General features: G+C 41.7%; 89 protein-coding genes and 7 tRNA genes (1 of these 96 cut by a window edge). 41 read left to right on the plus strand and 55 right to left on the minus strand.

The window, feature by feature from the left end; all coding sequences use genetic code 11:
* Window positions 1–67: 67 nt before the first annotated feature.
* A complete protein-coding gene (locus E2P86_RS10255) occupies window positions 68–3,100 on the minus strand; it encodes a peptidase MA family metallohydrolase (RefSeq protein ID WP_240775489.1) in 3,033 nt (1,010 codons plus the stop codon).
* Window positions 3,101–3,259: 159 nt separating this feature from the next.
* The gene (locus tag E2P86_RS10260; RefSeq protein ID WP_394346500.1) at window positions 3,260–5,440 is read right to left on the minus strand and encodes a penicillin-binding protein 1A; all 2,181 of its coding nucleotides are present in this window, start codon (window positions 5,438–5,440) and stop codon (window positions 3,260–3,262) included.
* 358 nt (window positions 5,441–5,798) lie between these two features.
* On the opposite strand from E2P86_RS10260, the gene rpoN reads away from it, so the two are divergent.
* Together rpoN and E2P86_RS10270 are read left to right on the plus strand one after the other, a co-directional pair.
* Complete coding sequence (gene rpoN, locus E2P86_RS10265; protein WP_085471676.1) at window positions 5,799–7,262, plus strand: RNA polymerase factor sigma-54; 1,464 nt, start codon at window positions 5,799–5,801, stop codon at window positions 7,260–7,262.
* 147 nt (window positions 7,263–7,409) lie between these two features.
* The gene (locus E2P86_RS10270) at window positions 7,410–7,856 is read left to right on the plus strand and encodes an SRPBCC domain-containing protein (protein WP_134432802.1); all 447 of its coding nucleotides are present in this window, start codon (window positions 7,410–7,412) and stop codon (window positions 7,854–7,856) included.
* Window positions 7,857–7,874: 18 nt separating this feature from the next.
* Here E2P86_RS10270 and dinB read toward each other — a convergent pair whose 3' ends face one another.
* The gene (gene dinB / locus E2P86_RS10275; protein ID WP_240775490.1) at window positions 7,875–8,924 is read right to left on the minus strand and encodes a DNA polymerase IV; all 1,050 of its coding nucleotides are present in this window, start codon (window positions 8,922–8,924) and stop codon (window positions 7,875–7,877) included.
* 152 nt (window positions 8,925–9,076) lie between these two features.
* On the opposite strand from dinB, the gene E2P86_RS10280 reads away from it, so the two are divergent.
* The gene (locus E2P86_RS10280) at window positions 9,077–10,300 is read left to right on the plus strand and encodes a porin (RefSeq protein ID WP_085471994.1); all 1,224 of its coding nucleotides are present in this window, start codon (window positions 9,077–9,079) and stop codon (window positions 10,298–10,300) included.
* Window positions 10,301–10,316: 16 nt separating this feature from the next.
* On the opposite strand, the gene E2P86_RS10285 is transcribed toward E2P86_RS10280, so the two are convergent.
* Genes E2P86_RS10285 through E2P86_RS10295 form a run of 3 tightly spaced genes read right to left on the minus strand, consistent with a single transcriptional unit; the run spans window position 10,317 to window position 13,973 of the window.
* The gene (locus tag E2P86_RS10285; RefSeq protein ID WP_134432806.1) at window positions 10,317–10,925 is read right to left on the minus strand and encodes a LytS family sensor histidine kinase; all 609 of its coding nucleotides are present in this window, start codon (window positions 10,923–10,925) and stop codon (window positions 10,317–10,319) included.
* Window positions 10,925–11,521 carry a DUF502 domain-containing protein gene (locus tag E2P86_RS10290; RefSeq protein WP_085471672.1) on the minus strand — a complete coding sequence of 199 codons (597 nt, stop codon included), beginning with the start codon at window positions 11,519–11,521 and terminating at the stop codon, window positions 10,925–10,927. The genes E2P86_RS10285 and E2P86_RS10290 overlap by 1 nt, the downstream gene beginning before the upstream one ends.
* Window positions 11,522–11,537: 16 nt before the next feature.
* The gene (locus E2P86_RS10295; RefSeq protein ID WP_134432808.1) at window positions 11,538–13,973 is read right to left on the minus strand and encodes a bifunctional UDP-N-acetylmuramoyl-tripeptide:D-alanyl-D-alanine ligase/alanine racemase; all 2,436 of its coding nucleotides are present in this window, start codon (window positions 13,971–13,973) and stop codon (window positions 11,538–11,540) included.
* A gap of 73 nt (window positions 13,974–14,046) precedes the next feature.
* Between E2P86_RS10295 and E2P86_RS10300 the strand changes: the two genes are divergently transcribed.
* The 4 genes from E2P86_RS10300 (at window position 14,047) to E2P86_RS10315 (ending at window position 15,644) form a co-directional block, all read left to right on the plus strand.
* Window positions 14,047–14,541, plus strand: a complete 495-nt coding sequence (locus E2P86_RS10300) for a regulatory protein RecX (RefSeq protein ID WP_134432810.1) — start codon at window positions 14,047–14,049, stop codon at window positions 14,539–14,541.
* Window positions 14,542–14,617: 76 nt separating this feature from the next.
* Window positions 14,618–15,355: a DUF6733 family protein gene (locus tag E2P86_RS10305; protein ID WP_206367956.1), complete on the plus strand. Its 738-nt coding sequence runs from the start codon at window positions 14,618–14,620 to the stop codon at window positions 15,353–15,355.
* Between the two features lie 126 nt (window positions 15,356–15,481).
* Window positions 15,482–15,554: transfer RNA gene (locus E2P86_RS10310), tRNA-Gly, on the plus strand.
* Between the two features lie 5 nt (window positions 15,555–15,559).
* Window positions 15,560–15,644: transfer RNA gene (locus E2P86_RS10315), tRNA-Leu, on the plus strand.
* Between the two features lie 79 nt (window positions 15,645–15,723).
* On the opposite strand, the gene E2P86_RS10320 is transcribed toward E2P86_RS10315, so the two are convergent.
* Both E2P86_RS10320 and E2P86_RS10325 read right to left on the minus strand, forming a co-directional pair.
* The gene (locus tag E2P86_RS10320; protein WP_134432812.1) at window positions 15,724–16,266 is read right to left on the minus strand and encodes an AAA family ATPase; all 543 of its coding nucleotides are present in this window, start codon (window positions 16,264–16,266) and stop codon (window positions 15,724–15,726) included.
* Between the two features lie 132 nt (window positions 16,267–16,398).
* Window positions 16,399–17,001, minus strand: a complete 603-nt coding sequence (locus E2P86_RS10325; RefSeq protein WP_134432814.1) for an NAD(P)H-dependent oxidoreductase — start codon at window positions 16,999–17,001, stop codon at window positions 16,399–16,401.
* A 141-nt stretch (window positions 17,002–17,142) separates the two neighbouring features.
* Between E2P86_RS10325 and E2P86_RS10330 the strand changes: the two genes are divergently transcribed.
* Entirely contained in the window at window positions 17,143–17,466 is a 324-nt protein-coding gene (locus tag E2P86_RS10330) for a winged helix-turn-helix transcriptional regulator (protein ID WP_206367957.1), read from the plus strand.
* 630 nt (window positions 17,467–18,096) lie between these two features.
* On the opposite strand, the gene E2P86_RS10335 is transcribed toward E2P86_RS10330, so the two are convergent.
* Window positions 18,097–18,486, minus strand: coding sequence for a VOC family protein (locus E2P86_RS10335; protein ID WP_085471991.1), 390 nt, complete (start codon window positions 18,484–18,486; stop codon window positions 18,097–18,099).
* Window positions 18,487–18,885: 399 nt separating this feature from the next.
* On the opposite strand from E2P86_RS10335, the gene E2P86_RS10340 reads away from it, so the two are divergent.
* On the plus strand, window positions 18,886–20,271 hold the full coding sequence (locus E2P86_RS10340) for an NAD(P)-binding domain-containing protein (RefSeq protein ID WP_134432818.1): 1,386 nt from the start codon (window positions 18,886–18,888) through the stop codon (window positions 20,269–20,271).
* Window positions 20,272–20,326: 55 nt separating this feature from the next.
* Here E2P86_RS10340 and E2P86_RS10345 read toward each other — a convergent pair whose 3' ends face one another.
* Window positions 20,327–20,692: a YkvA family protein gene (locus E2P86_RS10345; protein ID WP_085471666.1), complete on the minus strand. Its 366-nt coding sequence runs from the start codon at window positions 20,690–20,692 to the stop codon at window positions 20,327–20,329.
* A gap of 259 nt (window positions 20,693–20,951) precedes the next feature.
* On the opposite strand from E2P86_RS10345, the gene E2P86_RS10350 reads away from it, so the two are divergent.
* Window positions 20,952–21,836 (plus strand): cation diffusion facilitator family transporter, encoded by an 885-nt coding sequence (locus tag E2P86_RS10350; protein ID WP_134432820.1) that lies wholly within the window; start codon window positions 20,952–20,954, stop codon window positions 21,834–21,836.
* 79 nt (window positions 21,837–21,915) lie between these two features.
* On the opposite strand, the gene E2P86_RS10355 is transcribed toward E2P86_RS10350, so the two are convergent.
* Window positions 21,916–22,431 carry an OmpA family protein gene (locus E2P86_RS10355; protein ID WP_085471664.1) on the minus strand — a complete coding sequence of 172 codons (516 nt, stop codon included), beginning with the start codon at window positions 22,429–22,431 and terminating at the stop codon, window positions 21,916–21,918.
* Between the two features lie 57 nt (window positions 22,432–22,488).
* Window positions 22,489–24,690, minus strand: coding sequence for a glucoamylase family protein (locus tag E2P86_RS10360; RefSeq protein WP_240775491.1), 2,202 nt, complete (start codon window positions 24,688–24,690; stop codon window positions 22,489–22,491).
* A 204-nt stretch (window positions 24,691–24,894) separates the two neighbouring features.
* Between E2P86_RS10360 and E2P86_RS10365 the strand changes: the two genes are divergently transcribed.
* Window positions 24,895–24,967: transfer RNA gene (locus E2P86_RS10365), tRNA-Gly, on the plus strand.
* Window positions 24,968–24,972: 5 nt separating this feature from the next.
* Window positions 24,973–25,057, plus strand: a tRNA-Leu gene (locus E2P86_RS10370).
* Here the strand turns inward: E2P86_RS10370 and E2P86_RS10375 are convergent.
* From E2P86_RS10375 to E2P86_RS10385, 3 genes are all read right to left on the minus strand, one after another.
* Window positions 25,051–26,571, minus strand: a complete 1,521-nt coding sequence (locus E2P86_RS10375) for a recombinase family protein (protein ID WP_166785184.1) — start codon at window positions 26,569–26,571, stop codon at window positions 25,051–25,053. The two genes, E2P86_RS10370 and E2P86_RS10375, sit on opposite strands and share 7 nt — an antisense overlap.
* A gap of 47 nt (window positions 26,572–26,618) precedes the next feature.
* A complete protein-coding gene (locus tag E2P86_RS10380; RefSeq protein WP_134432824.1) occupies window positions 26,619–27,545 on the minus strand; it encodes a hypothetical protein in 927 nt (308 codons plus the stop codon).
* Between the two features lie 399 nt (window positions 27,546–27,944).
* Window positions 27,945–33,296: an NACHT domain-containing protein gene (locus E2P86_RS10385; protein ID WP_134432826.1), complete on the minus strand. Its 5,352-nt coding sequence runs from the start codon at window positions 33,294–33,296 to the stop codon at window positions 27,945–27,947.
* Between the two features lie 243 nt (window positions 33,297–33,539).
* Between E2P86_RS10385 and E2P86_RS10390 the strand changes: the two genes are divergently transcribed.
* From E2P86_RS10390 to E2P86_RS18200, 6 genes are all read left to right on the plus strand, one after another.
* Window positions 33,540–34,679 carry an HNH endonuclease gene (locus tag E2P86_RS10390; RefSeq protein WP_134432828.1) on the plus strand — a complete coding sequence of 380 codons (1,140 nt, stop codon included), beginning with the start codon at window positions 33,540–33,542 and terminating at the stop codon, window positions 34,677–34,679.
* Window positions 34,680–35,072: 393 nt separating this feature from the next.
* Complete coding sequence (locus tag E2P86_RS10395) at window positions 35,073–35,357, plus strand: ATP-dependent DNA ligase (protein ID WP_262708597.1); 285 nt, start codon at window positions 35,073–35,075, stop codon at window positions 35,355–35,357.
* A gap of 181 nt (window positions 35,358–35,538) precedes the next feature.
* Window positions 35,539–38,934 carry a hypothetical protein gene (locus tag E2P86_RS10400; protein ID WP_134432832.1) on the plus strand — a complete coding sequence of 1,132 codons (3,396 nt, stop codon included), beginning with the start codon at window positions 35,539–35,541 and terminating at the stop codon, window positions 38,932–38,934.
* A 3-nt stretch (window positions 38,935–38,937) separates the two neighbouring features.
* Window positions 38,938–39,828, plus strand: coding sequence for a hypothetical protein (locus E2P86_RS10405; RefSeq protein ID WP_134432834.1), 891 nt, complete (start codon window positions 38,938–38,940; stop codon window positions 39,826–39,828).
* A 32-nt stretch (window positions 39,829–39,860) separates the two neighbouring features.
* Window positions 39,861–40,586 carry a hypothetical protein gene (locus tag E2P86_RS10410; RefSeq protein ID WP_134432836.1) on the plus strand — a complete coding sequence of 242 codons (726 nt, stop codon included), beginning with the start codon at window positions 39,861–39,863 and terminating at the stop codon, window positions 40,584–40,586.
* A 553-nt stretch (window positions 40,587–41,139) separates the two neighbouring features.
* Window positions 41,140–41,313 (plus strand): hypothetical protein, encoded by a 174-nt coding sequence (locus tag E2P86_RS18200; RefSeq protein ID WP_159451807.1) that lies wholly within the window; start codon window positions 41,140–41,142, stop codon window positions 41,311–41,313.
* On the opposite strand, the gene E2P86_RS10415 is transcribed toward E2P86_RS18200, so the two are convergent.
* From E2P86_RS10415 to E2P86_RS10430, 4 genes are all read right to left on the minus strand, one after another.
* The gene (locus tag E2P86_RS10415; protein WP_134432838.1) at window positions 41,310–41,696 is read right to left on the minus strand and encodes a hypothetical protein; all 387 of its coding nucleotides are present in this window, start codon (window positions 41,694–41,696) and stop codon (window positions 41,310–41,312) included. The two genes, E2P86_RS18200 and E2P86_RS10415, sit on opposite strands and share 4 nt — an antisense overlap.
* A gap of 143 nt (window positions 41,697–41,839) precedes the next feature.
* A complete protein-coding gene (locus E2P86_RS10420; protein WP_134432840.1) occupies window positions 41,840–43,570 on the minus strand; it encodes a class I mannose-6-phosphate isomerase in 1,731 nt (576 codons plus the stop codon).
* 21 nt (window positions 43,571–43,591) lie between these two features.
* Window positions 43,592–44,926 (minus strand): GH36-type glycosyl hydrolase domain-containing protein, encoded by a 1,335-nt coding sequence (locus tag E2P86_RS10425; RefSeq protein WP_134432842.1) that lies wholly within the window; start codon window positions 44,924–44,926, stop codon window positions 43,592–43,594.
* 12 nt (window positions 44,927–44,938) lie between these two features.
* A complete protein-coding gene (locus E2P86_RS10430; protein WP_134432844.1) occupies window positions 44,939–46,276 on the minus strand; it encodes a sugar porter family MFS transporter in 1,338 nt (445 codons plus the stop codon).
* 109 nt (window positions 46,277–46,385) lie between these two features.
* Here E2P86_RS10430 and E2P86_RS10435 point away from each other — a divergent pair, with 109 nt between their 5' ends.
* Window positions 46,386–47,120 carry a GntR family transcriptional regulator gene (locus E2P86_RS10435; protein ID WP_085471659.1) on the plus strand — a complete coding sequence of 245 codons (735 nt, stop codon included), beginning with the start codon at window positions 46,386–46,388 and terminating at the stop codon, window positions 47,118–47,120.
* A 33-nt stretch (window positions 47,121–47,153) separates the two neighbouring features.
* Here E2P86_RS10435 and E2P86_RS10440 read toward each other — a convergent pair whose 3' ends face one another.
* Entirely contained in the window at window positions 47,154–48,479 is a 1,326-nt protein-coding gene (locus tag E2P86_RS10440; RefSeq protein ID WP_206367958.1) for a GH36-type glycosyl hydrolase domain-containing protein, read from the minus strand.
* A 225-nt stretch (window positions 48,480–48,704) separates the two neighbouring features.
* Between E2P86_RS10440 and E2P86_RS10445 the strand changes: the two genes are divergently transcribed.
* Entirely contained in the window at window positions 48,705–51,032 is a 2,328-nt protein-coding gene (locus E2P86_RS10445) for a GH92 family glycosyl hydrolase (RefSeq protein WP_134432846.1), read from the plus strand.
* An 11-nt stretch (window positions 51,033–51,043) separates the two neighbouring features.
* Here the strand turns inward: E2P86_RS10445 and E2P86_RS10450 are convergent.
* Together E2P86_RS10450 and htpG are read right to left on the minus strand one after the other, a co-directional pair.
* A tRNA-His gene (locus E2P86_RS10450) sits at window positions 51,044–51,117 on the minus strand.
* A gap of 121 nt (window positions 51,118–51,238) precedes the next feature.
* Window positions 51,239–53,125, minus strand: coding sequence for a molecular chaperone HtpG (htpG, locus tag E2P86_RS10455; RefSeq protein ID WP_134432848.1), 1,887 nt, complete (start codon window positions 53,123–53,125; stop codon window positions 51,239–51,241).
* 249 nt (window positions 53,126–53,374) lie between these two features.
* Here htpG and E2P86_RS10460 point away from each other — a divergent pair, with 249 nt between their 5' ends.
* Window positions 53,375–53,707 (plus strand): hypothetical protein, encoded by a 333-nt coding sequence (locus E2P86_RS10460; protein ID WP_085471655.1) that lies wholly within the window; start codon window positions 53,375–53,377, stop codon window positions 53,705–53,707.
* A gap of 9 nt (window positions 53,708–53,716) precedes the next feature.
* Here E2P86_RS10460 and E2P86_RS10465 read toward each other — a convergent pair whose 3' ends face one another.
* The 3 genes from E2P86_RS10465 to E2P86_RS10475 form a co-directional block, all read right to left on the minus strand.
* Window positions 53,717–55,501 carry an ABC transporter ATP-binding protein gene (locus E2P86_RS10465; RefSeq protein ID WP_134432850.1) on the minus strand — a complete coding sequence of 595 codons (1,785 nt, stop codon included), beginning with the start codon at window positions 55,499–55,501 and terminating at the stop codon, window positions 53,717–53,719.
* Window positions 55,502–55,504: 3 nt separating this feature from the next.
* The gene (locus tag E2P86_RS10470; RefSeq protein WP_166785185.1) at window positions 55,505–56,578 is read right to left on the minus strand and encodes a lipase family protein; all 1,074 of its coding nucleotides are present in this window, start codon (window positions 56,576–56,578) and stop codon (window positions 55,505–55,507) included.
* Window positions 56,579–56,725: 147 nt separating this feature from the next.
* Window positions 56,726–57,115, minus strand: a complete 390-nt coding sequence (locus E2P86_RS10475; RefSeq protein WP_134432854.1) for a hypothetical protein — start codon at window positions 57,113–57,115, stop codon at window positions 56,726–56,728.
* 249 nt (window positions 57,116–57,364) lie between these two features.
* On the opposite strand from E2P86_RS10475, the gene E2P86_RS10480 reads away from it, so the two are divergent.
* Window positions 57,365–58,978 (plus strand): DUF4139 domain-containing protein, encoded by a 1,614-nt coding sequence (locus tag E2P86_RS10480; RefSeq protein WP_134432856.1) that lies wholly within the window; start codon window positions 57,365–57,367, stop codon window positions 58,976–58,978.
* 2 nt (window positions 58,979–58,980) lie between these two features.
* On the plus strand, window positions 58,981–59,862 hold the full coding sequence (gene ygiD, locus E2P86_RS10485) for a 4,5-DOPA-extradiol-dioxygenase (RefSeq protein WP_134432858.1): 882 nt from the start codon (window positions 58,981–58,983) through the stop codon (window positions 59,860–59,862).
* Window position 59,863: 1 nt separating this feature from the next.
* Here the strand turns inward: ygiD and E2P86_RS10490 are convergent, their stop codons facing one another.
* Complete coding sequence (locus E2P86_RS10490) at window positions 59,864–60,661, minus strand: patatin-like phospholipase family protein (protein ID WP_134432860.1); 798 nt, start codon at window positions 60,659–60,661, stop codon at window positions 59,864–59,866.
* A gap of 180 nt (window positions 60,662–60,841) precedes the next feature.
* Between E2P86_RS10490 and E2P86_RS10495 the strand changes: the two genes are divergently transcribed.
* Together E2P86_RS10495 and E2P86_RS10500 are read left to right on the plus strand one after the other, a co-directional pair.
* Complete coding sequence (locus tag E2P86_RS10495; RefSeq protein WP_134432862.1) at window positions 60,842–61,447, plus strand: TetR/AcrR family transcriptional regulator; 606 nt, start codon at window positions 60,842–60,844, stop codon at window positions 61,445–61,447.
* Window positions 61,448–61,449: 2 nt separating this feature from the next.
* Window positions 61,450–62,082 carry a nitroreductase family protein gene (locus E2P86_RS10500; protein WP_085471648.1) on the plus strand — a complete coding sequence of 211 codons (633 nt, stop codon included), beginning with the start codon at window positions 61,450–61,452 and terminating at the stop codon, window positions 62,080–62,082.
* Between the two features lie 63 nt (window positions 62,083–62,145).
* Here E2P86_RS10500 and E2P86_RS10505 read toward each other — a convergent pair whose 3' ends face one another.
* Window positions 62,146–63,603 (minus strand): aminoacyl-histidine dipeptidase, encoded by a 1,458-nt coding sequence (locus E2P86_RS10505; protein ID WP_134432864.1) that lies wholly within the window; start codon window positions 63,601–63,603, stop codon window positions 62,146–62,148.
* A gap of 178 nt (window positions 63,604–63,781) precedes the next feature.
* On the opposite strand from E2P86_RS10505, the gene E2P86_RS10510 reads away from it, so the two are divergent.
* Entirely contained in the window at window positions 63,782–64,369 is a 588-nt protein-coding gene (locus E2P86_RS10510; RefSeq protein ID WP_134432866.1) for a sugar O-acetyltransferase, read from the plus strand.
* Window positions 64,370–64,456: 87 nt separating this feature from the next.
* Here E2P86_RS10510 and E2P86_RS10515 read toward each other — a convergent pair whose 3' ends face one another.
* The 3 genes from E2P86_RS10515 to E2P86_RS10525 are packed head-to-tail and all read right to left on the minus strand — an operon-like array spanning window position 64,457 to window position 69,008.
* Entirely contained in the window at window positions 64,457–66,139 is a 1,683-nt protein-coding gene (locus tag E2P86_RS10515; protein ID WP_085471645.1) for a sodium/sugar symporter, read from the minus strand.
* Window positions 66,140–66,188: 49 nt separating this feature from the next.
* A complete protein-coding gene (xylA, locus tag E2P86_RS10520; protein WP_134432868.1) occupies window positions 66,189–67,517 on the minus strand; it encodes a xylose isomerase in 1,329 nt (442 codons plus the stop codon).
* A 6-nt stretch (window positions 67,518–67,523) separates the two neighbouring features.
* On the minus strand, window positions 67,524–69,008 hold the full coding sequence (locus tag E2P86_RS10525) for a xylulokinase (RefSeq protein ID WP_134432870.1): 1,485 nt from the start codon (window positions 69,006–69,008) through the stop codon (window positions 67,524–67,526).
* Window positions 69,009–69,088: 80 nt separating this feature from the next.
* On the opposite strand from E2P86_RS10525, the gene E2P86_RS10530 reads away from it, so the two are divergent.
* Window positions 69,089–70,120 (plus strand): LacI family DNA-binding transcriptional regulator, encoded by a 1,032-nt coding sequence (locus tag E2P86_RS10530; RefSeq protein ID WP_240775492.1) that lies wholly within the window; start codon window positions 69,089–69,091, stop codon window positions 70,118–70,120.
* A gap of 1 nt (window position 70,121) precedes the next feature.
* Here the strand turns inward: E2P86_RS10530 and E2P86_RS10535 are convergent, their stop codons facing one another.
* From E2P86_RS10535 to E2P86_RS10545, 3 genes are all read right to left on the minus strand, one after another.
* A complete protein-coding gene (locus tag E2P86_RS10535; RefSeq protein WP_134432872.1) occupies window positions 70,122–70,379 on the minus strand; it encodes a hypothetical protein in 258 nt (85 codons plus the stop codon).
* Window positions 70,380–70,390: 11 nt separating this feature from the next.
* A complete protein-coding gene (locus tag E2P86_RS10540; RefSeq protein ID WP_134432874.1) occupies window positions 70,391–72,547 on the minus strand; it encodes a cation:proton antiporter in 2,157 nt (718 codons plus the stop codon).
* A 123-nt stretch (window positions 72,548–72,670) separates the two neighbouring features.
* Window positions 72,671–73,912 (minus strand): ABC transporter permease, encoded by a 1,242-nt coding sequence (locus tag E2P86_RS10545; protein WP_240775493.1) that lies wholly within the window; start codon window positions 73,910–73,912, stop codon window positions 72,671–72,673.
* 60 nt (window positions 73,913–73,972) lie between these two features.
* Here E2P86_RS10545 and fmt point away from each other — a divergent pair, with 60 nt between their 5' ends.
* Window positions 73,973–74,890, plus strand: coding sequence for a methionyl-tRNA formyltransferase (gene fmt, locus E2P86_RS10550; protein ID WP_134432878.1), 918 nt, complete (start codon window positions 73,973–73,975; stop codon window positions 74,888–74,890).
* On the opposite strand, the gene E2P86_RS10555 is transcribed toward fmt, so the two are convergent.
* Entirely contained in the window at window positions 74,891–75,106 is a 216-nt protein-coding gene (locus E2P86_RS10555; protein ID WP_085471637.1) for a helix-turn-helix domain-containing protein, read from the minus strand. It lies immediately after the preceding gene.
* A 341-nt stretch (window positions 75,107–75,447) separates the two neighbouring features.
* Here E2P86_RS10555 and E2P86_RS10560 point away from each other — a divergent pair, with 341 nt between their 5' ends.
* On the plus strand, window positions 75,448–76,308 hold the full coding sequence (locus E2P86_RS10560; RefSeq protein ID WP_085471636.1) for a sigma-70 family RNA polymerase sigma factor: 861 nt from the start codon (window positions 75,448–75,450) through the stop codon (window positions 76,306–76,308).
* A gap of 130 nt (window positions 76,309–76,438) precedes the next feature.
* Here E2P86_RS10560 and E2P86_RS10565 read toward each other — a convergent pair whose 3' ends face one another.
* Window positions 76,439–79,294: a M16 family metallopeptidase gene (locus E2P86_RS10565; RefSeq protein ID WP_134432880.1), complete on the minus strand. Its 2,856-nt coding sequence runs from the start codon at window positions 79,292–79,294 to the stop codon at window positions 76,439–76,441.
* A gap of 191 nt (window positions 79,295–79,485) precedes the next feature.
* Here E2P86_RS10565 and xerD point away from each other — a divergent pair, with 191 nt between their 5' ends.
* The 3 genes from xerD to E2P86_RS10580 all read left to right on the plus strand — a co-directional run bounded on the left by xerD (window position 79,486) and on the right by E2P86_RS10580 (window position 83,541).
* On the plus strand, window positions 79,486–80,379 hold the full coding sequence (xerD, locus tag E2P86_RS10570) for a site-specific tyrosine recombinase XerD (RefSeq protein ID WP_134434037.1): 894 nt from the start codon (window positions 79,486–79,488) through the stop codon (window positions 80,377–80,379).
* A gap of 474 nt (window positions 80,380–80,853) precedes the next feature.
* On the plus strand, window positions 80,854–82,908 hold the full coding sequence (locus E2P86_RS10575) for a TonB-dependent receptor (RefSeq protein ID WP_166785186.1): 2,055 nt from the start codon (window positions 80,854–80,856) through the stop codon (window positions 82,906–82,908).
* 15 nt (window positions 82,909–82,923) lie between these two features.
* Window positions 82,924–83,541 (plus strand): hypothetical protein, encoded by a 618-nt coding sequence (locus tag E2P86_RS10580; protein ID WP_134432884.1) that lies wholly within the window; start codon window positions 82,924–82,926, stop codon window positions 83,539–83,541.
* A 189-nt stretch (window positions 83,542–83,730) separates the two neighbouring features.
* Here the strand turns inward: E2P86_RS10580 and obgE are convergent, their stop codons facing one another.
* The 3 genes from obgE to E2P86_RS10600 all read right to left on the minus strand — a co-directional run bounded on the left by obgE (window position 83,731) and on the right by E2P86_RS10600 (window position 85,473).
* Window positions 83,731–84,732 (minus strand): GTPase ObgE, encoded by a 1,002-nt coding sequence (gene obgE, locus E2P86_RS10590; protein ID WP_134432888.1) that lies wholly within the window; start codon window positions 84,730–84,732, stop codon window positions 83,731–83,733.
* A gap of 24 nt (window positions 84,733–84,756) precedes the next feature.
* Window positions 84,757–85,326: an adenylate kinase gene (locus E2P86_RS10595; protein ID WP_134432890.1), complete on the minus strand. Its 570-nt coding sequence runs from the start codon at window positions 85,324–85,326 to the stop codon at window positions 84,757–84,759.
* Window positions 85,327–85,399: 73 nt separating this feature from the next.
* Window positions 85,400–85,473 (minus strand) — tRNA-Arg (locus E2P86_RS10600).
* Window positions 85,474–85,717: 244 nt separating this feature from the next.
* Here E2P86_RS10600 and E2P86_RS10605 point away from each other — a divergent pair.
* Window positions 85,718–87,787 carry a M48 family metalloprotease gene (locus tag E2P86_RS10605; protein ID WP_134432892.1) on the plus strand — a complete coding sequence of 690 codons (2,070 nt, stop codon included), beginning with the start codon at window positions 85,718–85,720 and terminating at the stop codon, window positions 87,785–87,787.
* 130 nt (window positions 87,788–87,917) lie between these two features.
* On the opposite strand, the gene E2P86_RS10610 is transcribed toward E2P86_RS10605, so the two are convergent.
* The 10 genes from E2P86_RS10610 to E2P86_RS10655 form a co-directional block, all read right to left on the minus strand.
* Complete coding sequence (locus tag E2P86_RS10610) at window positions 87,918–89,504, minus strand: S8 family peptidase (protein ID WP_134432894.1); 1,587 nt, start codon at window positions 89,502–89,504, stop codon at window positions 87,918–87,920.
* Window positions 89,505–89,530: 26 nt separating this feature from the next.
* Entirely contained in the window at window positions 89,531–91,432 is a 1,902-nt protein-coding gene (locus tag E2P86_RS10615; RefSeq protein ID WP_134432896.1) for a TlpA family protein disulfide reductase, read from the minus strand.
* 36 nt (window positions 91,433–91,468) lie between these two features.
* On the minus strand, window positions 91,469–93,352 hold the full coding sequence (locus E2P86_RS10620) for a redoxin family protein (protein ID WP_134432898.1): 1,884 nt from the start codon (window positions 93,350–93,352) through the stop codon (window positions 91,469–91,471).
* Window positions 93,353–93,379: 27 nt separating this feature from the next.
* Entirely contained in the window at window positions 93,380–94,285 is a 906-nt protein-coding gene (locus E2P86_RS10625; protein ID WP_134432900.1) for a hypothetical protein, read from the minus strand.
* 20 nt (window positions 94,286–94,305) lie between these two features.
* Window positions 94,306–95,823, minus strand: a complete 1,518-nt coding sequence (locus tag E2P86_RS10630; protein WP_134432902.1) for a RagB/SusD family nutrient uptake outer membrane protein — start codon at window positions 95,821–95,823, stop codon at window positions 94,306–94,308.
* Between the two features lie 8 nt (window positions 95,824–95,831).
* The gene (locus tag E2P86_RS10635) at window positions 95,832–99,395 is read right to left on the minus strand and encodes a SusC/RagA family TonB-linked outer membrane protein (protein ID WP_166785187.1); all 3,564 of its coding nucleotides are present in this window, start codon (window positions 99,393–99,395) and stop codon (window positions 95,832–95,834) included.
* A gap of 211 nt (window positions 99,396–99,606) precedes the next feature.
* Window positions 99,607–100,782, minus strand: coding sequence for a FecR family protein (locus E2P86_RS10640; protein WP_134432906.1), 1,176 nt, complete (start codon window positions 100,780–100,782; stop codon window positions 99,607–99,609).
* 100 nt (window positions 100,783–100,882) lie between these two features.
* Complete coding sequence (locus E2P86_RS10645; RefSeq protein ID WP_134432908.1) at window positions 100,883–101,473, minus strand: RNA polymerase sigma factor; 591 nt, start codon at window positions 101,471–101,473, stop codon at window positions 100,883–100,885.
* 111 nt (window positions 101,474–101,584) lie between these two features.
* Window positions 101,585–102,313, minus strand: coding sequence for a DUF3667 domain-containing protein (locus tag E2P86_RS10650; RefSeq protein WP_134432910.1), 729 nt, complete (start codon window positions 102,311–102,313; stop codon window positions 101,585–101,587).
* A 279-nt stretch (window positions 102,314–102,592) separates the two neighbouring features.
* Window positions 102,593–102,666 (minus strand) — tRNA-Arg (locus E2P86_RS10655).
* Between the two features lie 162 nt (window positions 102,667–102,828).
* Between E2P86_RS10655 and E2P86_RS10660 the strand changes: the two genes are divergently transcribed.
* Window positions 102,829–103,659, plus strand: coding sequence for an alpha/beta fold hydrolase (locus E2P86_RS10660; RefSeq protein ID WP_134432912.1), 831 nt, complete (start codon window positions 102,829–102,831; stop codon window positions 103,657–103,659).
* 33 nt (window positions 103,660–103,692) lie between these two features.
* Here the strand turns inward: E2P86_RS10660 and E2P86_RS10665 are convergent, their stop codons facing one another.
* Complete coding sequence (locus E2P86_RS10665; protein WP_085471626.1) at window positions 103,693–104,301, minus strand: WbqC family protein; 609 nt, start codon at window positions 104,299–104,301, stop codon at window positions 103,693–103,695.
* A 76-nt stretch (window positions 104,302–104,377) separates the two neighbouring features.
* Between E2P86_RS10665 and E2P86_RS10670 the strand changes: the two genes are divergently transcribed.
* The 4 genes from E2P86_RS10670 to dapA all read left to right on the plus strand — a co-directional run bounded on the left by E2P86_RS10670 (window position 104,378) and on the right by dapA (window position 109,327).
* Window positions 104,378–105,244, plus strand: a complete 867-nt coding sequence (locus tag E2P86_RS10670) for a lysophospholipid acyltransferase family protein (protein ID WP_134432914.1) — start codon at window positions 104,378–104,380, stop codon at window positions 105,242–105,244.
* Window positions 105,241–106,272 carry a glycosyltransferase family 2 protein gene (locus E2P86_RS10675; protein WP_085471624.1) on the plus strand — a complete coding sequence of 344 codons (1,032 nt, stop codon included), beginning with the start codon at window positions 105,241–105,243 and terminating at the stop codon, window positions 106,270–106,272. The genes E2P86_RS10670 and E2P86_RS10675 overlap by 4 nt, the downstream gene beginning before the upstream one ends.
* A gap of 123 nt (window positions 106,273–106,395) precedes the next feature.
* On the plus strand, window positions 106,396–108,420 hold the full coding sequence (gene ligA, locus E2P86_RS10680) for an NAD-dependent DNA ligase LigA (protein ID WP_085471623.1): 2,025 nt from the start codon (window positions 106,396–106,398) through the stop codon (window positions 108,418–108,420).
* A 25-nt stretch (window positions 108,421–108,445) separates the two neighbouring features.
* The gene (gene dapA / locus E2P86_RS10685; RefSeq protein ID WP_134432916.1) at window positions 108,446–109,327 is read left to right on the plus strand and encodes a 4-hydroxy-tetrahydrodipicolinate synthase; all 882 of its coding nucleotides are present in this window, start codon (window positions 108,446–108,448) and stop codon (window positions 109,325–109,327) included.
* A 97-nt stretch (window positions 109,328–109,424) separates the two neighbouring features.
* Here the strand turns inward: dapA and E2P86_RS10690 are convergent, their stop codons facing one another.
* The 6 genes from E2P86_RS10690 to E2P86_RS10715 form a co-directional block, all read right to left on the minus strand.
* Window positions 109,425–110,171, minus strand: coding sequence for a YoaK family protein (locus E2P86_RS10690; RefSeq protein WP_134432918.1), 747 nt, complete (start codon window positions 110,169–110,171; stop codon window positions 109,425–109,427).
* Window positions 110,155–110,658 carry a hypothetical protein gene (locus E2P86_RS10695; protein WP_085471620.1) on the minus strand — a complete coding sequence of 168 codons (504 nt, stop codon included), beginning with the start codon at window positions 110,656–110,658 and terminating at the stop codon, window positions 110,155–110,157. Before E2P86_RS10695 ends, E2P86_RS10690 begins: the two co-directional genes overlap by 17 nt.
* The gene (locus E2P86_RS10700; protein WP_134432920.1) at window positions 110,645–111,160 is read right to left on the minus strand and encodes a hypothetical protein; all 516 of its coding nucleotides are present in this window, start codon (window positions 111,158–111,160) and stop codon (window positions 110,645–110,647) included. The genes E2P86_RS10695 and E2P86_RS10700 overlap by 14 nt, the downstream gene beginning before the upstream one ends.
* A 130-nt stretch (window positions 111,161–111,290) precedes the next feature.
* Window positions 111,291–112,610 carry a HAMP domain-containing sensor histidine kinase gene (locus E2P86_RS10705; protein ID WP_159451804.1) on the minus strand — a complete coding sequence of 440 codons (1,320 nt, stop codon included), beginning with the start codon at window positions 112,608–112,610 and terminating at the stop codon, window positions 111,291–111,293.
* 40 nt (window positions 112,611–112,650) lie between these two features.
* Window positions 112,651–113,358 carry a response regulator transcription factor gene (locus E2P86_RS10710; RefSeq protein WP_085471617.1) on the minus strand — a complete coding sequence of 236 codons (708 nt, stop codon included), beginning with the start codon at window positions 113,356–113,358 and terminating at the stop codon, window positions 112,651–112,653.
* Between the two features lie 2 nt (window positions 113,359–113,360).
* Window positions 113,361–114,041 carry a carboxylesterase family protein gene (locus E2P86_RS10715; RefSeq protein WP_134432922.1) on the minus strand — a complete coding sequence of 227 codons (681 nt, stop codon included), beginning with the start codon at window positions 114,039–114,041 and terminating at the stop codon, window positions 113,361–113,363.
* A 202-nt stretch (window positions 114,042–114,243) separates the two neighbouring features.
* On the opposite strand from E2P86_RS10715, the gene E2P86_RS10720 reads away from it, so the two are divergent.
* From E2P86_RS10720 to E2P86_RS10730, 3 genes are all read left to right on the plus strand, one after another.
* Window positions 114,244–114,648 carry a c-type cytochrome gene (locus E2P86_RS10720; protein WP_085471615.1) on the plus strand — a complete coding sequence of 135 codons (405 nt, stop codon included), beginning with the start codon at window positions 114,244–114,246 and terminating at the stop codon, window positions 114,646–114,648.
* 248 nt (window positions 114,649–114,896) lie between these two features.
* Entirely contained in the window at window positions 114,897–115,175 is a 279-nt protein-coding gene (locus E2P86_RS10725) for a SelT/SelW/SelH family protein (protein ID WP_085471614.1), read from the plus strand.
* 12 nt (window positions 115,176–115,187) lie between these two features.
* Window positions 115,188–115,343, plus strand: the start of a protein-coding gene (locus E2P86_RS10730) for a metallophosphoesterase family protein (protein WP_134432924.1). 1,071 nt of this gene lie beyond the right edge of the window; the window shows 156 of its 1,227 coding nt (coding positions 1–156); it begins with the start codon at window positions 115,188–115,190; its stop codon lies beyond the right edge, outside the window.

Raw genomic sequence — 115,343 nt, forward strand, 5'->3', positions numbered from 1 at the left:
CGAAACAACGACCTCAACAACCTTATCCTTTTAACTCACTAATCTAACTCACTATCCGAATGTTGGACTACCAACCCGGCGTAAAGTTTAATCCAAAGGTTCCAAATTTTGTACGCGACTTCACAAAAGGTATCGCATAATACGGCTCCAGGATCATCGCTCCAAATAAATTCACCCGCAAAGAAATACCGGCACTAAATACGGGCACTTTGTAATTCTTGTCTGGCCCCATAATAAGATTGCCATTCGGATCATGCATCTCCTGACCATCTTTATCCAGCTGCGGCACTTGCGGTCTTTTATCTGTACTACCGACGATTTTATTTCCTTTATTCCATGCCAAGCCCGCGTCAAAGAAAAGGTTCAAATCGGTAAACAAGAAATCAGACTTCACGGCAGCAAGCTTTTCAGGCCCGGTAAATGGCAACCTTAACTCTATATTTCCAACAGCCATACGTGACCCCATCAAATCGTTTATCGTCACATCTCCAATATTTTCGCCTGATATATTATCATATCCACGTATCAAATAAGGATAACCGATATACAAGCGATAAAGCTGCTGATCATCTTTTCCGGTACGCATATACGAATAGGCTCTAAAGGCCAAAGTCACAGGTTTAAATCTAAAATATTTACGCAAGTCTATATTGTATGCCGTCAGCGTATAATCACCAAAATATTGTTCCACACCCAATCTATAGCGGAATCCTTCAATCGGTGCTGCCATACCAAAAACAGAACGGTCACCAACAAAACCGGCATTCACTTGCTGCACAAAGAAAGAATTAAGGTTAGCACCCAACATCTCTCCGGCTAGTTCATTTGATATCTTTTCTCGCGTTGCATAGTAAGAAGAACGCCCCTGGCTCCACCGATCAACGCGATAGCTATATCGGGCTAAAGCCGCCCCCATTTCCACACGATGATTTCTATTAAACGGATACGCTACAAATGCCTCCGCCTGTTGCTGGAAACTACGAATCAAGTAGGTATCCAGCACATACTCCTGCCCTTGCCCCGTTATGTCCCGTATATCATACATGCTAAACGAAGAGAGGTACGGAATATGTGAAATCGCACCACCCCAGTTCCATCTGTTCTTTTGGTTTATATACGCTACCTGACCTCCAAAATCGTAGATCTCTCCGTTAATATTCAAGGTCGAATAGATCTGGTTGTAGCCTAAAATATCCGAGAATATACCAAAGATACCGCCAGACATTCCCGCGCCATAGCGGGAACCGACCGTCATACCGACACCTGAATTCGCTAGATAATCAAGTTTAAATTTAGAACGATATGGAACAGGATTAATCTGTCCATCCTCAATCCTTGCATACGAATTGAAATTCTGCAAATTTGTATTTACCACGTTCACACCACGGTTAACATTGGGTGGCAACATTGCAGCGGTAAAGTCGCTCACGCTAGCATCAATACCTTTCGGTGTAAAATCTTCCGCTTTTGCTTTATAAATATTGTATTGATTTCCTTTGAAATATGAATAGACGATATCATCATGCTGCGAAATGCTCATCGCTGGAGAATACTCCGTAATACCACTAATCCCGGTAAAATAATCGGTAAGCTGCTCCACACCTTTTGTTGCCACATTATAGCGAAACATATTACGATAACCATCCCCATTGGATAGGAAATAGATAAATTTATCACTGCCAGAGAAGTGTGGATTTAAATTATTTGCCCCTGGAAACACATCGATATTGGTTATAATCTTAGTCTCCAAATCAATAACGGCCAACCCCATCGGAATATCTACCGATCGAGAAGCGCTTTCATAGGATACCCGATCGGTACTAAACACGATCTTCTTTCCATCGCCCGAAAAACTAGGCTGAAAATCAGAATACTTATCATGGGTCAGCTGCTGTAGTTCCTTCGTCTTAAGATTATAAATATAGATATCACTATGCCCATCCCGCAAGCCCGAAAAAGCCACCCGATCACCATCTGGCGCAAAGGTAATATTAGTAAACTCCACAATATCCCCCATAGCTTCGACAGAAAGCGTTTTCCCTGTCTCCACATCAATTGTCATGAGCTTATTCTTACCGGCACTAAAGACACTAAATGCAAAGCGCTTACTATCGGCCGAGAAATCTCCCGCCGACTCCAAGTAGCTAAATTCATCGATATCCTTGTTTGTCGTTCGGCTTCCTAGCTTTCGAATAATTTGTCCGGTTTTGGCATCCGCCAAAAAGAGGTCGATACTAAAGAGATCCTTCTCCGACATAAATGCAAGGAAACGCCCATCTCTGGATATCGCCGGGGCAACATTCATACGCCCACCATTTTTAGCCGTGATCAACGCTTGTCCGATCGGATTCGAAACCGTGTCTTTCCCTAAGCCTTTAAAAGTCGACTCCATACTGTTACGCCATAGCGTAGACATGGTCTGTGCATCGTAACCAAAAACACGACGCATAGCCATTTCGTACCCATACTTTGCCGTCTCCATAAACAACGGCATAATCACCGTATCCCCATAGGTAGCACCCACATATGCCCAAAAAGCCTGTCCGTAGCGATACGGAAAATAGCTGTACGATTGTTCTGTTAGTTGTTTCAGCGAGGGAATATCCTGTCGCGCATAGGCATCACGCATCCACATCGCTGTAAAAGCATCTTTCTTACCAATGGATAAATATTCCGCCATACCTTCCACCATCCAAAGCGGAATATTAGCTACACTTTCCAAGCGCGTGGTATCGCGCCCTTCCATCAGTATACGATACTGAAAAGCGTGGACCAGCTCATGGCCAAGTACATGTCGCGTTTGCTGATTGATTTGCATCACCGGCATCACAACACGTTGCTTGAACGCCTCAGTCACCCCACCTGTCCCAACACCAATCTCACCTGAGATTGCCGTTGTCTGTTGGAATTCAGGGTGATTATTATAAATAATTAATGGATTTTTACGTAAAAAGGTATCTTGGAATACCTGCTGATGCATTTCATACCACACCTCTGCTTCTTTTGCCAAGCGGCTGGTCATGCTATCATTCTTAAGGTAGGAATACATTTCGAAGTGAGGCGTTTCCAAAACCTTAAAATTGAGCTTTTTATACCTCATCTTGTTTTGCCCAAAATACTGCCCCTGCACTAAATTTGGCAAGAGCGCTAGTAGAAAAACACCAAGAAGAGAATAGCAGTACTTCTTAAAAAAAACAGCGAGATTTACATCCATAATTGAAGATTAAATTTCACTAAAAATAGAAATTTTCAGCAAAATTTAAAACTCATTTTCAGATATTTCCGGTAAATTAGGTAAAGTTTCACTATCTAGTTCACCCATGGGCTCTTCCACCGTATCGGTACTATCCACTGTAGTTGATTCTTCGTAATAAACACTATGACAGGTATAGTTTTTAGTGATCTTAACTTTAGGATCAGGGAACGGCCCCATAGTCACCCCTAAATTCGGATGCTTATACAATTCTTCCATAAACTTCCCGTAGATAGGCAATGCTGTCTTAGACCCTTCACCGCTAGCTGAATTCTTAAAGTGTATACTTTGTTCATCACAACCAACCCAGACGCCAGCAATCAGATCTTTAGTTACACCCATATACCATCCGTCCACATAGTCAGAGGAAGTTCCTGTCTTCCCACCGATTTGGTTATTGTTCTTAAACAAATCCCATTCCCACAGCGCTTGTGAAGTACCGCGAGGCTCTTCAATGGTACCGCGCAGCATATAACTCATCAACCACGCATTCTCCGGTGTTACGACCTGTTTTTGTTTCGGCTCAAATGAAGCAATCAATTTTCCCTCGCTATCGTAGATTTTTGATACCAAGATTGGGTCAATTGTTTTGCCTTCATTCATAAACACGGCATAGGCCTTTACCATCTCATATACCGTTACATCGTTAGAGCCCAACCCTACAGAAGGAACAGATTCCAGGTGACTATCAATCCCTAAGCGGTGCGCCATCTCAACGACTTTATCCCAGCCCACATCACGCGTCACTTGCGTGGTTATGGTATTTAAGGAGCGTGCCATCGCCCAACGCAACGACATGGAACGATGCGAAAAATTCCAATCTGCATTTTTCGGCTCCCAAACTTCTTTTTCTCCCTTTTTATTAACGAAATCTATCCGTACCGGAATATCATCGTACGTATCACACGGCGACATCCCTTGCTCTAGCGCTGTTATATAAACAAAAGGCTTAAATGTAGAGCCTGCCTGCCGCTTCGCTTGATTTACGTGGTCAAATTTATAATGTTTGTGATTGATACCACCAACCCACACTTTAATTGCCCCCGTGTTTGGATTCATTGCCATCATCCCCGTGTTTAACATGGTTAGATAGTGCTTCAACGAATCCATGGTTGACAATTCTTTCTCTTTTTCACCATCCCAAGTAAAGACAGTCATCTTCTTTGGACGGTTCAGCTCCCGGAACACAGAATCTTCGTTTTGATACTTCTTCATCAACTCGGCATAGATAGGCAATTTACGCGCACGGTCCTCTAGGAAGTTAGGTATTACCGCACCACTCTTGTCCCGCCAAGGGAGCTCACTGCCCCATGTATTATCCAACCGACGTTGTAGATCCTTCATGTGCTCATCCGCCGCAGCCACTGCAATCTCTTGCATACGAGAATCGATCGTGGTATAAATTTTAAGTCCGGCTGTATAGATATTGATATTATTCTCTTCCGCCCATTTTTCGAGCCACCGCTCTACCGCGGTACGTAAATAGGAGTCATTGTTCCCTCCCGTTTCTTGTGTATTCGCATGTAAGTTCAACGGTTGCTTCGCAAAAGAAGCCATCTCCGCAGCGGTAATAAAACCTTCTTTTTGCATTTGGGATAATACAACATTCCGACGCTCCAATGATTTCTCGGGATTCCGAATCGGATTGTACAACGTTGTTCCTTTCAGCATGCCGACTAAAACAGCTGCTTCAGGCACCGTAAGGGCATTCGGAAGTTTATCAAAATAACGAACAGCGGCAGATTTTATACCATACGCGTTATTTCCAAAAGAAACCGTATTGAGGTACATGGTCAGGATTTCATCCTTACTATACTTAGATTCCAGCTTTGCAGCGGTCATCCATTCCTTAAATTTTGTGATTATAATCTTAACCCCCGGAATACGCCCCAGCAGCCCCTGCGCTTGTGTATAGCGCGTACGGTACAGGTTTTTTGCGAGCTGTTGTGTGATGGTGCTGGCCCCTCGTCGGTCTCCTTTTAAGGTAGAAACGGCACTTGAAAACAAACCAATAAAATCGACACCTTGATGTTTGTAAAAACGAACGTCTTCGGTGGCAATTAAAGCATCTATAATATTTTTCGAAATACTATCATAAGGCACAGGATCTCTATCTTCTTCAAAATAACGACCTATTAAGACGGAATCTGCGGTGTATACTTCAGAGGCAACATTCAATGAGGGCATGATAATGTCTTGTTTGGTAGGTGAATACCCAAACAATCCCAAAAAGTTCAATTGAACAGCACAAATAAAAATAATTAGGCTATAAATAGCGATAACAAAAAATCGCAGGTATTTGTTTTTAACCCGTTTAAACATGGCGTAAAGATGGAAATTGTTTTCCAAAAAACCGTCATCCCACCGCAAAAAACAAGTATCAATAGTAAATATTAACTATATTTAACATTTGCTATAAAGCTCTTAAAACCTGTATGTAAAATCGGATTAAATTAGTGGAATGGGTATATATATGCGCACAAAAAACGTACCAGTTTAATAATTTAATTTATTTAAGTATTTTTACCTAGATAAGTAACTGAAGATGTTAAAACAGACTTTACAACAAAAGCTATTACAAAAGCTTTCGCCACAGCAAATACAGTTTATCAAACTCTTACAGGTACCCACGGTGTCTTTGGACGCCCGTATTAAAGAAGAGCTTGAAGAAAACCCTGCGCTCGAAGATGGAAGCCTTGCCAACATGAACGATCCCGTGGAGGAGTACCCCGACCGAGATCCGGATGAGCAATTCAATGAGGAGTCTGGTGAATTTGATGATGAGTTTACAGTCGACGAATATATCCAAGAGGATGATTACAACGATTACTCCAGCAATTACGGAAATGATGACGACGAAGATAAAAAGGAAATGCCCATCGCTGTGCAGGATTCTTTCTTCGAATCGCTACAGAATCAACTGGACCTCTTAGCCTTATCGGATCGCGACTACCAGATCGGACAACAGATTATCGGTAGCTTGGACGACGATGGTTACTTGCGCCGGTCTACCCTCTCTTTGATTGATGACTTAGCCTTTTCGCAAAATGTCGACGTCAATGAAAATGAAGTGGAAGCCGTCCTGAAAGTTATACAAGACTTTGAACCATCAGGAATTGGAGCTCGCGACCTACAGGAATGCCTACTGATCCAATTACATCGAAAAGATACCGCAAATCCGATCATTAAACAGGCTATACGCATTGTAGAAAACTACCTCGAAGAGTTTACTAAAAAGCATTACGATAAAATTGAGAAGCAGCTGGGTATAGATTCCGCAGAGCTAAAGGATATTATCAATGAAATCTTAAAATTAAACCCTAAGCCGGGAGACTCTGGTGCTTCTGCAGGTAAGCAGCTGCATATCATTCCAGATTTTCATATCACGAATAATGACGGTGTCTTACACTTAACCCTAAATAGCCGCAATGCGCCCGAGCTGCGTGTATCACGTTCTTACCAGGAGATGTTTGAACATTATGAGAAAGCAGAGAAGAACGATAAAAAGATGAAAGAAGCGGTTCAGTTTGTCAAACAAAAACTGGATTCAGCAAAATGGTTTATCGATGCGATTAAGCAACGCCAGCAAACGCTTTTAAAGACGATGAATGCCATTATGGAATACCAATATGAGTATTTCTTGACCGGCGACGAAAGACTTCTTAAACCGATGATCCTAAAGGATATAGCCGACCGTATCGAAATGGATATTTCAACGGTATCCCGGGTAGCGAACTCTAAATATGTACAGACCGAGTTTGGAACCTTCTTACTGAAGTCATTCTTCTCTGAAGCTATCCAAACCGACTCCGGCGAAGAAGTTTCAAACAAAGAGGTGAAAAAAATCCTAGAGGAATGTATCGCTAATGAAGATAAGCGTAAACCGCTGGCGGATGAAAAATTGACCGAAATCTTAAAAGAAAAAGGATACAGTATTGCGCGCCGAACGGTAGCGAAATATCGGGAAGCGATGAACATCCCTGTAGCTCGCCTACGTAAAGAACTGTAGACAAGCGGCTTTACAACTTATTTCTTGTCATTTGGCAAGTCTTGGTTCCTTACTTCGCCGTATCTTAGCGGTGTAGAACCAGACGTACTGCCGTGCTCCGGCCTGCCATAGACTTGAGCATGGCAGTACATCATAAACCCAGACGCAATGAAAAGAAAAAATTACCGTATCGAAATCAACGCCAGCGCAGCGCACGTCTTTGAGACCATGCTCGGCAAAACCACCTATAAGCAATGGACCGCAGAGTTCAACCCTACTTCCGATTTTGAAGGCCATTGGGAACTTGGAGAAAAAATTTCATTTATAGGCTACAACAAAGAAGGAGAAAAAGAAGGTATGCTCGGAAAGATTGCCGCATACATCCCAAATAAACATATCTCCATCCAATATATTGGTCTTATACATCAGAATACGGAAATCACCGAAGGCCCCATGGTCGAGGAATGGGTCGGACTATTTGAGAACTATACATTCACCGAAAACGATGGGGTAACGACCGTGGCTATTGAAGTGGACGTGAATGCCGAATTTGAAAATTATTTTGACAGCACCTGGCCGAAGGCATTACAACGCCTTAAGGAGTTGTGTGAATAAACATCTACACCGATTAGTTTACTCGAACAAACGCAGCTGGGGGCTGCTGTATTTTTCAAGGTCTGTATCGTAGAAATTGGAGAGGGCAACCCCTAGCAAGCGCACCTTACTATCGTGTAGATCCACTTTAGCAAACAGCTCGCCTATAATACGAGAAAGATCCTCTGCCGTATTGATATAGTAGGTCAATGTCTTACTGCGTGTCACCAACGTAAAGTCGGCATATTTAATCTTTAAAGTAACGGTTCTCCCCTCCTTGGACTTACCTGACAAACGTTTTTCCAACCTCATGCACAAGCTATTAAGCTCCTTCATCATATCTTCTGGTTCACGTAAATCTACGGCAAAAGTATCTTCAATACCGATAGACTTCGAAAGGCGATTCGGTTTAACATCACGCTTGTCCTCCCCCCGCACCATCTGATAAAAAAAAGCACCTGACTTCCCAAATTTCCGTCGCAACTGCTCCTCACTAATTTGCTTGAGATCAAAACCGTTATGAATACCCATGCCCTTCATTTTTTGCGCAGTAACCTTACCGACGCCAAAAAACTTTTCTATGGGTAGTTGCTCCAAAAAAGGAAGCACTTTAGATGGCCCTATAAATGTTAGACCATTGGGTTTTTGGTAATCTGATGCAATTTTGGCAACAAACTTATTTACAGAAACTCCGGCTGAAGCGGTGAGGTCGAGTTCATTATAAATAGCATCCTTAATGGCTTTTGCGATATCGATGGCCGAACCTATCCCAAGCTTGTCCTCCGTGACATCGAGATAGGCCTCATCCAGGGATAGCGGTTCTATCAAATCCGTATAACGTTTAAAGATGCTCCGGATATGTAGGGATACTTCCTTATATGCATCAAAGCGCGGCACAGTAAAGATTAAATCAGGGCACAGTTGCAGTGCCTGCCTGGAAGGCATAGCCGACCGCACACCAAATCGCCGTGCTTCATAGCTGGCCGTAGCAACGACACCGCGCCCATCCGGCGATCCGCCAACGGCAATAGGTTTACCGCGTAACTCAGGGAAGTCACGTTGATCTACCGATGCATAAAAGGCATCCATATCTATGTGTATTATTTTCCGCTTGACTTCCATCGACAAACAAAGATAAGATTTTTAGCAAAATTTTGAAAGGGCTCACTTCTTTGTACTCTCTACTAATTTATTTATGTTTGCATTCGGTAAAAAACCGACTAAGCGCGTATAAACACGACATGAAAATAAAGTTACAGATATTTCTTGCCGCCTTGAGCTGCTCCACCCTAACCACAGCAAGTTTTGCCCAAGAGCGAGACGACCGAGCAACCATCCTAAATTTCAAAGGCATACAGTTCACCAGTAAAGATTCTTTGTTCTATACGAACTTTAGATTCCGTATGCAGAATAGATTAGGATTTAACAACGTGCTCGATGGCGAGGATAACGGTAAATTTGATGCGCGTATCCGCCGTTTACGCATGCGGATGGATGGGTACATTTACACCCCTCGGATCTCGTATTCCGTACAGCTTGCTTTTACACGGTCGGATCAAGATTTCGATGATACCGGAGTCGCAAATATCGTTCGCGATGCGGTGCTTTTCTATAACTTCAGTGATGATTTTTACATATCATTTGGACAAAACAAACTTCCTGGAAACCGTCAGCGTGTTAACTCATCCGGGCAATTACAGTTTGCAGACCGTTCATTAGTCAACACCAACTTTACCCTTGATCGGGACTTCGGTTTTAGTTTGAACCTAAGTAAGAAAATAGGCAACATGCCATTCAACGCCAAGGCGGCTATCTCTACGGGCGAAGGGCGTCCGGTACAGTCTACCGATAAAGGATTAGCTTATACTGGACGTATAGAGTTTCTGCCTCTGGGACAGTTTACAAATGGTGGTGACTATTCGGAAGGTGATATTGAGCGCGAAGAGCGCCCAAAAATTTCAATCGGCGGTGGATATAGCTACAACGATAATACCACACGTGAAGGCGGACAAACGGGACGTTTCGTTGAAAACCCATTTACACTCAAGACGTCTTTTGCGGATATGATATTTAAATACATGGGTTTTGCTTACCAAGCTGAGTATATGCGCAGAGATGTTGCGAATCCTTTAAATACAGTGGATGACCAGCTCAATCAACACGATGGCTCAGATCCCGAAGAGGCCTATGCTTTCAAGGGTTGGGGGATAAACCAGCAAACATCCTATTTGCTGAATAAAGGTTATGAAGTAGCGGCTCGATATACCTACCTAAAGCCACACCAACAGATCAGGTCTTATGAGGATCAGATTGACCTGATGGAAGTCGGATTGACAAAATACTTAAAAGCACACCGCTTGAAGTTTCAGCTAAATGCGAATTACACCGTTAAGAACGGTGATTTTGGCAATAATTTCCAACGAAATTCTTGGGGAGGAACTTTCCAAGTAGAATTGGGGATCTAATATCTTCAATAACAGTTTACAACTTAATCAACAGCGTCGCCTTAAAGGTGGCGCTGTTGCTGTTACAAATAAGGCTATACCCTTCCGGGTAAAAGTAGGTCAGGCGTGCCTTTAAAAGATCAATTGTTTCCGTATGCTCTTGCGAGGTCAACCGGTGGTTGGCACGATTGCTTACTTCCAACTGAAGCGACTCACCCAGCGTCTTTACCTTAATCTTTACCGGGCGTTCCGCCATACGGTTATAGCCGTATTGAATTGCGTTTATAACCAGCGGAAACAAAAGCAGCGCGGGAACTTCCAACCCCTTGTTATCAATCAACTCTTCAAATTCTATATACACTTCTTCATCAGTAACATTCTGAATTAAACGAAGGTATACCTTCAGCAGAGAAACTTCATCCTGAACCGCATGTTTTTCATCCCTATGGAGCAGTGAAACCTGCTGCATATACTGGAACAACTCGGCATCATTAGCCGTCGACCTGCTATCACAAGCAAAAAAAAGTCGCATCAAATTGTCTTCCACCTGGCAGCACTTAAAAGACAAAGCAGCACCATACTCCAGCGCTTGATCTACCCCTTCCTCCTTATCCTTTCGCCACAAACGATCCAAGAAATTAGCCATTAGTCAATTCCGCTTACCCCACCAGAAACGACCAACTTCATCGCATCCGTAGCCGACATTTTCAATTTCTCCACATGGATTGCCTTCACCACAACAACCTGACCTGCTACCGAGTAAGAATACGGGAAATAAACAACTACTTCATCAGTCAAACCGATCTTGCTGAGGTCCCGTTGCGTTAAGAAACCAACTTTCTTGAGTCCCGTTTCGTTGACCAAGACCAATACCGGTTCATTAAATTTCTTGGCATCCCCCACAAAAGCTTCCGTAAAATCTTTAATAGAAGAGTATAAAGTATTAAACAATGGAATTTTATTGATCGTCCGCTGAAACCAGGCACGAATAGGCGCCGTGACCAAGTTCGTAAAAATAGCCCCCACGATAATCAGCGTCACCAGGATGGTTAAAATTCCAATCCCAGGGATATAAAGCGGATGACCTTCTTCATCTTGCAGAAAGTGCGTCGTTAAATTCAGCGCATTATCGAGCGAGGCAAAAATCCAGCCGATGAGAAATATGGCACCGGCAACAGGAACAACAACCAAGGTTCCCTTGATAAAGTAATAAAACAGCTTTTGTGCTACCTTTTTAATCATTTTCTTCTCAAAAAAATTATTCGTAAAAATACACTCTTTTTACTCGTGATGAAATACCAACCAACAATTCGTAGGGAATCGTTCCAATGGCCGAAGCGGCTTTTCCTAAATCGGGAAACACCAAGACCTCTTCTTCTTCAAAAACAGACACATCCGTCACATCGAGCATGCACATATCCATACATATATTCCCGATTGTAGGGACTAGCTGACCGTTAATCATCATCTCACCGACCCCATTTCCAAACCTGCGGTTATAGCCGTCAGCGTAACCAATCTTTACCGTTGCGATACGGCTCTTACGATGCAATACCCCTTTTCGATCATAACCAATCGTCTCCCCAGCCTCCAGTTCTTTGATCTGCGTTATCGTTGTCTTAAGTTGCCCCACTGTCTCCAGATCCAATGTAGCTTGATCCAAATCCATGCCATAGAGCCCAATGCCTAAACGAACCATATCCAAATACGCAGCAGGCCATCTAATTATTGCTGAGGTATTAGCAATGTGCCGCATAAAGGGATACTTTAATTCTGCTTGCAACAAATCAGCCCCCGCATTCAACAGCTCTATCTGTTGCCGCGTGAAGGCGTCCTGATTGGAGTCGCCGGAAGCAACCAAGTGCGAGAAAACGCTAGCCACACGAACTTCACTAACGACGCTTAGTACAGCGATTACTTCGGGGAGCTCCGTCGGCAAGAAACCCAACCGGTGCATACCCGTATCAATTTTAATATGGATCGGATAACTACTTACCTTTTTTGTTTTCAGAAAATCCACGAAAGCCCGCAAAATCCGGAAGCTATAAATCTCGGGTTCCAACCGATTAGCAACGACAGCCTCAAAAGCCTGTTCATCGGGACTTAACACCATTATAGGCAGCTCGATACCGTTTTGCCGTAACTCCACCCCTTCATCAGCAAAAGCGACAGTAAGATAATCGACCTTATTAAACTGGAGCAAATTGGCCACCTCAAAACTGCCGCTACCGTACGAAAAAGCCTTCACCATGGCCATCAGCTTAACTTCCGGAGGCAATAGTGATCGATATTGTTTCAAGTTATGCTCAATGGCATGTAAATTTATTTCAAGTACGGTTTCATGCGTCTTTGCAGCGAGAAGCTGACTCACATCTTCCAGATGGAACACTCGACTCCCTTTCACTAAAATAGATTCATCTGCAAACCCCAACGCATCCAATCCTGCGATTAAGTCCGCCGTAGATGCATACAAAAGAACATCCGTTTGTACGGCACCCTCCAAGAATCCCAGATCTTCCCCGACCAAAATTAGACGGTACAGCGATTGCCCCCGCAATACCTTCGTAAGTTTTTCTTTAACCTTCGCTCCCATTCCTTCCATTTCAGAAAGTATCAGCGTACGTTTCTCGTGCTGCTGTTGCTGGTTGAGGAAATCTAAAGCGATTTGTAAAGATGCCAGGTCGTTGGAATAGGAATCATCTATGATCGAGCAATTATTTTTCCCTTTGCGAAGCTGCAACCGCATTTCAAGAGGTTTGAGCTTTGCTATGCGTGCAGTAATATCCGCAATCGGATACCCCAGATACAACAATGTCGTCACGCAAATCAATGCATTCTCAATCGAAGCACGATCCGTAAACGGAATATAAACAATGCCCTGCTGTTGCTGGAATGAAATAGTGACCCAAGTTTGGCCGAGCTCTTTATGCTCTTGCACGGACGATAACTGAACAACATCATCCATCTCATAGCCAAAAGTAAAATTAGCCACGTCAGGGTTCAAAAAATCGCGTATGTTATATTTCCCCGGAGAGATAACAACCTTACTGGCACTAAAGAGCTTCACCTTCTCTCTGGCCTTCTCTTCTTTGGAAGAAAAACCACTGGCATGCGCCTGTCCAATATTGGTCAAGACACCAATATCTGGGCGAATCATGACCTGTTGACTGTCCATTTCATTAGGCAGGCTAATTCCCGCCTCAATGATTGCATAATCGTAGTCATCATTCAAATCCCACAAAGCAAGCGCCACACCCAATTGTGAGTTATAGCTTTTCGGACTTTGATATATTTTTTTGTCGACCCCCAGCAACTCCGTCAACCACTCCTTTACGACGGTTTTACCATTACTTCCTGTAATACCTATTACTGGCTTCGTAAATTTCGAACGCACGTGCGCGGCCAGCTTTTGCATCGCTCCTAGCGCATTATCGACAACAAAGAAATTAGCCTCGCTGTATTTATTGCCTACCCAAGAGGTTTCGGAAATAACAAAATTGCGAACCCCTTTTGCATATGCATCGCCTATAAAGCGATGTCCGTCACGTACAGCTTGCAAAGCAAAGAAAATGCTTCCCACCGGATCAATAACTTTACGGCTATCGTAAACCAAGTGTGTAATAATACTATCTTTGTTAGCAAGAATTAGCTGCTTCGGTTCGAGGATCTGCTCCACGACATCTATAGTGTACATAAGGATTTGTTCTTGTAAACGAAGTTCATCATTTTTTCAATAAATAGCTTAATAAGTTTTAAACAATTACGGGATGGAATACGGAGAGAGACATAAAAAAACATTTAGCCGATCACAGGCAAAGCTGAAAGCGGAAGCCTTTTGTGCATACCAAGAGCGTGCACAGCAGGAATTGCGCGACAAGCTTTATGAATGGGGATTACATGCGGATGAGGTGGAGGAGATTATTTCAGAACTAATCGTCGATAATTTTTTAAATGAAGAGCGATTTGCTATCGCCTATGTTTCCGGTAAGTTTAGAATGAAAGGCTGGGGTAAGATTAAGATCAAACAAGGCTTAAAATATAAAAATGTGTCAGAAAAAATCATAAAAACAGCATTAAGCCACATAACACAAGAGGAATATCAAGAAAAACTAACAGAAACAATAAAAAAGAAGATAAAAACAGACGGAGAACCGAAAAACATCGCACAAAAATCAAAACTTATACGATTTTTACAATCAAAAGGCTTCGAAAGTGACTTAATTTTCAACGAAACAACAGATATATTGAAAAAATACCAATAAAAAAGAAAAATAAATTATTTATTTCATACCATTTAACTACATTTGATCATTAATCAACCAATAAAAGTTAAATTTTATGAAAAAAAATCTACAAACACTGAAAATCGTCGTGATTTTCGCATTAACAATTAGTTTTAATTTCTCTTTTTCCCAAGAAGACAAAACATCCTATAGTATAGGACTAACCAGCGACCAATTTTTCGGTTTTGCCCCCAATGTAACGGTAGAATATAAATTAAACGACAAAATTGGCGTCTCTGCTTATGGTGTGTTCTGGGGCGGAGGCACTGGTGCCGCTTGGGGCAACTGGACCGAGTTTGGTGGTGGCGTTAATTTGTACCTAGCGGAAGGAATTACCTTAAACCCTAACCTTGGATTTACCTTTGGAAACCTACTCTCCAAAGGTGCTGCCGATGGTCAGCTGGGCGGTATTGCGGGAGACGGCATCGTGCCGAATCTATTTTTTAATGTCGATGTACCTAAATTAGAAAGTGAAGTATATGTCGGCTATTATGCTCCATTGCGCAATGAAGCCCCCGCAAATGGATCAACATTAGCATATTTACATTATTGGGCTAATGCCGGCTATAAAGTAAGTACGTCTTTTTCTTTCGGTGCTCATTTTGAACATCTCAAAAGAACGAAGGATGATATCGGCGGAAAATTAGACTACTACCAGTGGCTGGGCCCATATATCCAGCTAAATGTTCCGAAGATTGTAGGTTTCTTGCGCCTTTCCGCGGGTCCGGAGGTAAAAAATGGCCTACAAGCCAAGGACTCCTTCTATAAGCTGTCCACTGGCTTCACTTTTTAAAAAAATAAACAAAAAATAATTCGCTGTAAAACAGCACCTAAAAGCGCTAGAATGGTAATCTAGCGCTTTAAACGCATATTTTATTTTGAGGTAAACTAGATTTCTTCTATATTTGCAGCACGTCAAGCGAAAGTAGCTCAGTTGGTAGAGCACAACCTTGCCAAGGTTGGGGTCGCGAGTTCGAATCTCGTCTTTCGCTCAGTTGCCTAGGTGGTGGAACTGGTAGACACGCAGGACTTAAAATCCTGTTCCCGTTAAGGGAGTGCGGGTTCGATTCCCGCCCTAGGTACGTAAAAAAACCGTTTCTATACTAATAGAAACGGTTTTTCTTTTTTGGAGAAAAAACAGATCGTCAAAAAGAAAAGTTATCAAATATTACGCAGCACAAAATCACATCGCTCCTCCACATTGCCTTTAGGAACTTCAATTATTTCGTATCCATATTCCAAATAGGTTTCTTTCATTTTTTCAAAGGTGTAAATCGCTTCTTCCCACGTTTGTTTCCTTTCCGTGTCTGTCTCATAAATATCTTCCCAAGGTGGAAGCATAAATACTTTGCTGTGGTAAGGACATGACTTAACTAACGTAATCAACTCTTCTGCAATAGGGATATTTTCCATACTCATGTAACAGACAGTGTCCAAAATCCCCCTATCGAAAAAAACAATTTCGGAATGTTCATCACGTACAATACGATGATAGGTTTCTAAAGAAGCCTTTAACATTAACGCCGAATAATAGGCCTTGTTTTTCCACGGCAACCCTTCTCCGTCCCCCAGCATTTGCTCTTTAATAATTTGCCTTGCATCTTCCGGAACAGCAATGAAACCTTTATTTTCAAGAGCTTTCAGTAATGTAGTTTTCCCTACCCCAGGCCCACCAGTAATCACAAATAGTTTGTTTTCTTTCATATTATTTTACGTTTACCAGTCTTCAGTTACCTCCATTTCTTAGAACACAGTTACAAGCTCCATGAAGCGTTGCAATAATTATACAATGTTTAGGAACAGTATCCAAGGTTCCTAAACATTTTTATGTTCTGGTTATATCGATGCTATTACATCATCTAAAGCGAAACGGGATTTGGGCAAATTACCAGGGTGAGCCCAATCATCTGCATCAGCATAACCTACAGTGACAGCAAAAAGCGGTGCATATCCATCTTGTGACAATATCTCTTTATACATTTTTAGGTTTATTCCCTCCATTGGTGTAGCATCGAGTCCCATGTGGGCACAAGCACTTAAAAAATAACCTAGCGAAAGGTAAACTTGACTTTGCATCCATGCTTTTACGTTTGCCCTTCCATTTGCTTTGACCAGAGGCTCATAGAAACCGCTTACCCAAGCTTCGGGAAGAATAGAGAGATTCCGTTTCTCGAAATGCTCCAAATCTTCCATCACATGAAACACAACCAAAAGGTCTACCTTGTTGATTGAATTTTCATTCATATAAGATTGTGCGGCCAATTTGCTTTTTGTTTCAGTATCCGTGACGAATGTAAATTTCCAAGGCTGACTGTTGATAGAGGATGGACTTAACCTAAGGATTTGTTTTAATTCTTCAATTTGTTCGACCGAGATCTTTTTCGTCGGGTCGTAATTTTTGGTCGCATATCTGCGTTTAGCAAGGTCTAAAAAACTCATATTTTCCACATTTAATTAACTATACTTTTTATAGTTGCAAAACTATGTATAGTTCAATATATTTGCAATAACGGTCAAAAATGATAGTAACAGATGTACAGTATAGATGATAAACAATATCCTTGTTCTACCAGCTTAACAATGAAATACATAGGTGGAAAATGGAAGTCAGTAATCTTGATCCATTTAGTTGAAAAAAAGCGCTATAGCGAACTGAGAAAACTGTGTAAAGTAATCACGGAACGCACATTGAGCCTACAACTAAAAGAGATGGAGGAAGATGGCCTGGTAACAAGAACGGTGCATACCAGCAAACCGCCTTTGAAAGTAGATTACGAACTGACAGAATTTGGTAGAACACTTATTCCCTTGCTCCAATCCATCGCCGCGTGGGGCAAAGAAACTGCAGAAAAGAATAATCGGATAAAAATACTATCTCCAGAGACTCCTTGTCAGGAAGGTTGAGATAAGGTACACATTGACGCAAACTGTGCCTACTTTTATCGAGCGCTGCCCGTCGATACCTTTTGCATATTTCTATAATTCTTATTGCGTGAAAACCAGAAATAAATGTGCACCTAACAGCGCTTGTTTACAAAAAAAAGCAACGTATCGGCAGAACTCTCTGTAGCATCGCCGTATGCAATGGCAGCATCCCGAGCAGAAATAGGCTTACCGTCGGTAGACAATACAGCAAAGTGTCACGGCATTAACTTAAAGACGACAGTGCTACGACATCTTGCTACGGCAAGAACGTGTCGACAACAGTCTTGTAAGCAAAGACGGTCGGAATAGAGGAAATAACGATAGACTATAACACGTAGTATACCCTCTTTGAGGCATTGTCGATCTGTAAAACACTAAATCGTTCTGACTTTGTCGCATCGCGTGACTTCGATGCTACAAAAGTTGCGGAACCATGACTATGTGCTGCGGAAATAGTCCAATAACTGGAGGCTATGCTGTAAAGTACACTCGCGGTGCCACTCAGGACAACGTCGATGCTATAAAGAGGTGCGGCGATATGGCACAAAAGACCACCTTTGCCCAAGATTTATGGCACTAGGGCACTTTAATCTAAATTTGGAGCTCACGTTATTCTTCCTCCTTCAAATCTTCCTGCAGAGCAATCCGGTTGCCTTCTGAATCTTTGAACTCCGCGACAAACCCAAGATCACCATTCGAGGTTTTCGGATAAAGCACCTCGCCACCATGCGCGAGCGCTAAGGTCATTGTTTCATCAATAGATTCCGTGTAGAAGTAAATTATCATACCATCCACGGTAGGCTTATACACCTCCCCTTTTGCCAATGCGCCGGAAATACCTTCCCGCTCGGGCAACAATGGAAATAAAGCCATCTCATTGTGATCGATAACAATGCGCTCAAAATCAAACCCAAAGACAGCTTGGTAAAACACGATCGCCCGATCCATATCAACAACAGGGATTTCAAAATAAACAACAGGATTAGTCTTTCTATTCATATAGGATATCATTATTCAAACGTCACTCGAATCAGTCTCTGCGCTTTAAGGCGTTAATCACCACCAATAGACAGGTAAATATCCGACAAAAAAAGCATTTTAAACGCCATACAAGCTATAAAATTAGCTTTTACGGTCTATTTTTACTATCTTGCTACATTGGCGGAGAACAAAAGTCTTTTACTTTAAGATTTTATCAATTCGTACAAATAGCATTCAGCCTATTTACTACCGCAAAATCGGACATTACAATGTCCCTCTTTTGGAGATTGCACAACAGGGAGACCTGTACGCCTTCTCGTCGTTTTACTCCCTTTTGGAGAGTACCTTGAATCAAGTTAAGATTCGAATTTACAGCAGTTAAACGCGTATGGCTTTGCCATGCGGTAAATTATAATTATGTCAGCATTAAAAGTTGGAATTATTGGCGCGGGCCCTAGTGGACTCGCCATGTTAAGAGCATTTGAGTCGGAACAAAAAAAGGGAAATCCCGTTCCGGAAATCAAATGTTATGAAAAACAAGACAATTGGGGCGGAATGTGGAACTACACCTGGCGTACCGGTGTCGGACAATATGGGGAGCCTTTGCATGGCAGTATGTACAAATACCTTTGGTCCAACGGACCCAAGGAATGTCTAGAGTTCGCGGACTATACCTTTAGTGAGCACTTTGACCAAGCGATCTCTTCGTACCCACCGCGCGAGGTGCTCTTCGATTACATCGAGGGACGCATAAAACAAAGTAACGCACGCGAGTATATACAATTTAATACGGTTGCTCGCTGGGTAGACTACTTACCGGAAAGTAAACAGTTCAGGGTGGTGTTTGATAATTTAAAGAAAAATGAAACATTCGAAGAGCTATTTGATTACCTGGTGGTAGCAACGGGCCACTTCTCGACACCCAACATGCCTTATTTTGAAGGAATAGATAGCTTCCCGGGTGCCGTAATGCACGCGCATGATTTCCGTGGAGCCGATCAATTTAAAGACCAGAAACTACTCTTAATTGGAAGCAGCTATTCTGCCGAAGATATCGGTGTGCAGTGCTACAAACACGGCAGTGCGGGTGTCACCATCTCCTATCGTTCCAATCCCATCGGCATGAAATGGCCTGAAGGCATGGAAGAAAAACCTTTAGTCACGCATTTTGAAGGCAATGAAGCATTCTTTAGAGATGGAACGAGTGAAAGTTATGATGCAGTAATCCTGTGTACGGGCTACCAGCATAAATTCCCCTTTCTGCCCGATAACCTGCGGTTGAAAACAAAAAACTGCCTGTATCCGGATGGCCTTTACAAAGGTGTAGTCTCGCAAGCCAATGAGCGGCTCTTATTCTTGGGTATGCAAGATCAGTATTATACGTTTAATATGTTTGACACACAAGCTTGGTTTGTTCGCGACTATATCTTAGATCGTATCCAGTTGCCCGATCACACGGAAAGAGCGCAGGATATTGCGCACTGGATGGCTACAGAAGCGGCTACAACAACGGGAGATGAACATATCGACTTCCAAACTTCGTACATCAGGGATCTTATGCGCTATACCGACTATCCACCATTTAACTTGGATCAGGTTGCGGCTATGTTTAAAAGCTGGCTGCAGGATAAGGAAGATAACATTCTCTCCTACCGCGATAAAGTGTATACCTCGGTCATGGATAATACAAAAGCCGAAAAACACCATACCTCTTGGATGAAAGAACTCGACGATAGTCTGGAGCGTTACCTTGGGGAAGAAACGCTAGCCGATGCGGAAGCGCCACATCCCGCAAACGCCTAGTCCTATTCTACGTGCAACAAAGCCCTCAAGTGATCACTTGAGGGCTTTCTATTGCTTAGGTAGTTTTACCTTTATTTAATAACGTGTAACGTTTCATCTCGTCCGACAGTTTTGAAATGGCATATCCAACAATCGTTACATCATCCAGCCAGCCCAACAAAGGCACAACATCCGGGATGGCGTCTAGTGGTGAAACCACATAGAGAATAGTCCCCACGATAACCGACATGTTCCATTTATTCATTTTATAACGCCCTGCCAGCGTATCTTTACACATCACAACCAGTAATTTAAAATCATCCATCTTATCATCTAGACGAGCGGCCTTACTATCTGCTTGGTTTAAATCGTTTTGCGTTATTTTTTTTGTCCTAAACAATTCGAACAACAACAAAGCTCGATCTAAAGAAACTTTTTTCATGCTATACAATTATGTTAATCCATGTTAAGACTTTCGTTTACTAGGTAAAGTTTAATAGCCCCACCTAGGCGATAACGAAAACCTCCAAAGGAACAAATATACAGGAAATGAACCAAACCCGATGATGGGAGAAGAAAGGTACGCGATAATGCTACTTTTTGAAGACAAAACTCTAATTTTGTGATGAATTTAAGGCGCCACACGAATGGCGCTATCTGAAGTTGAAATTATTTTGCGTAACAACATAAAGTTTTGAGGGATGTCCAACGAAGAATCAGCAATTAAAACGACATACTACAGTATCTTTACCAGCTTTACATTAGCTATTGTAAAATGGTTAGGTGGTATTTTCGGTAATTCCTACGCCTTGATTGCCGACGCTATTGAGTCTACGGCAGACATCTTTTCGTCCTTTTTGGTGTTGCTCGGCCTCAAATATGCCAAGCGACCAGCAGACTCTTCACATCCTTACGGGCATGGAAGAATCGAACCGCTTGTCACCTTTATTGTCGTAATTTTCTTAGTATTATCCGCCTTCGTAATCGCGAGCGAGAGTATAAAAAATATCCGTACCCCACATGAGCTACCGAAGGCATGGACACTTATTATCCTGGGGGGTATCATTATCTGGAAGGAAATCTCTTTCCGCATTATTATGCGGAAAAGTAAGCTGTTGAACAGCACCTCACTCAAAGCGGAAGCATGGCACCAGCGGAGCGATGCGATCACTTCTGTTGCGGCATTCATTGGTATTGCTATTGCGATCTTTTGTGGCGAGGGCTATGAAAGCGCAGACGATTGGGCCGCACTCTTCGCGTCAGGATTTATCTTATACAATTGTTACGGTATATTTCGTCCAGCTTTAGCCGAGATTATGGACGAACATCGCTACGAAGAACTGGAAGAGGAAGTGCGCCAGAAATCGCGTAACGTAGCGGGTGTGCTGTTGATTGAAAAATGTTATATACGAAAGATAGGTATGCATTTTCAAATCGACCTACATGCTGTAGTCGATCCCAACTTAACTGTACGAGAAGGACATGAGATTGCCCACGCCTTAAAAGATTACCTGATCGATAATCTGGCCAATATCGGAAATGTCTTTGTGCATATTGAACCCTTCGAAGAGAAAGCAATCTCATAATAAGATCCAACAAAAAAGGAGCTTTTAGTAAAAGCTCCTTTTTTGTTGGATATCACTGCCTGAACGACAGATATACTATTTAGTTCAAAATAATAACCTCTACACGGCGATTTTTCTGACGACCTTCTGGTGTTTTATTATCCGCTACAGGTTTTGTTTGCCCCAATCCCTTTGTTGATATGCGCGTTCCCGAAACACCCGAATCTTCTAAGAATTTCTTGACAGATGCGGCTCTTTTATCGGAAAGCCATTGATTATACTCTGGCGTACCCGTAGCATCGGTATGACCATCTACACGCACTTTCTTACTTCCTTCATTTTTCATAATCTTAGCCAATTTACTAAGTTCTACTTTGGCTTTATCTGTCAAATAAGACGAATTTGTTGGAAATAAAAGATCCGAAGATAATGTGAATTTAATCCCCTCATCGGTGCGCGATGCATCCTCAAATTCTGTTTTTACATTTTTAAGTCCATCGTCCGTTCCGTCTTTTGTAACAACAGCACCTGGATTCACCATAATGGCCTGTTGTTTACAGGATGTAAAACCAATAGCTGCAGCAAAAAAAAGTATAAAAAAACCGTTATGTTTCATGAATTGTGAATTAGTTGATTACGTAAAGATAAGAATTTCCAAGATTTAATCCCCCTTCTAGTTGCCTTTTCCTTCCTCTGGGAACAATTCAGCACGCAACTTCTTCATTTCAGGAATCTCCGCATACAAGCGCCAAATTAATCCACTCCGTGCATTTTCTATCATTACAGCGAGTGAAGCTTGGTTTGTTGCGAAATATTCGTCAGAAACATCGTTGTTACGCAGATCCAACCACGCGCGAAAACCGTACTCTGTAAAAAAATTGTCACCAAAATTTTCATAGAGGGCCAGCAGCGAACGCTTACCTTCCTCCGGCATCAGAAATATAGATGAAGGGCCAATTGCCGGATTGATACGATATGTACCGATACTATCATTAAACTGATAAAATCCCCAAATATCTGAATTTGTAGACCCGACTCCCGTTTCATTATCCCGTCGCTTACGTACTTTGATATAACTTCGAATGGCCTCTTCGTATTGAATCGCCGGATCCCGCAATATTTGTGGGTTAATCGTAAAGAAAGGTTTATAGACATTCAGCAGACTGCCTTTTTGGTAACCAAAAATAAGTCTTTCCCCATATAGCAGGGTATCCTTAAAAATGGAGACCCTTTGGCTCAGCTTAGCGCTCAGACTATCTTGTTGTAAGATAAAAGCGGGCACAGGTAGAATTCCAGGTAGGGCAATTGTCGAATCTTGAAAAATACCATGCATTGCACCTCTATCAATCGGTGCCATCTTCACCCCATTTTCGTATGCGGAGACCGGTAGTTTATATTTCGGCGCCCCCATACCAAGCATATAGGCATTGATGGATTCATTTATGCCGCCAAGGGACGGATACTTATTTAGCGTATCTACGGCAGAAAGGCGCTCAACGAGTACATCTGTCGTGCCAATCGCGACCGCCTTATCCCATTGCACACTTTCCCAAAGCTTCGTAATCCGGTTCCGTAGATCCAGTTCCAATTCATTATCTTTTGAAAAATACTGACGCGCAACCAAAAGCGCCTCTATCATAGAGGAGGTTGCTAGGACGTCATAAGAGGCCTGCTGTCCACTGCGGTATTCGGGCAGTCCTGAACGCCCATCAAAGTAAGCCGGAAAAAAGCCATATCTATTCTGTCCTTTCATAAGAAAGTACACCATCCGTGATATCCGATTCAACGCCACTTGCCGATTGATCACATTCTTTTCTATACCGACCAGTAGACTGAGGACTGAATTACCACTTTCTTTCACGGATACAACCGCTTTATCTTTCGAACGAAACGGTACATACATCCCACTATTAATGTCATAGTTCTCTACAAAATAATTGATATGGGCGGTCTGCACTAAATCGAGCAGTTCTTCTTGGTTCATTTTTGTCGTTTTCACTTCACGAACTTCCGAAAATGGAGATTCCAAATAGTTGAAATCGACCCATGCGATCTTATAATAATATGTCTTATTCAGATCGTCTACGTAATCTAAGCAGCTCTGCATAAAGATGGGACGTATTGCCACTGGTTTAAAATCCTTATTATCCTCTGAACGATAGATTTTTATGTAACGAATGGAGGGCGTAAGTGGCAGTTGCCATTGTAGACGTACTTGTCGATCAAATGCTTTAATAGATGATAAGATCGCTGGTGAAGTGAGCTTCACATTGGAACTATTCTTCGGCAAAAATTCTACCTGATCGATAAAAATATGGTGGTTCGCATCACTCACCTGGTTCTGGAAAAGACTTATCGCGGTGATCGCTTCGTCAAAATATAGGTTTTTAAAGCTCGAGATAGGAATTTTTACATTCAGCCACATGTTGTAGTCAAAATCCTCGATATAAGAACTGAGATCTAACAACGTGGTTTGTGAAGCCTTTTGCGTAATAGCGATCTTAGGAAGATCTTTTTTCTTGGTATTCTCGGAATCAATATAAATCTTAAGGATCAAAAAATCTGAATTATCGACTTGATAGTTGAATTTTTGTCTACTGTATCTTAAATCAACGCGCCACTGCCCTTCCGCAGCAGATCTATAACGTAGCGAAAGGGAATTCCCTGGTGTAAAGAAAAGCGTGTCAGACACGAGCAAATGTTTGTTTAGGTTCTCTACCCATGAACTGCCCTCGTATTGCACCTGACTCTTCGCATATACCCCACTGACCAAGCTATTATCAAAGATAACTTCGGGATAGGTGTCCGCTTTAATGATGCCTGGAGACATCACAAATAGATATATAAAGACCAAATAGGATAAAAATCGCATCATACTCATATTGACTTACGACAAAATTAAGCAATTATTGAACCAATAGTACAAAAAAGTCAGTTTTTACAAAAAACTTACGCAATGTGTTGATGAGGCTCAATAAAAATATCAGCCACATTCTTAACGATTTAGCGTGATAAGCATAAAAAAAGCATGAAATAATTTCCAAGATTAGATTTTCTATCTATCTTTGCAGCACGTCAAGCGAAAGTAGCTCAGTTGGTAGAGCACAACCTTGCCAAGGTTGGGGTCGCGAGTTCGAATCTCGTCTTTCGCTCAGTTGCCTAGGTGGTGGAACTGGTAGACACGCAGGACTTAAAATCCTGTTCCCGTTAAGGGAGTGCGGGTTCGATTCCCGCCCTAGGTACGATCCGGGACTGATGTCCTAAAATTATTGGGCTGTTCAATTTTGAGCAGCCCTTTCTTTTTGATACCCAGTGCGTTATCTAAGAAAATCGGATCAATCGCAGGTGTTCTAAATTCTCCCTCGCAATACGTGATTTTTTCTTTGAACACCAGTTTTATTAAAGATTGACGCTTTTCCGAACAAGCATTTTCATACACATTCCGCATATTAGAAAGCAGATCGAAAGAGGCTGTAAGGGTCTCCATCGGATCACTTTGAGATAGCATATTGGCCTGTTGTACTTCAGCTTTCAGCATAGCAAGGTCTTTCCTGAAACGTTGGCTAAACTTAGTATAGGTTTCATCATCAATTTTATCATTGACGTATTTTTCGGTAAGACCATCCAGCTTCTGTTGCACTTCCGATATAGCCCTGTTTCGTGCAGAAATAACCTGCACAGACTCGCTTTGGGATTCTTTTAAAAGAGACTTCGCCTTTTGGGTAATGTAAGCGATCTGTTCCGGTGAGAAGCTGATCGCTTCCAATAATTCAGCAAACTGCTCATGCATGACCTCACCCCTATAATTCTTTTCCGTATGATGGATGCAACGGTAATAGAGATAATACTTTTTCTTTCCTTTGGAAAAGCCGGCCGTCATATGCTGACCACACCAGCATTTGATCAATCCCCTTAACGGGAACTCTTCTTTAGGCTGGACTTTAGTCGGCCTGATATTACCTAATAAATGCTGAGCATTCCAAAAATCTATCTCCGAAACAAGAGGCCGATGTATTCCTTTGATAAACTTCTCCGGCCCATATTTATCCTTTGGAATTCTTACAAGGCCGGCATAGAGGCAATTGCTTAAGATCCGCGTAATAGCACTATGCCCGTTATTTTTAAAACCTTCGCTTTGTACAATAGTCTTTATAACAAATAAAGGTGTGCCGGAAAGATAAAGGCTATATATCCTTTGAACCAATGCCGCTTCCTCGTCATAAGGTACTAACATAACTTTATTGCCTATCTCCTTTATCTCTTCCTTCTTATAACCATAAGGGGAAGCCTGGACATAACGCCCGCTGAGGTGTGCCTGACGAACCCCATCCATTGTACGTTTTCTGATGCGCAGCAATTCCTGGTTTGCCATCATATAATCCATAGCCCGCATGATAAATACATTAGGGTCCTTCGTATCGAGATCAATGGCCTCCTTGCAGGCCAATACCTTAAGATCAAATTTATCCTCCAACTCATCAATCTTGGTCAGCGCCTCAACCAGGTTCCTGCTAAACCTGTCGTGATCCATAACAATAAGATATTTGACACGGCCCTTCAGCTTTTTTATCTCACATTCCAATGCTCTGTAATTTGGGCGATCAAAAGACATGCTACTTTTACCATTGTCGATATATATTCCGACAAGATTTAAATGATACCGTTCACAATAAAACCTGATGTTACGCTCCTGATAATCCAGGGACTCTTTTGACTGATCTTTGCCCGATAATCTAATATATCCGAATGTATCCATGTTGCTTAGTTTATATAGAGGCATTGTTCCCCAATGCCTCTTTTGTTTTAATATCTGTAGCTAATCAATTGCACATTATAGGTGCCTGTCTTTATATTGATATCCGGCCCGTTGAACCGTGAGGTAGTAAGTGTACATGAATTGCAATCACCTTCACACCAATAGGCGCCAGCAATCCCAATATCTCCGCGCTTTAAAGAACATCCGCCCTTATCGGAACAACTGCAAGATGCCTTTGAGGATGCCAGATTGCCAATAGCCGATCTCACGAAATTATCGGGTAGAATTACCCCCATTCCCCTGCCCATTATACTTACGGCTACGAGCGAATAACCTCTTGGGGCAGCAATTGATCCATCGGGTAGGCTAATGGGCTTTTGAATCTCTTTCCCTTTATAAGCCATATCCATAAATCTTGAAAACTCCTTTTGAAACACTTCCAGCTCCAGTAACGCGGGAAATACTGCCGGTGCGCTTTCACCATTTTTTAGTAATCTCGTTTTCGCCAGTGGCGAGAAGTATCCGCCACTTTCAAGGTCAAAAATTCTTCCATTCTGAATTACACTTTGCTCCATCGTACAATTAGTACAAGTTCCTACACACCCTTGCGTACTCCCGAATGGGCTATGTGATTTAAAAGGTTTACAGGTTCCTGAAGTATTGCAGGTACAAGTGATCGTCTTTTTAGTCAGCGGTTCGAACTTTACAAGGTTATTCTCTTTGTCGAAGCCTACGTAACTCCAGTCGCCTGACGCAACAACAGCTAATCCTGCTCCTTCTTCACTGATTGTTGAATTTAATGGAGACCAGCCTAACTTCCCTCCTTTCCCTGGCGCCTGATCCCATGCAGATGATTTCTTAAGGAGCTTTGAATTTTCAATTTCCACTTTGCCTTCTTTATCCTTTTGACAGGAATAAATGATCAGGCACGTTAATAGTGCAAGCGATAAGATCGCCGTAATTACTTTTTTCATGATGACATGTTTAAATGAACGATTTGTTTGCGCGGTTTATACCGCCTCAACAAAAATGCGTTCATTTAAAACCGGGAATTGACAACCTTTAACAACCTTGTACTTTTTTGCTCATTGTAGCGCTGGAGGCACCCATAGCATTTTGTACAGGCCGGATGTAGTGATTTTCAGGAAAATTGAAAGGACCAATCTTCCTACAATTAAAAAGTATATCAAAGTCAGCAACGTAGAGCTTGTTGAATTGATCGGCTATCTGGTAGATTTCGTTACAGCTGTATACGCAGCCATAAATATCTTCGGTATTGACGTGCAAAAGCACATAACCAGTGATCAAGAACTTTCCACGAGATTCTTGCACCAGACTGCCAATAAAAAATCAGTCAGAGATATTTTACTCAATCAATCCTTATTTGATGCTGCGAAAACTCGTAGGACTTTACAAATAGATTTGATCTCAGGAGTTCCATTGGCGGCACCAAATTCCATAACTTCATACAGCACTTTAGGGTCAATCTTTTCATAAATTGTCACACTGTGGTTTAACAGTTCTCTTCCTTTGAATTTAAAGCTTCGGTTGTTCTGGTTCATATATTGGGAACCGTCTTCGAAAATAAAAATTGCTTCTAGGCCTTGAAGATAAGCGGTACGAGAATAAGGCTCGGATTTCTGATCGACATAAAAACAGATTAGAGCAAGCATCCACAGCATAAGGGTCCGATCTTCAAAATGAATATCTTTTTCAAAGCGGCCTAATAGTCCCTTTATGTGATCTGCAGTTAGCTTACTTAAGTATGTGAAGTCTTTTTCCTCCACCTTTTCAGCCACATAATCCAGAATCCGATAAAGTAGCTCTCCTTTCAATAAATAGTAGCTATTTTCAATTACATCGAATAAGATAGCCAATAATTCAACTGGAAATGTAATATTCAGGTTGAAAAGTTCTTTAAAATATTCATCTATTTCGTTATGACGTTGATGCTGATTGTCCTTGATCCGGTCGATCAGCGTTTTTACATAAATCTCTTTAGAGCCTTTTCTCTCCAGCATCATCTCTTTAATTAGATAAACAGTGGATCTTAGATTGGCGTTTGCTGGCTGACGATAGAAAGGCCAACCAATTCTATCTCCAGCAGTAACCAATGTTTCAAAGTCTATAGTTTCACTTCGACAGAAGGCTATAATTGACTTGAATAGTAATGCTGTTTTGGACTGTGCTTCCGCAAAAGAATCTTTAATTTCGGTTTGATAGAGTAGGCTGGAAAGAATTCCATCAAGGAAGGCAGAAGGAATATCACTGCTGTCTACCAATAGCTTGTCAACACCAGTATGATCTATCAACTGTATAAGCTTTGTTTTGTTTTCTGCGAAAAAATTCAAATAGTACGGATTTGATCTATCGCCTATAAAATTGAGCGTTGAGTCGCCATTGCGATAGAGTAATGAACAGATTAAATCGTCTTGGCAACCATAGGTCTGTAATAAATTTACCAGTTCTGATTTCGGCACTGTACTAAACTCACTAGCTATTATGGCCAACTGATAAAGAACAGGATTGTAGTCTTTTCTTTCATTGATAGCTGGAAATCCTGTCAGTTGCCATGCTGCGATACCTATTGGTGCTGAAATTGAAGGATACCTTTTGCAAATTGTTTTGAACCAACGGTAGGCAAGATCCAATTCATGGATACCTATGTTGTTGTCATCAAAAACTAATTTTTTTAAAATGTTTAGGGCAATATCTTCACTTGGCGATTGAATGAGTTTATAACATTCGTATAAAATTGGATAATTGCCGGTATCTGTTTTTATGGATTCGGCTCCTACTGATAATGCCAAAATAAAGTCTGGGTTGGTGAATGGAGCTTGATCAAAACGTAGAAAGTGAAACAAAGCCCAAGAACTATCCTGGCACTCCTGCAAGTAAACTTCGGCCTGTTCCTGTAGCGTGAGATTGCTAAGTTGAAAATAATAGAGTTGATGGCTAGCTTTTTTGCTTTGATGGGGACCTCCACTTTTAAACGCCTGGATTATTAATGGAAGCAGTGTTGAATCCTGAGCCAATGAATTTAAGCCATCACTCCCAATATAGCTGGAATCATGGTCAAAATGATCCCCCCGACCTAATAACCCTCGAACCAATTCTTCTCGTTGGGATGTTTGTAAGTTATATTTTTGATGATAAAGAATAAATAGCGCATAATATCTAGCACCTTCCGGTAATTCTGGAAGTAAGCTCGCCAAGCGAACGAGAGTTTTTTGATCATAGTTTAATTTCATGCAAAATCGAATCCATTCTTGAGACTCTGAAATCCTTTTATCAGCGGCTCGTACTGAATTTTCAAGTTCTTTGAAACTATGCTCGGGGAAACAGGCCAGTAAAATAGTGCTGGCATTGAATCGGAGGCTGAAATCCAAATTTTCTGTTGCAATCTGTAGACTTTCGCGATAAGGTGGGTAGCTTTCTAACAAATTACGAAAGGCTTCCCGTATCTCAGGATATCGAACGATAGGTATATATTCCTGCATATAGCGAACTACATGTAGAAAATGATGAATGTGGATTTTTTGAGAGCCTAATAAAAGCTTTAACGAGTAAAAAAGATAAAGTTCAGGTATATGCTCTTCGTCTTTTTTAAATGGAGTAAACTTAAAAAGATACTCGAGAGACCGCTCTTGATCAATATTCAAGACTTGATCTAGTATCTTTCTAATCACTGGGGTTTCATAATCCGTCCAGTCAGTTTGTGTGAGAAGGGGGCGTAAAATAATGTAAAGGTTTCTAACTTGATACTTTTCATATAAAAGTATGGCAGCATCTTTTGCGCCTTTGTGCATGTTTAAGGCAATAAATGTTAGGTATGGTTTTAGTCCTTCATCACCAATACTTTTTACTAGGCTATTAAAGACTTGATTATCTCCTCTAGCTGCCAGGCTTAGTGCTGATTGGAGTATTGTTTGGTTCATCGGGCCCTCGCTCAGTTCTAACCATAATCGCACAGCTGTTGCCTTTGAGAAATGGTCCCTGGCTGATTCAATTTCGAGTGCATCCAAGATCAATTTCAATTCCCCTGCCTGAATGCAGTTGTCGATGACGCTTCTGCTGACAGTGTATAGAAGACGGTCATTGACGCTGTCAGCGACAAGACGATATCGTTGATCTGGGGTGAACGCCTCTGGTATAACCAAGGCTAATTGGGAAAAAATTTCTCCACACCAGCCGGTTTTCGCAGCTATATGGTAAGGAACAATACCAGAGAGTGCATTTCTTTCCCAATTTGTTAATTGGAATGAACGGATGGTAAAATAGTTCTTCAGAATATGTGCGATAAGATCTTCATCACTATGATGGGTTGGGTGTGCTGGATTCAAGTACTCTTCAAAAAACCAATTGAACCCTATTTCCCCAGCTAGGCTTATGGTATCAGCTAGGACATAAGATGAATAGGAATCGGCGGTATTGAAAGTTCCTTCAGCACGCCACACTGTTAACGGTCTAAACTTTAGTAGACTCACTAGCTCAAAATAGTATTGTGCTATCTTTTCGTCTTTAGATTCTGAAACAATAGATGCTGCATAAGAAGTGTTGGCTTCAAAGTTCAAAAGTTCAGCCAAAGCTGCCCTTAGAAATGAAACAATCGTTTCAGAATAACCTTTCTGACGGCAGATCGATGTAGCAAAAGATACTGCGCGCCAATTATTAGTGACAATCTCAAGTTGGAAGTCTGGTTGCCGCATTAGATTGGATAATGCAATGCCGTACGAAACCTCAAAAAGTGGCTGAGAGGTAAACGAAAAGGCTTTATCGGATTCCTGAAGGAAAATATTTTTATAAAATTGTATCGCTTCATCAACTACGGCATTTCGGCCAGGAATTTGTCCAATATTTTCATTTATCAGTTCGAATAATTGCGCTTCATGGATAAATTGTTTATCCGTACTAGCAATTGCTGCAGCAATAACCCCAATCAGTTTCTCTCGTTGGTAGGTACTTGGAAAGGCGTCAAAGAATTTTTGGTAACTTGATTTTGCATCGGTACTGTCCCAATCTAGTCGTTTTGTGAGAATCTTGTACATTAGGGTGCCAAGGCTTTCCTCCTCTAACGATTCTGTCAAATAGTCGCGAATCAAACAGATGATCAATGGCGTTTTAGCTATGCTAAAAAGCTGTTTTCGAGCGTTTAGGAAATGTAATCTACGCTGAGTGTCAGCTTCAGCCTCTTCGTCATTGGATAAGCCATTGTTTAAAGCTTCATTTTTGAGGAGTTGGTAAATCTCGTTTTCAGTCAAATCAACTGTGGTAAGGCAGTTCCAATCATTGAAATTGACTATGTGCTGAAGCTCCAAAGGACGTCCAGTGGCAACAACTGTGATATTCTCGTTATTACTGACTATTGTTTTTAAATGCGCAATGAGGCACTTTGTATCATTAAGTCCCAATTCATCCAATCCATCAATGACAAGAGTTGCCTGTTGCTGGCTTCGTAAAAGCATTTGAAGATCAAATTTTTTTTGTCCAAGCATAACATTATGATTGACAAAATTTTCAACAACAGCTAAGAATGGTTCAAAATCTAATGTGATTCTGCCTTTTAAGTAACTAACTGGTATAAAGATAACAGTGCGCTCAAGCAGAAGGGTCTGATCAATTACAAATTGGCTGATTAACGAACTTTTCCCACTACCTATTTCCCCGAAAAGAAAATTCGGTTTTGATGAATTTATTAGCGATCCGATCTCGCCTGTAATCACATCTTGGGGAACCATTTCGTGTAGGTTCGATTCAGATAGATTTTTTGGGTTGATGCGGATCTCATTTGAGTGTTTTTTAATAACTCGCTTCAAGTAAAATGGGGACGAGTTGCCAGGTGTTAGGGCATTGTATTTTGAGATAAGGAAAGCTTCAGTAAATTCGATGGTTTTACTTTTGAGTTCTGAATAATCTTCGTCAATAAATGAGTATAAATTCGTGGGAATTTGATCATTTTTAATTTTATAGAATATATTTTGAATCTCAGTATTATTTAGAAAGCGCTGAGTTGTATCACATTCGTATTGATCATCTTCCAACCGCTCACGTAGCCATGCACGGACGAATTCCTCTTTGCCGTCAATAGGAATCTGATGCCGCTGGCTGTAATTTCGTATGGCTTGGGTAAGTTCCGATTTGACCAAAATGTGGTCTGGCATGCCAAACTTCCAAACAATCTGTTTAAAAAAATTATACCATTGCGTAGGACTCCAAGCAGCTAATTCATTATAATGATTGTTCTTACCTTTATATTGTTTTTCGTACTCCTCCAACACCAGAGTTCGACAGATACCCATTAATTGCTCATTAACCTCACCTTGGGTATCCAAAAGAGTTAAAATTGGACCTTCAGGCAAAACAATTTCTAAATTATCGAGCTTGGAAGTTTGTTTTTCTTTAGCAATAGAATTGGTACTATAAAAACTGAAAAGGACATTCTTGCTTTGCCCAATCGTATCTTTCATCCAATAGTCAAGAAAGTAAACTATAGTATTAAGTATCTGTGGGCTGACAAAAGAAAAGTTTCGAGAATCATAATTCTTATTTTCTTCAATATGTTTACGATTGTCACTGTAAATGTAAACGTCACCTGCATATTCAATTGCAATATGAAGTTGAGCGTTAGGGTTGTTCTCTATAGTATCGAATGCCAGTTTAAGAGCCCTGAGTTTTTGAAGAGTAATTCCTTTAATCTTATCTGATGCTTCTCTTATAATGTCCATAATAATGTGCTATTCGGTAAAATTACGGAGAATTACCCTGTTAATGAACCTATTATGTAAGGAAGAAGAACTAAGGGTAATTATCTCATTGTTAAGTCGGCGGGAGCATTAACCGTATACCGATAAATCAATCGTATTTAATTATATCCAAATAACTATATTTTTTCCACTAATGCAAATTGTTATATTTAATTAAATGAAACAACAATAGAAATATTTGAAATCCTTAATGTTAAATTAGCCATGCCGAACTGCTATAATTGTAAAACCGAATTAACAGAATCAAATAAAAGTAAAGAACACATTATCTTAAATGCGTTAGGTGGTAGGTTAAAGTCCAGTGATTTGCTCTGCATAAAATGCAATAGTGATATGGGAAGTAGCTGTGATGGCGTTTTGGCCAAACAATTTGCCTTAATTAGTGCAATACTCGATATTTCAAGAGAAAGGAAAGAAATTCCAATAATCAAGGGAGGCAAATTAAAAGATGGAACTGAAGTGAATCTATTAAATGGCAATACTCCACGTTTAGCAAATCCCAAATTAGAATCAAGAAAAATTGAAGGAGGAGTTGAGTATAAAATAGTTGCAAGAGATGAGAAAGAAATGCAACAACTTTTGTCAAGTATAAAAAAGAACCATCCTTTATTTGATATTGACAAAGCTATGGATTCAGCGAAAAATAAAAAATCCAGCTTAAAACAACCAATCACTTATCAACAAGTATTTGGTGGAGTAGAAGCGTTTCGTTCAATTGCGAAAACAGCTATCAATTACTACATTTATAGGAAGGGTAATCCCGAGAATATTGTGGAACTAATTCCATTTCTTTTAGGTAAAAATGAAATGGATATTGTAAAACATTTTCACCCTAATAAGTCTATATACAAAAAAGAGTCTAACGAAGTAATACATCTTATTCACTTGGTTGGTAATAAGCATAGTAAAACTTTGTATTGTTACATAGAATTTTTCAGTTCACACTCTTATCTTGTAACGCTTTCACTCGACTATAATGGGCCAAATATCTCACATACTTATGCATACGACCTCCTAAATAATAAGGAAGTAACAAGAGTTGTACAACTGAAGCTAAAACGAGATTTTCTAATAAACTTGAATACTTCTTTTGATGATTTTCCCATCGTGCAGGAAAAAATGAATAGGCTATTGAAAATTGCTCATCAAAGACAATTGCAGAAAGAGCAAAACAGGATAATTGAAAATGCTTCAAACGAGATTTTTGCTACGAAATACAAAAATGAAAAGGTCATTTCTGAAATTATGATGCATGAATTTATAGACAAAGTAGCCACAGAAATTGCTTATTTATGGCATGGAGAAAGAGTACAGACTTTTGGGGATATGATAGATAATAATTAATTACTTGCTATTCCAGTATCATGACAGATAAAAGAACACATTTTTTTGCGCGGTCTGGCGCTTTACTAATCTGCAATGAATACTCCCTCCTATTATTATTTTTTACAGGTTAGCGGAAACCTTTGGGATAGAGCTCTTTATGGCATCGGAGCTCCAGCAGACTTCCGTTACTTAGGTTGTGATCATTGTGATTGCTATAGTCCTATCCGCTTGAGGCGTCTCGATCGGGGTAATAATAGCATGCTGCCTAGAATGAAATCTTAATTTTTGAATGCTTCGGGATGGAATCGTAAATGACGATTATGAAGAAGAAAACTAAAATGCCGCAACATGTAAGCCGGTGCTGTGCACGTTGACGAAAGAATCTTTGGATAATAAGGAATATTTGTAGAAATAAAATGGGATGGCTACCGTATCATATCATTTGTCGGAAATGGAAAGGTTCGCATGAATTCCAGGAGCGGTCTGAATTATACAGCGAAATATCCACCCATTGAAAAAGCGTTGCAAAGCTTGGGACATGATGCCATCATTGATGGAGAAGTTGTCGTATTCAATGAAGACGACAAGCCAAACTTTGATGCAGTGCAGCTTTACAATGGGTTTGATTCCCCAATAAAGTATTGTGTTTTCGATCTTTTATGGCTGGACGGTCAAGACTTGAAGTCACTTATATAGTCTTCAGATTTATGATGATTAATCCTGTTTTCGTCCCGGTATTATAACTGTAAACTGGTTGAAAGAATGAATTCTCTTAAGGATGTTTAAGGATAACGCAATATAATTGTATGTTTGTAAAGTATCATTTTTTGCATTTGCTAATTGCATGATGATAGTATGAGTTTATTAAATTTTCATTATGAGTTTCGAATCCGTTATAAAAAGGTTACAAGAAGGCCCTGCCATATTGATGCTAGGACAAAATTATCTTGCCTTAGAATCTGGGAAGGACCATATTTTACAAAAGATAATTGCAAAGTATTCTTCCAATGAGCAAATAGATAATATTTCCTATAAATTACTCGCAAATCTTAATCTTTCGATTTATAGTCCAGAAATTTTTCAATGGCTTGAGGGCCTTTGTAAGAGTATTTCGACACCAACTTGGCTTGAAGAAATTTCAATTTTTCCATGGGCAGCTGTTTATACTTCAGCTATTGACACGATCTTAGAGCGGCCATTTGAATCTGGAAATCGGTCTGTTCAGCCGATTGTTAATGACCGATATTTAGTAAATGATCCAAGAAATAGGAATCACTTACATATTACTTATCTAATGGGCTATATCAGGGCTTCTGAAAATAGCGACTTGCCACCTCTGAAACAGCTAGATTTTGCAAAAAGGAGAAATGTTACGAACGCATTGTTGAGCAGGCTTACAACTTTAATAACTCCAAGAGGTCTTTTAGTAATTGAAGGATATGGATTGAACGACCAACTAACAATTGACGATCTCTATACCTATACCTCCACCTTGGAAGCACAACAAATTTTAATCTGCAGTGCTTCTAAAGAATTATTAGCTGATGAAAGAGTTTCGGATTTGGTTACATCTGGAAAGGCCGTGGTAACTGAAGATTCCTTTGCTTCTTTATTTATTGAATGGACTGCAAGTGGGAAATTGAAATTTGAAACAAAAGGCACTGATGATTATTATGGAAAATGGTTAACACTTCCCCAGGACCGTGTAAAATTGCCAGATGAACTTATTAGTAAAGTTTCAAGAGGGGCCTTTATCCCTGATGACAGTATTTTTTGGTCAAATGAAGAAAAGACTGACGAAGAACGTTACACTGCTTTTAGAAGATTTTTATCATCATCAAATGTTCTTCCAGACTGGGAAGGTTATAAACAAGGATTTGCTTTTGAACGGGACTATTATCAAACCTTAAAATCTACAGTAGTTAATGCATATTTAAATCGTGAAGAGTCTGAGAAGCCAATCATATTATTTGGCCAAACAAGTAGTGGGAAAACGACTTCCCTTGGACTTCTAACCTATGAATTACGAACTGAGTATAAGTATCCAGTCCTTTTTATCCCTAAACGTTATCAACGGGGAGATGAAATGAGTATTGATTTATTTTGCCGGTGGGCTGAAGATAATAAAGCTAAGGGCACTATAATAATATGGGACGGTATGTTAGATGCAGAGCCATATTACAAACTCCTTCGTTTTTTAAATTCCCGAGGTAGAAATATTATTTTAGTATGTAGCTGTTATATTACTGAAATAGATCAGGATAAAGTAAGACCGACTAATTACATCGAGGCTCCGATAGACCTTGTTCCGGCAGAAAGGAATCGTTTCATAAACTTCGTAAAATCGGTCAATCCATTGCTAGCTAGTGTTATAAAGGATGCTGATGAGCCAAATCTATTAGCTCTTTTATATAGGTATCTTCCGACAAATCTTGCAAGTATTAGGTCTGGCCTTCATGATGAATACAACTTTTTTGTTAATTTATTAAGCAACCAAAAATCAGATACAGTAAAAACAAAGACAGACCTGTATGACTTATTTACAAAGGCAGGAATAGTTCCCTCTGAAAGTGGTGATGATGACATCTTAAGTAAGCCTCTATTTTTAGCTTCAGAGACAATTACTGTTGCTGATTTCTTGACTTTCTCAATAATGGTTCCTGGGCAATATGGTTTGAATGTCCCCTTCGAACTTTTATTAGACGCAATTGGGTTTGATAGCTTCGCCACACACATCTTTAAAGCCATGAATACCGTAAATCTAATAAAATGGTATGATGATGAAGATGGAAATATCGAATTGGGGCCGAGAACCACTTTAGAAGCCAAAATTTTAGCCAGATATGCCGGTGGAAAACGCTCTGAAATTGATTATATTTCTGGATTGCTTGAAAGAGTTAGAACAGAAGCAGGTAAAGAATTTGGTGCAGCTGATAGACAAATCGAATTTGCCGTACAACTCCTAAACGAAATTGGTCCTAATTCTACGAATGCATACTTCCAATCGTATTATCAAATTACGGAAATTTTGCGAATGCTAAGAGAGGATCGATATGCTTATCATCCACGACTCGTCCTGAAAGAAGCAATGTTTTTGCGTGCTATAGTGAAGAGAATTAAAGATTATCCTAACATAGAGGAGACAAGCATTGAATTGCTTGAACGAGCGGAATCTATGGTGCGTCAGGCATTAAATGATTTAGGGAATAATTCTGGAAGAATGATTGCATCCTACTTACGAGTTGAGTTATCAACAATCTCCGGTTTTCTCGCTCAATATTATATAAATGAACCTGATATAGCGAAGGAGTATTATTGGCAAGTTAGACATCTTAACAATTATTCTTTTAGTACAAATCCTGGAAATTATTTGGCTGTGGACATTGCAGCTTGGACGACAGAAAGACTATTGTCCGGGGGCGTATTTACTCCTGAAGAAAAAGTGGAGGCCGAAACAGATTTGTTAAGTCTTTTTGAAATGGTTGAAGCAGAGGGAATAAGTGAAGAACATCAAGAAGATTTTCAGGCAAGAAAAATAAAGTTCTATGAAATTTTAGGCAATACTCCCTTAGCTGATGAGATTTTTGAATCTATGAGAGCTAAGGGATTTACACATGGCATTTATTTACGCGCTAGAAATAAACTTGGATTCGAGAAAGAAAGTGAAATGTCCAAAGATAAATTTCTAATGAAAAACAAAGAGGCGTTTAAATATCTTTTTAGATATTTTGATGAGATTAAACATGATGGAAGATGCCTTTTCCTTCTCTTGAAAACTTGGTGGATAAGTACGTCAAGAACGACCTTCTTCGAGGGCCAAAACCAGGCAATAGCATTTGAGAACAAAGAATGGGACTTTTGTATGCAAATTACAAGTTTGCTTCTTAGTTGCGAGGAACGGTATCAAACTGCAACCGTCTATTATTTACTGGCACTCTCTCAGTTCCATCTCGATTTTATAAAGCCTGCGATGCAAACATTTGAAGCTCTACAAGCTGAATCATTCGCTTATGGACGAAAGAGAGTTGCAAAATTCTATATGTTATCTACTCCTTCCGGAGGGGTAAGAGTTTTTAGCGGTGAGGTAAAAGAAAACGTTTCAAGATCGAAATATGATAAACGTGGCAACATTTATGTTTCCGAATTAGGAATTTCCATTCCATTTTCCCTTTATGATTTTGGTCAAAATAGTTTTCAAAAAGGCGACAGAATATCGGCTTTTAATATTGCTTTTAATTTTCTTGGACCAATTGCCGTACCGGTTAAAAAATAGAATATGGATCGGATACGTGAACAGCATAAAAAATTGGTATTCTTAATCGAAGAGATAAACAACGAAGCACTCAAATTCAATAACATTTGCTTTTTCACTTCTCCATCTCTAGGTGTTAGTTTTAATTCATTCGAGGTTTGCTTTAAAGATTATGTTCTTTATTTATATAGCTTATTTATTGAATTGCCAGGGCCTAACTTAAAATTTGTTGATAAAAAAATCAAAGATTTTGGTTTTCCAATAACCGACAAAGCGAAACAAATATGTAGGTTGGTTCAAGATCTCAGAACCGTTCGTGGACATTACACATCAATGGACAAGCCAAAAGATAGGGAAAAGATAAATGCTTGTGAGGACTGGTATGAGCAAACTGCAGATGTAAAAATTCTTGAAAAAGAAGAAGATTATCGAAAATGCGCAACAGCTATTTTAGAGGGAACAATTGAATATCTTGAAATGGTATCATTGTGCCTCAAAGAATTTTCTAACGTTGAATTTCCTGATATTATTCAAGAAGATTGGACAAGAGATTTAACAAGGTCCTTTAGTAAATTTCAGTGGGAAATGGAATTACAATATGTTTTAGAAATGTATGGAATGAATCATTTTGATCCTCATATAATAGTTGGTAAAGAATTGGGAAATTGGAATGCTCAATTAAAAATATTAAAGGATGGTTTTGTATTCGCAACAGAAGCGAGAAGGATTATTGCAAGATTTATTGAACAGGAAGAAATTTGGCCGGCCACTGGAGATGACTTGCATGAATTGGGAGTTGAATTTGGGCCAAAAATGAGAGAAATGGTAAAGAAGGCCAAAAAGCTATATTATGATGATCCTTGCGACAAAACTGAATTATTAAGGAGATTTAAAGAGAAGTATCTTACTAACTAGTAGAGTGAAAAAGTTATAAATATTTAGGAATAATGACACAAGAAATAATTACAAAACATAGAAACGAATTCAACACTGAATATTGGGATAAGGTTTTAGAAAAATATCCTCGCTTGATCATTGAAGAAACCACTTCGGATGTTTCAGGAGCTTGGTCAAATATTACCGATGCCAAGATCACTATTAATATCAAAAGCAATTTTGATTCTACTCTTACACATGAAATGCTTCACTTGTATCTTGACTACTTGCAAATTAGACCTTCGCAAGTTCTATCACAAAAATCCTTCGATTATTATTGGATCAGGGAACTTTTCGACAGGAGCGAATTCGATGACACTGGGAATCTCATGAGCCATATAAAGATGTTCCCAATTTTTACAGATTTAGGTTTTGAGGATTCGTCATTTATCGAGAATTTTAATGCAATTGAAGTAAGTAAGAAGATAATTCGAGAATTAAAGGAGGCTTATCAGTATTTAAAAGGCAATGAAATCCTGACACGAAAGTACGTTCGAAATTATTTCAAAGCTATGTTCTTAATGAACGGATGTATCAATAAAAAGATTCACTATTTTGAGAATAAAGAAGTTTTGAGAAAGAATGATACAAAGCTTTTTTCCATTTTAAATAGTTTTTGGAGCAAATGGAAATCCTTAGATATTTATGGTGGAACAGATTCAGAAAAGCAACTGGAGAATATAGTAGATGAACTTTACACAGGAATAGAACAATACGTGGATTCTAAACTTAAGTGATCACAGATTGAACATTCAAATGTTTGTTTACATATTCAATTTTTTAATTCTGAACATTACAAAATGAGCATAAATAGAAATTTCTCTTCCATCTTTTTAAAACTTTGAAAACTCGACAAAAATGCAGAATGGTTGCAGCCGGAGCCAAAAATAGCCACTCAAATTTGAATGGCTATTTTTTTATTTCAGTGTTCGATTCCCGGACTTTATACTGAATCACATTTTTCGATTTTCGAAATTCAAGCGTAAAAATTGTATCACGGTTTTTTCAAAAAAATGCGATTTATAGCCTGTGCGAAATCAAAAAAGTGTTCAAAGAATTTCCCGGCCTCTGTACGTAAAAAAACCGTTTCTGCTATTATAGAAACGGTTTTTCTTTTTTAGCGTCTTCCGATACCTCAAAAAGCACCTACTCCATCCAAAAGGAATAACTCCAGATCAGTACCATTACCCTTGTAAACCCATTTATTGATGGCTACGACATGAATTTGGGTTTCTTGATCTATCAAGAGTGTACAGGAAGTTCTATTTCATTTTATTTGTACCTTTAATTATGAATGAAAATCAACTAGCCGTATTAATATTTGCAATCGCTTCAATTATTGCAGGCATTTTGCTAAAACGATGGGGAGAAAAATCAATGTGGTATTCTCCTTTAATTGGCATCGGTGTTTTCGTTATCATTTTACTGCTTATTGATATCTACCGGCAAACCGCGCTGGATTAGGTAGCTGGGGATAAATGAAGTACGGACTTAACGATATACTCACTCTTGTTAACCGAAGTCTCCATCAGTAGTTTTGAATCCTTTATATCGAATTTGAACGATGACTTTCTACTATCATTACTTAGGTATATAGAATCTTTTGCTATGTTATAACTCCCATCTCCCTCGCTTGATTTATAAGAGCCGTCAGGTAAGAACTGAATCGTAATACCTTTTACCGAATCTATCCTACCACTAAGATTGTCGTATTTGGTATTGTCGAAATTTACATAAACCGTTTCTTCCGCAATAAGATTCCACTTTTTGTGTAAAGGATTTTCTTGACGATCAAACGAAAGAAGAAAGAAGCTCAATGCAGCAAGTAAACAGAAATATAACCTCATAGACGGAAAGTTTAATTTATTATCACCTGTTGCAAATATAGGGATTCGGTCCTATGATTTTGCACCGTAAAATGGGTCCAAATGTAAAAAATATTCCGGTCTAGCAACCAAATTGTCCTAAACCGGAATATAAATAGAACACACTATACGCGTACAAAAGCTTTCAATGTCGTGCACATTTTACCTGCTGACAAACCGTAGGGTCTAATGGTATATGCACCGAGCTGTGCAGGAACAATGAAAGTCTCTGCATAATGCACGATAAAGGGCGAAAAGCGTCCTTCCTCACTTTCTACAATAACCTCTTCCCCTTCTACTAAGTTGATGACCTGAACGCCACCTAACGTATCGTGCTTAACAGTGGTGGTAAAGCGATGACGGCGGGTCTCAATAAATTCATTTACATGCAAACCCGTCTTCTCCTCCACCCAACCATCACCTTGCGCGATCGGCACGACCGCATTCACCAACTGTGCCATCGTATAATCCGTATCACGCGACCAATCGATAACCTGAAGACCACGCTCGACGTTAATAGGTCGCGGCTTACCATTTAATCCCAAGCGTTCCCAGTCCCACATTTTAAAAGTAAAATGATTCGGTGTCGCGCTAATCTCCAAAACCACCCCCTCAGGTCCCGAACAATGCACGGTGCCTGCCGGAATCAAGAAATGATCATGCTTTGCGGCAGGCAAACGATTCGAATATTTCGCGGCATCAAAAACCAGCTCCCCACGGGCAGCGGCCCGTAGGTCGGCCGACATTTGATCGCGGTCAATGTCGTTCCGTAAGCCCAAATATACCGTAGCATCTGGTTTAGCCTCCATCATATAGTAACTCTCGTCCTGCGTATAATTCATCCCAAACTGTTTACGGATAAAGTCAGTTGTAGGATGAACCTGAAAGCTGAGGTATCCCCCACCCATCGTATCTAGAAAGTCAAAACGAATCGGAAAATCTTTACCGAATCGGGACTCCACAGCTTCCCCCAGTAGCGCACGACTCTCCAACAATACCACATTGATAGATGGCAGCTCAAAACGCACCCCATTAACAGTAAAGAACAAACTGTTTTCTTCCGGAACACAGTCGAAACACCAACCATAGTTCACCTCCTCCTTATCTAGATCAAACACCTCCTTCATCCATTGCCCCCCCCAGGGCGCCGGCGCAAAATACGGCACCACGCGAAAAGGCTGACTAACGGTTTTTTGAATGCCCGACATAAACGTATCGGCATCGATAAGTTTCGGTTGATGGGGAATGTGCGTATCCAGCCAATAAGAAACCTTGGCAAATAGCTGTTCTTTGTGTGCGTCACAGATCAGCCAATCGTTGAAGTAAGCTCGTTTATGTTGACTGGAGAAAGCCTCTTTATGGTTATCAATCCCCAACGCTGTAACACGTTCACGGCGCATACGTTCCTGATGTTCCCAACGTGCCAAATCGGCAAAAACTAAGCATGCCGTATCCGGGACAATCAACGAGGCTCCTGCTCCTACGACAACCGTAACCCCGGCGGACTGCGCGACAAGGCGCTTGGCCGCAGCGAGCTTATCGCTATCAAAAAAATCCACTAAAGTCAGTGCTGTACGGTAACCAAAAATAGGATCGTCCGTAACAAACCGCTGCGTTAATGCGCGGACGTCATCTTCACTTTTATACAAATCGCGCATCCGTATGAACAAACTCGGACGCAGTGTGTCTAGGGCTGTTTCAATTTCAGCTTCGTGTATGCCGACATAAGTTTCGATTGCCAAAACAGGATGCACAGACAGCTCTTCGGAAAAGGAGGAAACGATATCGTCCCAGCCGCAACGCATAAAGCCTGAAAGCGCTGTCGCAGGATATTTATCGTAATTGGATATACGCATGATAAAGGTACTTGATTAAAATTATTGTTTACTTTTATTACTATCTGCTTGTTCATGAAGCATCTCTATACTTTTCCAAAGGACACCGGCGGCCCCTCTAAAACTGGCTGATCCAGCGGGCTTGCCATCACGGGTCCACCACTCATAGAATCCCTTATGATCCAATACCAGATCGACCATAGGCGCCAAGGCTTCATAGGCCTCCTCGTACATCCCAACCCGGATTAGTTGCTGCACCATACGCCCCCCAAACCAAGTCCAATCGCCTCCATTTTGGTAGCTATATTCACCCAACCCCTTATTCTCAAAAGTTCCATTCGGATAGGGCGGATAAACGGTTAGCCCAATGGATGGTGCACCCGATTTTTTAACATTGTCCTGCATCCGAAGATAGGCTTCACGGATTTCCTTTTTCGTCAGAAAACCAGCCTCGATGGCCGTAAATGTTCCGCCATGGTAGTATATCTCTTCTTCATCGAATGTATTTGGAAATGGTGACCCTTTATCCAGATAGATATGTGGATGGTATTTCTTTCGTTCTTTATCCCACAAATATTTACGCGTATTCTTCGTAATATCATGGCCCACTTTCGTCCAATATACCTGTCGTGGACGATCATCGACCAAGTCCAAATAATTGTTAATGGCAATGACGAACATCGCATTATCATAGATATCGATAGCCGGGTGCGAGGAGCTATCCAATGCAACGCCCCATTCGTGCTCCGGTTGTACATCTCCCCAATCCACCGTCGTTGCCCCCCAAAGGAGGCCATATTTGGCGTTAAAGCGATCATCGAGCAAGTATTGGAGCGCATCATGCATACGATCGACAACCGTCCTATCTCCCACCTTAATGTGCAAGAAAGCACGATCACCGGTCGCCTGAATGTATTTATGTACCGCTTGTATCAACGAAGTTTCCTGGTCGGTTTCGACGGTATTTTTGTGCGACCTATAATCGGGCTCATAGGGTGATGTTTGATATACATAGCCCGCGCCAGCGCGCGCCGCTGGAATATAGCCATCTGGAATATTTCCATCCGGTTGCTGAAACTTAAAAAACATCAACAAAGCTTCCCGTGTGCGCTCCTGACCATTCACCTTGGTAGAAAGTTCAACAAAGGAGTTCAAGTCCCTAATCCATACTTCACCGTAGCCATCACCTGCCGTAAAACCAGACTGAACAAGCTTCTCTGCCATCTCGGTAACCTGTGTTAATTTGCTGGAAGATCTGATACTCTGCTGTAGGGTATCCGACATCCGCGTCTGCCCTTGCACAGCCGAGCTTATCGTGGCCACAGCTAGGGCTGTCCATAGAAAATTTTTGTACTTCATAATGTCTATTTGTTTCATAAGGTGATTGTCTTATTCTTGGTTTATCTTTCGTCGATGCTTCACTTGCCAGTGTTGTTCAATCTCCTCTAAGGTTTTTCCCTTGGTTTCCGGAAGTAACATGTACACAGTCACAAATGCTATTGCACAAAACAGGGCAAACAACCAAAAGGTATACATGCTTCCTAAGCGATTTAACAGCAAGGGCGTCAATTGACCAACCAGCGTATCTGCGCCCCACATCACGAGGATACTAAGTGTCATGGCGCGTGTTCGGATCGCTGTAGGAAAGATCTCTGACGCAACGACAAACTTCAATGGCCCGATGGACATCGCAAAAAAGAACATAAAGCACAAAATGGACGCAATGAGAAAATTACTATACAACGTCATATCTTGCCCCAAGAACCAACCACTTAGCAAAAGGCTTGCTGTGGCGCCCGCCGTCCCCAAAAGATATAACGGGCGCCTTCCCCAGGAGTCTACCTTCCAAATCGCGAAACATGTAAAAACCACATTCGCTAAACCAAAAAATACTTGGGCATGGAAGGAGTTACTTATCGATAGTCCCGATTCGATCAGAATACTGGGACCAAAATATACGATGGCGTTGATGCCGCTTAATTGTGAAAACAAAGGCAACAAAAGCCCGAGCAACAAAGCCGTACGGTACATCGGAGCAAACAGCGATGCCTGTGGCGTAGCTTGGACTTCCAGCTCCCTTTGTTCGGCTTCAATCTGCAAACGCTTATAACAAGCTAATGCTTGATCGTATCGTCCTTTATTCATTAACCAACGTGGGCTTTCCGGCACAAAGAACAATCCCATCCCTAATAGGAAAGAAGGTACGGCTCCCGCCAAAAACATCGTGCGCCAAGTCTCCCCTAATATGAGCAGGTTGTTGTTTACGATAAGGGCATTACTCAAGTATGCGCACAAAATACCGATCGTGATCGCCAGTTGGTAAAGTGTTACCATGCGACCGCGATACTTGTATGGCGAGATCTCCGCAATGTAAAGAGGAACGACTATCGAAGCGATCCCGACACCGACGCCCCCGATCCAACGATTTAACAGGACTACTTCGAAATTATTACCATAGCTACAACCGAAAGCAGAAATCAAAAAAAGCACAGCAGCGATCAACAAGGTGGGCTTACGACCAAAGCGATTACTCCACGCACCGGCGAAAAGCACACCGATAATACAGCCAACCAGTGCAGAGGACACAAAAAAACCTTCTTGAACCGGAGTCAACTGAAAACTATCCCGAATTAAGGGAATCGTACCCGAAATAACGGCCATATCAAAACCGAAAAGAAAACCTCCCAAGGATACTGTAGCGATAATAAGTTTGAAAAGCGTATTCATACGTTATAATTGGATCATAATTTTATATGTACATACATATAGACAAACATAGGTTCTTTTTTTTAAATTATCCAAAAAAAATCCTATTTTAGTTACGAAATAAAATCAGATGAATCTTCAAATCGATCATAACAGTCCAATACCTCTACATATACAAGCTGAAATGTTGTTGCGCGACATCATTAAGCAAACGGATTATGTAAATGGCAAACTGCTTCCCAATGAAGTGGAGCTAGCACAGCACTTAAAGATATCGCGTACGACCCTTCGCTTGGCCATTAATAAATTGGTTTTTGAGGGACTTTTGACACGTAAAAAAGGTATCGGCACGAAGGTGGTAACGACTAAGTTCAGTTCGAAATCAAAAAATTGGCTCAGCTTTTCACAGGAAATGAAAAACAGAGGTATGGAGGTTCGGAATTTTGAACTTCATATAAGTTGGGTGGTGCCTGAAGCACATATTGCACAATTTTTTGCCATAAAGGAAGATCAAAAAGTATTGAAGCTAGAGCGCTTACGTGGCGAGGCTGACGACCCTTTTGTTTATTTTATATCGTATTTTAATCCTTCCATTGGACTGACGGGAGAAGAGGACTTTAAACGTCCCTTATATGAAATTTTAGAGCATGAATATCAGGTTTTTGCGGATCTTTCACAAGAAGAGATCGATGCAAAACCAGCGGACAAATTTATTGCAAGTAAACTTGAAATTGGGCAAGGGGCTCCTATCTTATCGCGGAAGCGTTTTGTATACGATCGTGACGGACACCCCATCGAATATAATTTAGGCTTCTATCGTGCCGAAAGCTTCACCTACACCGTGGAAAGTCGAAGAGATTACTAAAAATAAAAAAGGGACATCAGTCCCTTTTTTATTTTATTTCACCTCGCGGGCCCAATCGTTGAACATTGCGATCGACGTACTTAGCACCCCAGCAGCACCTTTAAATTTCCCGGATCCACTGGGTACATCGTCTTTACCGTACCATTCATGAAAACCTTGATTCTTGATGACCCGATCAATCATTGGACGCACTTCTGTATATGCCTCCTTAACAAAGCCATGCTTTATTAATTGCTGAATCATGCGCCCTCCAAACCAAGTCCAATCGCCTCCATTCTGATACGCATAGGGATCCGACATCCAGCCCCGGAAGAAACCTTTGGGATATGTTGGGTAAAGTGTTAAGCCAATACTGGGCATCCCCGAAAGCCTGACATTCTCTACCATTTGCTTATTCACTACAGCAATTTCAGCCTTCGATAAGAGGCCGGCCTCAATCGCCACGGCGGTACCACCATGGTAGTGAATCTCATTTTCATCAAAACCTGCAGGAAGTGGTGAACCATTGGGGTAAAGGTGTGGAATAAACTTTTGTTTCTGCTTATCCCAAAGATGCTTCCGTGTATTTCTCGCGATCTCGTCCTTCCACTTCGCCCATTCTTTACTTTTAGGGTGTTTTTTTGCAAAATCAGCCATGTATTGTAAAGCAATGATCAGCATAGCATTGTCATACACATCAATTGCTTCATGCGAAAGGCTGTTCCAATCACAGCCAAAATCATCCTGCGGCTGCACATCCCCCCAATCGGCGGTCATAGCGCCCCACAGCAGGCCATATTTCGTGTTGAAACGATCTTTCCGCAGGTAATCCAACATCCACTCGATACGTGCCATAACTGTTTTATCGCCAATCTTTTCCTCAAGAATGCTGTAGTCGCCCGTCTTCTGGATATATTTACCAAGCAGCTGAATAAGCGATGTTTCTTGATCGGTCTCCACTGTATTCTTAAAGCCAACATGCTCGGGTGCCGTTTCCGCATAATAAGGTGTGTCATCGTTCCATGTAAAGTCTTTCTTCACCACATACCCATCCACCATCTCTCCATTGGCTTGCTGCAACGCAAAGAATAACAAAATAGCACCACGCACTTCCGAAGAGGAGCGCTCCTCGAGTGCCGTTTCAATAAAGGTATTGAGATCCCTTGCCCAGATTTGAGAATATCCGCTTCCGGCATTAAAACCTTCCTTAATCACCGAACGTGCCAGGCGATCTACCTCAACAAAGCGCTGGTCATTCAAAATCTCCTGTGCCAAACGTTTGTTTTCTGGTATCTGCTGCGATTTGCAAGCAGTAAGCCCCATCAGAAGCATAAAACCACAGACAAGAACAGCTTTTTTTCTCTCTTGAAATAATGTCATTATATAAGTTGATTTATAATTTGTATGTACATACAAGTTTAAGACTAAATTTTATATATTGCACTATCTAACATAATTTTTACAAGAAAAGTTGCTGTTACAGCATATGACAAATGAAGTTTATGCGGCCAAAAACTGCAGCGTAATGGACCATTATAAATAAAATGTATATACATATAATACTTGAAAGATCTTAATTTGCAATAAAACAATATTTTTTTCACCATGAAGAACCTCTATTTATTACTTTTACTATGTATCGCGTCCTCCATTTCTGTAAACGCACAAGAGACAGACTACACCTCTTTTGTACGCCCGAATATCGGTTCTGCACATAGTCGTTACTTTTTTTATACACCGGCGGCGCTGCCATTTGGTATGGCCAAGCTGGCACCAAGTACGAATGGAAGCTACGGAAACAAGTCCGGATGGGAAGCAGTAGGATACGACGATGGGCACCAATCCATCGAAGGTTTCGCGAATTTCCATGAATTCCAGATTGGTGGTCTCCTATTTGCACCGACCGTAGGAAAACTACAAACCAAACCCGGAACACTCGAAGATCCCTATAGTGGATATAGATCGACGTTCGATAAGAAAGATGAATATGCCACCGCTGGATACTACCGCGTAAAGCTTCAGGAATATGATGTCGTGGCGGAGTTAACGGCAACAGAAAGGGTTGGATACCACCGGTACACCTTCCCGAAAACAGATTCCGCGCATGTTATCTTCGATATCGGCCATCAGTTGGGCGAAAGTGGGCCGGTGCGAGATGCCGAAGTCTTTTTTGCAAACAACAGCGTCTGGGGATACGTAGTAACGCAGCCTGTGTATGTACAAAAGTACCAAGAGGGTGCCGATATACGAATGTACTTTTATGCAGAACTAGACAAATCACCAACAGCGATAGGCGTTTTCAACGACCAAAAGGCAATCGCTGGTCAACAGCATATAAAAGGAGCCGGTTCCGGATTATACCTGACCTTTACTACAGCAGCGAACGAAGCTATCACTATAAAGACAGGGCTTTCGTATACATCGATTGAGAATGCGAAGGACAATCTGGCTCATGAAGGACGTTCGAAGAATTTCGACCAAGCGAGAACAGCGGCAACGCAAAAATGGAATAGTATGTTGGGGCGCATCCAAGTTGAAGGGGGTAAAACGTCGGATAAAACGAAGTTCTATACCGGCCTTTATCATGCTCTTTTAGGGCGTGGACTGGCAAGTGACGTAAATGGAAGTTACCCCAAAAATGATGGCACCATAGGTCAGATTACACGCAAAAATGGCACTCCAATCCATCACCACTATAACACCGATGCCATCTGGGGCGCTTTCTGGAACCTGACTCAACTCTGGGCTATTGCCTATCCCGAGTATTACAACGAATGGATACAAAGCCAACTCCTGGTCTACCGCGACGCAGGCTGGCTGGGAGATGGTATTGCGAACAGTAAATTTGTATCTGGCGTCGGCACAAATTTCACCGGACTAGCTATCGCCGCTGGGTATAATGTCGGTATCCGGAACTACGATATCGAGGAAGCCTATGCCGCAGTACGTAAGAATGAGCTGGAAGGACGAGACCGTATTCCGGGTGCCGGAAAACTCGATGTGGCAATGTTTGTGAGGAACGGATATGTACCTTTTGTGCCGGACGAAACAGGTGCGCCAGAGCTGATGACGCAAGGCTCTCCCTTTGGTGCTTCGCATACCTTAGAATATGCGTTCTCCGCTTCCGCTGCCGCGCAATTTGCCCGTGCGTTGAATAAGCAAGCTGATTATAAACAATTCGTCTCCTTGTCGACAGGATGGAGAACACTCTATGACCCAAAAACAGGCTTTCTCCGCCCGAAGGACACCAAGGGTGCGTTCTTAGATAACTTCAATCCTTTCCAATCGTGGCGGGGTTTCCAGGAGGGTAATGCATGGCAGTATACTTTTTATGTGCCACATGAGCCCGAAGAACTGGTAAAACGTGTCGGTCATCGCAACTTCGTGCATCGTTTGGACAGTATATTTACTGTGTCGCAGAAAAATGTATTTGGGGGCGGTACACATATTGATGCTTTTGCGGGGATTGAAGGGCTCTATAACCACGGGAACCAACCGAACCTACATATCTCCTGGCTATTTAATTTTGCAGATCGGCCCGACCTCAGTCAAAAGTGGGTTCGTGCAATCTGTGATGAATTCTATGGTACCGATGGAATCCATGGTTATGGCTATGGACAGGATGAGGACCAAGGGCAACTTGGAGCTTGGTATGTACTGGCGAGTATGGGTTTATTTGATGTAAAAGGATTAACCGCAGCGGATCCAAGTTTTCAAATCGGAACACCACTGTTCGATAAGATAACCATTAGTCTACCAAAGGACATTCGTCCACGACCGTTTGTCATTTCAATAACTAACCCACAAGAAAATGGAATCTATATCGATAAGGTTCAAATCAATGGGCGTCCGCAAAAAATGCTGAGCCTACCCTTCCGCGAACTGTCACATGGCGGCAAACTGGAGGTAACGAAAAAAGCTTCTCATTTCTGAGAAGCTTTTCGGGTAAGTAATGGGGCTCGAACCCACGACCCCTAGAACCACAATCTAGTGCTCTAACCAACTGAGCTATACCTACCGTGTTTGTTTGATGATACAAAAGTAGAACTTTTACCGATATACTCCAAATATTTCTAGCATAAAAAATCCTCATTACACGTATCGTAATGAGGATTAGCTATTTATTTTTCTTCGATATATTAGATCATCTCGACACTACGCTTCACGAAGGACGTTAAATCGGCTCCGGTAAGCAATCCGCGCGATAATAATGCTAGATCGAATGCTTGTTTTGCTAGTTTTTCACCTTCTTCTTCCGAACTTTCGATGATACGTTTCACCAACGGATGGTTACCATTAACGGTTACCTTGTAATTGTCCGGAAGCGTACCATAAAAGCCCATACCGCCACCTGTCTTCGCCATATCTTTCATCCGACGCATAAATTCATCTAATGTTACCGATACCGGAAGATCAGAAGCCGCTAAAGCATCGACCTCGACTTTCATATCCTGGCGCGAAATCGCTTTCTCGAAAATGCCTGAAGCCTTGGTAACTTCATCTTCGGAAAGCTGCAAGTCAATCTTTTCATCTTTCTGAATCAATTTGTCTACCACATCTGCATCTACCCGCTTCGCCTGAATCTTCTCTCCTCCTTTTTGCTCTACATATGCCGCGAAATGGGTATCCAAAGGACCGCCAAGCACTAAAACATCATATCCTTTTGCTTGAACTGAAGAAATAAAGCCATCTTGCTGTGCCACATCACTCGCATAGAGGTAAACAATATTACCGTCTTTGTCCACTTGAATATCCTTTACCTTCTCGTAATATTCCTTCAAGGTATAGCTCTCCCCCGCTGTATTCTTCAACAAACAGAAATCATTGGCTTTCTCTGCGAACTTTTCATCGCTTAGCATACCATATTTAATGAAAAGATTGATATCATTCCATTTATCTTCGAAACCTTTACGATCCGCTTTAAAGATCTCATTTAACTTATCTGCTACTTTCTTCGTGATATAGTTATTGATCTTCTTCACATTGCTATCTGCCTGCAAGAACGAACGCGAAACGTTCAATGGAATATCCGGTGAGTCGATCACCCCTTGCAACAGCATCAAGAATTCTGGAACGATATCTTTCACCTCATCGGTAATAAATACCTGACGGGAATACAACTGAATCTTGTTGCGTTGGATTTCCATCTCATTCTTCACTTTCGGGAAATACAAGATCCCCGTTAAGTTAAACGGATAGTCTACATTCAGGTGAATCCAGAACAAAGGCTCGTCCATCGAGAGTGGATACAATTCACGATAGAATGCCAGGTAATCTTCATCTTTCAGCTCGCTTGGCGCCTTGGTCCATGCGGGGTTGGTGTTGTTGATAATACGATCAACCTCTACCGATACATATTTCGGTTTACCTTCTTCATCCTCGCCATCAGGTTGCGATTCATTTTTAGTACCAAAACGAACTGGCACAGGCAAGAAGCGCGCATATTTATTCAATATATCACCCAAACGGCCTTCACTTAAGAACTCAAGCGACTCTTCATTAACATGTAAGATAACATCTGTACCACGTTCTGTACGTGTTCCTGCCGTAATTTCGTAAGAGGTACTACCATCGCATGTCCAGTGTGCAGGCTCTGCTCCTTCTTGAAACGATAAAGACTCAATCTCCACGCGATCCGCCACCATAAATGCAGAGTAGAAGCCTAAACCGAAACGTCCGATAATTTCGTTCGCATCGTTTGCCTCTTTGAACTTCTCCATAAACTCAGTAGCCCCTGAGAAAGCGATCTGGTTGATATACTTTTTGATCTCCTCAGCGGTCATCCCGATACCGCGATCTGTAATCGTAATAGTCTTTGCCTTTTCATCAAACTTCACATCCACGATCAAATCACCCAATTCCCCCTTAAACTGTCCTAAAGCGGAAAGACGCTTAATTTTCTGCGAAGCATCTACCGCATTGGAAACAAGCTCACGAAGGAAAATCTCGTTGTCTGAGTATAAGAATTTTTTAATAACCGGAAAGATATTCTCCGTGTGGATTGAAATACTACCTTTTTCTTGCATATATCTAATCTTTTATGTTTTTAATTTTAAATAACGGCATCACTGCCTCTCTTCTATTATCAAGGAATATTCCAAGAAAGATTTTAGGACAAGTTGACAGCGTTCTGATCTAAAGGCGTTACAATTTGACACCTTACGGACAAAAAAACGGCATTTATGTGCCTTTTTAAACAGGGTGACAAACCAAGAGTCAGGGTTATTTGTTATATTGTAGAATGTCCTGATAAAGGCAACAAAACAATATAAGCTATGATTAAAACAGAAAAAACGCTGGTTGAGGTATTAGAGGTTTTACGTGGACGCGGCTATGTCGAGGATTTTAATTTACTTGAAGTGCGCGACTCCTACATTAAGAATGGGGAAAAAGTAGACATGAGCGATATCGTGATTGACAAGATATACCGCTTTTCCGGTCAGAACGATGTCGATGATGAAGCGATCTTATACGCTATGCGTAACACAAAAGATGGCGCTAAAGGAGTTTTCGTCAATGGATATGGAATTTATTCAGACGATGATGCTGATGCCATTATTGATCAGATAACAATCCATGAGGACGACTCGGATGATTGGACGCTCTAACATGGCGTCCTAATTTTCTTTCATCGACTCGGTAATCTTATGGATATTTAGACTATTTGCCATCGCACTAAATATTTTGTGATAGGTGCCTTGCTTATCGTAAAGCTGTTCGTGTGTACCGTCCTCTACCACTCGACCTTTTTCCATGACAATAATATGTTCCGCGTCAATTATCTGAGAGATACTGTGGGACACAATGATTACCGTGCGACCACGTTTGATGGCATCTAAACTGTTTTTTATCTGCTCGGTCGCAATCGCATCCAGATTAGCGGTGGGCTCATCTAAGAATATAATAGGTGGATTTTTAAGGAACATCCGGGCAATGGCGATACGTTGTTGTTGTCCGCCAGACAATAGATGTGCTTCGGAGTCATAGCCATTCGGTAGATCCATCACCTGTTCGTGAATGTATGCTTTCTTCGCCGCGTCCATAATCTCCTCGCGTGTGGCTTCGACTTTTCCATAACGGATATTATCTGCTATACTTCCTTTAAAAATGTGATTGCGCTGCAACACCAAGCCAATATTCTTCCGTAAAAATTCGGTACAATAATCTTTAAGGTCTACGCCATCAAGGAATATCTGGCCTGCTGTAGGTTCATAAAACTTGTCTAACAGATTTATCACGGTGCTCTTCCCGGCGCCAGAAAGCCCGACCAATGCGGTATTCACATTGGGCTCGATTTTCATGCTTACATTGGAGAGCGCTTTTACCCCATTGGGATAGACAAAATCCACATTACGCATTTCTATTAACCCGACCAATTCATCCGGTTTGTAAGTGCCACTTTGCTCTTTTTGATCTTCTGCTTCTAAAATACCAAAGAAACTTTCCGAATAGATCAATGCATCGTTTACTTCATCATAAATGCGGTGCAATTGACGAATGGGCGCCGAAACGTTATTGAAGAGCATGATATGAAACATGATAGCACCTAGGGTCATCTGTTCCGTCAACACGAAGTAAGCGGTCAGCACGATCACGATGACGACACCGATCTGCTCAATAAAGCTCTTAATGCTATCAAAGAGAAAGCTGGTCTTACGGGTGGCCATCTGATTTTCGGTCATATCGTATTGAATCTGACGATGGCGCTCCGCTTCGATATCTTCGCGAACAAAAGACTTAATTACATTAATAGAATCGATAAGATTAATGATCTGGTTGCTTTTATTTTCTCTGTAGCTCCGCATATTGCGCCGGAAGCCCGATAATTTTTTAGCTTGTAATTGTGACACGTAGAAGTATATCGGAATAATGAGCAACCCGACTAAACCGACATAGAAGTTCGCAATAAACATACAGACCAAGGCTACAATGGCATTGGTAAACAACGGCAAGATATCGATAAAGAAATTTTGCACCAACCGTGTGAGGCTGCTGATGCCCGCATCAATCCGTGTCTGTAGCTTTCCTGACTCGTTGGTTGTCGAGGTATAAAAAGCCATCTTATAGGTAAGAATCTTTTCTACGATGGCTTGCGAAAAGTCGCGCGCAATCATAATCCGTAGCTTTTCACCATAAAATTTCTGACCAAATTGTACGGCCGTATATATAATTTCTTTTGCCAATAATATCCCTGCAATGACACTTAACAGATAAAACCCTTGCTCCAACGGCTTTTTTTCGACCAACAATACGCTGATCGTATCCACCGTATACTTTAAGATAAAAGCGTTGACCTGCGCGGCGAATGACCCCACCAAGGTTAACACCAAGGTGTAGGCTATGAGGCTTCTATGAGGCTTTGCAAAAGGTATAATCTTCTCAAATAGAGCGGATATTGTCATCGTTTATCGTTGTTTGTCTAAATATCTTTCGGTCAATTCAAAATAGGGTACTATGCCATGGTGCAGCATGAGGTCCACTTTGTCCTTATCCTTACGTTTAAATTTCTCATAATATGCCGCATCTGGGTACAGTACGATTGGGAGTCCTGTACGGACGTAGTTATTGCTTGGTGAATAACTGGGTTCCTTGAAATTTGGTAGGTATTTTTTGATCTGCTTGGCCACCTCTTTTCCAAGAAATCGCTGATAGGTACTCACTGTTTTCTCGGATGGATTCTTCATCTTCTTGTAATAGGAACGCATAAAAATTCGCTTGAAGAAGCTCTGTTTCTTTATAAAACCTTCGACCAGTGGAACGGGACTTTCTTCAGGAAGGTCTCCCAAAGTCTGCACCGAAAAAGGCATTTGGGGTACCCAATCTTCCGTATTCACCACACTAAAGGCCCACCCTCCTTGCGTCATCTTCTCATAAGCGTATGCGAAATAGAGATTCCCTGGCTTAGGCGGGGCACTGCAGTATGTCTTTATACGTATATCCTGCGGTAAAGTACCTTGACGCTGTAAAGCATAAAGATAGGCGGTCACTAGGTAACTTATTCCTCCTCCCTGACTGTGGCCGGTAATGATAAAATCGCGCACGCCGGCCTGGTAACAGGAGTCGATCTTTGGAACCATATCACGGGTAAGGTAGGCCGTGCTCACCAAGTAGCCGACATGAACCGCTGCTTTGGTATTCTCGCACAGCGTATAGTTAAACGTAAATCCGGTGTCTATTTCAAGCTTCCCGGTTGCTGGCACCATCGCCGCATAGATATTGGCCAACCAACTGTCTGTATCTAACGTTGAGCCTCGTGTACACAAAACCGCGGTCTTGCCATCCTTCATCCACAGCTCCCAGAGGTTTGACAGCCCCATCACTTTGCTCTTATATTGTAATACCGAATGCTGTGGATATGGGATTAATTTTGCTTTCGCTGGCGTTTCTGAGGACCCTACAATAATACGGAGTATCTCCTCGTATTCCTGTATATCGAAACCGGGCTGTAACTTCTGACCCTGAACATATAAACTGCTCATACAGCATACAAGGGCCCATACAAATAACTTTAATTTCATGTGATTAACTAATTCTCTTTTCGTGCTGCCTTCCAGATTGTGATGGTATGGAAATGCTTACGTATTATTAAACCTTAATTATTGTTTGTTGTTTTTCTGACGCATAATTTATGTTAAGCTTTCTTTGCTTTCGATATAACATTGGCCATATCGAGCTAATAAATCGGAGCTTGAAAAGTATTTCATTTGCGCCTCTCTAAAAAAATAGTTGGCTGCTTGTACCTCGACCTGACGCACAAAAACATCAAATTTCTTATAGATCTCGCTCTTTTCTTGCGGATCGATGAGGCTGTTCCGTACAATCCAGCTGAACTGTTCATCATCTATCGCAAAGTGCACTTGGTTTTTAGTCCCGATGGAATAGCAAATCAATGGTGTTTGCAGTTGATTCATAAATAGGGCGAAGGCAGTCTTTTGTCCTTTTAACTCAATAATATAGGCTTGAAAATCTATGGCTCCAATTTGTTGGTTATCCAAAAAGATGAGTTTTCTAAACATAATTAGCCGCGGATTGGATTTCTTAAAAATACGGCAATATTTCTTTAAAATCAAGAGGTGGATTAGGAAAATATGCGGTAGCAAACAGTAATGTAAGGTAAGATAAATATTGTTCCTAAATACATAATACCTCCTCTCCGATTAATCCTTTTTCAATAAAAACAGTCCATACACAAACAACTCGTAAAGAAAATGTATTTGTTTACATATGGAATTACGGCGATATATACATCAAGATCTTAAACAAAAATGATGAAGAACTCTTTCTTACTCTTCTGTAGCCTCATGGCCGCTCAGGTCTCGTTCGCACAGAAAACTAATAGTACAAAAGCAGAATTAAAAGACGTTACTGTTTTTACCAATGCCGCAGAGATGAACCACACCGCCTCGGTACAACTGCCTACTGGCACGAGTGAAATTGTGTTTACGCATGTCGCCAATAGTATAGATGAAAATAGCATCCAGGTAGGCACGAATGGTTCGGTGACCGTTCTTTCCGTACGCCCCGCACTGAATTACTTGGAGACAGATGTAAAAACGGCACAATATACCGAAGTCGAAGGCAATTATAAAAAAGCAACATCTGCCTTAAAAAGCCTTCAAAATCAAAAAATAACCGAAGAAAGCCTATTAAAGCTTCTGGAACAAAATCAAAAGATCGGTGGCGACAACAGCAGCACCTCTGTGGCGGAACTGATGAAGATGACCGAATATTACAAGCCTAAATATTTGGAAGTAAAAAACAATATCACCGCGCTGGAAGAAAAGATTGAGACACAGCAGGCGATTGTCAACAAAGCCCTCATTCAATTCAACGAGGTTAAAGGACAAACATCAGGTACGGGCGGACAACTTATCGTGCAGGTGATGGCCAATCAAGCGGGTACACAACCGTTTCAAATATCCTATATGGCTAACAATGCAGGTTGGAATGCTTCGTATGACTTACGTGCAAACGATACCAAGAGCCCTTTACAGATTGTTTATAAAGCGAATGTCTTACAACAAACTGGTGTAGACTGGAATCAAGTAAAACTTCGTCTGTCGACCAGCAATCCTACTCAAGGTGGCATTGCACCAACGCTAACACCATGGCTCTTATACTTTAATAATCCGAATAATATACGCATTAGAGGTGTTGCGTCGCCACAGGCAAATATGCTGATGGATGAGGTTGTGGTGACAGGTGCCGTTGCCAAAGAAGCAAAATTATCCAGTAAAGCCCTTGGAAACTACGTGCAACAAACAGAAAACCAACTCAGCACTACTTTTGATGTGGATATCCCATATACGATTGCATCCAACGGGAAGCAACATAGTGTGAGTCTAAAAGAGTATGCACAGCCAGCTAACTACGAATACTTTGTAGCACCACAGGTGCAGCAGGATGTTTTCTTGGTTGCGGAATTAACAGATTATGAAAAATTAAACTTAATTCCCGGACAAGCCAACGTGATGTTTGAGAATATGCTGGTGGGCAAAACGTATATCAATCCTTACACCAACAACGACACGCTCAAATTAAGCATGGGCCGCGATAAGATGATAGCTGTCAAACGTGAACGTATGAATGATCTGTCGCAAAGTAAAATTCTAGGCAGCAGCAAGCGTCAATCTATTGTTTACGAAATCTCAATTAAGAACAATAAAAAATCTGGTGTTGATCTTACTGTGCAAGACCAATTCCCGATATCGACCGATAAAACAATCGAAGTTACGGTGGACGAAACCAGCGGAGCATCTATCGATAAGGAAACGGGGATTGTTACCTGGAATGTCAATATTGCACCCGGATCTACAAAAAAGCTTAAATTTGGCTATACGGTGAAATATCCAAAAGACAAACAAGTTACGATCTATTAAAGATGAACAGAAAACAATTTATCATAGCAGCCTCCGCAATTCCATTTGCTGGGGCTGCTATGCCTTTACATAAACTAAACCGCTTTTTAAGCGAAGGTGCGTCTACCGCAAAAATGCCGGTCCTGTTCTTAGGACATGGGAATCCTATGAATGCAATCGAAGAAAACGAATTTGTGACTTCGTTTCGAAAGCTAGGTCAAGAAATTGTCAAACCTACTGCGATTCTGGTCATCTCCGCACATTGGGAGACACGAGGCACCTTGGTGACTGCTATGGACAACCCACCCACGATACATGATTTTGGGGGCTTTCCACAAGCATTATTTGATGTGCAATATCCTGCCCCGGGAAGTCCTGAGTTGGCCAAAGCGACCCAGCAATTGATAACCCAGACGGAAGTGCATCTCGATGATAAATGGGGGTTGGATCACGGCTCTTGGTCGGTCGTAAAACACCTTTACCCCAACGCTGATGTGCCGATTATTCAAATGAGTATCGATTATACACAACCTGCATCCTATCATTATGCCTTAGCGCAAGAGCTTTCCAGATTACGGCATAAAGGTGTCCTTATTATTGGTAGCGGCAACATGGTTCATAATCTCCGGATGGTATCGTGGCAACACCTGAACACCACTTACGGATTTGACTGGGCTCTGGAGGCCAATACTAAAATGAAAGAATTTATTGCCGATGGTAACCATCAGGCACTCATAAACTTTCGCCAACAAGGTAAAGAATTTGATCTGGCTATTCCGACGCCTGAACATTACCTGCCTCTTTTATATAGTCTCGCCTTGCAAGAGAAGAACGAAGCCATCGAAATTTTTAACGATAGCCCTGTTGGAGGCTCCCTCACGATGACATCAATAAAAATTGGTTAAATTATACTATTTGGGGCTGAGCGAACACACGCTTAGCCTCTTTATATCCAATTTCAATAAGCTCATGCGCCCGATGGAAATCCCAGATACCGGCCGCATCGTGCGAAATATCAATCAAATAATCGGGTTGGTTGCGGTCGATGGTCAAAGAAATCAAACGCCTCCGCATGGCAAAATAAGACTCTTGAAGAATCTCCATCGCATTCAATTTACTAGGGATTATCCTCGGCTCCGTATATGCGCCTTCTAAATTTACAGCAACAATAAGATTCTCTTTATTCGAAACGTGATTCACAGGCAACGGATTGAGGACGCCCCCATCGACTAAAAAGGTATTATCGCGCGCTACCCCAAGAAAAACACCGGGGATCGCGATCGAAGCCCGAATAGCATCATACAAGCTTCCTTTTTCAAACAAAACCTCACGCTCATGCGCCAGGTCTGTCGCCACTGCCACATAACGTTGCGGTAAATCCTCTATATCGATGTCGGAGAAGATATCTTGCAGCGTATTCAAAACGCGCGTCCCCCGAAGTAAGCCCTGCCTAGAGTTTGAAAAGTCCATCAAGCGAAATACTTGAGTCTTCGTGAGTTGTTGCATCCAATCGGCCAGTCGATAGACGCTCCCACAAGCAAATGCACCACCTATTAAGGAGCCAATCGAGCAGCCAATAATTTCATCCACCTCGTAGCCCTCCTCCTCCAAATACCGAATAACCCCGATCTGCGTTAGACCACGGGCGCCACCACTCCCTAGCACTAAGGATACTTTTTTCTTACTTTTCTTGTCTTTAACCATATTCAATCGCGTTCAAGCATAACAATTAAACTTCTTACCACCCTTGCATGCATATTGCTTTATAAATATACTAATAGGACCGCAAATGTCAAGAAAATGTATTTTTTAAAGTCTCCTCTTTTCCAGAAAAAATAATGTCCTTACTTTTGCTAACAGTGTTAACTAAATGTTCAAACAAACATGGGTTTAAGCGAAAGAAAAGCACGACAACAGGAGGAATTAAGAGATCAAATCATTGCGCAATCATGGGCTATCATTGAGCGTGAAGGTTGGCAGGCACTTTCTATCCGACGGATTGCCGAAGCGATTGAATACAGTGTTCCTGTTATTTACAAGTACTTTGAAAACAAAGAGGCGATCCTGGAATATTTCACCAAAGAAGGCTTCCGTGCATTGACGGCACAGCTACGCACCTCGGTTACGGATGTAGACGCCTCGGTTACGCAGTTAACCCAGTTAGCCCATGCCTACTGGCATTTTGCGGCGCAACAGACCGAGCACTATAAGATTATGTTTGGGCTAGGTATTCCAACATGTGAAACGATTAACAGCGTGGCAGAAATGCGCGATATGTCGATGCTCATGTTAGAGGTCATTGAGGCGGTCGTGGTTGCAAATGATAATCAAGAAGTAGATAAAATGCTCAAAATGAAAACCCTTTGGTCAACATTACATGGTTTTATCGCTATTGAATTATTATCACATAATAGCATATCAAAAGAACCTACAGCAACCTTTAAGGACGCTGTAGACAGTTTTATATTTACATTAATTAACAAAAAATAAAAATGAGTCTAGTAGAAGATTTACAGTGGCGATACGCAACAAAAAAGATGAATGGTCAAGCTGTTGCGCAAGAAAAAATTGATTACATCGTAGAAGCAGCGCGCTTAGCACCAACTTCTTCGGGTTTACACCCTTTTAGAATTATTGAAATTTCAAATCCGGAATTAAAAGCGAAGATTCAACCTGTTGCTTACAACCAAAGTCAGATTGTAGATGCTTCGCACCTGCTTGTTTTTGCGGCATACGACGAATACACAAAAGAGCGTGTTGATGCTGTTTTTGCGCAACAAGAAGTAGAGCGTGGATTGCCAGCAGGTTTCGCTAACGACTACAAAAATATGTTGTGGGGAAGTTTCGAAAAGCAGTCGAAAGACCAACATTTCCAACATGCAGCACGTCAAGCTTACATTGGCTTCGGTCTGGCGATTGCTGCGGCCGCTGAATTACATATTGATGCGACACCAATGGAAGGTTTCGTAAACGATGAGGTGGATGCCTTATTGGGTCTTGACAAATTAGGGCTTAAATCTGTTACGATTTTAGCATTAGGTTACCGCGACGTTGAAAACGACTGGTTAGTGAATATGAAAAAAGTACGTATCCCTAAAGAAGACTTTGTTATCAACTTAAGCTAGTTACTATTTACTATATATTGAAACAAAAGCGAAGCCCCATTCTTAGGAATGGGGCTTTCGTATTTATTTTTTAGGAATATCTTTCAAGATCTCCAGTAGAAATTTCCAAAACTTCTGTACCGACGAGATCGAAGCGCGTTCTTGCGGTGAGTGCGCTCCCAAAATTGTAGGGCCAAAAGAAATCATGTCCATTTCCGGATAGTTCGTACCTAAAATACCGCACTCTAATCCGGCATGACAAGCCACTACATCTGGGCTTTCATTAAACAAACGCTCATATGTCGATGTTAGCGTCGCCAGTATTGGAGAATTAGCATTAGGTGTCCAGCCTGGGTAATCCCCAGAAAAAGAGACCGTCGCTCCCATTAACTCAAATGTAGCTTTAAGAGCGGTCGCTAAATCCATTTTTGATGATTCTACCGAAGAGCGTGTCAGACATTTTATACTGACTTTACCATCGCCTACCTCAACGCGAGCCACATTATTGGATGTCTCTACTAGATCAGCGAAGTCCGCGCTCATCCGGTAAACACCATTCGGCGCCGCATAAAGGGCACGCAACAAAGCATACTGCACCGCCACAGGTATCACGATAGTCGGCGTTTCGATCGCTTCAACCACAATCTCTAATCCCGCATCTACTGTTTTGAACTCCGTCTTAATCACCTCAGTCAATTGCGTAACTGTCGCCATAAATTCGGTTTTGTTTTCCGCAGGAACCGTCACCACCGCGGTCGCCTCCCGAGGAATTGCATTGCGCAGACCACCGCCATGGATGGTAGCCACACGCACGTTGTGAAGCTGCGACTCAAACAAAATTCGGTTTAATATCTTATTCGCATTCCCCAAACCTTTGTGTATCTCAATCCCTGAATGTCCGCCATGTAGACCTTTGACCGTAATTTGATAACCAATAACATCCGCGTCTACATCCTCTGATACATATTTTAATTCCGCTGTCACGTCAATCCCTCCGGCACAACCAATATCAATTTCTGTATCTTCCTCCGTATCGAGATTCAAGAGGATATCTCCGGTCAACACACCGCCCTGTAATCCCTTTGCACCGGTCATTCCTGTTTCTTCATCGATTGTAAACAAAGCCTCAATAGCTGGGTGAGCGATATCAGTGGATGCAAGAATTGCCATAATAGCGGCAACACCAACTCCATTATCGGCTCCCAACGTTGTTCCTTCTGCTTTAACCCAATCTCCATCAACAAACATGGCGATACCTTGTGTGTCAAAATCAAACACGGTATCGTTATTTTTTTGATGCACCATATCTAAATGCGATTGTAGCACCACCCCTTTACGATCTTCCATACCTGGTGTCGCGGGTTTTCTTATTATAACATTTCCGACAGCGTCCTTTTCGGTCTTTAAGTTTAATGTCTTTCCAAAATCCAACATAAATTGAATCACCCGTTCCTCTTTTTTTGAGGCACGTGGCACGGCATTTAAGGCATTAAAGTGTGTCCAAACAGCTGTTGGCTCTAATTGATCTATCTTTAAATTCATAGCTTACTCCATTTCTACAAATTTAACAAATCTTATTCGCCTTTGCCCATCATGAGCAGGATATAAATCGTTTACATTCCATTTTACAAGATCTGGCCCACTTGACTTACCGAGCGAGGCTTCTATTTTCTTTATCGCGCATACAAGACGTAACCATGAATTTATGTATGTTTGAAGGATGAAATCGGACAAGGAAAAAATGACAATGGGTGAGCCTTATATCCCTATGGGGCGTGAATTATTTGATCAGCGACAACATGCCAAAGAACAACTATTTCTGTATAACAACCTCGCTCCTTCTAAAATAAAAGCTCGAAATCAGCTCCTTAAAGGCCTATTCAAAGAAACCGGAAGTCGATTTTTTATTGAACCTCCGTTCCGTTGTGATTACGGATATAATATTCGATTGGGGGAAAATTTTTACGCCAATTACAACCTCACGATTCTCGATTCTGCACCCGTTCATTTTGGAGATGATGTTCTGATAGGTCCAAACGTATCTTTATTTACGGCCTCACACCCGATCCACCCTGAACCACGTGTTGCAGGTTGGGAATTCGCTAAGCCCATCGCCATTGGCGATCGCGTTTGGATCGGTGGTCATACCGTTATTAATCCGGGTGTAACTATTGGTGAGAATACGGTGATTGGCGCAGGATCCGTGGTTACGAAGGATATACCAGCCAACGTTGTTGCTGTTGGAAACCCTTGCCGCGTATTACGAGAAATTACCGAAGCAGATCGCGCGCCTGTGGGTGGACAGTAATAAGACAAAAAAATCGACAGGCTCAACATGACTGCTTTTGTCATATGGAGCCTGTCGATTTACCAACAACAAACTACCCCCTATTTCCTACCAATAAATAATATATAATGCAGCTGTTATAAATACCACTAGCAAAGCACCAGCAACGAAGCCAGGGTGTGCCTTAAACATTTTGGTATCTACTTCCAGACCATTTGGCACGACACCACGTGCGTTCTCAACACGACTAATCAGATACATTCCGACAATACATATCAAGAACACAAAACCCATTCGATCTAAGAACGGAATCTCATATACGCCACTTGCTGGATTCAAGACAGAAAAGCCTGTTGAACTCAAGAAAGAAAGATCGACAAAACCTGGCATAAATTTAAAAAGAACAGAAAGTAGGAAACCACCTATCGTTGCAAAGAGCGCTGCATTGGATGTTGTTTTCTTCCAGAAGAAGCCCAAGATAAACATCGCAAAAATACCCGGAGAAACAAATCCGGTGTACTCCTGGATATATTGGAAGCCCCCCTTCTTATCGATACCCAAATGTGGTGCAATAAGTACTGCTAATATCATAGATACGATAATCACAATCTTACCGATATTAACAAGATTGCGCTCACTAGCATCTTTCCTAAATACCTTTTGGTAAATATCCAGGGTAAAGATCGTTGCGATACTATTCGCCTTTCCGGCAAGAGAAGCCACGACAGCAGCTGTCAACGCCGCAAAAGAAAGCCCTTTCAATCCTGCAGGAAGCAAGTTCAATAAGACAGGATAAGCACGATCGGGATTGACCTCACCGCCTTGCAACATCTCTGCTTGAAAGAGACCGTCTTTCCATAATACATACGCAGCAATACCCGGAAGTACAACAATAATTGGCATTAAAAGCTTTAAGAATGCAGCGAACAAAAGTCCATTACGTGCAGTCTTTAAATCAGCTCCTAAAGCGCGTTGCGTAATATATTGATTACAGCCCCAGTAATTTAAGTTGACGATCCACATACCACCGATCAGAACAGATAGGCCTGGAAGGTCTAAATAGTTTTCGTTATCCTGTTTAAGGATCATATGAAAGTGTTCTGAAGCTTTATCGACCATGATACCATAACCATTTAGAATCCCATTACCACCGTAATGCTCAGATACCAGGTTAAAAGCAAGATACGTTGTTGCCAAACCGCCTAAAATGAGAAAGAAAACTTGAATAACATCGGTATAGCCGATTACTTTCATTCCTCCCAACGTGATGATAACTGCAAAAATAGCAATCAGATACATACACATCTCCAGGCTAAATCCTGAAATACTACTGACGGCTAATGCACCTAAGTAGAGAATCGATGTAAGGTTGACTACCACATATAACATAAGCCAAAAAACAGCCATAATCATCGCTACGGTACTGTTGTAGCGCTTATGCAAAAACTGCGGCATGGTGAAAATCTTATTCTTAAGGTACACCGGAATAAAGAAAACAGCTACAATTATAAGTGTAATTGCTGCCATCCACTCATACGTAGCAATAGCAAGCCCCATTTTAAAGCCCGATCCACTCATCCCTATAAATTGCTCGGCAGAAATATTAGATGCAATAAGAGAAGCACCGATGGCCCACCATGTCAATGACCCTTCGGCAAGAAAATAATCTTTGGAGTCACCACCGACGACCTTCGATCGCTTTTTGTAATACACCCAAATACCATAAGAGGCCACGACAACAAAATAGAATAGAAAAACCAGATAATCTGGAGTGGATAAAACATTGTTCATAGTTGGTTTAAGTTGATCTTTGTGCTAAAGTAGTAAATGATTAGAAATATTAAATGAATCTATTAATTAAATTTTCCAAAAACTCTTGTTTTCCGCTTTTCAAAGTTGGTTCCCCTGCTTGAATAGCCCATGTACGAAGGTCCTCCAAGGATAAGATTCCAGCCTCAAAATCGGCTCCTTTTCCGGAATCAAAACTGCTATAACGTTGCTTACGGAACTCCCGATACTCCGATTGTTGTAATATATTATCCGCAATTACCAAGGCCCGCGCAAAATTGTCCATTCCGCCGATATGCGCATAGAACAGATCGGCAGGATCCGTAGAGTTACGGCGTATCTTTGCATCGAAGTTCACCCCTCCACCACGCAATCCACCTGCTTCCAAAATAATCAAAAGTGACTCTGTCAACTCGTTAAGATCTGTCGGAAATTGATCCGTATCCCAACCATTTTGGTAATCCCCGCGATTGGCATCGATCGATCCCAGTAGGTTTGCATCGGCTGCAACCTGCAATTCGTGTTGGAAAGTATGGCCCGCAAGGGTTGCATGATTTACTTCCAGGTTTAACTTAAAGTCATCCAACAGATCAAATTGACGTAAGAAACCGATCACCGTCGCTGCGTCGTAATCGTATTGGTGCTTCGTCGGTTCACATGGTTTTGGTTCAATAAAGAAGGTCCCTTTAAAGCCGCGCGCACGTGCATAATCTTTCGCCATATGTAAGAAACGCGCCAAATGTTCTTGCTCCCGCTTCATATTGGTGTTCAACAAAGACATATAGCCTTCCCGGCCACCCCAAAAAACATAATTCTCACCGCCTAAGGCTATAGTTGCATCCAAAGCCGCCTGAACCTGTGCGCCGGCATGTGATAACACGTGAAAGTCAGGGTTGGTCGCGGCACCATTCATATAGCGGTGATGACTAAACAGATTTGCCGTTCCCCATAGGAGTTTGATACCACTATCGGCTTGTTTCTGCTTTGCATAATCTACAATAGCCCCCAAGCGGCGCTCATTCTCCTGGATATCGTCACCATAATCGACCAAGTCCACATCATGAAAACAGTAATATGGAAACTGCATTTTGGTCATAAACTCAAAAGCGGCATCCATTTTATCTTTCGCGCGCGCAATCGGATCTGTTTTCTGATCCCATGCAAAAAAATGTGTCGGTCCTCCAAAAGGATCGCTACCATTGGCATTAAAGGAATGCCAATATGCGCAAGCAAATTTAAAATGATCTTCCATTCGCTTTCCCGCCACCACGCGATCAGCATCATACCATCTAAAAGCTAATGGATTAGTTGACGCTACGCCTTCGTATTTAATTTGATCAATTCCCTTAAAATAGATCTGTTCACCCAATAAAACCTGCATAAAATATTAGTTTGATAATTTATAATCTAAAATTAATTTCCATTCTTGGTATAAAGCTTCATACGCATCTGCATTGGAGCTGACCTCCACCGCTAATACTTTTTTCAAGCCGTTAAAAGCTTCTTCTTGATCGGAAAACACCTGTGCACCAATTCCTGCACCTAAAGCCGCCCCGACACTTCCATCATTATTATATAATTCCACAGGGATCCCTGTAACATCAACAAAAGCAGACCGAAACAACGGACTCAAAAAAAGGTTAGTATGTCCGGCACGAATTACAGTGGGCGACAAACCGTTCTCTCGAAGGATATCAAGCCCGTAGCGAAACGAAAAAGCAATCCCTTCTTGGGCTGCTCGCCACAAATGAGCTGGTGTATGGCGCACAAAGTCTAGGTGCTCCATGGATCCACCTAGTGTGCGGTTTCCCAACATTCGTTCGGCACCATTTCCAAAGGGCAGCATCCGTAAACCATCAGCACCGATAGCAACCTCTCCTGCCTGCGCATTCATGGTCGCATAGTCCACATCAATCCCTGTAATCTTACGGATCCAACTGTTCTGAATCCCTGTTCCATTAATACAGAGCAGCACCCCCACATTAACCGCTGATTTGCTATGATTTACATGTGCAAATGTATTGACGCGTGAAGCTTTATCGTAAATCAAGTGGTCATCCACGGCATATATAACGCCGGATGTGCCACCGGTTGCAGCAACCTCGCCAGGCTTACGTACATTTAGCGATAAAGCGTTGTTGGGTTGGTCTCCGGCTTTATAGGTCACGACGACATGCGCACCGAAGCCAAGCGCTTGAGCAACGTCTTTCGTTACGTATCCATAATTCGAAAAAACGGGATTAATAGTAGGAACCAATGCTTCGTCTACCCCGTAGTAGGACAATAGTTCGGTCGATAATCTATTCTGTTCAAAATTCCACAGCACACCTTCCGAGAGGGCGCTTGGATTTGTCGTGATATGTCCCGTAAAACACATGCTCAAGAAATCCCCCGGCAACATAAACTTATAGATCTGTGCGTATAGAGCCGGCTCATTTTCCTTTACCCACGCTAGTTTAGAGGCTGTAAAATTTCCTGGGGAATTGAGGTGACTATGCAAAAAGCCTGTTGGCTCCAGTTCCGTCATCGCTTTATTGCCTGTCTCAACGGCACGACTGTCGCACCAGATAATAGCGTCACGGAGCACTTTATGATCTTTGTCGACGACGACTAAGCCGTGCATTTGATAGGCAATACCAATGGCTTGTATATCCTTGGGATTGTAGGTTTGGGACGCGTTTACCTTGCGAATCGCTTCTTGGGTATACGACCACCACAGGTTTGGATTTTGCTCAGCCCAATCGGGCTTCAGACTAATAATTTCCGCCTCTTTCTCTGGATATGTTGCCGAAGCCAAGCATAACTGTGTTTCCGCATCTACAACAGACACTTTAACCGATGAGGTCCCTAAATCAATTCCCAATAATAGCATAGATAATGGTAAGGTTTTTTTGTGTTAGCGCAACCGCTTGCATAAAAGTATTTATATTTATTTATATTTACAAAAACTTTTTGGAATTACTTCTAACCGTGGCTAAAAAAACAACCATTTATGATATCGCTAAAGAGCTGAATATCACCGTATCAACAGTATCTCGTGCATTAAATAACATTTCTTCGATCAGTGACTCGACTAGAGAGGCTGTGGTGGCTATGGCAAAGAAGATGAACTACCGCCCCAATAAGGTGGCCTCTTCTTTAACCTCCGGGAAAACCTATATTATCGGTGTTATCGTGCCGAGCGCTCAAATTCATTTCTTTGCCACGGTGGTTCATGCGTTAGAAAAATATCTAAAGCGGTTTGGATATAGCATCATATTGTATCAATCAAATGAATCGTTGGAGTCTGAGCAAAGAGGTGTCGATACCCTTCTGGAAGCCCAGGCAGACGGTATTATAGCATCGTTATCCTTGGAGACCGATGAGGTGTCCCATTTTGAAAAAGTGAAGGAAGAAGGTAAACCGCTATTAATTTTTGACCGTACGCACGACTTATTACGATCGCCATCCGTTACGATCGATGATGAATATGCCGGTTATATGGCGACCAAGCATCTTATTGATCAAGGTTATCGAAAAATAGCCTATATAACGACCACACATCAAATAAAGATATTCCAAGAACGCTATGCAGGCTACCAGCGTGCAATTAAAGAGGCCAAGTTAAAATTACGTCCCGAGTTTATCATCCTCGGCGACCTGAGTGTAGACGGTGGCTTTATCGGCACGAATCAATTGTTACAAGAGAAAGATCGTCCTGATGCCATAATAGGTGGAGATGATTTTGTTGCCCTGGGCATAATAAAAGCCCTGCACAAACATGAAATAACACCGCCTACTATCGGCGTAATCGGATTTGCCAATCAAAGCTTCTCCGAACATATTATCCCCAGCTTAACGACCATTGACCAACAAGCGGTGCAGATGGGAAATGAATGTGCCAAACTGTTTCTCAAGCTTTTGGATAAAAGCAAAGCAATAGCACCGGATGAGCAGGTGGTATTGACGCCGCTCCTTTTGGAACGTGAGTCAACAAAAAAATAAATTAAAGCAACAGCACTTTCCACGCCATCGGTATGTCATTGGCCGCGATACGTTCTTTTGCTTTTATCTCTAAATGTGTTGTCCGTGTCGATACATCACCAATAAAGGCATTCAATAATTCCTGAATCTCAGGTATGCTCCGAATCGCATCGACCTCTTGATCGCTTGGTATATGGTCGATCGACGCTAATCGAGACAAATCACTGGCATCTAAGATAACCGATTCACGGATAAATGAAGGGATCTTATTATAGTCCATTACGACTTTTATTATTTTTCTTTATTAAACATGTTTCCAATCTCTCGACTAATCTTTCTAAAGATCGGTGCCATTTGCACATTCTCGTAATCGTCAATATGTTGGTTCTCTACACGGCTTGGGAAAATCAAGATTAAATTCTGATTTTGATAGTATCGACCGACACGACGTGCCAAGCCATCCAAAGAGTCGCGGTAGGAAACTTCGCCGTAACGCGCCGATACAAAGACGAGCAATGAATCGGTGTTACTAAAGGTTGCTAAACCATAAATGTTATCCCAGTCTTCGTAGTTACTAAAACCTGCAGGCACACTCGATTTCAGCTGATCCAGCAGCGTTTCAATCGCACGTTGTGTGCGGGTACCGCACACATACATAACAGGTAAAGAAAGCTCTTGTCCTAAACGCAGAATTTTTTCCATCCAATAGACAAACCCTGTCTCTGACTCTGCCAGTGGCGGAACAAAAACTGTAATTGATTTGTGGGAAAGGAAAGGTTTATCCAGGCGACACATGAACAAGTTTGTATTGGTGCGGTTCAGAATACTCTCCGCCTTCTCTCCTACAATCTTCTCAATAAACGAAGTGGCACTCGGCCAGCCCAGAATAATACAATCTGCAAATAGCTCTTTCGAGGTACGACCAATACCACTTCCGATGTTGTGGTCTAACGTCGTCAAGATCTCGACTTCCGTTTCTGAGCCAGACGCATATCGAACCATACTGTCCAGATTTTTACGCGCATTGAGCGTATTTCGTTCTGCTTCTTCATTATCGGGTACTACACTGAGAATATGCAGCGGATGGTGAGATTTCTTCGATTTAATAAGCGTAGCAAAGTCCAATATAGGCTCCATATTCGCTAGATTCGCAATAGGAATCAAGATCCGCTCTTCATGCTCTTCGACATGCTCTTTATGTGTATCGTGTTGATGTCCCTCCATCACAATTTTCTTCGATGCATTTTCGGTCACAATCGAAGCAATAATACAGGTAACGAGAATCAAAACAATGGTACCATTTAATACATTTTCATCGATAATCTCCTTTTCATACCCGACCATAATAATAGCGAGCGTTGCAGCGGCATGCGCATTACTCAGTCCAAAGATAAGGTTACGTTGATTCTTGGTATACTTAAAGACCAACTGAGTGGCTGTTGCAGCAAGGAATTTACCGGTTACGGCAACCAATGTCAGCGTACCGGCAATAATAAGGGCCATCGGCCCTTTAGTGAGTACGCTCACATCTACAATCATCCCCACAGAAATCAGGAAAAAGGGGATGAAAATCGCATTTCCGATAAACTCAATACGATTCATCAAAGCGGATGAATGCGGAATAAGCTTATTCAGCGCCAGTCCCGCCACAAAGGCTCCGATAATAGGCTCCAGGCCGGCAAGTTCCGAGAGGAAGGCCGCAAAGAAAACGACGGCAAGTACAAAGATATAATGTGCCGTTTTTTCGGCCTCAATCCGTTGGAAAAACCATTTGGCGATACGCGGGATAACACCAAACATAATAAACAAGAATATGGTAAAGGATACCCCCAGGGTAACCCAAAATTCCTGGTTGAGCGCTCCCTGCGAAGCGCCGGTTACCACGGCTAGAATAATCAATACCGCTGTATCGGTCAAAATTGTTCCACCTATTGTAATCGCTACTGCTTCATGCTTAGAAATACCATAACTGTTTACAATCGGATAGGTTACCAAGGTATGCGTTGCAAACATACTCGCAATCAAAATGCTGGGTAAAAAATCGTAGTTCAGCAAATAATAACACACCGGAAAACCAATCATAATTGGAATAATAAACGTAAAGAATCCAAAGAGCAAACTTTTATTCTTTGTCTTCTTAAATTCATTCATATCCAACTCTAATCCAGCAATAAACATAATATAGAGTAGACCAATGGTGGAGAACAAATCTATCGCATCTACACCGCTGCCTTCTAGTGTAACTTTATCTATTTTGCTCAACCAATTTAAGCCATGAGGCCCCAAGAGTACGCCAAACAAAATCAATCCGATAATACCCGGTACTTTGATGGGTCTAAGGATGATGGGAGAAATAAGAATAATAGTTAAGATCACCGTAAAAACCAATACAGGATTGGTTATTGGTGTTGAGAAAGCTTCGGAAATGTGATGCAGTAATTTATCCATACGCAAATATTACAGTTTAATGTTTGACTTGTATACGGCTAGTAAATTACTAAAATTTAGCCCCAAATCCTAATCTAGGGCTTCGTTTGCCCAATATTGTGACATTGCCACAGGGAGAAAACACTATTTAAACTGAATAGTTTTGACAGGAGAAATTCGACTAATCAACATGGATGGAATAAACAGTGTCAACAAACCAATAATCATGACAGCCAGGTTTAAGCCTAGCACTTCATACCACATGATGGACATCGGCACATAGTCAATATAGTATGTCGCTGGGTCGAGCGTAAAAAAATGGGTGTATGATTGGAAAACATAGAGTGACAAGGCTATAATATTCCCAATAAGCAATCCATATCCAATCAAATACATGGAATTAAAGAAGAAAACACGCCGTATGCCTGCATTATTATAACCTAACGCTTTTAGGATCCCTATCATCGAAGAGCGTTCTAAGATACTAATCAGCAAGGATGATATCATATTAATTGCCGCTACCACGACCATAAGCACGAATATGATGTTATCGTTCATATCCAACATGCTCAGCCAGTTGAAAATATCGGGCATCTGTTCAATAATATTGGTCGCATGGAGACGCAGCGGGAGTTCGTCGTTCAGCACCTGTGTTACCCGTTCTAACGAATCGAATGATGCTATCCGGATTTCATACGCACCAACCTCATCGGTAGCTAGGTCATTTAATCGTCGGATCAAATCCAACGAACCGATAACATATGTTTTATCGAGTTCCTCCGAGTTCGTCGCATAAATTCCTTTCACGGTAAAAGGACGTTTACGGATCGGCTCTTGAATAAAGAACATAACGAATTTATCCCCGACCTTTAAATGCAAACGTTTCGCAAGCATCTCCGAAATAAGAATCTGGGTATTGGGATCTTGGGCAAAATTCAAAGTGTCGCCCTCTTTGATGTTTCTTGCGAGGTATTTTTGATTATACGACGCACCAATTCCTTTCAATAACACCCCTTCAACCTCACCTTTCACATTCATAATCCCTGCTTTGGTGGCAAAAGGACTTATATTGACAATATTAGGGATTTTTTTTATCTCGTTAAGCTGCGCATCAGATAAGCTGATTGGGGTATTCTCAAAGGAGCTGTTCAGATCATTTTTTGAAACGATAATATCACCGAAAAACCCTCTCTGCTTTTCAATAATCTCGGTCTTAAAGCCAGTCAGGATCGCTACCGAAAGTATTATGGCGGTAATAGCCAAGGCTAAGGCACCAATAGTGACACGTACAATCAATTTGGAGAAAGTTCGTTGCCCTGTAATAGTAATCCGCTTCGCTAAAAAGTAAGGAAAATTCAAGCTGAAAATTAATTTGTACCTTCGCAAAGTTAATAATTTTTGTCACTTACCACTATTTCTAAGAAAATAGAATATTCTACTGAACGTATGCGTATAATCTTCATGGGTACTCCCGATTTTGCTGTTGCTTCACTACAAGCTTTATTAAACGATGGCGCTCATGTTGTCGCTGTAGTAACTACACCAGACAAACCAGCAGGCCGAGGACAAAAGATGCATGAATCTGCTGTTAAAGTCTTTGCAAAAGCACACGATATACCTGTCTTACAGCCTGTAAAACTACGTGATCCATTATTTGTGCAAGAACTTCGCGACCTAAAAGCAGACTTACAAGTTGTCGTTGCCTTCCGGATGCTACCTGAGCTCGTGTGGTCCATGCCACCTAAAGGAACCATCAATGTGCATGCCTCACTCCTTCCGCAATACCGCGGTGCAGCCCCAATAAACCATGCCATTATTAACGGCGAAGAGAAAACGGGGGTCACCACCTTCTTGTTGCAGCACGAAATTGATACTGGAAATATTCTCTTCAGCGAAGAGGTGGACATTTTGGCAGATGACAATGCGGGCACCGTGCATGACAAGTTAATGGCAGCTGGTGCGCGGACGTTGTTAAAAACGGTCAAAGGATTGGAAGCAGGTACAATAACTCCTATACCGCAAGCAGATATCCCTGTAGAAACCCTACACCATGCGCCCAAAATATTTAAGGAGGATTGTGAAATCAACTGGAATCAACCGACTGAAAAGGTGTATAATTTTATCCGAGGTTTAAGCCCGTATCCAACTGCATATACACATCTGAGTCAGAAGGTCCTTAAGATTTATGAAACGGAGAAATCGGAGAAAATAGAAGGATTAGCGCCTGGTGCATACCACACAGACCATAAGAATTATTTAGCATTTGCGACGGCAAATGGCTCCATACGCATCAAATCACTCCAAATCGAAGGAAAAAGACGTATGCAGATCGACGAGTTCCTTCGCGGATATCGATTCGACTAGTTATTCGCCTTCAGCTGGCACGTACTCCAGCAGATCCCCCGGTTGGCAGTCCAAGGCTTTACAGAGCGCATCCAATGTGCTCATACGGATAGCCTTGGATTTTTGATTCTTTATAATCGAAAGATTCGAGAGCGTAATACCCACTTTCTGGCTCAGTTCGTTCAACGAAATTTTCTTCTTTGACATGAGGCTATCGAGATGGATTTTAATTGGCATATCAGTTATTTATTTAAAAATTTAAACAATTAAAAAGATAACAATCATTTTACGTAATTGTTTTATTGACATTCAAAAAAAATCATTTGAAAGTCAAAACACTAACGATAAACCAGTTACCCTGTGTAACTTTTTGAATAATAAGCAAACAAAACAGGATTCATCGAGTTATCACTAATAAACTATGAGAAATTGGAATAATTTTTGCTGTATACAGATAGCTAAACTTCTTTTCTTAACTACCTCATACTGAGTAATTAATTTACATCCACATGAAGGTATTTTCGTAGAAATTTACTATTTTTGCAGACATTTCAAAAGAAAGGTATTTAATACATTAAATGAGACAGCTCAAAATTACACAATCCATTACCAATCGTGAGTCACAGTCGTTAGACAAGTACTTGCACGAGATTGGTAAAGTCGACTTAATTACCGCGGAAGAAGAAGTAATCTTGGCACAACGCATTCGCGAAGGAGACCAAGTTGCTTTAGAAAAATTGACAAAAACCAACTTGAGGTTCGTTGTTTCTGTTGCTAAGCAGTACCAAAATCAGGGCCTTACCTTAGGCGATTTGATTAATGAGGGCAATTTAGGCCTAATTAAAGCAGCAAAACGTTTCGATGAGACAAAAGGTTTTAAATTTATCTCTTACGCTGTATGGTGGATTCGTCAGTCAATTTTGCAGGCTATTGCTGAACAATCGCGTATCGTACGTTTACCCCTAAACCAAGTGGGGTCCTTGAGTAAAATCAGCAAGGCTTTTTCAAAATTAGAACAGGAATACGAGCGTGAGCCTTCTCCTGAAGAATTAGCTGACATCTTGGAGACTACGGTTGACAAAGTGTCAGACACACTAAGTAATTCAGGAAGACATGTATCTATGGATGCTCCATTTGTTCAAGGGGAAGAAAATACCCTGTTGGATGTTTTGGAAAATAGCGATCCAGATACAGATAGCTTACTTATCGACGAATCACTATCTGAAGAAATTAAGCGCTCTTTGGCGACTTTGACGGAACGTGAGCGTGAAATTATCGTATTGTTCTTCGGTCTAGGCACCAACCACCAATTATCATTAGAGGAAATCGGTGAAAAATTTAGCCTGACGAGAGAACGTGTACGCCAAATTAAAGACAAAGCTCTTCAACGTTTACGCCACACTTCGCGTAGCAAAATATTAAAATCTTATTTAGGCTAGTAAGCTAGCCGGAAAATGTAAAAGCGCAGTTGAATAAACTGCGCTTTTTTTTGTCTTGATATTCTTATAAAGAAGTAGAGACACGAAACCAAAAGGTATAAAATGTGCCTCTACGTTTTTTATTTTATTACTATTTAACCTCGTCCGGTAGAAGGATAAACTTAAACAAATGTTCTTCATTCAAATAACGGTTGGCAATATCTTTCACCGACTCTACCGTCACTTTATCCAAATCCTTTAGGTAACGTGTAATATACGTTGGATCCTCATTCCGCTGGTAGGCGCTGGAGATCTGACTCAACCAGAATTTGTTTTCCTTCACCGAAAGCTCCAACTGACGGCGTTGTTCGATCTTGAATTTCTCCAAATCAGTGGCAGAAGGACCGTTCTTCTTCACCTTATTGATTTCATCCATGGTAGAATTCATTAAACCCTTGTATTTCTCTACCCCTGTACCAAAAGAAACAGTCATACTAAATCTGTTTTTCGGATACTTAGATGTTGTCGCTCTGGCAGATGTACCATAGACACCACTTTCCTCTTCACGCAAGCGTTCGATAAGTTTAATGGACAAGACGCTTTCTAAAGCATTTAAATTCAAGTTCTCGACTTCGCCGAATTTATAATCGCCATAGTAAGTCAAAACAGCCATTGCTTTTTGATCCTGCCCTTTATGTACTACTTTTTCAAAGCCTTTATTTGGCTCATAAATACCCAGATCTTTTGCTTGCTCATTACGTTTTAAGCTAGGCAAAGAAGCGATGTATTGCTCCAAGTATGGCTTAATTTCCTCTTCTGTAAATGACCCTACAATGGTAAAGACAAAATCTGAAGCATCAGCGAAACGCTCTTTGAAGATGGCTAAAGCACGTTGCTGATCAATTTTCTCCACGCCTTCGTTAGAGATTGGAACACGACGAATGTTACCGCTATACAGGCTTTCCATAACATTCTTACTGAAAACGAAGTTTGGATTACTTTCTCTATTCACGATCATCGACTTCGCCTTAGTAATGGTACTTTTAAAGACATCATCTTCAATACGTGGCGCTGTAAAATAACCATTGATCAGTTCAAAAGCAGTCTTCAATCCCTCTTTATCTGAATAACCAGAAAGACCTTCTGTTCTTTCGCTCAAATATGGGTTGATGTTCACGTTCTTGCCTGTCATATACTTCTGCAATTCGATCGTATTCAACTGACCTACCCCACTGCTGTTCACTAAATCACCTGCTTGTGCGGCCGAGTAATAATCTTGGTCACTGTACAACGAAGTACCACCAGGACTGAATGCACTGATTAAGATCTCATCGTTCTTGAATGTCGTTGGCTTTAAAATTACCTTAACGCCATTACTCAAAACCAATTCTTTGGCTTCAATCGCAGGAATCGCCTTGGTTGAAGTAATAGTACCTTTAGCCGGCACCTTCGCCAGTAAAGGCAGATCAGATACTTTATCAACGTAAGCGGTAATATTCTCACGCTCTACTTCGTTAAACCACGTATTTACCTGTTGTTCCGTTGGCAGACTCGCTTTTTCATTATCTGGAGCCATAATGATGATATCACGATTTACATCCAGATAGAATTCTTTCCCTACTGCCTCTACTTCTTGGCGTGTTAAAGTCGGCAACAATTGTTTATTTAATTGATAACTATCCTCGTTACTTAATGCGGGACTACCTTCCAAGAAGTTATTTAGGTAACTATTTACATAATTATCCGATTTTTTCTTACTACGCTCGATATAGGATGTTTCATTCCCTTTATTAAACGCAGCTACCGTACGTTTAAATTCGGTCTCTGTAAAGCCATATTTTTGAACTCGCTCTAATTCGCGAACCAATGCCTTAAAGCCCAATTCAAATTCCTTCGGTTTTGCAACAAAAAAAGCATTATACGCATCTAGACCGCCAAGGAACCCACCGATACCAACACTAGCTTGTAAGAATGGTGGCGTTGCCGATTGACCTAACTCCCCTAAACGTGCACTCAACATGCTGTTATATACCGCTTTCAGCAACCCTCTACGTAAATCACTCACCGTCTTTACCTTCTCTTCAGGATGCTTGATCGTAATCTGCCCCATCGTGTAGGTCATCTCTGGATCGGTAACGGCTAAAAACTGATTTTTATTCAGCAAAGGAACAGTCAGTTCTGTACGTTTTTGTGGATTAGCAGGCATTTTCAAATCAGAAAATAAACGCACCACCTCTTTTTCCATCTGTGCCACATCAATATCACCTACGATAATCAAGGCTTGAAGGTCTGGACGGTACCATTGTTGATGGAAATTGCGCAACTCTGAATAAGGGAAGTTTTTAATACTTTCTTCTGTACCGATCGGCAGGCGATTAGCATACAATGAGTTGTTCAACATCACCGGCAAAAACTTATCCCGCATACGTTGCTGTGCACCACGGCCGCCACGCATCTCTTCTAAGATAATACCACGCTCTTTATCAATCTCCTCGTCTGTTAATAATGCGTCCTGTGCCCAGTCGCGCATAACCTGAAGTCCGTTTTTCAATAAATCGGCATCATCCGAAGGGATCGGCAACTGATAAACCGTTTGGTCAAAACCTGTATAAGCATTCAGGTCACTTCCGAAACGGACACCTGCTTTCTGTAAATAATCTACCAATGCATTTTTAGGAAAATGTTTCAACCCATTGAAGTTCATATGCTCTAAAAAGTGCGCTAAACCCAATTGTTGCTCCGTTTCCAATACTGACCCAACTTTATTTGCCAAGTACATCGTTACACGGTCCTTAGGCTCCACATTCTTACGGATGTAATACTGAAAGCCATTCTTTAATTTGCCTGTCTTAACTTCCTGATCGAAAGGCAAAACTTTGTTCCAGGATGCAGTATCCTGAACAAGAATTGTTCGTGCTTCATACGTCATACTCGTCGGCGACGCCTTCACGGCACCAAGCGCCGTAGGCAATAAAAATGCTAATGCAATAGGTTTTATAATTTTCATCTAGAATTATATCTATAATTATCGGCGTAAACCTACGAAAATTCCATAATATAACTTATCAACAAACAATAATTTTACATAACAAGACTTGACAAGAAATAAAGTGCTACAAAAAAGAATTCAACGCCTAAAGTATAAGGGAGTCCCGATTAATAATTGCAGATAAGAACATATTTATTTAAGTTTATATGATGAATTGGGATATTGCGAAAAAGGACTTTAAACGCTACTTACAGTTGGAGCGCGGGCTATCCAATAACTCCATCGAGGCGTATCTAAATGACGTAAATAAATTAGAAAGCTATTGTACCTATACGCAATTGCCACTTGATGCTATTCAAACTCGGAACCTACAGCAGTTCCTCCTATTTATAAATGACTTTCATATATCACCGTATACACAGGCAAGGTTACTTTCGGGACTAAAGACATTTTTTGCTTTCCTCCAGATTGAATACCTCATAGCCACAAACCCTGCTGAACATATAGAAGCACCTCGCTTAAACCGTAAAGTACCAAGTGTCCTCAATATTCAGGAAATCGATGCCCTTATTGGCGCCATAGATCTTTCTACTGCAGAAGGGATGCGCAACAAAACGATATTGGAATTACTTTACGGTTGTGGCCTCCGTGTATCGGAACTTGTTAATCTAAAAATATCAAACTTATTTTTAGATGTCGAATTTATTAAGGTCGAAGGCAAGGGCAACAAAGAGCGATTGATTCCAATCGGACAACAAGCCATTAAATACCTTAAAATATACCTTAATGAGGTGCGCGCAAAAGGTCCTATCAAAGCCGGTTTTGAAGATATCGTGTTCCTCAATCGTCGTGGCGCACAATTATCCCGCGTTATGGTGTTTCTTATTATTAAAGACTTAGCCAAGAAGATTGGCCTCACAAAAACCATAAGCCCACACACCTTTCGACATTCTTTTGCCTCACACCTGGTTGAAGGTGGAGCCGACCTTCGTGCGGTTCAAGATATGCTGGGACATGAAAGCATTACCACAACAGAAATATACACACACATTGACCGCGATTACCTGCAATCTATTATCACCCAATATCACCCGCGATCTTAAATGCAACTTTGTTTAATTTAATTTGCAATAGTGTTGCATTTAGAATATCTTTGTGCCATTGATGTTCCGCAAGGCTTGTATTTATATCGTCCTATTCTTTTCGCTAAGTAGTATTTTCTTAGCAGCGGGCTTGCAGTACACGCATAATACCAATCACAACCACTGTGATTCGAGTTGCGACAACGAAAAGCAGACCACAGACGACGGATGTTCACTATGTTGGTTCGTCGCGCATCAATTAGCCCTAGACACCCATTATGCTGTCGTTTCTATTACGGCGCAATCACATTTAATATTTACCGAGGACAAGCTGGAGCCGCACTTTCCACTGACCTCACCCCTAGTTGTTCAAAACGGAAACAAGGACCCGCCTTGCCTTTTTATATAAACGATCCATTATTTATATAAAAACTCAATATCCATTTGATGCAAAAAAAATGCTTCGGGCTATTGCTTTCGCTAGGAATTTCAGTAATGGCAAGTAACGCTCAATCTACAACAACCAAAGCGGAGGAAATCAAGCTTAAGGGGGTTGTCGTTACCGGCAAACAACGCGCTTCCTTAACAGCCAGTTCGCTTGTGTTGCGAAACCAAAATATACAAGAAAACAAAGGTAAAGTCTTAGCAGATGTTTTAAGTGACATGGCTGGAGTCTCTACAATTTCCATGGGCAATACCATTGTGAAACCGGTTATCAATGGCCTTCATAGCAATCGGATTCTATTGCTCAATAACGGTATTCGACACGAAGGACAGCAATGGGGTGCTGAACATGCTCCAGAGCTAGATCCATTTTCGGCGGATCGTATGGAGGTGGTCAAGGGTGCACAAGGTGTTCGTTATGGCGCTGATGCACTTGCTGGCGTAGTTTTACTTAGCCCACGTCCTATTGAAACGGAAAACCCGATAACCGGGAACATCGATCTTATTGGTCAAAGTAATGGTCGAGGGTTGACAATGAACGGTCGTCTAGAAGGAGGAATAAAAAAGATACCTCATCTAGGTTGGCGCATTCAGGCATCAGGCAAAAAAGTGGGTAATTATAAATCTGCCGACTACTATCTTGGCAATACGGGAGCCCGCGAGCTTAACTTTTCAGGAAGCTTGAACTATCGTTTTAAAACCAATGAAGTGGAGGTTTACTACAGTCACTTCGGGACGGAGCTGGGGATCTTTGCTGGCGCACATATCGGAACAGTGGAAGACATCCTTCCTCGGATAGCACATGGCCGTCCGTTTGAAACATATGATTTCACCTATGCTATCGCAGCACCAAGACAACGGGTGGATCACGACTTAGCCAAGTTCCGTTGGAGACGGCAGCTTTCCGACAGCAACTCGTTGGAGCTCTTATATGGTTTTCAACGCAATCATCGTCGAGAATATGACAAACGTCGCATTGAAAGTGATGATACCCCCATGGCAGATATGATCTTGACCACGCAAAATGTGGAAGCCGTGCTTAAAATATCGGATATGGCACTCGGCGTACAGGCGAATATTCAAGTGAACAATAACCAGTCGGGCACGGGAACAACACCTATCATTCCTAATTTCGACAATTTCAATATAGGCGCCTTTGCGACGAGACAGTTTTCGCTGGGCAACGTACTAGCAGAATTTGGCGGGCGCTATGATTTTAAACATCTGGATGCTGCAGGATACCGTTACGATTACAAAAATCAGCTTGAAAATGGGGTCGTCAATCAATACCTCATGACAGACCAACGTCGTTTCCATAATGTATCCGGTACGGCAGGAATTTTGTATCCTGTTTCCGAGAAACTTACTTGGAAGAGCAACCTGGGTTTAGCTTGGCGCGCTCCATCGGCCAATGAGTTATATAGCGATGGGGTTCATCATGGCAGTGGCACCTATGAAGTGGGAGACAAATCGCTAAAGAGCGAAAAGGGATTGAAGTGGGCCAATAGTTTACTCTGGAATACCCAAGCCCTTCAGGTCACACTCGATATCTATGGTCAATTGGTCTACGATTATATTTATGCCCAGCCAAATCCGGACTCTGTTCGGCAAACCATACGTGGGACTTTTCCGCTCTTTGCGTATGCGCAGCATGATGCCTTCTTCTACGGTGCAGATCTTTCGTTAGATTACCAGTTTTCACCGGCTCTTTCTTATCAGGTTAACGGCTCTTTGGTTCGCGCTAAAAATATCGACGCCAACACGTACTTGCCTTACATACCTGCAGATAGAATACGCCATGGTCTGCAATGGAATTTTCCTTTGGGAGCTTTACCGGTCAATTATTTGAAGGTTATGCATCGCTTCGTTGCCAAACAAGATCGCTATGAAGTTGGTTCCGATTATGCCACCCCTCCACCTGCGTATCATTTGGTGGATGCCATGGTGAGCACAAATGTTCCCTTAACGAACAGAAAAAATATAAACATACTCCTTCGGGTGGACAATCTACTCAACACCGAATATAAGGATTACATGGATCGTTTCCGCTATTATGCACATCAAATGGGTAGAAACATTAATTTAAGAATATCTTATCAGTTTTAACACACGTACATTATCATGAAAAAATTTAATACAATCCTACTTTTACTTGCCGTTCTATTTGTTGCACAATCTTGTTCTAAAGATGATCCTACAGCGGAGATTGACCAAGAGGAAGTTGGGGGAGCTAAACTCATCTTCACCGAGGTGGAGCGTGAAGCACACGGTGACCACTACCACTATAATGATATCCCGAATCCTGAAGTAGAAACGGTAGCATTTACGGGAAGCAACCTTGCTCCTGCCGTAGGCGCTCACCTTCATTTGGAACCGGGTAAAACGTACCGTTTGTCTTTAGTGGCGACAGACTTTATGGGCAGAGAGACGCAACAAACCTTTGTACAACGTGCAGCAGAGCACCAAGCCTTTATTCTAGGTGCGCCAACTGGAAGCTTAACGTATGTATATGCGGATCGCGATGCGGATAACAAGAAAATAAATGTAGGCGTAACGGGATACCTGACCATTGAAAAGGAAACTTCTACTTTTGTGTTCCGCTATGTTATGCGCCACTTGAATACCGGAGTTAAAGATCGTATCACGGCTGCAGATTGGAATAACACCAACTTCACGCAGTTTACAGGTGCAAATGACTTAGACCTTAAAGTGGAAGCTCACTTGACAGCAGGTCACTAGGTTTAGTTGGTAGTTGGTGGTTAGTGGTTGGTAGTTGGTGGTTAGTGGTTAGTAATTGGTGGTCAGTGGTTGATGAGTCATTAGGGACTTGTAGCTCTACAAACTATGAACGACGAACTACCAAACTACAAACAAAAAAAGAGAGACGCTATATAAGCGTCTCTCTTTTTTATCTAACAAGTCTAATAACTAATCCGCATTAATAGCTTGCCAGATCATATCTTTCATCTGCGTGATATTCTTTCCAGCTACCGATGAAATAAATATCGAAGGTATGCCTTTAGGTAAAGTCAAAGCCATCTCAGCCTCCAACTCATCATCCAACATATCAGACTTCGTAATTGCTAAGAGTCGCGGTTTGTCGATCAACTCCGGATTATAGGCCGTCAGCTCACTCAACAAAATATTATATTCCTCTTCAATACTTCGGTCCGTATCGGCAGGTACCATAAAGAGTAAAACAGAGTTACGCTCAATATGTCTTAGGAAACGATATCCTAAACCTTTGCCCTCCGAAGCACCTTCAATGATTCCCGGGATATCAGCCATCACGAATGACTTATTATCGCGGTAACGCACAATACCTAAGTTAGGTACTAACGTTGTGAACGGATAATCGGCAATCTCCGGTTTCGCTGCCGAAACAACAGAAAGCAAGGTCGATTTACCCGCATTCGGGAAACCTACTAAACCAACATCGGCAAGAACCTTCAATTCCAGGATGATCCATTGCTCTTTACCAGGTATCCCAGGTTGTGAGTAACGCGGTGTTTGCTGTGTCGGCGACTTAAAGTGCCAGTTTCCCAAACCACCCATACCACCTGGTGTCAGAATCTTTGTTTCACCATCTTCGGTAATATCAAATAAAACCTCTCCTGTTTCCGCATCGCGCGCAATTGTGCCTAGCGGAACTTCCAAGATTTCATCCTTACCATTTGCACCACTCCGCAATGCACTACCTCCTGGATCACCATTGGCCGCAATAATATGCTTCCGGTATTTCAAGTGTAGCAAAGTCCAGTGTTGCGTGGATCCTTTCAAAATGATATGTCCACCCCGGCCACCATCACCACCATCCGGACCACCTTTCGCCGTGTGTTTATCACGGTGCAAATGGGCCGAACCCGAGCCACCGTGCCCCGAGCGGCAGCAGACCTTTACATAATCAACAAAATTCGAGCCTTGGGCCATATCTATTCTTTACCTTTTTTAATATTAATATTGGTCGATAATCGCCGTCAAAGAACCAAAGATCTCTTCGATATCACCGATACCATTAACCTTTGCTAATTTTCCTTGCGCATCGTAGTACGGCAATACGTGAATCGTTTTGCTGAAGTACTCTTCAATACGTTTTTTCAATTTATCAGCTGCATCATCCGCACGACCCGAGATCTCTTGTCTCTTGGCAATACGTTGTGTCAGCTCTTCTTCCGTTACATCTAGCGCGACTACCCCTGTGATCTTTTCATCGATCGACGCCAAGAAAGCATCCAATGCCTCCGCTTGCGCCACCGTTCTTGGAAAACCGTCAAAAATAAAACCTTTTGCTTGTGGATTCTTTTTAATTTCTTCCTCAAGCATCGCAATGGTGATAGAATCCGGCACTAAATTACCGTCTGCAATAATTTGACTTACTTGTTGTCCAAGGTTAGTTTGATCTTTTATATGGACACGAAACAGGTCTCCAGTAGAAATATGTACCAATTGGTATTTTTCGATTAATTTCTCTGATTGAGTACCTTTTCCAGCTCCTGGAGGCCCAAATAAAACTAGGTTAAGCATAAGTTTACGCGTTTTATGTTCGAAAAAAAAAGCCTAATCCATCTTGTGAGAATTAGGCTTCGCTGTAACTAAGTGCGCTCAAAGGGAGTCGAACCCCTAACCTCCTGATCCGTAGTCAGGTGCTCTATCCAATTAAGCTATGAGCGCGGCAACCATCACATTTTGACTTATAGCCCCATCTGTTTTGGTGATGCAAATATAGGGAAATCTTAGTGCCCTGCAAACTTTTTTTCACTTTTTTGTCGCAAAAAAACGAATCTGTTGCACGATGTCCCGCAGAGCGATAGCCTAATCGTGTGGTTTGTATCAATTTATCGATTATTATTAAATCTCAATAAACATTTCAGTTTCTCTATAAAAAACTATACTTTCACCATTATTAACTCATTTTATGAAAGCAACCGTATCTGCGAACTTTAAAAAGTACGCAAAAAAGACTATTGTATCCATAGCAGTTTTTGCTGTTACCTATCTTTTTCTCTTATTCTTTGCTGTTGGGGTTACCTTCTTATTTGGCTGGTTAGGCATACAATTGTTCCTACTTTACCCGTCTTTTTATACCGGGATAGCTTGCTTAGGACTTATGGCAACAGGACTCACCGTTTTATTTTTTCTGATCAAATTTGTATTTGCCTCCAACAAAATTGACACCAGCCATCTCACTGAAATAACGCAGGAAGAAGAACCCGCTCTATTTGCAACGATTTACTATGTAGCCCGCACCGTGGAGACGAACCTTCCCAAACGGGTCTTTCTATCTTCGGATGTCAATGCCGCTGTTTTCTATAATTCTAATTTTTGGAGCATGTTTCTTCCGGTTCCAAAAAACCTACAAATTGGCGTTGGTTTAATCAATTCTACGACGCAGCAGGAGTTAATAGCCATCCTAGCGCACGAGTTTGGTCACTTCTCTCAACGCAGTATGAAGGTTGGTACCTACGTGTACCAAGCGAATCAAGTTATTTACAACATGCTTTATCGAAACGAGTCGCTGGACAATACGTTTCAATCGTGGGCCAACGCAACGGGGTATGCCGCGCCATTTATAGCGATTTCTATCTTTATCATCAAACAGATACAGCGTATTCTCAAAAAACTCTATACTTACCTAAATCTAAACTACATGGCTCTTTCTCGAGAGATGGAATTCCATGCAGATGAGATTGCCGCACATGTGGCCGGCTCACAAGCTCTTGCCGACTCCCTGTTACGTATAAACTTTGCAAGTAGCGCATTAGAATCAGTCTTAGCATTTTATGATCAAAAAACAAAAGAGAATATTAAAAGCGAAAATATATATCCCGAGCATCAATTTGTGATGAATACTTTCGCAGAACGCCACCAATACCTTATTGAAAATGGATTACCAAAAATAGATTTGACAACGATTCGAAAGTACAATAAGTCTAAATTGAATCTTGAAAATCAATGGGCATCCCACCCTTCGGATGAAGAACGGATCCATGCGTTGTCGAAATTAAATATTAGCAAAGATAAGGTTGCCTCAGATCATGCTATCCTACTGCTATCACAAGATGCACAAATCACAAAAGCAATATCAGACAAGCTGTTTTCAACGATAACCTATGAAAGTACACCTAGCGCTTTATCTTTGAGCCTGTTTAAAGAGAGTTTTACGGCCGAGTTCCGCAAACATCAATTCGATCCGATGTTCAATGATTTCTATGACAACAACGAACCAATTCTAACGGATTTAGCAGACAATAATGAAAAAGAAATAGACCTTACCTTCGAGGATCTGTTTTCCAACCAAAAAATGGACATGCTCTATACGTACGCCTCGGCACAAAGCGATAAATTCATGGTAGAAGCTATTGTAGAAGGCAATATCGATTTAAAAACATTTGATTACGATGGAATAAAGTATAACAAAAAGGATGCTCCTCAAGTACTCGAGCAGATAAACCACGAAGTAACGACCTTGCAGGATCAGATAAAAGAGAGTAATAAACAGGTTTATAGCTACTTCTTAAACTTAGCCACTCATCAAAACAGGAAAGATGAGTTCCTTCGACACTACCAAGAATATGCGACTGCACATGAAAAACATCAGGAGCAACTGCGCTTACACAACCAACTCTGTGAAGGCACACAGTTTATTTTTGTAACGACTCCATTTGAAGAGATCAGTGATAAATTGAAAGCTTTACAAGAACCGGTATCTCTGCTCCGAAAAAAATTAACACATGTACTGGAACAGCCTGACCTTCGTTTGCAATTTTCTGCTGAAGCGCTCCCGTCGATCCAGAAGTTTATCGATAACGAATTGGTCTACTTTGAAGCCAATGAATATATCTCAGAAAATCTGGAAGTGCTGTTTACGAACATCAATGAGTACAGAGTGATCATTGATAACACATACTTCACAAGCAAAAAGAACTACCTGCAGTCTCTGATCAAGCTCGAGAAAAATATTGATATGCTATCTACAGTAAGTTAAAGAGTCAGTAGGCATTTGTACACCTTATAAAACAAGTCGGCGAGCCGAGGTCTCCCCCAGCTCGCCAACAATCTAACGCCAATTAATATAACAACTAACTATTCTTTCGCTAAAAAACTTAAAACAACAGCTACTTTGCGTAAGTAGCGGCTAGTTTTAAGGCATTATATGCATTCACAATACCCCCTGTTACGCAAAGATCCGTAAACGCAAGCTCATTGTTCTTGCCATGCTGCATGACCAGCACCTTTTGTTCTACTTTAACAACAGACTGCATAATAATATCCTTAACCTGCACGGCTGTTAAATTCGGGTAATACGAACGGATTAAAGCCGCAAGCCCAGCGACAACCGGTGCCGCCATACTTGTGCCGCTCAACGCCTGATACTTAGAGCCTGGAACTGTTGAGTTCAAATCTACGCCCGGTGCGAATACATCCACCGTCGTTTTTCCATAGTTTGAGAAACTCGCTTTAATCGTACCATCGTTATCCCAACCGGAGGCGCCTACAGTAAGCCATGATGCAGCTGTACCACCATCCTCGTATTTAAAGTTTGGAAAGTTAGGTTCCTCCTCCAAGTTTTTGTTCTCGTTACCGGCAGCATGGATCAATAAAACATCCTTTGCAACGGCATACTTCACGGCATCATCAACGACGTTTTTGTCTGTCGCGTAGCCTTTACCGAAACTCATATTAATAACCTTTGCTCCATTATCCACCGCATAACGGATTGCATTCGCGACATCCTTATCGCGCTCATCGCCACTCGGTGTACAACGTACTGCCATGATAGCAACATGATTTGCAACCCCTTTAATACCGATTCCATTGTTACGATCAGCCGCAATAATACCCGCAACATGTGATCCATGCATCGCATCGGGGCCAGCCACATCCGTATTCCCATAAAACTGCTCTCGCGGATTATTAATATCGTCTCCGACGATACTACGTGGATTGAAATCAATGTTCAAGCTATATTCGACTTCCTCTTTTGCATGTTCATAGCCCCCTAATATCTGCTCTTGAAAGTATGTCTCGAAGCTACGTTCGCTCAATATTGGCAGTAAATATTTCCGGACATTGGTTTCTCGATTCGTTGTTGGCACAAAGTCTACAAAATCTTGATAGCTAGGATTTGTTTTACCCATCTTTACAACCGTATTCTCGACATCGTTCTTGAACATCTCATAATATTCCAGGTCAACCTTAGCCTTTAGCAGCCGCTCCTCCAACGTATTTTTGTTGACCAAATATGCCGTATAATCCTTTAAGTCGGCTTCCTTAACATCACTAATTTCAAGATGATCAAAACGCGCCCGATCACGACGTACCAACCGCGTCAGCTCCAACGCTTCATAATGTACATTCCCTGCTTTAGAACCTAAGAAACTCCACCCGTGGACATCATCAATGTAACCATTTTTGTCATCGTCCTTACCATTGCCACTTTTTTCCTTTTTGTTCACCCATAAAACAGACTTCAGATCTTCATGCTCAATATCAACCCCAGCATCTAAAACCGCAACTGTAACCGGAACATATTTCTTCCCTTTAAGAAGCTCGTTATATGCCCTTTCGGTACTGATACCGAATACCGAATCTGTTGCTAAATCCAAATTAAACCAGTTGCTCTTTTGGGCAACCGACAAAAATGGAAGGCCCACAGACCACACCAATAGCAACCCAACCTTCAATTTTCCTCTTCTAATCATTTTCCCTTTTTTTTAAAATCTATATGCTATTTTGATTGTTTGGCCAGCTCAACCATCAAGGAAAGCTCTTCGATGGTTTCCTCATCTTTACCCGAAAAACCATTCACAACAAAACGTTGATTTCCCTCACCATCAAGAATAACCTTCCTTGGAATACTTGCTGCTTTATATGCTTTGGCTGCATTGTTATCGATATCCATCGGCATCTTCAATCCACTAAATTGAGGGTTCTCTTTTAAGAAAGCTTTGATATTTTCAGCTACGTCGCCCTTCTCCCAACAGTTTACAAAAAGGAAAACTACATTTTCATCTTTACTGAATTTCTGTTGCGTCTTAATCATCGATGGAAACGATTTAATACAAGGTCCGCACCATGTCGCCCAAAAGTCAAGCACCACCACTTTACCTTTTAAGGATGCTAGTGAATAGGTATTTCCTTCCATATCGGTTAGGCTAAAATCAGGACCAGCGATTGAAATCATCTGCTCTCGCAGGGCTGCCTTTTTCTTCTCGCGGAACTCACTTTCCAATCCCTTTAAGTAAGGTTCAAAATTATCTGCTGTACCTTTTTCTTTCACATACAATGCTTTCAAATAGCCACGAACCGCTTCATTGGCCTGACCTTTCTTCACCACATCGATAATGATCGCCTTAGCCTCGTCTGCACTCTTGGTCTTTACCGCAAAGTCTACATAGATCTGGTTAGACATATAATCCGTGCCTGCCATAACATCCAGTGCAGCGCGTTTAGCAACCGCATACGCCTCTGTATTCTTACCATTTAGTCCCAACACATTCGCATATGTATTTAACGATAAAATATACGCCATCATAAACTGATCCTTCTCGGCTCCCTTCGGCAACGCATCTTTTGCATATTCCTGATCCATCCATTGCACTGTTTCTTGTGCCAGCATTTCAGCATCAGCCAGCTGCCTGCGCTCTGAAATCAATAAATTAGCGTACTGATAGTAATTGTAAATCCGTAAATTATCAGCCACTTCAGCATTTAATGCTGCTTTAAAGTTCGCGGTATCAAACTTCTTCATATACGCTTGAGCCAAAAAGATACGGACCAATGAACGACGGTGTAGCACGTCAGCTTCCTTCTTCCCTGCCGTAATCTCTAGATATTCAGCACTATATTTTTCACGATAATCCAACGGTAGATCACCAATTAGCTTTCCGTATAAAGAATTTCCATAAGTCGTCCCTTTTGGAAACCGTTTCATCACCAATTGTGTCAATGAATCTGCGGAATTCTTCCGATTAAGATTATAGTATCCACCAATGATCTGTCCATAATCTTCTTCCGTTAAATTTGCCTTTTGTTCATATTGTTTAATCGCTGCTTCAGCCATGAAAAAGCCTTTCTCAGGATCCGATTTTTTGAGAAGATTTACGTAGCTACCAAAAAAAAGCTTGTTTAATTCCGGATAATCTCGAAGATCTTGCGTCATCAACGCTAAGGCCTTCGTTAGATCGGGTTCCACTTTTATGCGTCTATCTCCCTGTTGATACAAAAGCGCCATTAGTGCGTTTGCGCCTTTTACCATTGTACCATTCTGGTATACCGCCGCTGTAAATCCTTTACCAGCATTACTGTCTTTTATAGCACCTTCTTCTTCAATGGCTATTGCAACCGTTGCTGCGCCATTATCTAGTTGAACATTTCCTAACCATTTATTAGACTTCTTCACCAGTGTAACAGTGCTCGAAATAAAACGAACCATACCATCGTTTACCCCCTGCACGACAACGGCTTTCAGGTTGGCCTGAGGTGCTGTCGCTTTCGATACATACTCAAAATCAAGCCCTTTTCCCTGCTGTGGCTTTTGCGGGTTAAACGTAACCGCTCCCCCAGATGTCTGAGCTTGGACGCTAAGCGATAGCAAGCCTCCGACTAAAATTGCAACAATGTTTTTCATTTACTTTGTATTGTGTGTTTATTTTATTGATATATCCTACTTCGCCATTTCCTTTGTCAAATCAATCATCGCAGAAAGCTCATTGACCAAATCCAGATCCTGACCAGCAAAGCCCGTCGCATAAAACTGGATCATACCGTGACGGTCAATTACAAACTTTGCGGGTATACTTTTGATACCATATGCTTGCATAGTCTTATCTTCTAGGTCGAACAAATACTGGAAATCGAATGATGGAAGTTGCTTTGCCAAAAATGTATTGACCATACTCAACTTATCATTCCCTTTTTCTCGGGTATTGATGAACAGGAAAACCACAGTATCATCATCTTGGTATTTCTTCCTTGTTTTGTCCATTGCTGGGAAAGACGCCAAACATGGTCCACACCAGGTGGCCCAGAAGTCAAGCACCACCGTTTTCCCCTTAAAAGACTCCAGGGATACGGGCTTTCCATGACTATCACTTAAGTAAAATGGAGGCGCCTGTTTGTTAAGCATCTTCTCCTTTAGCTCCTCACGGAGTTTCTCCTTTGCACCACTACTATTTCGTTCCAACCAGCTATTAAAACCATCAGGCATACTTCCGGAAGCTACGTACAAGCGTTTTGCCACTGCAATCACCACATCCGTATCACTTCCTTTTCCGAGTAATGTAGATGCCTCCAACAATCCAAGCGGCGCAGATAATACTTTCTCCGCATTAAGCATATACTGATCGTTGTAGGTATGATTTGCATAATCGGTCAAAACAATGGCTTGCTTGGCATAGGGTAGCGCCTCATCATACTGTTGAAAAGCATAATAGACTCTTCCCAAAAGATTAGCCACATCCGCATAACGCATTTTTATACTTTTACGCAGCACATCATTAGCTTGCTGTTTACCCGATTCAACAGCATCAAACTCCTGCTGTGCATCTGTATAAACTGCTTTTGCAAATTGCAGGGCATAATCTGGAAACTTCCGGTCGACAATAAGTTTTTCCGCGTATTTTTGATACGCAATATTCCGAGCTACCTGAGTCGCCTGCTGCATATATGCCGTAAACTTTTCCGGTTGATTGGCATCCATATAAGCCGTTGCCAACTGCACAGCCATATTCACCGAAAAATTGGGACCATTCACTTCTTTATTTCTGGTCGCTAAGGCTGTATATTGATCATAATATCGTTGTTTAGCTTCGATATTACTCTCTTGAAAAAACAAGGTGTAAAGCTCCTGCATCTTCCAATTTCCGTCCGGAAATTTACGTTTCAAATCATCTTGCAAAGCATTTGCGTTTTGAACGTCCTCGGTGGCACGAAACGCCTGAATAAACGCGGTATATTCCTGCTCTGACCATTCCTTATACGCCAACAGCTTACTTAAGTAGCTCTTTAGATCCTTCTTTGTATGCCATCTGGTTCCCCCATTCACTAAAGCCGCATATTCCCCAATATAAAGTGGAGCTCCTGCGGGATACAGTTCCAATTCGTGCTCAAACGACTTTATAGCTATAGCTGTATCCGGCTTAACTTTAAGGAGTCCTTTTGCGTACACCGTATGCATTCTTGCCGCAGACGCTAAGGCATATGGCACCTGTTTTTTTCGTACATATAAAAGTGCTCGATGGATAAAAGGCGTATCACCATCTGGTCCAGGAACAACAAAAGCAAGAGCCGTTGCTGCATGATCTAAAACAAAGGAAAGATGATACCCGCCGGACGTTTTGTATGCCGCAATATCAGTGGGTATAAAACCAACCTTTTTAAATTGATACACTTTTACATGAATGGTATCGGCCTTGTTTTTTTGATCTTGATAGTACACCGAGAGCTTTTCTCCCGGTGCTGGATATTTTGGTAATCCTGTTATTTTTTGAGCGTACAATCCCGAGCAGGCACCAAAAAGTGCTGCTACAGCAAGCGTTATTTTATACATAAGATTAGCTTTTAGCGTTTCATGATTCTATCGCGCGTTTCCAAAAATTTGGACATCTGTATCGTAATGCAGTAGATAATAATTGCGGACGATGTCGTATTTTTTCTTGATGAGTCCTTTAACATCGACCGAAGGAATCAGATACTTGGCTGCAAATTCCGCCTCTGTATACTTCGCCATCTCTTGCATATAGCACTGTAAATCGATCATAGCCGAAACACCTACGCCTGAAGGAAAGAACAACAATCCGTTTTCATTGGGGCGCATCAAGAGGTTAAGAAAGTTAGTGCTGCTATAATCGGTAACCAAACCAAAAGCAGGAGGCATTTCGATACTACGACTGGTTAGCGCAAGTTGCCACAAGTTATAGTGCAAAGCGCCACGCATCGTCTGTTTTTGTGCGGCTGTATACGATGAAAAGCCAGCATTCGCCACACCAATAGCCAAGTGCTTAAATCCAGGAATAATGGTCTGTGGATTCGTTTTCACGGTGTCATATAAGGTCGGGCTCTTCGGATTCTCAGTTAAAGGCCAGATGGCTGACGCCAAAAAAATACGATATGGTAGAAGCTTCTTAATAAGTTTTTCACTTCCCAATTCGAGATTTCCTTTAAACATAAAGTCCACCACTTCACCGACATGGGCTTCATCCCCTTCCACAGCAGCGTAACCTAATGGTTTTGTAACCTGGTTCCATCTAAAATCTGACGAATTAAACTTATAAAGAACGGCACACCCGTAGGTCTCGCTAACTTTAACCAGTGTTTCATCGTACGGGTGGTTGCCCTGAGGCAATGTATATATCATCGGTTCGGCACCGTTGGTTGGCGTAAGCGCCTCCTCTTTACTGCAAGAGACCAAGGCCAGTGCCATCCCGAAGCCGTAAAGGCCACGAGATAACAATCCTATTAATTTCATTTCTAATTTCTTCATGGTACTAGCTAATATTGTCATTAAAAAGGAACACCCTCTCTCGCTGGTCCTTGCGGATTGTGAATTAAACTCAAGTTACGATCCATTACGTTGGCTGGAATTGGCAAGACATATTGCGGGTCATTGGCTTCCAACGTAAAGCGTAATCTATTCGTCGCACTTGTGCCATAATACACATGACTGATCGATGGCATCCCGTAGCGACGTAAATCGAACCAACGGTGGTGTTCATCAAAAAGCTCCCTCCGGCGTTCCGTTTTACAATTGGTATACAAGGCTTCCGCTGTTGTCAACGTCCATTCTTTGTATGCAGCGGACGTAAAACGCTTACGACGCAATGTATTTAAATCTGCTAAAGCAGCAGTAGCATGGCTTACATTTCCCGTTTGCTTATAAAGCTGTGCATGCGCTTCAGCGCGATTCAAGAAGGCTTCAGCCGTACGAAACAGGCGGCCTGCAATCACACCGTTCCCCCCGGTTAGTGTAGTGGGACGTTTACCTGGTCCAAAATCATAACCATAGTTTGTGATAGACGAAGCTGACAATGGAACCATATAAATTCCTTTGCGTAGATCTCCCGTCTCAAAGGAGCCAATTAACTCATCGGAATACGTATAGTTTTGCGCCTGTCCGGCAACCATAAAATCTCCCTGTGAACCGTCCGCAAATAGAGCCTCCGTATTGGCAACGCTAATAAATGGTGTAAGCGAAGGATTTACGGTCCCCCACACATTTAGGTCCGTCAAGGACTGCTTCTCATTCAACACCGCGTCCGTATGCGCTATAACGCCGGCCCAATCTTCCATATACAGCGCTATTCGTCCCGCTAGGAAGTGTGCAGACATATCGTTGAAGCGATACAACGTGTTTCGTTTCCTATTGCTTCCCAATAACTCAATTGCATTAGTAATATCACTTACAATCTGATTATAAACCTCTCCTACGGTATTACGTTTTGCTCCTTCTTCTTTATAATCCGATGATAACACCAACGGTACCCCTAGATCAACATCCCGATTGATCCCTGGCGCATTGAACGGCTTGGCATAAAGATTCATCAGCATAAAATAGTAGTATGCCCGCAAAGCATAGGCCTGCCCTTTTAGGTAATTCTTATCCACCTCGGTACCGATCGATTCATCAGCATACTGCAGGGCCACATTGGCTCCCGATATCTTTGAATACAGTTTTATCCAGGGGTTAAAATTGCTATTTGTAGACAATTGTGCATCCCAGTTTGGCTGCCACGAATAAGCGGGCAAAGTCATCTGCCCTTGCTGCTGTGTGGAAGCGGTCGGCCCCCAGTAAGGTGTAAAGGCAGAACGTATATCATCATCCAGCAGCGTAACGGCTTGCATCGAAACATCCGTACGCGTCAGGTATCCGTCACCGTTCAAAAGTTCTATAAAATCAGATGTTTTGGTCGGAACCAATTCATCCTGGGATTGTTCTTCGAGAAATTTCTTACAAGACGAAAAGCAAACACCAGTTAGCAACAAAAGAGCTATCGTGGTTTTTAGATTAATTTTTTTCATCATGATATGTATTATAAGGTAATGTTTAAACCAAAGTTGTACGACGGAATAATTGGTAAGGCTGTTCCGCCCAAACCTGCTGTTTCCGGATCCTGACCATTCAGACGCTTATCAGCAATCACAAATAAATTGTTGCCAGACAGACGTAGGGACAGCGAGTTGATGTGCAGTGGCTTAATCAGATTTGCTGGCACGGTATACCCAAACGTCAGGTTCGTACAACGTAAGAAATCTCCGTTTACGATACGCGCCGTACTTTGGTCGTACATGGTATAGGCATAAGTCGTGGCTCCATTCGGAAGAGCAACTTGCTGTACAGTCGGATACAAGGTGGTCAATGAAGGTATATTGGTAAACGCTTCATCCCCGGGCTGTCTCCACCTATTTACCAATTCGGCAGATAGGTTGGTCTCTGGTTGCGGAGCATAGTTAAAGCCACTTTGCGAGAACAAAGGATTCAAACGAATGACGTTTCCAATGTTATACGCGAACGATCCCGACAGCGAGAATTGCTTATAATTCATCATCGTTTGGAAACCACCCGTAAAATCAGGGTCTCTCTTACCGGAGTAAACCAGGAATGATGTTGGATCCTTCGGATCACCTTTCGATGTGACATCAAATAGAGGCATCCCTGTCTTTGGATCTAACCCCGTGAAATTATACGAATAAATCGCATTGAGAGCCGTACCTTCAGTCACTATATTGCCTTGAAGATAATCGTTCATTAAGTTGATATTTGTCTTCTGGCTCGGGGCGCCACCTTTGATGGTTTGATTGTAATTCTTAGAAGCATTCAATGAAAGCACCCAATTAAAATCTTTGTTCTTAATGATCGCTCCCTGAATCATCGCCTCTAGACCATGGTTATTCATCATTCCACCATTGCTATAGTGGGTATTAAATCCATACTCAAACGGGATATTTTGCGTTAAGATCAGGTCACGTCCCCGCTTCTTATAGTAGTTTCCGGTAAAACTCACCCGGTTGTTCCAAAGACCTACGTGCATAGTAACATTCATACTGTGTGTCTTCTCCCAGCGAAGATCTTTATAACCGATACTTTTAGTATTTAAATAATATTCACCCGTAAGCGCATCTACCGGAACATTCGGATATACGGCAATTAAGTTAGGCCCCACATTGCTGACCACATTTCCTTGAATACCATAAGAAGCGCTCAAATCCAACACATTGATGACACGACTATCCTTCAAGAAATTCTCTTCCGCAATACTCCATTTACCACCTACTGAGTAGATAGGTAAAAATCTGTTTCGCGAAAACTGACCAAAGCGATTCGATGCGTCTGAGCGCATATTCGCGTTCACGGTATATTTATATCCAAAATTATAGGCTGCCGTGGCAAAGTAAGAAACTGTGTTATTGACAGAATTCGGCAAACTAACCACGTGTTTTGCGAGCGAACCACCAGGGATATTCACGTAGTCCATCCCTAATTTACCCCCACGATCAGGAAAATATCCCCAATCCACGTTGTTGATTCCGGTCGTTTTTACCGAACGAATCTCCTGTCCTGCCATTACCACTAGAATATCCTTCTCCTCGCGGAAACGTTTCGTGTAGTTTAAGGTGTTCCGCCACGTGTAATTGCTATTATTGATATTTGACAACATCAAGATACCACCAAAAGGAAGTTGTGAAGCCTTCTCTTCCGCGCTCCCTGGAGCAACCGCGCCATAATCGTACCCACGACGCTGCGCGATATAGTAACTGCGATCGTCTCCCCATTGACGGGAGTCATTATTCGTGTAGTTATATCCAAACAAAGAAGTGAATTCCAGGCCATCGATCACCTTGTAACGCGCTTCCAATGTTCCGTGCATCTCACGCGACTCCGATGTATTACCCGTATGGTCTCGTTCGTTCATAAAATTGTACGTTAAAGGCAATGCAACATCATAGGATGTAGATGCGGAAGTAACGTAGTACATATTGGGATCAATGGTACGCGATGTTTTATAGGCGTATGTGAACGGATTAATCCAGAAGTAACCTTTAGACTTACGCTCCCCTCCATTTAATTTCAAGTCCACACGAAGACGCTTCGATAACTCGGAGGTGATCCGAAGTGACCCCGTATATCGGTTTAAATTATCACCAATAGCCGAACCTTTGTTGTTGTTGTAGCCTATCGACGCATAATATGTACTTTTATTGGACCCACCAGACAAACTCATGGTATGATTTTGGTTGAATGCATTGTTGAATAGTAAATCCATCCAATCGGTATTGCGTGTCTCCAACGTTGCTACTTGTGACCGAAATTCTTCTTTACTGATTTTCTCATTCAATAAATCTGTCAATGCCCCTTCATACCCTAGATTCAATGGTGTAAACTGAAAGGAGTAATTTGAATTTATAATTTCACGCGATACATCAACCCGCTCCTTAGCATTCATCAGATCGAACATATTGTAAGAAGGCTTTCCAGTGATGCCAAAGTCTGTCGCATACGAAACAACCGGCTTCTCTCCTGCCTTACCTCGCTTAGTCGTAATAACAATAACACCATTCGCAGCGCGCACCCCATAAATAGATGTCGCAGCAGCATCTTTCAAGAAAGTAATACTTTCGATATCATTTGGGTTTACCCCGGCAATAGCATTTCCTACGATACTGAAATTTGCTGTTTGTGCGGCCAATAACATCCGTTCGGTCGCATTGCCTGGGCCTGCTTCATTCTGCAAAGGATTAAGATCCACACCATCCTCTTGCACAATACCATCTACCACCCATATAGGGGCTTGGTTACCAATAAATGTCGAAGTCCCCCGGATCCGCATCTTAGGCTTTGAATTGGGACTGCCCGATGAGTTTGTGACCGCGAGTCCAGTTACTTTACCTTGTAACATACCATCAATGGTGGTCACCCCAGCCGTCAAGAATTTTTCAGGCGCTAAGGTTACCGAAGACCCCGTCATCAGACGCTGCTCCAGTTTCTGGTATCCCGTACTGACAACCGTGATCTCGTGTAGTGTATCTTCAGCGATACTAAGTTGAATATCTTTTAAGCTATGCGCATTGGATATCGCTTTCAGCTGATAACCTACATAGGAGATCAATAGTAAGCAGCTTTCCGGCGCATTCTTTAAATAAAAGTTACCGCTCTTATCTGTTACGGTAACCATTCCAGTCCCTTTCACACGGATGATAGCGCCGACCAATGGCTTACCATGTTCATCGAGCACATTTCCTTTTATATCGGTAGTCTGCACAGCGTCAGCTACATTTTCTTTCTTTGGTTGATTTGTTGCTACCCGCTCTTTAACAATTACAGCTTTCCCTTCGAGAACATAGGTAAAAGGCTGATCCTTAAAACACAAGTCAAGAACCGTGGTGAGACTTGCATTTCGCACGTCAATACTCACCGGTTTCGCACTTTTCAGAAGATTCAGGTTGTAGATAAAATCATAACCACTTTGGCTTCTGATTTCTTTAATAATGGTATTCAACTGCGCATTTTTCTTGTTTAGCGTAATATTTTGCGCTAATGTGGTGAAAGCACTCACCTGGAAAACCGCGGTTGTCAATAGGATGATTATAAACTTCATAATCAACAAAATTTTGTATAAGGCATGACGCTTTACTCCATGCTTTATATATGGATTTAAATACATAAATTTGGCTAGTTTGGGTTTGGTCTTAAATACAAATGTCTCGGTATTTAATTATTTTATGAATAAATGGGCGGCCCATACATTTGACCAGGAGTGCTTCGAACCGCTCCTGGTTTTTTATGCGTAAGGTTGCCAGAAGGTAGCATTATGGCATCACGATAACCCTCCTCCCTTCTACCTTAAAGCGCAAATCTCCTGTCAACTCAATCATCCGCAAAACTGTAGATAGATCTTTATCTCTCGAAATCTCAGCGCCGAAAGCTAAATTTGCATCCGGTTTTTGCTGATACACCACCTCCACATTATACCAACGCCCGATGTTGGCCATAATTTCTTCTATATTTCCATTGAATTTAAAGTATCCATTCCTCCAAGCAATCACCTCTTCCAGATCTACCCCCGAACGAACCTGCATCGCCTGATTGGAAACAACCGCCTGCTTACCGGGCTCCAAGAGTACCGTTTTGTTCAACGTTTCTGAATACACCTTCACCTTACCTTCAAGCAAGGTTGTTTTCACAGCTCCCTCGTCGGCATAACCACTTACATTGAAATGTGTTCCCAACACCTCCACTTCTTGTCCCGCTATTTTCACAACAAAAGGATGTGTCTTATCTTTTGCCACCTCAAAATAACCTTCGCCTGTTAGCTGAACACGCCTTTTACCATCTTCGACCAAGGCCGTGGTGTAGGTAATGCTAGATGCTGCATTGAGGTAAACCATCGAGCCGTCCGGTAAACGCACTTGATATGTTTCACCATTTGCGGTAGATAAAGTATTTATTCGATTAACAGCAGCTGATCCTCCTTTTATCTCGTAAACTAATCTTCCGTCAGCCGACTTACTTATGACGACTCCAGCTTCGTTGGCCAATTCACCATCCTGCATATCATCCAAACGAATCTGCTTTCCATTGGCCAACGTCAAGGTAGCTCCTACTTTCCCAGGAAGAATCATGTTCGTTCGTTGTGCTAGTGATTCCTCTACGGCAGCATCATTACTTGTATTGAAGTAATAAAAACCAGAGACAACAAGGATTGCGGCTGCAGCAGCTACAGCGATACGAGGCCATAGACGACGTACAGTTCGCGCGGGTTGCATACGCGCTACAATTCCAGCATATAAGGAATCTACTTCTTCGGTCGAAAGATTACTTTCCACACCAGAAGCCAACAACGCATCCGCTTCCTGATCCAGCACCAATTGCCACTCGAGGGTATGCGCTCCATCCTTCAAAATAGCATATACCTGCTCCAGCTCCTGTGCGGTGCATGTCTGATCAATGTATTTCTGAAATAAAGTGACGATTTCTGCGTTCAATTTTTTGCCATTTTTATAACTTATACAATTGGTATACGCACTACGTATATCCTAAAGAACAAGAAATTATTAATTTTTTATTAACAAACTGATTTACAGCTTAATAATTTTTTAAATAAACGAGCAATAACAAGACGGCATTCTTTAAATTGATATATTCCTTGATGATCCGAAGGGCTTTCACCATCTGCGCGTGAACAGTCCCTTCGGCAATCCCCAACTCAAGTGCGACATTCTTATAGGTCATACCCTGAACCTTACATCGAATAAAGACAGCTTTACATTGGGGTGGCAATTTTTCGATTGCTTCTTGGACCAGATGGTTGCTCTCCGCATAATCTAATTGAAGGTCGGTTGTCGCCTCGACGGCCGGGGTATACTTCCGAATCTCATCCAATATCTGGGTCTCATGCTGCACGCGTTTCAATAAATTCAGTAAATGACGCTTGGCAATCGTGTAGAGATATGTTTTAAAGGGCTGATCGGGATCAATCTGTGCGCGATTTTCCCATAATTTGACAAATACATCTTGAACCACATCTTCGGCGAGCGCTTTAGATTTTGATATCCGTAAGATAAAGTAGTGCAAGGCTTTTACATGATTCTCATACAAAGGGCGCAGTGCTCCCTCATTATCTTGCTGCAGCAAAACAATAAGTTCTTTCTCTGTAAATCCCTCGTATTTATTCATATACTAAATCGTGCAATTTTTGCAAAATTAGTTAATCTTTATGAAAAACGTATGCTAGGCAAGTTTGGGCTGAAGGAGAACCCAAACTTACACCTGTACGCGACTGGTATCTTATTTCAAGATTACGGTATCAATGATCACCGTAGCCAGCATGACAATAAGTATAAAGGTGAGCATTCCTAAAACATAAGAAGCAAATGCTTTCAAGTATTTCGTGATTTTTTTACCACCAAAAAAATCACCTATGGCCCAAGTCGAATAAATTAAGCCTACTATTCCCCCCACTTTCATGGTCTTTATACCTGTTAAACCTTCAGCAATTCCGAAAAATGCATAAATCAACATCCCTATGCCTAATACAAAACAGAGTAGGATTAAAATTTCAAAAAAGTTATAGTTAGCTTTTCTGAAAAACAATTTGAGCCAAAACACCATAAAGACACTTACAAGCATGTTCGTATAGCCATAATTGGACTGTAACCACTTGAAAACGGCAATTGACACAGGCATCTTGCTTACATCTTCTGTCCCGTTAAAATTTATGTAAGCATCCTCAAAATGGAATATCTTGTACGCTATCGCATAAATTAATGAAGTAATGATGATGAATATAACAGGCTTTACGAGCCGGCTTCTATTCTCGACGAGATAACTCTTTACATTTTGGCCAGGGTTAACGATAAGTTCTTTTATGGTGTATAGTATACCACGTTCGAAATGGAGTACGTGTTCAATTTCATGAAGAATATAGTGCCCATCAATTCTCTTTAACTTGGTTGGTTGCCCACATTTTGGACAATAGTTAAGATCGACTTCAGTTTTACAGTTCGTGCAGTTCATTGTTTATTAAATACTTCTTATCGGTTGATTGCTTGTCTGAGAATCAGCTTCCCCTCACCCTATAAGGAGAAGGAGCTTACTGGAAATACAGTGTAAAAGTTAGCTTAATTAATGTTTGTTAGTTTGGCGCTAAAGTACAAAAAAAATCTCCTGCTACAACCGCCAACGTCTAGGTATAATTTCGGGTTCCTCTTGGTCTTAATCTAGGAATTGAACACAAGCTTACGAAGGGGTTTGTATAGGACTAAAACAAAAAAGCCACCTGATGGTGGCTTTCTGTGCGCTCAAAGGGAGTCGAACCCCTAACCTCCTGATCCGTAGTCAGGTGCTCTATCCAATTAAGCTATGAGCGCGGCTTTTACCAACAAACAACCGTTGTTGTTTTTGGTGATGCAAATATCGGCACTTTTTCCGTTTTTCCAAATTATTTCTGCAAAAAAAGTGCTTTTATAGCCATATTTTCGCTATATTGCTGATTCAAAAACAATTACATTTAAACGAAAAATTCATTAAAAATGGCAGAACGTTTAATCAAAAGCAACAAGCTTCGCGTGGCAGACATTAGTCTACATTACTACATCAAAAAAGCAACGGCCACCGAAAAAAAAACGATAATCTTCCTACATGGTTTTCCCTTTAATAAAAACATGTGGCGCCAACAGCTTAGTCAGGTCGCAGACGATACGACCGCGATAGCATTGGATATCCGTGGACATGGAAACAGCACCAGCGGCCACGGTTTTTTCTCGGTCGATCTATTTGCTAAAGACCTAAAAGAGTTTATCGAAAAATTGGGGCTGGAAAAGGTGGTTCTATGTGGCATTTCCATGGGTGGGTATATCGCACTACGCGCATATCAACTCTACCCCGAGAAAATTAGTGGCTTAATCCTCGCCGACACACATAGCAAAGCAGATGACGACAGCGGAAAACAAAAACGGTTCGATAGTATACAGGCCGTGCTGACTCATGGAAGGCGCCCGTTTGCAATTGGCTTTATCGAGAAAGTTTTTGCACCAAACAGCTTAGATAGCAAACCTGAAGCGGTCGAATTGATAAAAAGTAGCATCCGACGTAATAGTATACGTACTATTTGTGCGACCCTTCTTGCCTTAGCCTCCCGGACGGATACATCGTCAGTCTTACCGACCATCGATTGTCCGACTCTTATCATACGAGGTGAGCTGGATCGTATAACGGCCAAAGAAGACATGCAAGCCCTTGCCTCTGCGATCAAAAATAGCAACTATATAGAAATGGCCAATTGCGGTCATTTGCCCAATCTTGAAGCCCCGGAAGAGTTTAACAAGTTGTTACTCCACTTTCTGTTAGAGATAAACGCATAAAAAAGGGGACTAAGTCCCCTTTTTTATGCGTTTCTATAAATAACTACCGCTCTGTGGTCCTTGGTTAAACAACAAATCGACCGCACTCAAATCGGGAATAAAACCTTGTTTTTCTTCAAAAACCTGGTAATACGGTTTCTGATCCGGCCAAGCATTTCCTTTTTTAGGGTGTACGCTATTGCGTAGATCAATTACATCATCAGCGGTATAATAGCTCCCCGTAAATTCAAGCGTACGCTTCAACTTAAAGCACTTTAAGAAAAGCTCAAGCTGCTCCATGTTGAAATCTAGCAAAAAGTTATGCTTTTGATTGTAGAATTTCACAAAATCATCCTCATAGTACTCAAAATAAGCCGAACTACGGTACGCTGCTTGTAAGCTCAACCAGTGCAGGCGTTGCCAATCGTGATCATAATTGATCCGTGTATCCTTAATCGGCCCATGCTCTTTCCGACCATGTAACACCGGTACGAAAAGCTCCAATACACCATTTGCCGTCGCAATGCGTGCACGTGTCCGATACGTTTGTTTCGGGTAATTCTCATGCTTCTCCACAAGCAGCGGCAACGCATGCTCTTTGATGGTATGAAAGTACGATATCGGTGGTAAATAAAATGCAGGCAAAAGCAACTTTGATTCCATGTAATTTGACTATTTTTGAACAAAAATAATTAAATTAGGCATATTAATACAATACTCGAGGAATTTGACCGTATCCATGAGACAAAAACTGATAGCTACTTTACTACATATCATATCGTTACTTCCTTTTTGGATTTTATATGGGATATCTGACCTCCTATTCGTGCTTTTGTTTTATGTGATAAAGTACCGCAAAGGAGTCGTTATGGAGAACCTCCGGAAAGCATTTCCCGAGAAAACGGAAGTGGAACGAAAACAAATAGCCAAACGCTTTTACCGTTTCTTCCCAGACTTGATCGTCGAGTCGATCAAGATGAAAAGTATTAAAGCCAGCACGGTTATCAAACGAATCGAACTGCTGAACCCAGAGGAGGTGTACAAACACTTTAAAAAAGGAAAAGGTGTAATTGGTGTTACCGCGCATTATGGCAATTGGGAATTAGGAATCCATCGTCTTTCCTTGATGACAGATTACCCTCGTCTGGTCATCTACAAGCCGCTGAACGACAAAAATTTCAACGAAGTATACAACGCGCTACGTAGTCGATTTGGCGCAACCATGGTTCCCATGAAGCAAATCCTACGTCATATGATCCGATTAAAGGGTACGCCTCACATCAGCATGTTTGTAGCCGATCAAACGCCTACTTATCAAGACTCTGATTATTTTATGGAATTCCTAAATCAGGACACCTTGGTATACACCGGAACAGAACGCATCGCTCGATTGACCAAGAACCCAATTGTTTATTGTCATATCGGGAGAAAGGCTAAAAGAGGCTACTATTATTGTAAATTCACTACATTAGTAGAAGCCCCTACCGAGTACGAGGAGCACGAAATCACCGCGCTACACAATAGATTTACGGAGCAGCGCATCAGAGAACAACCGGAATACTGGTTATGGTCACACAGACGTTGGAAAAGAAAGCGAAGAAAATGAGAGAAACACCCAAAGTCGCTGTTGTCATCTTAAATTGGAACGGTCGGTTTTTCTTAGAGAAATTCCTACCGTCAGTTTATAACAGCACGTATACTAATATAGATTTTATCCTAGGCGACAATGCGTCAACAGATGATTCTGTTGCCTTCGTAAAAGAGAATTTTCCATCCATACGCATCATCAGCAACAGTCAGAATTTGGGCTTTGCCGGTGGTTATAATGAAGTCCTAAAACAGGTGGATGCCAGCTACTACGTCCTACTCAATTCGGATGTAGAGGTCACACCTACCTGGATTGAACCCGTGATCGCTTACATGGAAGAAAACCCCGATATAGCAGCGGCACAACCTAAGATCCGCGCTTACCATGCAAAAAGCAACTTTGAGCACGCCGGTGCAGCGGGTGGGTATATCGATAAATTTGGTTATCCCTTCTGTCGGGGACGCCTGTTCAACGAGGTAGAAACAGATGAAGGGCAATACGACGATAATCGAGAAGTTTTCTGGGCTACGGGCGCGGCCTTGTTTATCCGTTCTGAGGCCTGGCATGCTGCGGGTGGATTTGACGCAGATTTCTTTGCGCATATGGAAGAGATTGACCTCTGTTGGCGACTGAAGCGCATGGGGCACCGTATAGGTTACGTCGGGCAGTCGACGGTCTTTCACGTTGGGGGCGGAACGCTAAATACGAGCAATCCCAAAAAGACCTACCTTAATTTTCGCAACAACTTGGTGATGGTTCAAAAGAACTATCCCTTCTTTAAGGCTACATGGATTATTTTTATCCGTTTGTGGTTAGACTTGGTCGCATTGCTTAAATTTTTGGCCGATCGAAAACCCAAAGACGCCTGGGCGATAAGTCGAGCACATCAATATTTCTTCTTAAATATTTTCAAAAACGCAAAAAAACGTAAGCGATACCCGGTCAAGGAGAACAAAACTGGTATATTCAAAAAGTCCATCGTATGGAATTTTTATGTGAATAAAATCCGAAAATTCTCGCAATTGGATGCAGAAAATTTCCAGTAAACAAAGCTGCATCGAATATTAGTTTTCTATCAGGTAATTTGAGCTTTCGGGAGTTTGCGGAAGTAAACAAAATGTTGGTTTTTAATTTAATTAAGGCCTTTTTATTTTGTAATTTCGCTCTCTATGTTACCAGATATTCAGGAAAAAATACAAAAACTTACACAGGAGCTCAACGCCTATAACTATCAATATTATGTCTTAGCGAACTCCGTTATTTCAGACTATGACTTTGATATCAAGCTAAAAGAGTTAGAGGCGCTAGAGCAACAATACCCTGAATATAAGGATCCCAATTCGCCCACACAAAAAGTAGGTGGCGATCTTACGCAGAAATTCAATACCGTTCAACATCGTTGGCCCATGCTTTCCTTGGGCAATACCTATAATGAACAAGAGCTACGTGATTTTGATGAACGTGTACGTAAGATCGTTGGCGACAACGTTCAATATGTCTGCGAGTTAAAGTTCGATGGTCTTTCGATATCGATTACCTATGAGAATGGAAAGCTCGTGCGTGCGGTCACGCGGGGCGATGGTACACAGGGCGATGATGTAACCAATAATGTGAAGACGATACGCAGTGTGCCACATCAGTTACATGCCTCCTCTTTTCCTGACCAGTTTGAAATTCGCGGTGAGATCTTCATGCACCATGCTGCTTTTGCACGTCTGAATAAGCAACGCGAGGAAGCTGGCGAACAAGTGTATGCTAATCCGCGTAACTTTGCTTCTGGAACGATTAAACTACAAGACCCTAAAGAAGTCGCTAAAAGACCTTTAGACTGCTTCCTCTATTTCTTATATGCCGAGAATAGAAACCGCTTGTTTGAAAGCCATTGGGATAGTTTAGCTGCCGTAAAGCGTTGGGGCTTCCAAATATCAGAGCACAGCAAATTGTGTAGCAGCATAGACGAAATTCTTGCTTTTATCGATTATTGGGATACAGCAAGGCATCAACTGAGCTACGATATCGATGGTATCGTAATCAAAGTTAATGATTACGCACAACAAGAGGAACTCGGCTTTACGGCCAAATCACCACGATGGGCGATTTCCTATAAATTTAAAGCCGAGCGTGTAGAAACGACGCTGGAGAGTGTGACCTATCAGGTGGGGCGTACCGGTGCGGTTACACCAGTAGCCAACCTAACCCCTGTCTTGCTGGCCGGAACCACCGTCAAACGTGCGTCTTTACATAATGCGAATGAAATAGCACGTCTAGATCTCCATGCCGGGGATACGGTATTTGTCGAAAAAGGAGGCGAAATTATCCCGAAGGTCATCGCGGTCAATCTAGAGAAACGCATCGAAGGAGCATCCCCTATTTTATATCCTACACACTGCCCGGAATGTAATACCGCCTTGGTCAGACAGGAAGGAGAAGCCGTACATTACTGTCCGAATGAAGATGGCTGCAGGCCACAAATAGTAGGTAAACTACAGCACTTTATTGGTCGCAAAATGATGGATATTCAAGGCATGGGCGACGAGACCATAGAAACGTTCTACGATTTAGGCTTATTACGTAAGATATCAGACATCTATACCCTGAAAGATCACCGTAGTGCGTTAACACAGATTGAACGTTTTGGCGAAAAATCGATCGAGAATATGCTAGCGGGCATCGAACAGTCATTAGAGAAACCTTTCGAGAAGGTTCTTTTTGGGTTGGGCATCCGTCATGTCGGCGAAACCATAGCCAAAAAACTGGCTGCGCATTTCAAGAATATCGATGCTATGGGTGAAGCTTCTCTCGAAGATATGGCTGCTGTTCCCGATATTGGTGGACGTATTGCGGAGAGTATACACGCTTACCTGCACAACCCCGAGCACCAGGAAGAAATTGCGCGTTTAAAAGCAGCGGGTCTACCATTTGCGATTATCGAAAAAGAGCAGGTTTTTGCGGGCGACAGCCTGACGGGAAAGACATTCTTGATCTCCGGTGTTTTTGCAGACTTTTCCCGCGAAGAATTGGCGGAACTCATAGAATCCCATGGTGGAAAGATGGTTTCCTCTATCTCCGCTAAGCTTAACTACCTGGTAGCAGGAGACAAAATGGGGCCTTCCAAATTAGCAAAAGCTGAAAAACTACAGGTACCCATTATCTCAGATAAAGAGGTTTTAGCGATGATTAATCAATCAAATTAAAATTATATAGTAAACAACACAAAACATGAATGAGCTTCGAGGAGCTGGTGTAGCTTTAATTACACCTTTTAACACAGACGGAACAGTGGATTTTGAATCTTTGGCAAAACTAATTGATTTTCAAATCAAAAAGGGCATGAATTACTTGGTTGTATTGGGTACAACAGGTGAGACTGCTACTTTAACGGCTGAAGAACGAAAGCGTATCTGGGCGTTTACCTCGGAGCACGTTGCTGGTAGAGTGCCTTTGGTGGCCGGTATAGGTGGTAACAACACCATGGAAATCGTTGCGCAAGTAAAAGCATTTGATATTCCAGGATACTGCGCCATTCTTTCGGTGTCGCCATACTACAATAAACCCACGCAAGAAGGTATCTACCAGCACTATAAAGCTGTTGCAGAAGCGAGTCCGCTTCCCCTTATCTTGTACAATGTACCGGGACGTACCGGTAGTAACATGTCGGCCGCAACAACGGTTCGTCTAGCGAAAGATTTCACCAATATTGTGGCAACGAAAGAGGCATCTGGTAGTTTTGCGCAATTCAGTGAAATTATGCGCGATAAACCGGCTGACTTTTTACTGATATCAGGTGATGATCCTGCCACCTTACCGATGATGGCTTTGGGTGCAGTAGGAATCATATCCGTGGTAGGCAACGCCTATCCCGCAGAAGTAGCGGAACTAACGCGCCTTTGTGCCACGAATGATTATGTCGCTGCACGTCCGCTTCACAACAGTTTACTACACATTACAGATTTATGTTTTGTTGAAGCAAACCCGTGTGGTATAAAATGTATCCTCCTAGAGAAAGGTATTATCGCGGCGGATGCGCTACGTTTACCGCTCCTCCCGGTTAGCGAAGCTACGCGTACAGCAATTCGTCAAGAAGTGGCACAGCTCAACTAAGGGCTATATATCTACGTATAACGGCTATGTTTGAATAAGCTAGTGATCTAACTTATTCAAACATAGCCGCTTTTTTTAGCCTTCGCAACCGTATGGCCTAAGATACTAACGCTCGTTTCCGATGTGCGAAAAGCTGCTTAACGCGTGCTAACTTATAAAAATCATATAACGCGATGATAAGCAATACAAAACAAGCGACATAAAAAGTGAAGTTATGGTAGTATACATAACAAATCCCACTCAATAAACCTCCCGCAAAATAAGCCCCCAGAATAGATAACAAGAGGTGAAACTTGTCCACTAGAGCTTTGTTTGATCGGTTCGCCTGTATCGTAAACATAGAAACTAAAATCGCTAAATCTGTGGTCAATCCTGTAAGGTGCGTCGTTTTGACCACCGAATTCGAGATACTTGCCGTTAATCCATTCTGTAGTCCCATCGCAAATAACAACGCTCCGACCAAAAACTCTGTTTCCTGTAAGCTGTCACCATAAAAGAAATCAAGATACAACCCCACGAAAAGTACACAGAGGAGTTCCAGTATGACAGGTATAGCATGCGATACATACTGCCCCATGCGACTTTTGCCGTGGATAATCAAGAGGTTGGATAAGAGACTTCCTGAAAAAAACAGAAGAATCCAAAGCAAGACAACAGCGGCCTGGTACCAGTTCCCTTTCGCTATTTCTTGCGGCAAAACGGCATAATACCCCGTAATATTCGAGGTAAACGCAAAAAATACACAAACTGAAATCACATTCACCATCCCCGCAGAGAATGCGGTAAGAGCGCCCAGCTTGATATTATCACTATTGGTCCTATGGTTGCTATACTTTCTTAGCATATTCTTCCCTATCTGCTATACGTTCCAAAACTATCTTAATAACACCCTTTACCTGAAGATCAAGGTTTAGATGCAACACCATGCTATTCTCGTCGATACGTTGTATCTGAAAACTTTCCAATGGCTTCCCATCGCGACGCAATTCCAGAATATGTCCCCTTCCTTTAATATACCACTCCATCTCATCGCGAATCACCCCTCCATCTGGGTGTATCACCCGGTTACCATCAAACTTCCATACTCCATGATGAAACTCCTCCAATTCCTGCAATATTTCATCACGAAGTCCTTTGGACAACATAGCCACCGTCAAATTCTGATGGGGTGCATTATCTTTTTCCAAATGCCACTCTTTTTCCTGCCAAACCCCTTGAATCAAACGTTCCGGATTTTCAGCGTACATGATGATACCCACACTCACAAAAAGCAAGGAAGCAACCAAAAGATAGGTGAGCTTAATGAGCAGATCTCGGCTAATACGTAACATTCCATCCCTTTCTAAAAAACAAGTGGTCTACCTTATCTAACTCACCTTCATGCGTATTCACCGTGTCAATATGCACTAGTTTTTGGGTTTCTATCCTTATGTTCCGGTATATCGCACGCATAACTTCCTGGGTCTTATCCGTTTTCGAAAAAGTATATGCATAAGGCATAACCACCTCATCAATACGTCCCCCTTTCAGGTAATTTCGAATATACCGATCCTGTGAACCATAGATAACGTCAGCATATAGATCCACTAACTTGTGCTCAAACCGGGCGCGCAGAAGCTGGCACGCTTTAAGAAAGTCCGAGCTTTGGACCTTCGCCAGGTAATCATCTTTAGAAAATCCCAATAGCTCACTGATCGAGTCGCTGATTGACTGGCCACAAACCAGCACTACATCCACGGGCTCGTCCGCGCTTTGTGCGAGATAATCAAAAACAATCTGTAAAGAACCGACCGTGAAGTCTGTCGGTATAAGGACGCGTTTTGTCTTAGCCATAATCTTTTGTTCTCCTTCAAAAGTATAGCTGCGACATAGCAATGAAATTAAGCTGTCATTAGTTTTCCATTAGAGTTTGCAGCAGGTTATTAAACTGAGATTAAAAACATAATTTCAGATTAAAACTACATTAAAACATCTTTAATGTCGGAATTTCAATCCGTACCGTCGTTCCAGACCCCAGCTCTGAAGTAACCGTAATCTGCCCATCATGCATCAAGACAATATTCCGCGCAAGCGGTAACCCGATCCCATAGCCTGAATAATTAGTGGTATTCGATCCTCGAAAATAAGGGTCATAGATATGATCCAGTTCTTGCGCAGGTATCCCAATACCTTCATCCTTAATAAAAATCAAAACACTCCCCTCCACGGCCCCTAGCGCCACATATGCCATGTGATTAGGCGAGTACTTACAAGCATTGGAAATAAGGTTCGTAATAGCAAGCTGCAGCAAGGCTGCTGAACCATTCACCTTTAACCGGATACTATCATCGGGCAACATCGTAAAATCTGTCTTTACCCGAAAATGTTCATTGATGGCCTTTACCGTCAGGTCCGCATCCATTATAATCTGGTCGATCCGTACAGGTTTAAAATTTAAGCTATTGTTCTCATACCCGGTACGTGCCAATAGCAATAAGGCACTTGTCTTCTTCTCCAGGTTTTCGGCGGCATCGATAATCTTGGTCATCGCCTTTTGGTACTCCTCGATCGTGCGTTCCTTTGAAAGGGCCAGATCGGCAATACCAATAATAGAGGTTAGTGGTGTGTTTAACTCATGCGAAGCATTGCTAATAAAGTTCTTTTGTGTCTCAAACGACGTTTCTATCCGTCGTAACATCCGATTAAAAGTTCGTGAAAGCTTATTCAAGACACCATTATCCTTCGTTTCACTGAGACGTAAGTGTAAATTTTCGGAACCAATATTTTCAACTTCTTGAATAATAGCGTTGATTGGCTTCAGGAATGACCGTTTAACCAACAAGGAAACCACCACCACAAATAGGACACCCAGCACCAAACTGATAAAGAGCAGGTTTCGAAGATAGATCAAATGATGGGTGTAAAAATAGTTCTCAGCAGATACACCAATAATATATGTACTTCCCTCTTTTTGATACTTTTTAGTCGAAAAGAACGTATTCTTATCCTTAAAGTTCACCGGCCCCTCCTGGTCTACCTGCTTCCAGAGGTTCATATCAAAACCATCATTTTTGACAACACGCCCTTGCGCATCCAACGCTATAAAATAGTCTTGTTGGTTATCGAGGCTTTCCACGTAATTCAAGGATCGGTCATTGATTGCCTGATCGCCATTTAGGAAACGCTCAGCCGCAAGATTTCGACGTAGATCAAGACGTTTATAGAAATCTGAAAATGCAAAGTTGGTGACGGAGTAGAAAATAAAAATGGCAAAAGAAATAGTATAAACTATTAAAATTGCCATCAGCGAATAAAGGGTTTTGTTGTAGTTCCTCATCTAGACTTTAATCATCAATTTTTAGGACATATCCCATACCGATCACCGTATGTATAATCTTGGTGGTCGTTATGCGTTCTATTTTACGGCGCAGATAGTTAACATATACATCGACCACATTGGATCCGATATCGAAGTTTATCCCCCATATCTTATCCAGCAGCTCGTTTCGGCTAAATACTTTCTTCGGCATCTGTACAAAAAGCAATAACAGTTTGTACTCTGTGGATGTCAGGTTCAGCTCCTGCCCATCGCAGAATGCCACTTTTTTAAAATCATCAATCTCCAAAAACTTATACCCATAGCGCTTACCATCGTTATTGTTTTGCGTATACTTGGTAATCTCTTCCCGTCGCCGAATAAGCGTACGAATTCGCGCTTTCAACTCAATCAGTTTAAAAGGTTTGGAAAGGTAATCGTCCGCACCACTATCCAAGCCCAAAACCACATTCTCCGGGCTACCAAGCGCGGTCAACATCAGGATTGGTAAGTCTGTATACCCCATGGTTCGTAGATTCTTACAAATCTCGAGTCCGTTCACCTCCGGCAGCAAAACATCCAAAACCAGCAGGTCATAGCTATTCCCCTGCAATAAGAACAACAATTCACTGTACCGGCTGACGTGCGAAACCGTATAACCATCTTCTTCTAAACCTTGAATAACAAAGTCTGCCACATTTTTTTCATCTTCAACAAGAAGTATTTTTTTCGGCATGATTAGTTCCCTTTACGGTGTTGAAACATCCATTCATACATTTCATCGTTATGGAACAAACGCTCCACACTCCCATGTGTGCCCCCTGGTATGATGGTTAGCTTTACATTGGCATCGGGATTTGCCTTACGGATAGCATTATATATTTTCTTGGATTCGGAAGCGGGCACAGCACGATCCGCACTACCATGTTGTATCCATACCGGTACGGTAGAAAGATTTTCCGCATATTTCAACGTTCCACCACCACAGATAGCGACAGCGGCAGCGACACATTCGGGATGTTTACCAACGAAATCCATCGTGCCGTACCCGCCCATACTCATGCCACATACATACACCCGCTCTGGGTCTACATTGTAGTTTGCTAACGTATAATCCAGTACCTCCTTCACCTTATCCGGATCCCAACCATTATTGGTCTGTGGCGCCACAATAATAGACGAAGGAATATCTAAACCGCGGTTCTTTGCATACAGGACACCGTAGCGCTTAACTCTGTTCAAATCCTTTCCCGAAAGGCTTCTGCCATGCAGGAAAATGAGCAGCGGGCTCTTTATCTCTGCATTATAATTCTCGGTATCCACCAGAAAGTCATAAGTTGTCTTTCCTTTTACAGCATCCTGTTGCGCACAGACTGCCCCACCAAAGAGGAATAAAATAACCGTCAAATATTTTATCATAAACACAATGTCTTATAGCACGTTAAATTGTTTCAGATTGTTGATTTCTGGAATTATGCAAAGCTGTATTTGCCCAAAAAGCCAATTCCATAGCTAACGAAAATACAAATTCTCGTGAATTAACTTTTTTCCAGAAAAGTCTATGACTTTATTGTGACAATCCGTTTTTTTTCCTTATACTTGGATAAGAAGAGATAAAATTATGAGAACAAAACAATTAAGCGTCCTTATTGGCTGTGCAATCGCTATTATTACGATTACAGCGTTTACCACCACCAATCAACAACAGGGACCAAAACCGACAAATTTAAAGGTACTGCCTAAAAATATAAGTAACGAAGAGCTGGAAAAGACAATGAAAGCTTTTAATGTGGCACTAGGTGTTAAATGTGGCCATTGTCATGCGCCGAAGTCCAATGGTGAAAAGGGGCTTGATTTTGCTAGCGATAGTAAAAAAGAAAAAGAGATTGCCCGCGGCATGATGCGCATGACAAAAAAAATAAACAAACAATACTTTAAATACCGAAACGAAGAGGGCGCACTGAAACAGATCGACTGTGAAACCTGCCATAATGGTAAACCGGAAGCAAAAATCGTATTGCGCTAAAGAGCGTATAAAGTAAAGCTTCATGTCGCCTTTGGAGACATCGAAGAACTTTACAAAACCCACACCTATACAGGAGAACTACGGACTGGTAGTCCGTAGATTCGTCCTCCTGTCTGGTTCGGAATGACAAAAAAGCTTTTCCCTCCTCGCTGTACCGCTGCTTAAGAACCTTTGGCCGGACGGCTTCCAATTTAGCGATAACGCTAAAATCCCTTTAATTTCTCCCCGATGAATGTTATATTTATTCGATGAAATCAACAGTACACATCGAATATTGTCCAAAATGCGGATGGATGCTTCGTGCTGCCTACATGGCACAAGAGCTGCTCACTACATTTACCACAGATATACATGGCGTTACGTTGATTCCGAGTGAGGTTAGTGGTCGTTACCGCATATCCATCGATGAACAAGAGATATGGGACCGGAAACGGGAAGGAAGCTTTCCCGAGATCAAGGAGCTCAAGCAGCGCGTCCGCGATATTGTAGCTCCGGAAAAGGAACTTGGACACAGCGACAAAAAATAGCAGGGAAGATTTATGAAGATATTACATACGGCAGATTGGCATCTAGGGAAGCGACTTGATTATTTTTCGCGACTGGATGAACAACGCGCAGTACTGGAAGAAATCTGTACGATTGCAGACCTTCAGCAGGTAGATGCGGTATTGGTAGCGGGGGATCTTTTCGATACC

The sequence above is a fragment of the Sphingobacterium psychroaquaticum genome, assembly GCF_004421025.1.
Lineage (GTDB): Bacteria > Bacteroidota > Bacteroidia > Sphingobacteriales > Sphingobacteriaceae > Sphingobacterium > Sphingobacterium psychroaquaticum.

What these genes read in the sequence shown, in the direction of transcription:
- E2P86_RS10255 (WP_240775489.1), bottom strand. Translation starts at nt 3,100, where the DNA reads ATGAGGTATAAAAAGCTCAATTTTAAGGTTTTGGAAACGCCTCACTTC.
- E2P86_RS10260 (WP_394346500.1), bottom strand. Translation starts at nt 5,440, where the DNA reads ATGCCCTCATTGAATGTTGCCTCTGAAGTATACACCGCAGATTCCGTC.
- rpoN (WP_085471676.1), top strand. Translation starts at nt 5,799, where the DNA reads ATGTTAAAACAGACTTTACAACAAAAGCTATTACAAAAGCTTTCGCCA.
- E2P86_RS10270 (WP_134432802.1), top strand. Translation starts at nt 7,410, where the DNA reads ATGAAAAGAAAAAATTACCGTATCGAAATCAACGCCAGCGCAGCGCAC.
- dinB (WP_240775490.1), bottom strand. Translation starts at nt 8,924, where the DNA reads ATGGATGCCTTTTATGCATCGGTAGATCAACGTGACTTCCCTGAGTTA.
- E2P86_RS10280 (WP_085471994.1), top strand. Translation starts at nt 9,077, where the DNA reads ATGAAAATAAAGTTACAGATATTTCTTGCCGCCTTGAGCTGCTCCACC.
- E2P86_RS10285 (WP_134432806.1), bottom strand. Translation starts at nt 10,925, where the DNA reads ATGGCTAATTTCTTGGATCGTTTGTGGCGAAAGGATAAGGAGGAAGGG.
- E2P86_RS10290 (WP_085471672.1), bottom strand. Translation starts at nt 11,521, where the DNA reads ATGATTAAAAAGGTAGCACAAAAGCTGTTTTATTACTTTATCAAGGGA.
- E2P86_RS10295 (WP_134432808.1), bottom strand. Translation starts at nt 13,973, where the DNA reads ATGTACACTATAGATGTCGTGGAGCAGATCCTCGAACCGAAGCAGCTA.
- E2P86_RS10300 (WP_134432810.1), top strand. Translation starts at nt 14,047, where the DNA reads ATGGAATACGGAGAGAGACATAAAAAAACATTTAGCCGATCACAGGCA.
- E2P86_RS10305 (WP_206367956.1), top strand. Translation starts at nt 14,618, where the DNA reads ATGAAAAAAAATCTACAAACACTGAAAATCGTCGTGATTTTCGCATTA.
- E2P86_RS10320 (WP_134432812.1), bottom strand. Translation starts at nt 16,266, where the DNA reads ATGAAAGAAAACAAACTATTTGTGATTACTGGTGGGCCTGGGGTAGGG.
- E2P86_RS10325 (WP_134432814.1), bottom strand. Translation starts at nt 17,001, where the DNA reads ATGAGTTTTTTAGACCTTGCTAAACGCAGATATGCGACCAAAAATTAC.
- E2P86_RS10330 (WP_206367957.1), top strand. Translation starts at nt 17,143, where the DNA reads ATGAAATACATAGGTGGAAAATGGAAGTCAGTAATCTTGATCCATTTA.
- E2P86_RS10335 (WP_085471991.1), bottom strand. Translation starts at nt 18,486, where the DNA reads ATGAATAGAAAGACTAATCCTGTTGTTTATTTTGAAATCCCTGTTGTT.
- E2P86_RS10340 (WP_134432818.1), top strand. Translation starts at nt 18,886, where the DNA reads ATGTCAGCATTAAAAGTTGGAATTATTGGCGCGGGCCCTAGTGGACTC.
- E2P86_RS10345 (WP_085471666.1), bottom strand. Translation starts at nt 20,692, where the DNA reads ATGAAAAAAGTTTCTTTAGATCGAGCTTTGTTGTTGTTCGAATTGTTT.
- E2P86_RS10350 (WP_134432820.1), top strand. Translation starts at nt 20,952, where the DNA reads ATGTCCAACGAAGAATCAGCAATTAAAACGACATACTACAGTATCTTT.
- E2P86_RS10355 (WP_085471664.1), bottom strand. Translation starts at nt 22,431, where the DNA reads ATGAAACATAACGGTTTTTTTATACTTTTTTTTGCTGCAGCTATTGGT.
- E2P86_RS10360 (WP_240775491.1), bottom strand. Translation starts at nt 24,690, where the DNA reads ATGATGCGATTTTTATCCTATTTGGTCTTTATATATCTATTTGTGATG.
- E2P86_RS10375 (WP_166785184.1), bottom strand. Translation starts at nt 26,571, where the DNA reads ATGGATACATTCGGATATATTAGATTATCGGGCAAAGATCAGTCAAAA.
- E2P86_RS10380 (WP_134432824.1), bottom strand. Translation starts at nt 27,545, where the DNA reads ATGAAAAAAGTAATTACGGCGATCTTATCGCTTGCACTATTAACGTGC.
- E2P86_RS10385 (WP_134432826.1), bottom strand. Translation starts at nt 33,296, where the DNA reads ATGGACATTATAAGAGAAGCATCAGATAAGATTAAAGGAATTACTCTT.
- E2P86_RS10390 (WP_134432828.1), top strand. Translation starts at nt 33,540, where the DNA reads ATGCCGAACTGCTATAATTGTAAAACCGAATTAACAGAATCAAATAAA.
- E2P86_RS10400 (WP_134432832.1), top strand. Translation starts at nt 35,539, where the DNA reads ATGAGTTTCGAATCCGTTATAAAAAGGTTACAAGAAGGCCCTGCCATA.
- E2P86_RS10405 (WP_134432834.1), top strand. Translation starts at nt 38,938, where the DNA reads ATGGATCGGATACGTGAACAGCATAAAAAATTGGTATTCTTAATCGAA.
- E2P86_RS10410 (WP_134432836.1), top strand. Translation starts at nt 39,861, where the DNA reads ATGACACAAGAAATAATTACAAAACATAGAAACGAATTCAACACTGAA.
- E2P86_RS18200 (WP_159451807.1), top strand. Translation starts at nt 41,140, where the DNA reads ATGAATGAAAATCAACTAGCCGTATTAATATTTGCAATCGCTTCAATT.
- E2P86_RS10415 (WP_134432838.1), bottom strand. Translation starts at nt 41,696, where the DNA reads ATGAGGTTATATTTCTGTTTACTTGCTGCATTGAGCTTCTTTCTTCTT.
- E2P86_RS10420 (WP_134432840.1), bottom strand. Translation starts at nt 43,570, where the DNA reads ATGCGTATATCCAATTACGATAAATATCCTGCGACAGCGCTTTCAGGC.
- E2P86_RS10425 (WP_134432842.1), bottom strand. Translation starts at nt 44,926, where the DNA reads ATGAAACAAATAGACATTATGAAGTACAAAAATTTTCTATGGACAGCC.
- E2P86_RS10430 (WP_134432844.1), bottom strand. Translation starts at nt 46,276, where the DNA reads ATGAATACGCTTTTCAAACTTATTATCGCTACAGTATCCTTGGGAGGT.
- E2P86_RS10435 (WP_085471659.1), top strand. Translation starts at nt 46,386, where the DNA reads ATGAATCTTCAAATCGATCATAACAGTCCAATACCTCTACATATACAA.
- E2P86_RS10440 (WP_206367958.1), bottom strand. Translation starts at nt 48,479, where the DNA reads ATGACATTATTTCAAGAGAGAAAAAAAGCTGTTCTTGTCTGTGGTTTT.
- E2P86_RS10445 (WP_134432846.1), top strand. Translation starts at nt 48,705, where the DNA reads ATGAAGAACCTCTATTTATTACTTTTACTATGTATCGCGTCCTCCATT.
- htpG (WP_134432848.1), bottom strand. Translation starts at nt 53,125, where the DNA reads ATGCAAGAAAAAGGTAGTATTTCAATCCACACGGAGAATATCTTTCCG.
- E2P86_RS10460 (WP_085471655.1), top strand. Translation starts at nt 53,375, where the DNA reads ATGATTAAAACAGAAAAAACGCTGGTTGAGGTATTAGAGGTTTTACGT.
- E2P86_RS10465 (WP_134432850.1), bottom strand. Translation starts at nt 55,501, where the DNA reads ATGACAATATCCGCTCTATTTGAGAAGATTATACCTTTTGCAAAGCCT.
- E2P86_RS10470 (WP_166785185.1), bottom strand. Translation starts at nt 56,578, where the DNA reads ATGAGCAGTTTATATGTTCAGGGTCAGAAGTTACAGCCCGGTTTCGAT.
- E2P86_RS10475 (WP_134432854.1), bottom strand. Translation starts at nt 57,115, where the DNA reads ATGTTTAGAAAACTCATCTTTTTGGATAACCAACAAATTGGAGCCATA.
- E2P86_RS10480 (WP_134432856.1), top strand. Translation starts at nt 57,365, where the DNA reads ATGATGAAGAACTCTTTCTTACTCTTCTGTAGCCTCATGGCCGCTCAG.
- ygiD (WP_134432858.1), top strand. Translation starts at nt 58,981, where the DNA reads ATGAACAGAAAACAATTTATCATAGCAGCCTCCGCAATTCCATTTGCT.
- E2P86_RS10490 (WP_134432860.1), bottom strand. Translation starts at nt 60,661, where the DNA reads ATGGTTAAAGACAAGAAAAGTAAGAAAAAAGTATCCTTAGTGCTAGGG.
- E2P86_RS10495 (WP_134432862.1), top strand. Translation starts at nt 60,842, where the DNA reads ATGGGTTTAAGCGAAAGAAAAGCACGACAACAGGAGGAATTAAGAGAT.
- E2P86_RS10500 (WP_085471648.1), top strand. Translation starts at nt 61,450, where the DNA reads ATGAGTCTAGTAGAAGATTTACAGTGGCGATACGCAACAAAAAAGATG.
- E2P86_RS10505 (WP_134432864.1), bottom strand. Translation starts at nt 63,603, where the DNA reads ATGAATTTAAAGATAGATCAATTAGAGCCAACAGCTGTTTGGACACAC.
- E2P86_RS10510 (WP_134432866.1), top strand. Translation starts at nt 63,782, where the DNA reads ATGAAATCGGACAAGGAAAAAATGACAATGGGTGAGCCTTATATCCCT.
- E2P86_RS10515 (WP_085471645.1), bottom strand. Translation starts at nt 66,139, where the DNA reads ATGAACAATGTTTTATCCACTCCAGATTATCTGGTTTTTCTATTCTAT.
- xylA (WP_134432868.1), bottom strand. Translation starts at nt 67,517, where the DNA reads ATGCAGGTTTTATTGGGTGAACAGATCTATTTTAAGGGAATTGATCAA.
- E2P86_RS10525 (WP_134432870.1), bottom strand. Translation starts at nt 69,008, where the DNA reads ATGCTATTATTGGGAATTGATTTAGGGACCTCATCGGTTAAAGTGTCT.
- E2P86_RS10535 (WP_134432872.1), bottom strand. Translation starts at nt 70,379, where the DNA reads ATGGACTATAATAAGATCCCTTCATTTATCCGTGAATCGGTTATCTTA.
- E2P86_RS10540 (WP_134432874.1), bottom strand. Translation starts at nt 72,547, where the DNA reads ATGGATAAATTACTGCATCACATTTCCGAAGCTTTCTCAACACCAATA.
- fmt (WP_134432878.1), top strand. Translation starts at nt 73,973, where the DNA reads ATGCGTATAATCTTCATGGGTACTCCCGATTTTGCTGTTGCTTCACTA.
- E2P86_RS10555 (WP_085471637.1), bottom strand. Translation starts at nt 75,106, where the DNA reads ATGCCAATTAAAATCCATCTCGATAGCCTCATGTCAAAGAAGAAAATT.
- E2P86_RS10560 (WP_085471636.1), top strand. Translation starts at nt 75,448, where the DNA reads ATGAGACAGCTCAAAATTACACAATCCATTACCAATCGTGAGTCACAG.
- E2P86_RS10565 (WP_134432880.1), bottom strand. Translation starts at nt 79,294, where the DNA reads ATGAAAATTATAAAACCTATTGCATTAGCATTTTTATTGCCTACGGCG.
- xerD (WP_134434037.1), top strand. Translation starts at nt 79,486, where the DNA reads ATGAATTGGGATATTGCGAAAAAGGACTTTAAACGCTACTTACAGTTG.
- E2P86_RS10575 (WP_166785186.1), top strand. Translation starts at nt 80,854, where the DNA reads ATGGCAAGTAACGCTCAATCTACAACAACCAAAGCGGAGGAAATCAAG.
- E2P86_RS10580 (WP_134432884.1), top strand. Translation starts at nt 82,924, where the DNA reads ATGAAAAAATTTAATACAATCCTACTTTTACTTGCCGTTCTATTTGTT.
- obgE (WP_134432888.1), bottom strand. Translation starts at nt 84,732, where the DNA reads ATGGCCCAAGGCTCGAATTTTGTTGATTATGTAAAGGTCTGCTGCCGC.
- E2P86_RS10595 (WP_134432890.1), bottom strand. Translation starts at nt 85,326, where the DNA reads ATGCTTAACCTAGTTTTATTTGGGCCTCCAGGAGCTGGAAAAGGTACT.
- E2P86_RS10605 (WP_134432892.1), top strand. Translation starts at nt 85,718, where the DNA reads ATGAAAGCAACCGTATCTGCGAACTTTAAAAAGTACGCAAAAAAGACT.
- E2P86_RS10610 (WP_134432894.1), bottom strand. Translation starts at nt 89,504, where the DNA reads ATGATTAGAAGAGGAAAATTGAAGGTTGGGTTGCTATTGGTGTGGTCT.
- E2P86_RS10615 (WP_134432896.1), bottom strand. Translation starts at nt 91,432, where the DNA reads ATGAAAAACATTGTTGCAATTTTAGTCGGAGGCTTGCTATCGCTTAGC.
- E2P86_RS10620 (WP_134432898.1), bottom strand. Translation starts at nt 93,352, where the DNA reads ATGTATAAAATAACGCTTGCTGTAGCAGCACTTTTTGGTGCCTGCTCG.
- E2P86_RS10625 (WP_134432900.1), bottom strand. Translation starts at nt 94,285, where the DNA reads ATGAAGAAATTAGAAATGAAATTAATAGGATTGTTATCTCGTGGCCTT.
- E2P86_RS10630 (WP_134432902.1), bottom strand. Translation starts at nt 95,823, where the DNA reads ATGATGAAAAAAATTAATCTAAAAACCACGATAGCTCTTTTGTTGCTA.
- E2P86_RS10635 (WP_166785187.1), bottom strand. Translation starts at nt 99,395, where the DNA reads ATGAAGTTTATAATCATCCTATTGACAACCGCGGTTTTCCAGGTGAGT.
- E2P86_RS10645 (WP_134432908.1), bottom strand. Translation starts at nt 101,473, where the DNA reads ATGAATAAATACGAGGGATTTACAGAGAAAGAACTTATTGTTTTGCTG.
- E2P86_RS10650 (WP_134432910.1), bottom strand. Translation starts at nt 102,313, where the DNA reads ATGAACTGCACGAACTGTAAAACTGAAGTCGATCTTAACTATTGTCCA.
- E2P86_RS10660 (WP_134432912.1), top strand. Translation starts at nt 102,829, where the DNA reads ATGGCAGAACGTTTAATCAAAAGCAACAAGCTTCGCGTGGCAGACATT.
- E2P86_RS10665 (WP_085471626.1), bottom strand. Translation starts at nt 104,301, where the DNA reads ATGGAATCAAAGTTGCTTTTGCCTGCATTTTATTTACCACCGATATCG.
- E2P86_RS10670 (WP_134432914.1), top strand. Translation starts at nt 104,378, where the DNA reads ATGAGACAAAAACTGATAGCTACTTTACTACATATCATATCGTTACTT.
- E2P86_RS10675 (WP_085471624.1), top strand. Translation starts at nt 105,241, where the DNA reads ATGAGAGAAACACCCAAAGTCGCTGTTGTCATCTTAAATTGGAACGGT.
- ligA (WP_085471623.1), top strand. Translation starts at nt 106,396, where the DNA reads ATGTTACCAGATATTCAGGAAAAAATACAAAAACTTACACAGGAGCTC.
- dapA (WP_134432916.1), top strand. Translation starts at nt 108,446, where the DNA reads ATGAATGAGCTTCGAGGAGCTGGTGTAGCTTTAATTACACCTTTTAAC.
- E2P86_RS10690 (WP_134432918.1), bottom strand. Translation starts at nt 110,171, where the DNA reads ATGCTAAGAAAGTATAGCAACCATAGGACCAATAGTGATAATATCAAG.
- E2P86_RS10695 (WP_085471620.1), bottom strand. Translation starts at nt 110,658, where the DNA reads ATGTTACGTATTAGCCGAGATCTGCTCATTAAGCTCACCTATCTTTTG.
- E2P86_RS10700 (WP_134432920.1), bottom strand. Translation starts at nt 111,160, where the DNA reads ATGGCTAAGACAAAACGCGTCCTTATACCGACAGACTTCACGGTCGGT.
- E2P86_RS10705 (WP_159451804.1), bottom strand. Translation starts at nt 112,610, where the DNA reads ATGGCAATTTTAATAGTTTATACTATTTCTTTTGCCATTTTTATTTTC.
- E2P86_RS10710 (WP_085471617.1), bottom strand. Translation starts at nt 113,358, where the DNA reads ATGCCGAAAAAAATACTTCTTGTTGAAGATGAAAAAAATGTGGCAGAC.
- E2P86_RS10715 (WP_134432922.1), bottom strand. Translation starts at nt 114,041, where the DNA reads ATGATAAAATATTTGACGGTTATTTTATTCCTCTTTGGTGGGGCAGTC.
- E2P86_RS10720 (WP_085471615.1), top strand. Translation starts at nt 114,244, where the DNA reads ATGAGAACAAAACAATTAAGCGTCCTTATTGGCTGTGCAATCGCTATT.
- E2P86_RS10725 (WP_085471614.1), top strand. Translation starts at nt 114,897, where the DNA reads ATGAAATCAACAGTACACATCGAATATTGTCCAAAATGCGGATGGATG.